This is a genomic window from Streptomyces sp. DH24 (assembly GCF_029813775.1).
Lineage (GTDB): Bacteria > Actinomycetota > Actinomycetes > Streptomycetales > Streptomycetaceae > Streptomyces.
Genome location: NZ_JARVKW010000015.1, coordinates 57672 through 160884 on the forward strand (window position 1 = coordinate 57672; position 103213 = coordinate 160884).

The 103213-nt window shown below is 73.2% G+C and carries 87 protein-coding genes and 3 pseudogenes (1 of these 90 running past the window's edge); 42 read left to right on the forward strand and 48 right to left on the reverse strand.

Features of this window, described 5'->3' with window-relative positions; genetic code table 11:
* The 3 genes in view from QC282_RS14605 to QC282_RS14615 are tightly spaced (at most 8 nt apart) and all read left to right on the forward strand, a layout consistent with a single transcriptional unit that may run on beyond the window.
* On the forward strand, positions 1 to 689 hold the 3' portion of the coding sequence (locus QC282_RS14605) for an ABC transporter ATP-binding protein (protein ID WP_279549774.1). The gene continues 100 nt to the left of window position 1, outside the view; only the last 689 of its 789 coding nucleotides appear in the window; its start codon lies off the left edge, out of view; its stop codon occupies positions 687 to 689.
* A complete protein-coding gene (locus QC282_RS14610) occupies positions 676 to 1575 on the forward strand; it encodes an ABC transporter permease (protein ID WP_279549775.1) in 900 nt (299 codons plus the stop codon). Before QC282_RS14605 ends, QC282_RS14610 begins: the two co-directional genes overlap by 14 nt.
* Positions 1576 to 1583: 8 nt before the next feature.
* The gene (locus QC282_RS14615) at positions 1584 to 2321 is read left to right on the forward strand and encodes a sirohydrochlorin chelatase (RefSeq protein ID WP_279549776.1); all 738 of its coding nucleotides are present in this window, start codon (positions 1584 to 1586) and stop codon (positions 2319 to 2321) included.
* Positions 2322 to 2325: 4 nt separating this feature from the next.
* Here QC282_RS14615 and QC282_RS14620 read toward each other — a convergent pair whose 3' ends face one another.
* On the reverse strand, positions 2326 to 2694 hold the full coding sequence (locus tag QC282_RS14620; RefSeq protein ID WP_279549777.1) for a DUF4440 domain-containing protein: 369 nt from the start codon (positions 2692 to 2694) through the stop codon (positions 2326 to 2328).
* Positions 2687 to 3232 (reverse strand): DUF1697 domain-containing protein, encoded by a 546-nt coding sequence (locus QC282_RS14625; protein ID WP_279549778.1) that lies wholly within the window; start codon positions 3230 to 3232, stop codon positions 2687 to 2689. The genes QC282_RS14620 and QC282_RS14625 overlap by 8 nt, the downstream gene beginning before the upstream one ends.
* Before the next feature lie 372 nt (positions 3233 to 3604).
* Between QC282_RS14625 and QC282_RS14630 the strand changes: the two genes are divergently transcribed.
* Positions 3605 to 5863, forward strand: coding sequence for an MMPL family transporter (locus tag QC282_RS14630; protein ID WP_279549779.1), 2259 nt, complete (start codon positions 3605 to 3607; stop codon positions 5861 to 5863).
* A 67-nt stretch (positions 5864 to 5930) separates the two neighbouring features.
* Here QC282_RS14630 and mgt read toward each other — a convergent pair.
* The 5 genes and pseudogenes from mgt to QC282_RS14655 all read right to left on the reverse strand — a co-directional run bounded on the left by mgt (position 5931) and on the right by QC282_RS14655 (position 11431).
* Positions 5931 to 7164 (reverse strand): annotated as a pseudogene (gene mgt, locus QC282_RS14635) (macrolide-inactivating glycosyltransferase).
* Between the two features lie 10 nt (positions 7165 to 7174).
* Positions 7175 to 7954 (reverse strand): 23S rRNA (adenine(2058)-N(6))-methyltransferase Erm(O), encoded by a 780-nt coding sequence (gene erm(O), locus QC282_RS14640; RefSeq protein WP_279549780.1) that lies wholly within the window; start codon positions 7952 to 7954, stop codon positions 7175 to 7177.
* A 428-nt stretch (positions 7955 to 8382) separates the two neighbouring features.
* The gene (locus QC282_RS14645; RefSeq protein WP_279549781.1) at positions 8383 to 9663 is read right to left on the reverse strand and encodes an ABC transporter substrate-binding protein; all 1281 of its coding nucleotides are present in this window, start codon (positions 9661 to 9663) and stop codon (positions 8383 to 8385) included.
* The gene (locus QC282_RS14650; RefSeq protein ID WP_279549782.1) at positions 9663 to 10496 is read right to left on the reverse strand and encodes a carbohydrate ABC transporter permease; all 834 of its coding nucleotides are present in this window, start codon (positions 10494 to 10496) and stop codon (positions 9663 to 9665) included. The genes QC282_RS14645 and QC282_RS14650 overlap by 1 nt, the downstream gene beginning before the upstream one ends.
* Positions 10493 to 11431, reverse strand: coding sequence for a sugar ABC transporter permease (locus tag QC282_RS14655; protein WP_279549783.1), 939 nt, complete (start codon positions 11429 to 11431; stop codon positions 10493 to 10495). The genes QC282_RS14650 and QC282_RS14655 overlap by 4 nt, the downstream gene beginning before the upstream one ends.
* Before the next feature lie 172 nt (positions 11432 to 11603).
* On the opposite strand from QC282_RS14655, the gene QC282_RS14660 reads away from it, so the two are divergent.
* Positions 11604 to 12467 (forward strand): aminoglycoside phosphotransferase family protein, encoded by an 864-nt coding sequence (locus QC282_RS14660; protein WP_279549858.1) that lies wholly within the window; start codon positions 11604 to 11606, stop codon positions 12465 to 12467.
* A gap of 22 nt (positions 12468 to 12489) precedes the next feature.
* On the opposite strand, the gene QC282_RS14665 is transcribed toward QC282_RS14660, so the two are convergent.
* The 4 genes from QC282_RS14665 to QC282_RS14680 form a co-directional block, all read right to left on the reverse strand.
* A complete protein-coding gene (locus QC282_RS14665; RefSeq protein WP_279549859.1) occupies positions 12490 to 13212 on the reverse strand; it encodes a 3'-5' exonuclease in 723 nt (240 codons plus the stop codon).
* Positions 13213 to 13327: 115 nt separating this feature from the next.
* Positions 13328 to 14566: an SAV2148 family HEPN domain-containing protein gene (locus tag QC282_RS14670; RefSeq protein WP_279549784.1), complete on the reverse strand. Its 1239-nt coding sequence runs from the start codon at positions 14564 to 14566 to the stop codon at positions 13328 to 13330.
* A gap of 103 nt (positions 14567 to 14669) precedes the next feature.
* Positions 14670 to 15989 carry a copper amine oxidase gene (locus tag QC282_RS14675; RefSeq protein WP_279549785.1) on the reverse strand — a complete coding sequence of 440 codons (1320 nt, stop codon included), beginning with the start codon at positions 15987 to 15989 and terminating at the stop codon, positions 14670 to 14672.
* 56 nt (positions 15990 to 16045) lie between these two features.
* A complete protein-coding gene (locus tag QC282_RS14680) occupies positions 16046 to 16867 on the reverse strand; it encodes a Tat pathway signal sequence domain protein (protein WP_279549786.1) in 822 nt (273 codons plus the stop codon).
* 193 nt (positions 16868 to 17060) lie between these two features.
* Between QC282_RS14680 and glgX the strand changes: the two genes are divergently transcribed.
* The 3 genes from glgX to QC282_RS14695 all read left to right on the forward strand — a co-directional run bounded on the left by glgX (position 17061) and on the right by QC282_RS14695 (position 23135).
* On the forward strand, positions 17061 to 19178 hold the full coding sequence (gene glgX / locus QC282_RS14685) for a glycogen debranching protein GlgX (RefSeq protein ID WP_279549787.1): 2118 nt from the start codon (positions 17061 to 17063) through the stop codon (positions 19176 to 19178).
* A gap of 94 nt (positions 19179 to 19272) precedes the next feature.
* Entirely contained in the window at positions 19273 to 21639 is a 2367-nt protein-coding gene (gene treY, locus QC282_RS14690; protein WP_279549788.1) for a malto-oligosyltrehalose synthase, read from the forward strand.
* A gap of 245 nt (positions 21640 to 21884) precedes the next feature.
* Positions 21885 to 23135 carry a M14 family zinc carboxypeptidase gene (locus tag QC282_RS14695; RefSeq protein WP_279549789.1) on the forward strand — a complete coding sequence of 417 codons (1251 nt, stop codon included), beginning with the start codon at positions 21885 to 21887 and terminating at the stop codon, positions 23133 to 23135.
* 85 nt (positions 23136 to 23220) lie between these two features.
* Here the strand turns inward: QC282_RS14695 and QC282_RS14700 are convergent, their stop codons facing one another.
* The 3 genes from QC282_RS14700 to QC282_RS14710 form a co-directional block, all read right to left on the reverse strand.
* Complete coding sequence (locus QC282_RS14700) at positions 23221 to 23634, reverse strand: SSI family serine proteinase inhibitor (RefSeq protein WP_279549790.1); 414 nt, start codon at positions 23632 to 23634, stop codon at positions 23221 to 23223.
* The gene (locus QC282_RS14705; RefSeq protein WP_279549860.1) at positions 23631 to 24977 is read right to left on the reverse strand and encodes a M14 family zinc carboxypeptidase; all 1347 of its coding nucleotides are present in this window, start codon (positions 24975 to 24977) and stop codon (positions 23631 to 23633) included. Before QC282_RS14705 ends, QC282_RS14700 begins: the two co-directional genes overlap by 4 nt.
* 154 nt (positions 24978 to 25131) lie before the next feature.
* Positions 25132 to 25683 carry a DUF1707 and FHA domain-containing protein gene (locus QC282_RS14710; protein ID WP_279549791.1) on the reverse strand — a complete coding sequence of 184 codons (552 nt, stop codon included), beginning with the start codon at positions 25681 to 25683 and terminating at the stop codon, positions 25132 to 25134.
* 196 nt (positions 25684 to 25879) lie between these two features.
* On the opposite strand from QC282_RS14710, the gene treZ reads away from it, so the two are divergent.
* The gene (treZ, locus tag QC282_RS14715; protein ID WP_279549792.1) at positions 25880 to 27625 is read left to right on the forward strand and encodes a malto-oligosyltrehalose trehalohydrolase; all 1746 of its coding nucleotides are present in this window, start codon (positions 25880 to 25882) and stop codon (positions 27623 to 27625) included.
* A 228-nt stretch (positions 27626 to 27853) separates the two neighbouring features.
* On the opposite strand, the gene QC282_RS14720 is transcribed toward treZ, so the two are convergent.
* The 7 genes from QC282_RS14720 to QC282_RS14750 all read right to left on the reverse strand — a co-directional run bounded on the left by QC282_RS14720 (position 27854) and on the right by QC282_RS14750 (position 37123).
* Complete coding sequence (locus QC282_RS14720) at positions 27854 to 28837, reverse strand: aminoglycoside phosphotransferase family protein (RefSeq protein WP_279549793.1); 984 nt, start codon at positions 28835 to 28837, stop codon at positions 27854 to 27856.
* A 98-nt stretch (positions 28838 to 28935) separates the two neighbouring features.
* Positions 28936 to 30063, reverse strand: a complete 1128-nt coding sequence (locus QC282_RS14725; protein ID WP_279549794.1) for an aminopeptidase P family protein — start codon at positions 30061 to 30063, stop codon at positions 28936 to 28938.
* Positions 30064 to 30196: 133 nt separating this feature from the next.
* Entirely contained in the window at positions 30197 to 30811 is a 615-nt protein-coding gene (locus tag QC282_RS14730; RefSeq protein WP_279549795.1) for a PDZ domain-containing protein, read from the reverse strand.
* A gap of 168 nt (positions 30812 to 30979) precedes the next feature.
* Positions 30980 to 33136 carry a germacradienol/geosmin synthase Cyc2 gene (cyc2, locus tag QC282_RS14735; protein ID WP_279549796.1) on the reverse strand — a complete coding sequence of 719 codons (2157 nt, stop codon included), beginning with the start codon at positions 33134 to 33136 and terminating at the stop codon, positions 30980 to 30982.
* A 121-nt stretch (positions 33137 to 33257) separates the two neighbouring features.
* A complete protein-coding gene (locus QC282_RS14740; RefSeq protein ID WP_279549797.1) occupies positions 33258 to 34436 on the reverse strand; it encodes a damage-control phosphatase ARMT1 family protein in 1179 nt (392 codons plus the stop codon).
* Positions 34437 to 34458: 22 nt separating this feature from the next.
* Positions 34459 to 35106 (reverse strand): ScbR family autoregulator-binding transcription factor, encoded by a 648-nt coding sequence (locus QC282_RS14745; protein ID WP_279549798.1) that lies wholly within the window; start codon positions 35104 to 35106, stop codon positions 34459 to 34461.
* A gap of 217 nt (positions 35107 to 35323) precedes the next feature.
* The gene (locus QC282_RS14750) at positions 35324 to 37123 is read right to left on the reverse strand and encodes a S8 family serine peptidase (protein ID WP_279549799.1); all 1800 of its coding nucleotides are present in this window, start codon (positions 37121 to 37123) and stop codon (positions 35324 to 35326) included.
* Between the two features lie 784 nt (positions 37124 to 37907).
* Here QC282_RS14750 and QC282_RS14755 point away from each other — a divergent pair.
* Genes QC282_RS14755 through QC282_RS14770 form a run of 4 tightly spaced genes read left to right on the forward strand, consistent with a single transcriptional unit; the run spans position 37908 to position 42401 of the window.
* Positions 37908 to 38924: a substrate-binding domain-containing protein gene (locus tag QC282_RS14755; protein WP_279549800.1), complete on the forward strand. Its 1017-nt coding sequence runs from the start codon at positions 37908 to 37910 to the stop codon at positions 38922 to 38924.
* Between the two features lie 12 nt (positions 38925 to 38936).
* A complete protein-coding gene (locus QC282_RS14760; RefSeq protein ID WP_279549801.1) occupies positions 38937 to 41594 on the forward strand; it encodes a nitrate- and nitrite sensing domain-containing protein in 2658 nt (885 codons plus the stop codon).
* A 14-nt stretch (positions 41595 to 41608) separates the two neighbouring features.
* On the forward strand, positions 41609 to 42040 hold the full coding sequence (locus QC282_RS14765) for a roadblock/LC7 domain-containing protein (protein WP_279549802.1): 432 nt from the start codon (positions 41609 to 41611) through the stop codon (positions 42038 to 42040).
* Between the two features lies 1 nt (position 42041).
* The gene (locus tag QC282_RS14770) at positions 42042 to 42401 is read left to right on the forward strand and encodes a DUF742 domain-containing protein (protein WP_279549803.1); all 360 of its coding nucleotides are present in this window, start codon (positions 42042 to 42044) and stop codon (positions 42399 to 42401) included.
* Between the two features lie 51 nt (positions 42402 to 42452).
* Here QC282_RS14770 and QC282_RS14775 read toward each other — a convergent pair whose 3' ends face one another.
* The 6 genes from QC282_RS14775 to QC282_RS14800 form a co-directional block, all read right to left on the reverse strand.
* Entirely contained in the window at positions 42453 to 43412 is a 960-nt protein-coding gene (locus tag QC282_RS14775) for an ABC transporter substrate-binding protein (RefSeq protein WP_279549804.1), read from the reverse strand.
* A 104-nt stretch (positions 43413 to 43516) separates the two neighbouring features.
* Complete coding sequence (locus tag QC282_RS14780) at positions 43517 to 44182, reverse strand: ABC transporter permease (protein WP_279549805.1); 666 nt, start codon at positions 44180 to 44182, stop codon at positions 43517 to 43519.
* Entirely contained in the window at positions 44179 to 44886 is a 708-nt protein-coding gene (locus tag QC282_RS14785) for an ABC transporter permease (protein WP_279549806.1), read from the reverse strand. Before QC282_RS14785 ends, QC282_RS14780 begins: the two co-directional genes overlap by 4 nt.
* Positions 44883 to 46013 carry an ABC transporter ATP-binding protein gene (locus tag QC282_RS14790; protein WP_279549807.1) on the reverse strand — a complete coding sequence of 377 codons (1131 nt, stop codon included), beginning with the start codon at positions 46011 to 46013 and terminating at the stop codon, positions 44883 to 44885. The genes QC282_RS14785 and QC282_RS14790 overlap by 4 nt, the downstream gene beginning before the upstream one ends.
* A 384-nt stretch (positions 46014 to 46397) precedes the next feature.
* Positions 46398 to 47510, reverse strand: coding sequence for a HAMP domain-containing sensor histidine kinase (locus QC282_RS14795; RefSeq protein ID WP_279549808.1), 1113 nt, complete (start codon positions 47508 to 47510; stop codon positions 46398 to 46400).
* 2 nt (positions 47511 to 47512) lie between these two features.
* Complete coding sequence (locus QC282_RS14800; RefSeq protein WP_279549809.1) at positions 47513 to 48232, reverse strand: response regulator transcription factor; 720 nt, start codon at positions 48230 to 48232, stop codon at positions 47513 to 47515.
* A gap of 301 nt (positions 48233 to 48533) precedes the next feature.
* Between QC282_RS14800 and QC282_RS14805 the strand changes: the two genes are divergently transcribed.
* Positions 48534 to 49031: a hypothetical protein gene (locus QC282_RS14805; protein ID WP_279549810.1), complete on the forward strand. Its 498-nt coding sequence runs from the start codon at positions 48534 to 48536 to the stop codon at positions 49029 to 49031.
* Positions 49032 to 49216: 185 nt separating this feature from the next.
* Here the strand turns inward: QC282_RS14805 and QC282_RS14810 are convergent, their stop codons facing one another.
* Together QC282_RS14810 and QC282_RS14815 are read right to left on the reverse strand one after the other, a co-directional pair.
* Positions 49217 to 49801 carry a DM13 domain-containing protein gene (locus QC282_RS14810; protein WP_279549811.1) on the reverse strand — a complete coding sequence of 195 codons (585 nt, stop codon included), beginning with the start codon at positions 49799 to 49801 and terminating at the stop codon, positions 49217 to 49219.
* Positions 49798 to 50028 (reverse strand): hypothetical protein, encoded by a 231-nt coding sequence (locus tag QC282_RS14815; protein ID WP_279549812.1) that lies wholly within the window; start codon positions 50026 to 50028, stop codon positions 49798 to 49800. Before QC282_RS14815 ends, QC282_RS14810 begins: the two co-directional genes overlap by 4 nt.
* A 187-nt stretch (positions 50029 to 50215) precedes the next feature.
* Here QC282_RS14815 and QC282_RS14820 point away from each other — a divergent pair, with 187 nt between their 5' ends.
* From QC282_RS14820 to QC282_RS14830, 3 genes are all read left to right on the forward strand, one after another.
* Positions 50216 to 50362, forward strand: coding sequence for a hypothetical protein (locus QC282_RS14820; RefSeq protein WP_279549813.1), 147 nt, complete (start codon positions 50216 to 50218; stop codon positions 50360 to 50362).
* Between the two features lie 82 nt (positions 50363 to 50444).
* Positions 50445 to 50849, forward strand: a complete 405-nt coding sequence (locus QC282_RS14825; protein WP_279549814.1) for a hypothetical protein — start codon at positions 50445 to 50447, stop codon at positions 50847 to 50849.
* A 163-nt stretch (positions 50850 to 51012) separates the two neighbouring features.
* Entirely contained in the window at positions 51013 to 52311 is a 1299-nt protein-coding gene (locus QC282_RS14830; protein ID WP_279549815.1) for an ArsB/NhaD family transporter, read from the forward strand.
* 36 nt (positions 52312 to 52347) lie between these two features.
* On the opposite strand, the gene QC282_RS14835 is transcribed toward QC282_RS14830, so the two are convergent.
* Both QC282_RS14835 and QC282_RS14840 read right to left on the reverse strand, forming a co-directional pair.
* Complete coding sequence (locus QC282_RS14835; protein WP_279549816.1) at positions 52348 to 52824, reverse strand: CBS domain-containing protein; 477 nt, start codon at positions 52822 to 52824, stop codon at positions 52348 to 52350.
* Positions 52825 to 53043: 219 nt separating this feature from the next.
* Entirely contained in the window at positions 53044 to 53274 is a 231-nt protein-coding gene (locus tag QC282_RS14840) for a hypothetical protein (protein ID WP_279549817.1), read from the reverse strand.
* Positions 53275 to 53376: 102 nt separating this feature from the next.
* Between QC282_RS14840 and QC282_RS14845 the strand changes: the two genes are divergently transcribed.
* Positions 53377 to 54135, forward strand: a complete 759-nt coding sequence (locus QC282_RS14845) for a DUF2071 domain-containing protein (protein ID WP_279549818.1) — start codon at positions 53377 to 53379, stop codon at positions 54133 to 54135.
* A gap of 96 nt (positions 54136 to 54231) precedes the next feature.
* Here QC282_RS14845 and mscL read toward each other — a convergent pair whose 3' ends face one another.
* Positions 54232 to 54708 carry a large conductance mechanosensitive channel protein MscL gene (gene mscL / locus QC282_RS14850; RefSeq protein WP_279549819.1) on the reverse strand — a complete coding sequence of 159 codons (477 nt, stop codon included), beginning with the start codon at positions 54706 to 54708 and terminating at the stop codon, positions 54232 to 54234.
* A 293-nt stretch (positions 54709 to 55001) separates the two neighbouring features.
* Here mscL and QC282_RS14855 point away from each other — a divergent pair, with 293 nt between their 5' ends.
* Together QC282_RS14855 and QC282_RS14860 are read left to right on the forward strand one after the other, a co-directional pair.
* Positions 55002 to 56987, forward strand: coding sequence for an AAA family ATPase (locus QC282_RS14855; protein ID WP_279549820.1), 1986 nt, complete (start codon positions 55002 to 55004; stop codon positions 56985 to 56987).
* Positions 56988 to 57612: 625 nt separating this feature from the next.
* The gene (locus QC282_RS14860) at positions 57613 to 58617 is read left to right on the forward strand and encodes a lysylphosphatidylglycerol synthase transmembrane domain-containing protein (protein ID WP_279549861.1); all 1005 of its coding nucleotides are present in this window, start codon (positions 57613 to 57615) and stop codon (positions 58615 to 58617) included.
* Between the two features lie 7 nt (positions 58618 to 58624).
* Here QC282_RS14860 and msrB read toward each other — a convergent pair whose 3' ends face one another.
* The 4 genes from msrB to QC282_RS14880 form a co-directional block, all read right to left on the reverse strand.
* Positions 58625 to 59032, reverse strand: a complete 408-nt coding sequence (gene msrB, locus QC282_RS14865; RefSeq protein ID WP_279549821.1) for a peptide-methionine (R)-S-oxide reductase MsrB — start codon at positions 59030 to 59032, stop codon at positions 58625 to 58627.
* A 13-nt stretch (positions 59033 to 59045) separates the two neighbouring features.
* The gene (murC, locus tag QC282_RS14870) at positions 59046 to 60434 is read right to left on the reverse strand and encodes a UDP-N-acetylmuramate--L-alanine ligase (RefSeq protein ID WP_279549822.1); all 1389 of its coding nucleotides are present in this window, start codon (positions 60432 to 60434) and stop codon (positions 59046 to 59048) included.
* Between the two features lie 108 nt (positions 60435 to 60542).
* Complete coding sequence (locus QC282_RS14875; RefSeq protein ID WP_279549862.1) at positions 60543 to 60998, reverse strand: indole-3-glycerol phosphate synthase; 456 nt, start codon at positions 60996 to 60998, stop codon at positions 60543 to 60545.
* Between the two features lie 270 nt (positions 60999 to 61268).
* Positions 61269 to 62087 carry a pyrimidine reductase family protein gene (locus QC282_RS14880; RefSeq protein WP_279549823.1) on the reverse strand — a complete coding sequence of 273 codons (819 nt, stop codon included), beginning with the start codon at positions 62085 to 62087 and terminating at the stop codon, positions 61269 to 61271.
* A 36-nt stretch (positions 62088 to 62123) separates the two neighbouring features.
* On the opposite strand from QC282_RS14880, the gene zapE reads away from it, so the two are divergent.
* From zapE to QC282_RS14935, 11 genes and pseudogenes are all read left to right on the forward strand, one after another.
* The gene (zapE, locus tag QC282_RS14885; protein WP_279549825.1) at positions 62124 to 63233 is read left to right on the forward strand and encodes a cell division protein ZapE; all 1110 of its coding nucleotides are present in this window, start codon (positions 62124 to 62126) and stop codon (positions 63231 to 63233) included.
* 392 nt (positions 63234 to 63625) lie between these two features.
* On the forward strand, positions 63626 to 64207 hold the full coding sequence (locus QC282_RS14890) for a carbonic anhydrase (RefSeq protein WP_279549826.1): 582 nt from the start codon (positions 63626 to 63628) through the stop codon (positions 64205 to 64207).
* An 8-nt stretch (positions 64208 to 64215) separates the two neighbouring features.
* A complete protein-coding gene (locus tag QC282_RS14895) occupies positions 64216 to 65691 on the forward strand; it encodes a SulP family inorganic anion transporter (RefSeq protein WP_279549827.1) in 1476 nt (491 codons plus the stop codon).
* A 126-nt stretch (positions 65692 to 65817) separates the two neighbouring features.
* Entirely contained in the window at positions 65818 to 66618 is an 801-nt protein-coding gene (locus tag QC282_RS14900) for a slipin family protein (RefSeq protein ID WP_279549828.1), read from the forward strand.
* Between the two features lie 89 nt (positions 66619 to 66707).
* Positions 66708 to 68090, forward strand: a complete 1383-nt coding sequence (locus tag QC282_RS14905; RefSeq protein WP_279549829.1) for a PhoX family protein — start codon at positions 66708 to 66710, stop codon at positions 68088 to 68090.
* Between the two features lie 77 nt (positions 68091 to 68167).
* Positions 68168 to 69685, forward strand: a pseudogene (locus tag QC282_RS14910) (FAD-dependent oxidoreductase).
* Positions 69686 to 69769: 84 nt separating this feature from the next.
* Entirely contained in the window at positions 69770 to 70627 is an 858-nt protein-coding gene (locus tag QC282_RS14915; RefSeq protein WP_279549830.1) for a polysaccharide deacetylase family protein, read from the forward strand.
* A gap of 389 nt (positions 70628 to 71016) precedes the next feature.
* Entirely contained in the window at positions 71017 to 71199 is a 183-nt protein-coding gene (locus QC282_RS14920) for a hypothetical protein (protein ID WP_279549831.1), read from the forward strand.
* A 33-nt stretch (positions 71200 to 71232) separates the two neighbouring features.
* Positions 71233 to 71949, forward strand: a complete 717-nt coding sequence (locus QC282_RS14925) for an aminoacyl-tRNA hydrolase (RefSeq protein ID WP_279549832.1) — start codon at positions 71233 to 71235, stop codon at positions 71947 to 71949.
* 190 nt (positions 71950 to 72139) lie between these two features.
* Positions 72140 to 73474 (forward strand): DUF692 domain-containing protein, encoded by a 1335-nt coding sequence (locus QC282_RS14930; protein WP_279549833.1) that lies wholly within the window; start codon positions 72140 to 72142, stop codon positions 73472 to 73474.
* Between the two features lie 304 nt (positions 73475 to 73778).
* Positions 73779 to 75422: an alpha/beta hydrolase gene (locus QC282_RS14935; RefSeq protein ID WP_279549834.1), complete on the forward strand. Its 1644-nt coding sequence runs from the start codon at positions 73779 to 73781 to the stop codon at positions 75420 to 75422.
* A 12-nt stretch (positions 75423 to 75434) separates the two neighbouring features.
* Here the strand turns inward: QC282_RS14935 and hemQ are convergent, their stop codons facing one another.
* Positions 75435 to 76166, reverse strand: coding sequence for a hydrogen peroxide-dependent heme synthase (hemQ, locus tag QC282_RS14940; protein ID WP_279549835.1), 732 nt, complete (start codon positions 76164 to 76166; stop codon positions 75435 to 75437).
* Positions 76167 to 76171: 5 nt separating this feature from the next.
* Positions 76172 to 77626 carry a protoporphyrinogen oxidase gene (gene hemG / locus QC282_RS14945; RefSeq protein ID WP_279549836.1) on the reverse strand — a complete coding sequence of 485 codons (1455 nt, stop codon included), beginning with the start codon at positions 77624 to 77626 and terminating at the stop codon, positions 76172 to 76174.
* 185 nt (positions 77627 to 77811) lie between these two features.
* On the opposite strand from hemG, the gene QC282_RS14950 reads away from it, so the two are divergent.
* Entirely contained in the window at positions 77812 to 78822 is a 1011-nt protein-coding gene (locus QC282_RS14950) for a DUF4349 domain-containing protein (protein ID WP_279549837.1), read from the forward strand.
* 46 nt (positions 78823 to 78868) lie between these two features.
* Positions 78869 to 80269: an FAD-dependent oxidoreductase gene (locus tag QC282_RS14955; protein ID WP_279549838.1), complete on the forward strand. Its 1401-nt coding sequence runs from the start codon at positions 78869 to 78871 to the stop codon at positions 80267 to 80269.
* A gap of 18 nt (positions 80270 to 80287) precedes the next feature.
* Here QC282_RS14955 and QC282_RS14960 read toward each other — a convergent pair whose 3' ends face one another.
* On the reverse strand, positions 80288 to 80608 hold the full coding sequence (locus QC282_RS14960) for a hypothetical protein (protein ID WP_279549839.1): 321 nt from the start codon (positions 80606 to 80608) through the stop codon (positions 80288 to 80290).
* Between the two features lie 133 nt (positions 80609 to 80741).
* Here QC282_RS14960 and QC282_RS14965 point away from each other — a divergent pair, with 133 nt between their 5' ends.
* Positions 80742 to 81560: a rhomboid family intramembrane serine protease gene (locus QC282_RS14965; protein ID WP_279549840.1), complete on the forward strand. Its 819-nt coding sequence runs from the start codon at positions 80742 to 80744 to the stop codon at positions 81558 to 81560.
* Between the two features lie 11 nt (positions 81561 to 81571).
* Here the strand turns inward: QC282_RS14965 and QC282_RS14970 are convergent, their stop codons facing one another.
* Together QC282_RS14970 and hemE are read right to left on the reverse strand one after the other, a co-directional pair.
* Positions 81572 to 83593 carry a SpoIIE family protein phosphatase gene (locus tag QC282_RS14970; protein ID WP_279549841.1) on the reverse strand — a complete coding sequence of 674 codons (2022 nt, stop codon included), beginning with the start codon at positions 83591 to 83593 and terminating at the stop codon, positions 81572 to 81574.
* A 108-nt stretch (positions 83594 to 83701) separates the two neighbouring features.
* Positions 83702 to 84769 carry a uroporphyrinogen decarboxylase gene (hemE, locus tag QC282_RS14975; RefSeq protein ID WP_279549842.1) on the reverse strand — a complete coding sequence of 356 codons (1068 nt, stop codon included), beginning with the start codon at positions 84767 to 84769 and terminating at the stop codon, positions 83702 to 83704.
* Positions 84770 to 84922: 153 nt separating this feature from the next.
* Between hemE and QC282_RS14980 the strand changes: the two genes are divergently transcribed.
* The 6 genes from QC282_RS14980 to QC282_RS15005 all read left to right on the forward strand — a co-directional run bounded on the left by QC282_RS14980 (position 84923) and on the right by QC282_RS15005 (position 93102).
* Entirely contained in the window at positions 84923 to 85633 is a 711-nt protein-coding gene (locus QC282_RS14980; protein ID WP_279549843.1) for a DUF3000 domain-containing protein, read from the forward strand.
* A gap of 336 nt (positions 85634 to 85969) precedes the next feature.
* Positions 85970 to 86632 carry a response regulator transcription factor gene (locus QC282_RS14985; RefSeq protein WP_279549844.1) on the forward strand — a complete coding sequence of 221 codons (663 nt, stop codon included), beginning with the start codon at positions 85970 to 85972 and terminating at the stop codon, positions 86630 to 86632.
* 144 nt (positions 86633 to 86776) lie between these two features.
* Positions 86777 to 88063, forward strand: coding sequence for a ribonuclease D (locus QC282_RS14990; protein WP_279549845.1), 1287 nt, complete (start codon positions 86777 to 86779; stop codon positions 88061 to 88063).
* A gap of 380 nt (positions 88064 to 88443) precedes the next feature.
* Positions 88444 to 89664, forward strand: coding sequence for an acetyl-CoA C-acyltransferase (locus QC282_RS14995; RefSeq protein WP_279549846.1), 1221 nt, complete (start codon positions 88444 to 88446; stop codon positions 89662 to 89664).
* Entirely contained in the window at positions 89661 to 91790 is a 2130-nt protein-coding gene (locus QC282_RS15000; protein WP_279549847.1) for a 3-hydroxyacyl-CoA dehydrogenase NAD-binding domain-containing protein, read from the forward strand. The genes QC282_RS14995 and QC282_RS15000 overlap by 4 nt, the downstream gene beginning before the upstream one ends.
* Before the next feature lie 190 nt (positions 91791 to 91980).
* Positions 91981 to 93102 carry a hypothetical protein gene (locus tag QC282_RS15005; RefSeq protein WP_279549848.1) on the forward strand — a complete coding sequence of 374 codons (1122 nt, stop codon included), beginning with the start codon at positions 91981 to 91983 and terminating at the stop codon, positions 93100 to 93102.
* A gap of 51 nt (positions 93103 to 93153) precedes the next feature.
* Here the strand turns inward: QC282_RS15005 and QC282_RS15010 are convergent, their stop codons facing one another.
* The 6 genes from QC282_RS15010 to QC282_RS15035 form a co-directional block, all read right to left on the reverse strand.
* A complete protein-coding gene (locus QC282_RS15010; RefSeq protein ID WP_279549849.1) occupies positions 93154 to 94182 on the reverse strand; it encodes a hypothetical protein in 1029 nt (342 codons plus the stop codon).
* Positions 94179 to 95093: an N-acetylneuraminate synthase family protein gene (locus tag QC282_RS15015; protein ID WP_279549850.1), complete on the reverse strand. Its 915-nt coding sequence runs from the start codon at positions 95091 to 95093 to the stop codon at positions 94179 to 94181. The genes QC282_RS15010 and QC282_RS15015 overlap by 4 nt, the downstream gene beginning before the upstream one ends.
* Positions 95094 to 95098: 5 nt before the next feature.
* The gene (locus QC282_RS15020; protein WP_279549851.1) at positions 95099 to 96298 is read right to left on the reverse strand and encodes an acylneuraminate cytidylyltransferase; all 1200 of its coding nucleotides are present in this window, start codon (positions 96296 to 96298) and stop codon (positions 95099 to 95101) included.
* Positions 96299 to 96399: 101 nt separating this feature from the next.
* Positions 96400 to 97683, reverse strand: coding sequence for a DUF6716 putative glycosyltransferase (locus tag QC282_RS15025; RefSeq protein ID WP_279549852.1), 1284 nt, complete (start codon positions 97681 to 97683; stop codon positions 96400 to 96402).
* A gap of 51 nt (positions 97684 to 97734) precedes the next feature.
* Positions 97735 to 99507: a polysialyltransferase family glycosyltransferase gene (locus QC282_RS15030; RefSeq protein WP_279549853.1), complete on the reverse strand. Its 1773-nt coding sequence runs from the start codon at positions 99505 to 99507 to the stop codon at positions 97735 to 97737.
* The gene (locus tag QC282_RS15035) at positions 99507 to 100592 is read right to left on the reverse strand and encodes a glycosyltransferase family 2 protein (RefSeq protein WP_279549854.1); all 1086 of its coding nucleotides are present in this window, start codon (positions 100590 to 100592) and stop codon (positions 99507 to 99509) included. Before QC282_RS15035 ends, QC282_RS15030 begins: the two co-directional genes overlap by 1 nt.
* 536 nt (positions 100593 to 101128) lie before the next feature.
* Between QC282_RS15035 and QC282_RS15040 the strand changes: the two genes are divergently transcribed.
* Positions 101129 to 102208: an LCP family protein gene (locus tag QC282_RS15040; RefSeq protein WP_279549855.1), complete on the forward strand. Its 1080-nt coding sequence runs from the start codon at positions 101129 to 101131 to the stop codon at positions 102206 to 102208.
* Between the two features lie 40 nt (positions 102209 to 102248).
* Complete coding sequence (locus QC282_RS15045) at positions 102249 to 102620, forward strand: NTP pyrophosphohydrolase (protein WP_279549856.1); 372 nt, start codon at positions 102249 to 102251, stop codon at positions 102618 to 102620.
* Positions 102621 to 102669: 49 nt separating this feature from the next.
* Here the strand turns inward: QC282_RS15045 and QC282_RS15050 are convergent.
* A pseudogene (locus tag QC282_RS15050) lies at positions 102670 to 103213 on the reverse strand (glycosyltransferase); the annotation flags it as partial.

The following is a 103213-nucleotide window of genomic DNA, read 5'->3' on the forward strand; positions in this document are numbered from 1 at the left end:
CCCAGCTCGTGCTGGACGACATCACCCTCGATGTCGCGCCCGGCGAGTTCGTCACCCTCCTGGGTGCCTCGGGCTGCGGCAAGTCCACGCTGCTGAACCTGGTGGCGGGCCTGGACCGGCCGAGCGCCGGCTCGATCACGACGGACGGCCGGCCGGCGCTGATGTTCCAGGAGCACGCCCTGTTCCCGTGGCTGACCGCGGGCAAGAACATCGAACTCGCCCTGAGGCTCAGGGGTGTTCCGAAGAACGAGCGGCGCGGCCGTGCCGAGGAGCTGCTCGAACTCGTCCGGCTCCAGGGCGCGTACGGCAAGCGGGTGCACGAGCTGTCCGGCGGTATGCGCCAGCGCGTCGCGATGGCCCGCGCCCTCGCCCAGGAGAGCAAGCTCCTGCTGATGGACGAGCCGTTCGCGGCGCTCGACGCGATCACCCGGGACGTGCTGCACGACGAGCTGACCCGGATCTGGCGCGAGACGCAGTTGTCCGTCCTGTTCGTGACGCACAACGTGCGCGAGGCCGTCCGTCTCGCGCAGCGGGTGGTGCTGCTGTCGTCCCGTCCGGGACGGATCGCGCGCGAGTGGACGGTCGGCATCCCGCAGCCGCGCCGCATCGAGGACACCGCCGTCGCGGAGCTGTCCGTCGAGATCACCGAAGAACTGCGGGGGGAGATCCGCCGTCATGGCCAGCACTGACACGACGACCGCCACCAGGGACGGCGGGAGCGATCTCGCCGGTCTGGAGGCGGGCCTCGACGCACTGGAGACGGTGCAGCAGGGCCGCACGCCCTTCCGGCAGACGTTCATGGAGAAGATCCTGCCGCCGGTCAGCGCCGTACTGCTGGTGCTGGTGGTGTGGCAGGGCCTGGTCTCCTTCGGCGTGGTCGACGACCCGTCGAAGCTGCCGGCCCCGGCCGACGTGTGGAACGTGCTCCGGGACGCCTGGCTGCAGGGCGAACTGCTCGGCTACATCTGGACGAGCGTCTCGCGCGGTCTGCTCGGCTTCCTGTTCGCGCTGGCCATCGGCACGCCGCTGGGTCTGATCGTGGCACGGGTGAAGTTCGTCCGCGCGGCCATCGGCCCGATCCTGTCCGGTCTGCAGTCGCTGCCGTCGGTGGCGTGGGTGCCGCCGGCCGTGATCTGGCTGGGCCTGAACAACTCGATGATGTACGCGGTGATCCTGCTGGGCGCGGTCCCGTCGATCGCCAACGGCCTGGTGTCGGGCGTCGACCAGGTGCCGCCCCTGTTCCTGCGGGCGGGCCGCACCCTGGGCGCCACCGGTCTGAAGGGCACCTGGCACATCACCCTGCCGGCCGCCCTGCCGGGCTATGTGGCGGGCCTGAAGCAGGGCTGGGCGTTCTCCTGGCGGTCCCTGATGGCCGCCGAGATCATCGCGTCGTTCCCCGACCTCGGGGTGGGGCTCGGCCAGTTGCTGGAGAACGGCCGCAACGCCTCCGACATGGCCATGGTGTTCGAGGCGATCCTGCTCATCCTGGTCGTCGGCATCGCCATCGACCTGCTGATCTTCAGCCCGCTGGAGCGCTGGGTGCTGCGCAGCCGCGGTCTGCTGGTGAAGGGCTGAGGCACGTCATGCGCGAACCGGTCCTGCTCGTCATCGCCCACGGCAGCCGCGACCCGCGGCACGCCGCGAGCGTGCACGCCCTGGTGCGGCGCGTCCGGTCGCTGCGTCCCGGGCTGCGGGTGGAGACCGGTTTCCTCGACTTCAACGTGCCGTCCGTGCGGGGCGTCCTGGAGTCCCTGGACGCGCAGGGCGTCCGGGACGTCGTCGCGCTGCCCCTGCTGCTGACGCGGGCCTTCCACGCGAAGGCCGACATCCCGGCCGTCCTCGCGGACGCGCCGCCGCGGCTGCGGATCCACCAGGCCGACGTGCTCGGCCCGTCCCCGCTGCTGCTGTCGGCCCTGGAGCGGCGTCTGTACGCGGCGGGTCTGACGCCCGCCGACAAGTCCTCGACCGGGGTCGTGCTGGCCTCGGCGGGGTCCACCGACCCGGAGGCGATCGCAGTGATCGCTGACATCGCGCGGGAGTGGCGGCACACCGGTTGGCGTGCCGTGCGACCTGCGTTCGCCTCCGCATCCCTTCCGCGCACCGAGGACGCGGTCCGGGAACTGCGCGCCCTCGGCTGCGCACGCGTCGCCGTCGCCCCGTACGTGCTGGCTCCCGGGCGGCTCCCGGACCGCATCGCGCGGGGCGCGGACGGGGCGGACGTGCTGGCGGACGTCCTCGGTCCGGCGCCTGAGGTGGCGCGGGTGCTGCTGGAGCGGTACGACGGGGCGCGGGTGCCGCTGGCGGCGGCCGCGAGCGCCTGAGGGGTCAGTCCCCCGCGCCGAAGAGCGTCCCCTGGTGGAAGTACAGCCGCCAGCCCTCCCGCGTGCGGCGCCACAGGGAACTGCGGTGCGCGCGGCGGCCGCCGGCGTCCGTGTCGAAGGTCAGGTGGACCAGGTCGGGGGCCAGCCGGACGCCGGTCATGCCGGAGACCGCGGTCGGCGGTTCGCCGGGGTCGGTCTCGTCGAGCATGGCCATGATCGACGCGCGGTCCCAGACCCGGCCGGACGCGCCGAACTCGCGGAAGTCCGGGTGCAGCAGGGCGTCCACGCGCTGCCGGGAGCTCCGGACCCCCGGGTCGAGGAGGGCCAGCTCGCCGTCGATGGCGGCGGCGACGGCTTCGTCGTGCTCAGTCACTCGTCAGCTCCACGAGTTTCAGGACGGTGTTCCAGTTCCGGGTCGTCGCGATCAGGCCCTTGTTGACGCGGGGCTTGGACAGCCGCTCGGCGAGCTTGGAGCGGCCGAGCCCGTCGGGGACGTACAGGTACAGCGCGCGGTCGCCGAGGCGGAACTCCTCGGGAAGATACGCGGCCCGGTCGATCTCCGCGAAGCGGGCCGCGTCGACCGGCTCCGAGAAGTACGTGACGTGCAGTTGCCGGCCCTCCAGTTCGGCCGCCGGGAACGGGCAGGCCTCGGCGACCGCCTTCAGATAGGCGTGGTCGCGCACGAGGACGTCGACGCGGAACCCGAAGTGGCGCTCGATCGCCTCCGTGATCCCGGCGGCCAGGGAGTCCTCGTCGCCGTGGCCGGCCGTGAACACGGCCTGTCCGCTCTGCAGATAGGTGCGCACGCCGGCGTGGCCGAGGCCTTCCAGGACGGCGCGCAGTTCGGCCATCGGGACCTTCCTGCCGCCCACGTTGATTCCGCGCAGCAGTGCCGCGTACGTCGTCGTCATGCCCACACCATAGGACGGCCGTCGTGCCCCGTGGGGGTGGGCACGACGGCCGGGTCCGGATGCCGGACTGCGCGAAACTCTCGCCGAACCCCCGACGCGGTTCAACTCCTGCACGCACCTGTGACTGATCCAACACTGGCGGCAAAAGGCGTGGTGGCGGCGGGTGCACCCTGATCTCCCTCCCCGACGGCGGCCGGTAGATGTAAGGGGCCGCCGTCCTCCCCAGTGCGGAGTTGCCGGGGTCCGGGGGGAGGAGCCGGGCACGCCCCGCTTCACCGGGCAGCACGACGAGACGGCCTTGTCCGGCCCATACCGTCGAAGCGACAGGCGGCGGCAGGGGGTCGTCGCCGCTCACAAGGGGGCAGGCCCGTCATGGGGAACGGAGATACGCGGGTGCGGGGGCTCGCCGCGCGGGCCGGCGGCTGGAGCGCCCGGCACCGGTGGGCGGCCGTCGGGATATGGGTGCTGTTCGTCGTCCTGGCGATGGGGCTCGGCTCGGCGGCGGGCCGTGTCGACGTCAAGGACAGTGACCAGTTGTCCGGGGAGACGCACGCGGCCGCCACGATCGTCGAGGACGCGGGCATCGACGAGCCGGCCGGGGAGACCGTGCTCATCCAGGCGAAGGACCGCTCCCTGAAGGCGACGGACGCCGAGTTCCGGGCCGCCGTGTCCGCGGTCGTCCGGGCGGTGGAGGCGACCGGCGAGGTCACGGACGTCACCACCCCGTACGACACGGGCACGATCTCCGAGGACGGCCGCAGCGCGCTGGTGCAGTTCGACATGCGCGGCGAGTCGGACACCGCCGGGGAGCGCGTGGAGCCGGTGCTGAAGGCCGTGGAGAAGGTCCGGGAGGACCACGAGGCGCTGCGGATCGAGGAGATCGGCGGCGCCAGCATGATGAAGACGTTCGACGACGCGTTCGGGGACGACTTCCGGAAGGCCGAGTACTCCGCGGTGCCGGTGGCCCTCGGCATCCTGCTCATCGCCTTCGGCGCGCTGGTGGCGGCGCTGCTCCCGGTGGCGCTGGCGATCACCGCGATCATGGCGACGATGGGTCTGATGGGGGTCGTCAGCCATGTGATGCCGATGAGCGAGACCGCCAACTCCGTGATGCTGCTGGTGGGTCTGGCCGTGGGCGTCGACTACTGCCTGTTCTACCTGCGCCGTGAGCGCGAGGAGCGGGCGGCGGGCCGGGACGCGCAGACGGCCCTGCAGATCGCCGCCGCGACCAGCGGCCGTGCCATCGTCGTCTCGGGTGTCACGGTGTGCGTGGCGATGGCGGGCATGCTGTTCACCGGTCTCGCCGAGTTCGAGGCGATGGGCCTGGCGTCGCTGATGGTCGTGGCGGTGGCCATGGTCGGTTCCGTGACGGTGCTGCCCGCGCTGCTGTCCCTGCTCGGCGAGCGGGTCGAGAAGGGCCGCATCCCGTTCCTGCGGCGCCGCAACAAGGCGCACGGCACCGGCGGCGAGAGCCGGTTCTGGACGGCGGTGCTGCGCCGGGTGCTCGCCCGCCCGGTGATCTCGGTCGTCGTCGCGACCGGCGCGCTGCTGGCGATCGCGGCTCCCGCGGTCGGCATGAAGACCCAGAACCTCACGCTGGACCAGGAGTTCGGGGACTCGCTGCCCATCGTGCAGACGTACAACCGGGTCAACGACGCCTTCCCGGGCGGCTCGGAGCCGGCCGAGGTGGTCGTCAGGGCGGCCGACATCAACGCGCCCGAGGTGAAGGGCGCGCTGGCCGACTTCAAGGAGCTGGCGATCAGTTCGGGTGCCTCGCGCGGCCCGGTCGAGATCAAGCTGCACGACGAGCAGAACGTCGCCTTCGTCTACGTCCCGCTGGTCGGCGGCTCCGACCAGGACGAGGCGGGCGCGAGCCTGGAGAGGCTGCGCGACGAGGTGCGGCCGGCCACGCTCGGCAAGGTGGACGGTGTCGAGGCGCCGATCACCGGCCAGGTCGCCGGTTCCCACGACTTCAACGAGCAACTGGTCGGCTCCGTCGTCCCGGTCTTCGTGTTCGTCGTGGTGTTCGCCTTCCTGCTGATGCTGCTGTCGTTCCGCTCGCTGACCGTCGCCATCACGTCGATCGTGCTGAACCTGCTGTCGGTGGGCGCCGCGTACGGCATCCTCGTCGCCGTCTTCCAGCACGGCTGGGGCGCGTCCCTGGTGGGCGCGGAGGGCGTCGGCGCGATCATCACCTGGCTGCCGCTGTTCCTCTTCGTGATCCTGTTCGGCCTGTCGATGGACTACCACGTGTTCGTGGTGTCCCGGATCCGCGAGGCACGGCTGCGGGGCCGTACGACGAGGGACGCGATCCAGCACGGTGTGGTCACCACGGCCGGGGTCGTCACCAGCGCCGCGGTCATCATGGTCGCCGTGTTCGCGATCTTCGGGACGCTGTCCATGCAGTCGATGAAGCAGATGGGCGTGGGCCTCGCCGCGGCGGTGCTCATCGACGCGACGATCATCCGGGGTGTGCTGCTCCCGGCGGTGATGGCCCTGCTGGGCGAGCGCAACTGGTACTTCCCGACGTGGCTGAACCGTCTGCCGGACCTGACGCACGACGAGACGCCGGCGCCGGTGGCTCCCGCGGCGCGGGACGACGAGGGCGAGCACGAGCCGGTGAGGGTCTGACCGTCCGGTCACGCGGCAGGGCCCGCCGGCTCCGACCTGGAGCCGGCGGGCCCTGCCGTGGTGCCGGTCAGGCGGCGGGCAGTTCGGCCTCGATGAGGTCGGCCGCCCGCCGGGTGCCGCCCTCCTGGGCCATCTCCGCCTGGATGTCCTTCAGCCGGCGGGCCACCTCCGGGTCGTCCAGCAGGGCGAGGGCGGTCGAGCGCAGCGTCTCGGCCGTGGCCTCCTCCGTCGGGACGTGCCGGGCGACGCCGAGCGCCTGGAGCATGTCGGCGTTGCCGAACTGGTCCACCGCCTGCGGTACGGCGATCATCGGCGTGGCCGTCGCCAGGCCCTCCTGGCTGCCGCCCGCGCCGGCGTGGGTGACGAACAGGTCGGCCTGCCGCAGGATCGCCAACTGCGGCACCCAGGAGTGGACTTCCGCGTTGGGCGGGATGTCCCCGAGCTCCGCCGGGTCGACGTGCCGGCCGACCTGGAGGACCAGGTGCCAGCCGGGCAGCTCACCGAATGCCTTCAGGCACTCCCGGTAGAAGGCGGGCTGCTTGGTGAAGGCCGAGCCGAGCGACACGAGGACGACCTTCTCGGCGCCTGCGGGCCGCTGCCAGTCGCCCTCGCCGCCGCGGTCGCCCTGGCAGGCGCCGACGAAGCTGTACACGCTCTCGTCCACCCGGTCGGCGTTCGGCTGGAGCGCCCTGGGGATGAGGACGAGGGAACGGGCGGGCCGGCCGACGAACGGATCGGGATGTTCGCTGATCCCGTTCTGCGCCAGCCAGGCCTCGAAGCGGGCGTAGTACGCCTTCCCCCGCTCGGTCTTCCTCGGCTCCTCCCACATCGGTCCGGCGACCTCCTCCTCATAGCCCTCCCAGGCGACGAGGTTCGGCGAGAGGGACACGGCGGGCACGCCCCAGCGGTGGGCGAGGACGCGGGCCGGGTAGGAGGTGATGTCGTGCAGCACGAGGTCCGGCTCGTCGCCCTCGTAGGCCTCGACGAGCTGCGGGAGGGCCTGGATGGCGTCGTTCAGGAACGGCTCCACGTTGTCGAGCAGGGTGGTCCCCCACGCGGACGGGTCGTCGTCGGGCGACGGGAGCGTGGAGTGCCAGGGCTTCACCTCGGCGCCGGTGGCGGCGACCTTGTCGGCGAACACGGGCGGGACGGCGTACGTGACCCGGTGCCCGCGCGCCACCAGCTCGCGGATCACCTCAAGACTCGGGTTCACGTGGCCGTGGGCGGCGATGGAGAACATGGCGATGTGCGCGGGACTGGTCATACCGACGACCCTAAGCGAGACGAGACGTCTCGTGCAATTGATTTGTTTCACGCCGTCAGCGCCTCGTGCAGCCGCAGCCACTGCTCCGGCGCCACCTCCCCGACGAGTACGCCCGGGTCCAGGCGCGCGGCGCGGAACGCGGCGTCGACCCGGCGCCGGGCGTGGGCCCGGCGCAGCGAGGCGTGCAGCGAGCCGCCGGTCCCGGAGAAGCCCAGCTCCACCAGATGCCGCCAGCTGTCGTACGCGGCGGCGTCGAGCAGCGGGGTGCGGCGGCGTTCGATGCGGACGATGCCGGCGTCCACGCGCGGTACGGGCCGGAAGCCGTGCCGGCCGACCCGGCCCAGCAGCCGCCACTCGTAGCGCGGCCAGGTGCGGACGGTCAGCAGGGTCCAGCGGCCGTAGTCGCCGGTGCGTTTACGGGCGTACTCCAGCTGGGTGAGGAGCGTGGCGTCGGTGAGGGCGGGGGCGCGCAGGCACCAGTCGACGATGGCGGCGGTGCGGGAGACGGGCACGTTCCCGGCGACGGAGAACGGGGTGCGCGGGGGCCGCGCGGCGAGGAAGTCCCCGGCGACCACGCGGACGTGGGGTGTTCCGGAGAAGCGGGCGCGCAGCGCGGGCAGCAGTGCCGGGTCGATCTCGTAGGCGCGCAGTTCCCGGCAGCGCGCGGCGAGCGCGGCCGTCAACGCGCCCTTGCCGGCGCCGACTTCGAGCAGCAGGGGCAGCGGGCGGCCGTGCGGGGCGGTGAGCCGGGCGAGGCGGGTGGCGGTGGCGCGGTCGGCGATGAAGTTCTGCGAGAGCGCGCGGGAACCGCGGGTGGGGCGGGCCATGGCCTGCGGTCCTTGTCTTCCGTGGAAGGGCGAAAGGGCAGCCGAAGGCCCTGACCGGAGGACATGGAGGCATGAAGGCATGACTGCATGAGGTCATGAGGTCATGCCGCCGCAGACGGGAGGCGTGCGCGGGCGCCGGCCCGCCGTTCGGTCACCGCGTCCGCGGCGTGATCCGGACGACAGGCGTCAGGGGTGTCGGAACACCCCCTGGGTCAGCGGGCGCGCTGTCCCGGGCCGGTCAGGGCACCGGGGCGGCGACGCATCCGGATGGAGTGCGTGCAGCCCCGGCCGTGACCGGTGACGAAGATCGCGTTGAGTCCCACGCAGGGCACGCTAGGGGGCGGGCCGGGAGGCGGCAACCGGTTTTCCGCCCCCTGCGCGGTCCGGTCGGCGGCCGGTCGCCCGCGCTCCGCGCGCCCGCGCGGGGTTCAGCGCTGGTAGCGGGCGAGGACCAGGTTGCCGTCCTTCTCCAGGCGCTCGCGCAGGGCGCCGAGGCCGATCGCGCCGCTGTAGTACTCCTGGAGCGCGGGCGTGGCCACCTTGTCCTTCCACTCGGGGTAGCCCCGCACGGACTGTGCCGGGGCCGGGCTGAGGTGTTCGGCGAGGGCGGTGCCGGTGGCCCAGCCGTGCTCGGGCGTGCGCAGCGCCGGGTCCTTCAGCGCCCGGGTGCCCGTGGGCAGCATCCAGTCGCCGAGGGCCAGGCGGACCATGTTGCGGGGTTGCAGCAGGAAGTCGACGAACCGTGCGGCCTGCCGCTTGTGCGGACTGTCCTCGGCGATGGACAGGGTCTGCGGGCTGACGCCCTGGGTGAGTCCGTCCGCCCCGGCGGGAGCGGGCAGGACCTGCCAGTCGAAGCCCTTCGGCGCCTGCTGCACGATCTGCTGGCGGTACGAGAAGCCCAGCGGGACCATGGCGTATCTGCCGCCGAAGAAGCCGGGCAGCGTGTCCGAACCGCCGCTGCCGAGCGTCGTCGCCGATGCGCTGCGGTCGGTGTTCACCTGGGCGTGGATGGTGCGCGGAACCACCTGGTCGCCCGGCCCGAAGCGGACGGTGGCCCTGCCGTCGGCGCCCCGGTGGAACAGCTTGCCGCCCGCGGACAGCGACAGGTTGAGCGTGGCGGACACGGGCTCCTTGAGCGGCCAGGCCACGCCGTACTTCCCGTCGCCGCTCAGCCGCTCGGTGATCCGCCGGAACTCCGGCCAGGTCCACGGGCGTTCGACGGTCGGGATGCGGACGCCGGACTTCTTCAGCCAGGTCGCGTTGGCGATGAGCACGCGCGGCTCCTGGAGGAACGGCACGCCGTAGATGCCGTCCCCGAAGGTCGTCGTCTCCCAACTGCGCTGCGGGATGTCCGACTTGAGCCGGTCGGGCAGCAGCTCGGTCAGGTCGGCGAGGTGACCACCGTAGGCGAAGTCCGCGAGGTCGTCGGAGGCGTCGTGGATGATGTCGGGCGCCTCGCCGCCCTCGAAGGAGGTCAGGAGCTGGTCGTGGACGCTGTCCCAGCTGCCCTGGACGTATTCGACGCGCACGTCCGGGTGGGCCGCGTTCCACTCCTCGACCAGTTCCTTGTTGGCCTGAACCGACTCCTGCTGCCAGGCCAGGGACTGGAAGCGCAGGGTGACACGGCCGTCGTCCTGCGCCCCGCCCGAGGAACAGCCCGCGAGGAGCAGCAGGGCGGCGACGGCCGCCGCGATCGGCTTGGTACGCATCAGCTCTTCACCGCCCCGGCGAGCATGCCGCCCGTGATCCGCCGCTGGATGAGCGCGAAGACCACCAGGGACGGCAGCGTCGCGAGGAAGGCCGCCGCGGCCAGCGGCCCCAGGTCGGCCACGCCTTCCGCGCCGATGAAGTGGGTCAGCACGACCGGCAGCGTCTGCTTCTCCGGGGTCTTCAGCAGCACCAGCGCGAAGAAGAACTCGTTCCACGCGGTGATGAACGCGAACAGCGCCGTCGCCACGATCCCCGGCGCGAGCAGCGGCGCCGTCACCGACACCAGGGTCCGCAGCCGCCCGGCGCCGTCGACCGCCGCGGCCTCCTCCAGCTCGCGCGGCACGGCCCGGACGTAGCCGGCGAGCATCCACAGCGCGAACGGCAGCGCCCACACCACGTAGACCATCACCAGCCCCGGCACCGAGTTGATCAGCCGCAGGCCCTTCAGCACCAGGAACAGCGGGATGATCAGCAGGACGAACGGGAACGCCTGGCTGACCACCACCCATCCGGTCGCCGCCTTCGCGAGCCGGGTGCGCTGCCGTGCCATGACGTACGCCATCGGCGTCGCGACCAGCACCGCGATCACGGCCGCCGCCAGCGCGGCGACCAGGGAGTTGAACGCGGCCTGCAGCAGGGGCTGTTCGTCGAAGGCCTGCCGGAAGTTGGCGAGGGTGGGGTCCTTCGGGATCCAGGTGGGGTGCAGGCTGCCCAGTTCCCGCGGCGGCTTGAACGCCGTCGAGACCAGCCACAGGAACGGGAACGCCAGGAACACCAGATAGGCGAGCAGGGCCGCGTACTGGCCGGTGCGGGCCGCAGGTCCGGTCCTCATGCGTCGTCACCTCCCCTGAGCCGACCGACCAGGAAGACGGCCAGGAGCACCGAGATCACCGCGACCATGACACAGCCCATGGCAGCCGCGTACCCGAACTGGCCGTAGCGGAAGGCCTCTTCGTAGGCGAAGAGCATGGGCAGCCGGGTGCGTCCGCCGGGGCCGCCGCTGGTCAGGACGTACACCAGGGCGAAGGAGTTGAAGTTCCAGATGAGGTTGAGGGCCGTGATGGCCAGGGCGATCGGTCTGATCGCGGGCCAGGTGACCGTGCGGAAGCGGCGCCAGGCCCCGGCGCCGTCGACCGCGGCGGCCTCGTGGAGTTCGCGTGGGGTGTGCTGCAGGCCGGCGAGCAGGGCGACCGTCGTCTGCGGCATGCCCGCCCAGACGCCGACGACGATGACGGCGGGCAGGGCGGTCGCCAGCCCGCTGAGCCAGTGGCGGCCGTCGCCGAGGCCGACGTCGCGCAGGGTCTCGTTGAGGATTCCGGCGTCCGGGTTGTAGACGAGCCGCCACATGATGCCGACGACCACCTCGGGCATCGCCCAGGGGATGATCGCCAGGGCGCGGGCCAGCCAGCGCAGCCGCAGGTTCTGGTTGAGCAGCAGGGCGAGGCCCAGCGCGAGCAGGAACTGCGGGACGGTCACGCCGACGGCCCACACCAGCCCGATCCGGAACGACTCCCAGAACAGCGTGTCGTGCAGCAGGTCCCGGAAGTTGAGGCCGCCGATCCACTGGGTGGGCGCGGTACGGCCCGACTGGGCGTCGGTGAACGCCAGCAGGATCCCGTACAGCAGCGGCCCGACGCTGAGGACGAGGATCGGGAGCAGGGCGGGCAGCACCAGGAACCAGGCGCCGTGGTCGCCGGTGCGCCGCTGTCCGGCGGCGGTGCCGGGCACGTCGGGCGCCGGTCTCCTCTCCTCGGTCACCAATGTCACGGAATCAGCCCCTTTGCGCGGCTCGGACGGCCTGGCCATGGTCGTGAAGGCGGTCTGCCTCGTCAAGCCACCGCGCACACCGTCCGACCTGTGCGAATGGGAAACTGGCGGAGGATGGCCGGATCTCGACGTGATGGGCGCGTACGGACGGTGGACTGGAGCGGAGGCGACGATGGACGAGGCGCGGGCACGGGACGTACTGGCCGCGGCGGGGGTGCTGCCCGGTACGGCGGCCGACGCGCGGCTGCTCGCCCTGGGCGAGAACGCGGTGTTCGCCGCCGGTGACCTGGTCGTCAAGGTGGGCCGCGATCCCGAACTGCTGGACCGGGCCCGGCGCGAGCTGGCCGTCGCCGGGTGGCTCGCGGAGGCCGGGGTGCCGGCGGTGCGGGCCGCGCGGTCCGAGGCGCTGCTCGTGGACGGGCACCCGGTGACCGTGTGGCACCGGCTGCCGGACCCCGTACGGCCCGCGCAGCCGCGGGATCTGGCCGAACTGTTGCGGGCGGTCCATGCGTTGCCCTCCCCCTCCTTCGCGTTGCCGCCCCGTGAGCTGCTGGGCGGTGTCGAGCGGTGGCTGCGGCTCGCGGGTGCCGCGATCGATCCCGCGGACGCGGCCTACCTGCGGGAACGGCGCGACGGATTCGCCTCGGCCGCCGCCGCGCTGACGCCGTGTCTGCCGCGCGGGCCGATTCACGGGGATGCGCTGCCGCGGAATGTGCACGTGGGTCCGGACGGGCCGGTTCTGGTCGATCTGGAGACGTTCTCCAGCGATCTGCGGGAGCACGATCTGGTCGTGATGGCGCTGTCCCGGGACCGGTACGGGTTGCCCGCCGAGGCCTACGCGTCGTTCGTGGAGACCTACGGGTGGGACGTGCGGGAGTGGGACGGGTGCGCCGTGCTGCGCGGGGCCCGGGAGACGGCGAGCTGCGCGTGGGTGGCGCAGCACGCGGCCGGGAATCCCCGGGCGCGCGCGGAGTTCGAACGGAGGGTGGCGTCGCTGCGGGAGGGGGATCCGACCGTGCGGTGGTACCCCTTCTGAGCGGCACGACCGCCCGCTCGTGTCAGGCCCGGCTCTCCGTCAGCTCGCGGAACGGCCACATGCCGTCGACCGTCGCCGACTGGTCCCCCTTGCGGCGCAGGAAGGCCTGGAAGTCCGCCGCCCACTCGGCGTACCACTCTATTTGGCGGCGGTGCAGGTCCGCCGGGCCGAGGGAGGCGACCTTGGGGTGGCGGCCGGCTATCGCGCAGGCCAGGCGGGCCGCCGCCAGGGCGTCCGAGGAGGCGTCGTGGGCGGTGCCGAGGGCGACGCCGTACTCGGCGCAGACCGCTTCCAGGTTCCGCTTGCCGCGGCGGTAGCGGTCGGCCCAGCGGTCGATGGTGTACGGGTCGATGACGGGCGCCGGGTCCTGGCCGCCGAGCCGGTCGCGCAGCGACGGCAGGCCGTGGCGGCGCAGTTCGGCGGAGAGCAGGGTGAGGTCGAAGGCCGCGTTGTAGGCGACGACCGGGACGCCCGTCTTCCAGTACGTCACCAGGACGTCGGCGATGGCGTCGGCCACCTGGTCGGCCGGTCTGCCCTCGCTCGCCGCGCGTTCGTTGCTTATGCCGTGCACCGCGACCGCGTCCGGCGGGATTTCCACGCCCGGGTCGGCCAGCCATTCCCGGCGGCCCATCGGCTCCCTGTCCCTGACCTCGATCACGGCCCCCGTGACGATGCGCGCCTCGCGCGGATCCGTGCCCGTCGTCTCCAGGTCGAAGCCGATCAGCAGCTCCCGGTGCCAGCCCATGCGGCGGCCCCCCTTCTTGGTGGTGCGTCCCCCAGTGATCTCCACCTTCGCACGCGGCACTGACAATCAGAGGACCGCATTCCGCCTGGCCGCCCTGTCCGGCCGCCGCGACAGGTCACGACACCGGTCGCGAATCCGCCCACATCACCTCGAACTCCTCGCGGTACGTAGGGAAAAGCCCGCCTTCGTCAATCTCGCCCGACTTGACCACCTTGCCCGCGTTGCGCAGGACGAACACGGGCGCCTCCATGCCGCGGGTGCGCCGCAGATAGGACTGCACGACCGCGATGCCGTCCGCGCCGTCGCCGTCCACGAGGTAGGCGGTGAAGCGGGGCGTCTCGTCGAAGACCTGGATCTGGAAGGCGCCCGGATCGCGCAGCCGGGCCCGCACCCGGCGCATGTGCAGGATGTTCATCTCCACGGCCCGGCCCAGCTCGCCCCGCTTGATGCCCAGCTCGCGCTCCCGCCGCTTCACCGCGCTGGAAGCCGGGTTGAGGAACAGCAGCCGCACCCGGCAGCCGGACTCGGCGAGGCGCACCAGGCGGCGCCCGGAGAAGTTCTGCACGAGCAGGTTGAGGCCGATGCCGATGGCGTCCAGGCGCCGGGCGCCGCCGAAGATGTCCTCGGCGGGGAACTGCCGCAGCAGCCGCACCCGGTCCGAGTGCACCGCGACCACGTCGGCGTACCGGTCGCCGACCAGGTCCTCGACCGCGTCGACGGGCAGCCGGCGCGCGGACGGCACGTCGCCGCCGGCGCCGAGGATCTCCAGGAGCCGCGCCGAGGCCCGCTCGGCCTGGTTCAGGACCGCCTCGGACAGGGCGCGGTTGCGGGAGACGACGTTCCGGGTGACCTCCAGCTCGTCCAGGGCGAGTTCGACGTCCCGGCGGTCGTCTATGTACGGCTCGAAGCACGGCCAGTGCTGCACCATCAGCTCGCGCAGCTGCGGCAGGGTGAGGAAGCTGAGCACGTTGTCGTCGGCCGGGTCGAGCAGATAGCCCTTGCGGCGGCTGACCTCGCGGACGGCGACCGCGCGCTGCACCCACTCCTGCCCGGCGGGCCCGGCCGCGGCGACCACCCAGTCGTCGCCGTGCACGGGTTCGTAGATGGGACGCAGAACAGCGGCCACGACGGCGCGCAGCCGCTGTTCGACGAGGTTCAGCCAGATGTAGGCGCGGCCGGCCCGCTGGGCGCGAGTGCGCACCTCGCGCCAGGAGTCGGCGTCCCAGTCCAGCTCCGGGCCGATCGCGCCCGCGTCCATCGGCCGGGCCAGGGACACGGCGCCGGGCGGGACATCTGTGGAGTGCCCCTCGTGACCCTCGTCACCAGGGGGCAGCTCCAGCCCTCCCGAGCCCACCCGCGCACCGCCTTCCGTTCCCCCGAGCACTCCCCGTCTCAACGATCAAGGAAGGGTACTCCGGTAGCGGCGCGCGGTGCAGCCCGATGGACAGGCTGGTTTCTCAACTGGGGTCGTCCGCACGACCGTTCTGGTCCGCGAGCTCGCGCGGAGTGAGCGGATTCATAGCGGTCACGTCACGTGGGGCGATGGTGAATCCCTGCCAGTGGACCGGCATCGGCTGCTGGTCCTCGTCGCGAGCGACGTGGTGGAATCCGACGTTCACCCAGACCACGGGGTGGGTGAGGGTCTGTCCGTTGACCCACTTGTCGACCGACCGGCCATGTCCGGCACCGCAGTCGAGCGGGTTGTTGCTGGCGTACTGCTCGCACTTGTTGTACTGGGTGACGTAGACGTCGTGCTTGGTGTAGCCGCGGCCCGGGTACTTGTGGCTGGCGCCGGGGACGAGTTCGTAGGAGCGCGGGTGGCCGTCCTTGTTCTTGCCGGCCGTGCTGACCACGCGCCACCAGCGCATGTTGCGGGCGTCGCCCGCGAGTTCCTTGGTGATCTTCGTGCGGGTCGTCCTGTTGGTGGGCGCCGCCTGGCCGCGCGCGGGCGGGCTGACCTTCGAGTCGTACTGCTCGACGCGGCTCTTGGAGGAGCCGTCCAGGCCGAAGTTGAGCCGCCAGAAGACGTTGTGGCTGTGGCTGGTGGCGTACGCCTTGGCGCCCTTGCCGATGGGCCAGCCGCGGCCGTCGCCTGCGTCGTAGTCCGCCGGCGAGAGGCTGCCGGTGGCGCCGACGTTCGTGGTGACGGTGCCGTCGTCCTGGAAGCGCCACTCGGTGATGTACTCGTACCAGCCGACCTGGTTGGCGGTGTAGACGAGCAGGTCCTTGCCCTGCGCCTGGTAGACCTTGTTCGCGGCGTCGCCCTGCATGCGGTAGGCGTGGCCGCGGGAGCGGGTCGTGGTGCACAGGCCCTTGACGTTCGCCTGCGCCGGGTCCCAGGCGTCGGGGACCTTGACGGTGCGGATGGTGCCGCCGGGGCACTCGCCCGGCGCCAGGTTCATCAGGCCCTTGCCGAAGTCGAAGCCGGTGAGGTCGTCGTACTCGACGCTGCCGTCGTCGTAGGGCACGTGGATCTGGGCGAGCTTGGCGCTGGTGAGGACCTTGATCGGTCGGGGCTCGCCGGGCGGCTGGTAGGAGACGTGCTCCAGGACGAGTCCGGCCTTGGCCTGGTAGGCCCAGCACATCCGCCAGGTGGTGCCGGACGCGAGCTTCTGTTCGATGCGGTGGGCGGCGCCGCATTCGGCGGCCGGCGCGGGTGCGGCCTTCGGCCCGGCGGCGGCCGGCCCGGCGCCCGCGGTCGCCCCGGCGACGAGCGCGCCCGCCGTGAGTGCCACGGCGGCCCGCGTGCGGACCCGGCTGATGGTGGTCACGCGCATGACGAAATGACTCCCCTTGCAGGAGGTACGAGTGGGAAAGGCGGAGGGTGGCCGGCTCAGCGCCGGTTCAGGGCAGCGACCTCGCCGGTGCTCAGGTCGATCACCAGGTGCCGGGAGTCGATCCAGGGCCCGTTCACGGCCTTCGGGAACAGCCGGGCGCAGCGGTGCTCGCCGCACCGGTCGAGTGCGGCGGGCTGGGCGCCGGGCGTGGCCCGGTACACCATGGCGAACAGGCGCAGCTGGTCCGGCGAGGTGAGTTTCCTGCCGGTGGCGTCCTGGTAGTCCGCGCGCAGGCCCGCGCCCAGCGGGTCGGCGATCAGCAGCCGGGCGGCCTCGGTCTGCTCGGCGCCGCTCAGCGGCGGCTGCACGCCCCGCTGGGTGCCGGTGCGCTCCACCTTCCCGGTCGCCAGGTTCACGGTTTTGGTGACGAGGGTGTCGTCACGGTAGTCGTAGAGCGTCACGTCGGCGCGGCGCGGCGCGTCCGGGTCGTCCAGTTCGTCGGCCTCCGGCTCGGCCAGTTCGACGCCGAGTCGCTGCGGGCCGCGGTCACCGTCGACGCTCTCGCCGGAACGGAACAGCTGCCGGTTCACGGCGATGCGGAAGACGCGTTCCGTCTCGTCGTCGGTGAGCGGGTCGCGGCCCTCTCCCGTGGCCCCCTCGGCCGGCGCCTCCGCCACGACGCCCGGCGTCACCCGGCCCGGCCCCCGGCCGTCCTGGCCCTGGGCCGCCTGTTGCACGGGGCGGCCACCCCCTTCCGGCGTGTCGTCGGCGCCCGCGGTCCCCGGCAGGGTGACCGCGATCATCGCGGCGGTCCCCGCCACCGCGACGGCCGCACCGGCCACCACCTTTCCCAGATGGCGGTGCACTGTCTTGCGCACGTTTACCCCCTACTCCCCCATTGGCCCCGGGAGTATGTGTCTGCCCCTACTGGTACGGCATACCTCGTGTGCACGGGGTATGCGCTGGTCGCCCGGTAAGAGGGTCGTAAGTCCTAGGTGGTTCCGTCACTTTCGGGGAGACTCGGGACCAAGGCGCCACCGGGGGCGCCGCACACCTGAGAGAGTCGTGTCCATGCAGGTCTGGCCTGGAGAGGCGTATCCACTCGGTGCCACGTACGACGGCGCCGGCACCAACTTCGCGGTCTTCACGGAGGCCGCGGACCGAGTAGAGCTGTGTCTGCTGCACGACGACGGCTCGGAGACGGCGATCGAGCTGCGGGAGAGCGACGCGTTCGTCCGGCACGCGTACGTGCCGGGCGTGATGCCGGGGCAGCGGTACGGATACCGCGTGCACGGCCCGTACGCGCCCGAACGGGGGTTGCGCTGCAACTCGGCGAAGCTGCTGCTCGACCCGTACGCGCGTGCGATCAGCGGCACGATCGGCTGGGGTGAGGAGGTGTACGGCTACCACTTCGACGCACCGGACAGACGCAACGACCTGGACTCGGCGCCGCACACGATGACGTCGGTCGTGGTCAACCCGTACTTCGACTGGGGCGACGACCGGCGCCCCCGCACCGAGTACCACCACACGGTGATCTACGAGGCCCACGTGAAGGGCCTGACCATGCGCCACCCGGGGCTGCCGGAGGAGCTGCGCGGCACCTACGCGGGGCTGGCGCACCCGGCCGTCATCGACCATCTGACGGAGCTCGGGGTCACGGCCCTGGAGCTGATGCCCGTACACCAGTTCGTGAACGACCACCGGCTGGTCGACATGGGCCTGAACAACTACTGGGGCTACAACACGATCGGCTTCTTCGCCCCGCACAACGCGTACGCCTCCTGGGGCGACCGCGGCCAGCAGGTGCTGGAGTTCAAGTCGGCGGTGAAGGCGCTGCACGAGGCCGGGATCGAGGTGATCCTCGACGTGGTCTACAACCACACGGCCGAGGGCAACCACCTGGGGCCCACGCTGTCCTTCAAGGGCCTGGACAACCCGCAGTACTACCGGCTCACGGACGATCCCCGCTACTACATGGACACGACGGGCACCGGGAACTCCCTGCTCATGCGGTCCCCGCACGTCCTCCAGATGATCATGGACTCGCTGCGGTACTGGGTCACCGAGATGCACGTCGACGGGTTCCGCTTCGACCTCGCGGCGACCCTGGCCCGGCAGTTCCACGAGGTGGACCGGCTGTCGTCGTTCTTCGACCTGGTGCAGCAGGACCCGGTGGTGTCGCAGGTGAAGCTGATCGCCGAGCCGTGGGACGTCGGCGAGGGCGGCTACCAGGTGGGCAACTTCCCGCCGCTGTGGACGGAGTGGAACGGCAAGTACCGCGACACCGTGCGGGACCTGTGGCGGGGCGAGCCGCGCACGCTCGCCGAGTTCGCCTCGCGGCTGACCGGCTCGTCGGACCTCTACCAGGACGACGGGCGCCGCCCGCTGGCCTCCATCAACTTCGTGACCTGTCACGACGGCTTCACGCTGCACGACCTGGTGGCGTACAACGACAAGCACAACGAGGCCAACGGCGAGGACAACCGGGACGGCGAGAGCCACAACCGGTCGTGGAACTGCGGCGTCGAGGGCGACACGGACGACCCGGACGTGCTGGCGCTGCGCGCGCGGCAGATGCGGAACTTCATCGCGACGCTGATGCTGTCCCAGGGCGTGCCCATGATCAGCCACGGCGACGAGTTCGCGCGCACCCAGCGCGGCAACAACAACGCCTACTGCCAGGACAACGAGCTGGCCTGGGTGGCGTGGCCGGGGCCCGAGGGTCCGGCCAGGGAGCTGTTCGACTTCACGCGCGCGATGGTGTGGCTGCGCAAGGACCATCCCGTGTTCCGCAGGCGGCGCTTCTTCCACGGGCGGTCCGTGGAGGGCACCCACGACGAGCTGTCCGACATCGCCTGGTTCACCCCGGAGGGTCAGGAGATGACCCAGCGGGACTGGAACTCGGCACGGGCCTCGGCGCTGACGGTGTTCCTCAACGGCAACGCGATCTCGGAGCCGGGCACGCGCGGGGAGCGCATCACCGACGACTCGTTCCTGCTGATGTTCAACGCCTCGCCGAAGCCGCTGGACTTCGTGGTGCCCGTCGACCACGGCCGGCAGTGGCAGGTGGTCGTCGACACGGCCCGCCCGGACGGGGTGCCGCCGGGCAAGGGCCCGAAGGTGCAGGCCGGGGACCGGCTGACTCTGGTGGACCGCAGCATGACGGTGCTCCAGCGACCGGTGTGAGCGGTGCCCCGGATCGTCCGTTCGGGCGACCCGGGGCACATCGCCGACCGCCGGGGATGACACGAAGGGCGGCCGGGCGGGTACGTACGTCTCCATGACACCTGAGCGACGCGACCCCGTGGTTCCCACGGCCACCTACCGGCTCCAGCTGCAGCCCGGCTTCCCGTTCGCTGCCGCCGCGGCGGCCGTGCCGTACCTGGCCTCGCTCGGCGTCTCGCATCTGCATCTGTCCCCCGTCCTGGAGGCCGTGCCGGGGTCCCTGCACGGCTACGACGTGGTGGACCACGCGCGCGTGCGTGCGGAGCTGGGCGGCGAGGAGGGCCTGCGGGCGCTGGCGCGGACGGCGCGGGAGCACGGCCTCGGGCTGGTGCTGGACATCGTGCCGAACCACATGGCGATGGCGCCGCGCCACAACCGCGCCCTGTGGGAGGTGCTGCGGGACGGGCCGGCCTCGCCGTACGCGCGGTGGTTCGACATCGACTGGGAGGCGCAGGACGGGCAGGTGCTGCTGCCGGTGCTCGGCGGGCCGCTCGGCGACGAGATCGGCCGGCTCAAGGCGGACGGCGACGTGCTGCGCTACTACGACCACGTCCTCCCGCTGCGCGAGGGCACGGCCGACCTGCCGCTGCCGCAGTTGCTGGACGCGCAGTGGTACCGCCCGGTGTGGTGGCGGCTGGCCCGCACCGAGCTCAACTACCGCCGCTTCTTCAGCATCTCGGAGCTGATCGGGGTGCGGGTGGAGGACCCGGAGGTCTTCGAGGCCACCCACGCCACCGTCCTGCGGCTGCTGCGCGAGGGCGTGATCGACGGCCTGCGCGTCGACCACCCGGACGGGCTGTCCGACCCCGGCGGGTACCTGCGGCGGCTGCACGAGGCGACCGGCGGGTGCTGGACGGTCGTGGAGAAGATCCTCGCCGACCACGAGCACCTGCCGGCGTCCTGGCCGGTCGCGGGCACCACCGGCTACGACGCCCTGCGCCGCGTCGACGGCCTGTTCGCGGACCCGGCCGGATGCGGGGAGCTCCTGGACCGGTACCGGCGCTTCGCGGCCCCGCAGACGGACCGGGGCGGCGACTGGGCGGCGACGGCGCGCCGGGCCGCGTACCAGGTGATCAGGCACGAGCTGGCCACCGAGCTGGACCGGCTGACCCGGGCGGCGGTCCGGGTGTGCGCCGCCGCGCCGGAGCCCGCGCTGCGCGACCGGGCGCCCTGGGCGTTGCGCCTCGCGCTCCAGGAACTGCTGGTCCGCCTGGAGGTGTACCGGCCCTACACGCCCGGCGACGCGGCGTCCGTCGTCACCGAGGAGGCCGCCGCCGAGGCCCGGCTCGCGTTCGTCGTCCCCGAGGAGGCGGGCGCGGTCGACGTCGTACGGGACCTGCTGCTCGCGCGGTACGGCGACGGGCCGGAGCACGTGGAGTTCCGGACCCGGTTCGCGCAGACCGCGTCGGCGCTGCGCGCCAAGTCCGTGGAGGACACGGCGTTCTACCGGTACGTGCCGCTGCTGTCGGCGACCGAGGTGGGCGGCGAACCGGGCCGCCCCGCCCTGCCGCCCGAGGAGTTCCACGCCTACTGCACGCGCGTGCAGCGCGACTGGCCGGTGTCGGGGACCGTCGTGTCGACGCACGACACCAAGCGCAGCGCCGACGTGCGGGCGGCGCTGGCCGTGCTCACCGAGTGCCCGCGGCGCTGGGCCGACCTGCTGGCGGAGGTGACCCGCGCCGAGGACGGCGTGCCCGACGCGCAGCTGGCGTGGGCGGCCTGGCAGACGGTGTTCGGGCTCGGCCCGGCGGCGCCGGAGCGAGTGCGGGACGCGTTGCTGAAGCACGTGCGGGAGGCCGGTCTCCACACGAGCTGGACGGAGCAGGAGCCGCCGTACGAGGAGGCGGTGGAGCGGTTCGTGGCGGCGGGGCCGTGCGGCGTGCCGGGCGAACGTGTGCTGGCCTTCCGCGGCGCGCTGGAGCCGCACATCCGGGCGAACGTCCTCGGCGCGGCCCTGGTCCATCTGACGATGCCGGGCGTGCCCGACGTCTACCAGGGCACCGAGGCCGAGTACCTGGCCCTGGTCGACCCCGACAACCGGCGTCCGGTGAGCTTCCCGCCCGAGGACGGCGGCGAGAAGGCCGATCTGACGCGCGCGGCGCTGCGGCTGCGGGCCCGGCGCCCCGGGGCGTTCGGCGACGCGGCGACGTACGCACCGCTGGCGGCCGAGGGCCCGGCGGCGGCCCACTGCCTGGCCTTCGCCCGCTCGGGCCGGGTCGTCACCGCGGTGACCCGCCTGTCGCTGCGCCTCGCCGAGGCGGGCGGCTGGCAGGACACGGAACTTCCTCTGCCACCGGGCCGGTGGACCGACGTCCTCGACGGTTCCCGGGAGTTCACGGGCCGCGTGCCCGTGGCGGACCTGTTCGCACGACTGCCGGTGGCCCTGCTGGAGCGGGCCGGGAACGACGCCGGGGAGGAGTGAGCGGGCCGGGGGCCACGTCGCAGGAGGACGCGGGGCGCGGGCGGGGCGCCCGAGGCACGAGCGGGGGGCGGGGCGGGCGCCGGTCCACCGTCGCGGGGCGGTCGGCGAAGGGGGCCCGGCGCCGGCCGGCCGGGCACCTCACCAGCGGTGAGTCCAGGCCCGGTGGAGACTGCGCGGGGTGTCCTTGACATGCCCCGGCAGGCGTGGGGTACTGCGAGTGGCGAGGCCGGGTGGACGTGACGGGGGTGAGTCTCCTGCCGGAGCTGCGCTACCCCACGGTGACCGAACTGGTCTCGTCCGCACGGGCGTTGACCGCCCGATGGCCGGGCGTGTGTGCCCTGCGGCAGGTGGGCGTGTCCCGGGCGGGCAGGGCCCTGCACCTGCTGTCGGTGGGCCGGGCGCGGCGGGCCGTGCTCGTCGTGGCGGGCGCCCACTCCAACGAGCCGGCCGGTGGGCCCACGCTGCTCGCCCTCGCCGAACGGGTGCTGCAGGAGCGGGCGTTGCGGGACGACACGTCCTGGCACTTCCTGCTGTGCGCGGACCCCGACGGGGCGAGCCTCCATGTGACACCGGCGCCGCGCAGCCTGTTCGACTACCACCTCGGGTTCTTCCGGCCCGCCGGGCCCGAGCAGCCCGAGTGGGCGCCGTCCGTGCTGCCGCCCGACCGGCTGCCGCCGGAGACCCGTGCCCTGACCGGCGTCATAGACGAGCTGCGCCCCTACCTCCAGGTGACCCTGCACGGCACCGAACTGGGCGGCAGCTGGGTGCAGTTGACGCGTGACGTGCCCGGTCTGGCCGAGCCGTTCGCCAAGTCCGCCGCGGAGCTGCACATCCCCGTCGAGACGGGCGCCTCGGACGCCGCCGGCTGGCCGGCCGCCGGGCCCGGTGTGCGGGTCCTGCCCGCCGCCGAGGCGGGCCGGGCCTACCCGAGCCTGTCGGACGACGCGCGGCACAGCACCTGGTACCACGCCCACCGGTACGGCGGTCTCACCGCGGTCGTCGAGGTGCCGATGTGGGCGAGCGACCTGGTGGACGATCCGGCGCCGCATCCGGCCCCGGCCTCCGCGATACGGCGGCTCGCGCACCGGCTCCAGCGCGACACGCTGGAGGTGCGGGACGTGTTCGAGGACGTGCTGCCCCGTCTGGAGGGCGTCGACGGGCCCCTGATGCGGGCCGTGCGGTGGGGTCTGGAGCTGGTGCCGGGGCTCGCGGCCGACCTGATCCACACGCCGCCCGTGGACGGCACGCGCGCGTACGTGGGCAGTGTCGACGCCTTCGCGCGCCGGGTGCCGCTGCGGACGGCGGCCATGCTGCTGCGGGTCCTGCGGGAGACCGACGACCGTGCGGCGCCTCGTCTCGAACGGCTCGTCGCGCACTGGAGCGACGCCTTCGCGGCGCGGTTCCGGGCCCGCTGGGTGCCGGTGGCGCACCAGGTCGAGCACCAGTCGCGGACGGTCGTCGCGACGGCCCTGCACGCGCGCGAGAGGGCGCTGTGAGCCGTCGGCGCGCGACCCGCACCGCCCTCCCGGCCGGTGAGGCCGGTGAACCGCCGCCTGCCGCCGGCGGCGGCCGACGCGCCGCTCAGTCGTCCAGGGCGAAGACGGGACCGGTGCGTGCCGTCATGACGCAGGCGTTCGAGAACGTCTCCGTGTAGTCCACCGGGCGCCCGTGCCACTCCCCGCGCGCGTGTGCCGTCACGGGCGCGTGGACCATCGGGCAGAAGGCGTCCCGCAGCGGCAGGGCGCGCAGGTCGCCGCCCGTCGCGTCGAGTTCCGCGCACGCCTCGGCCGCGCGGGCGTGGCCCTGGGGCGGGTCGCACAGCAGCAGAGTGCCGCGCGTTTCGTGGGAGCGGGCGTCGCCCCGGACGACGGTGAGGTAGAGCCAGTCGCCGGGGCTCTTGACGGTCGCACCGGCCGGGGCGGCGCAGGCGACGAGGAGAGCGGCCGCCGCGAGCAGGCCGCCCCGTACCGCTTTCGCTGTGGTGGTGTACGTCATTCCCGATGCATCGGCACGGCGGGCTGGGAACCCCACCCGGACTCACCCGAACGGGAGCACGCGGGTGTGTGCCGGGCGGCCAGCTCGAACGCGGCGAGCACCACGCGCGCCTGGTACTCCGCCTGGCGTGCGACCGGTATCCAGCGGGCGCCGTGTCCGTCGCGGTAGTCGGCGCACCACGCGTCGATGAGCCGGTCCAGTTCCGGCAGCACACCGGCCGGGTCGCGTCCGGCGGCGGTCACCAGCTGGTGCAGCAGTCCCGCGGTGCGCAGCGCCAGCCGGCGCCCGGCGATGCGCAGCGCCGCGAGGTGGGCGGCGCCGAGCGGCGGGAGGGTGTGGCCTCCCGGGGTGTCGGGGTCCCAGGTGTCGGCGAGGCCGGGGCAGACGAGCAGGTAGTCGTCGACGGGCGCGAGCAGCGGCGCGGCGTCCGGGACGGCGGCGACGTGCGGCCGGATGCGGGCGAGGAGTGCCGTCAGCAGCCGGGCGTCGTGGCGCAGGGTGCGGCTGATGGTGCGCAGGACCGCCTCCGGGTCGGCGGACGGCGCGGAGTCCGCCACGGCGTTCACCCCCCACATGGGTGCCTCCACGACGGCCGTGACGGTGCCGTGCCGGTGCGGGTGGTACCAGGTCGACTCGACGGCGGCCTCGGTGATGGCGGCGGCCAGGTCGCCGCGGCGCGGCGGCGGGATCAGGTAGACGGCGGGGCCCAGGTCGGGCCAGTACAGGGTATCGAAGGCGCCGAGTTCGCGCGGGATGCCGAGGCGGGCGGAGGCGCGGGCGACGCGCTGGGCGAGGCCGGGCAGGTCGTCGGTCACCTCCACGAAGCCGCCGCCGACGTCGACGCCGTGCAGGGAGCACTGCAGGAAGGGCCGCAGTTCGTCGTGGAGGTCGAGCAGCGCGCGGGTCTCGGGGAGGGCGACGGCGGCCGACCCGTCGGGCAGCCACTCGGGCTGTTCCAGGAAGCCGGGCCGGAAGAAGTTCCGGAAGTACCGGCCGAGGGTGTACGGGCCCGGCAGCCAGCGCTCGTTGCGGCGCAGTCCGTCGGGGTCGAGGCACAGCAGCAGGTTCCAGGTGGCGTCGGCGTCCGCGGTGAGCCGGGGGTCGGCCAGCGCCCGTTCGGCCAGCCGCAGGACGGTGGCGCCGCCCACGGGTTCGTTGGCATGCGGTCCGGCGACGACGAGGGCCTGGCGGCTGCCGTGGCCGACGGACAGCAGCCACAGCGGCGTGCCCGCGCGGGAGGTGCCGACGCGCCGCAGCCGGGCGTCGCGGGGCCGGCGGTCGACGAGCGCGGCGGCGCGGGCGGCGAGCTCGTCGACGGTGTGGTAGCGGAGGAGTGGTTGCAGGACACACCTCCACGAGGCGGTGCGGTCGGCTCACCCGATATGCACGGTGTACGCACAGTCAGTCACGGCTTGAGGAGGTACGTCAACACCGCGACGCGATACGGCATTTTTGCGGCGGTCGACGGTAACGCCCAGGCCAGAGCTAAGGTTCGGCTCAGTTGGCGGCGAGGCGGAAGGCCATCCGGCCGAAGGCGATCTGGTCGCCCTCGCGGACCACGGCGGCGCCCACGACCCGTCGGCCGTTCACCGTCGTGCCGTTCGTGGAACCGAGGTCCCGCAGGACCCACATGCCGCCCTGCCGGCTGAGTTCGGCGTGCACGCGGGACACCGTCTCGTGGTTGAGCCTGAGGCCGTTGGCGGGGTCGCGGCCTATGCGCAGCGGGTGGCCGGTGCCGGGGTGCGGCAGCAGCAGCTTGGGCAGCCGCTCGGCCCGCCAGGCCCGGCGCAGCCGTACGGTGAACCCGGACACCGCCTCGACCGCGCCGAAGACCATGCGCGAGGCGCGGCCCCCGCTCGGCAGGTCCGCCGTGAGCCGGGCGAGCTCGTCCGGGCGCCGGGCGGCGAGGGCCAGCTCCATGCGGTGGATGAACGTGTCGTGGGACAGCCGGCCCATGGCGACGCCGTCACGCAGTACCTTCAGCGCCTTGTCGCGCTCCACGTCGGAGACCCGCGCGGGGAACGTGTTGAACTCGAATGACGACGTCACGCAGGTGATTGTCGGTCAGCCGGGCCGGGGTGTCCAGAAAACGGGAAAACGGCCGCCACGCGTGCGTGCCGGGCGGCGCCGGGCCCGGACGGCGCGCGGCACCTGCGGCGAATGGGGTGTTTCAAAAGCGGATCGATCTCGTTTGACGCACCATGGACGGGCTACGTCACGGTGAGCAGACGAAGGGGAACCGTCCGTGCAGTTCGAGGTGTGGGCACCGCAGGCCGGCCGTGTGACGCTCCAGTGCGACGGCGTGACGCGCGCGTTGGAACGCGATCCGGAACGGACGGGATGGTGGCGCGGCGAGGCGGAGGCGCGCGACGGCTCCCGGTACGGCTTCGCGCTGGACGACGGGCCCGTGCTGCCCGATCCGCGCTCGCGCCGGCAGCCGGACGGGCCGGACGGGCTGAGCGCGGTCGTGGACCACGGGCGCCACGCGTGGCGTGCCGAGTGGGCGGGCCGCCCGCTGCCCGGTGCGGTGCTGTACGAACTTCACGTGGGCACGTACACGCCCGAGGGCACCCTGGACGCCGCCGCCGAGCGGCTCGGCCACCTCGCGGAACTGGGCGTCACACACGTCGAGTTGATGCCGCTGTGCCCCTTCCCCGGTCGGCACGGCTGGGGCTACGAGGGAGTGTCCCTGTGGGCGGTGCACGAGCCGTACGGCGGGCCCGACGCGCTGAAGCGTTTCGTCGACCGGGCGCACGGCCTGGGCCTCGGTGTCGTCCTCGACGTCGTGCACAACCACCTGGGCCCGTCCGGGAACTATCTGCCGCAGTTCGGGCCGTACTTCACGGACACCCACCACACGCCGTGGGGCGTCGCCGTCAACCTGGACGCGCCCGGCTCCGACGAGGTGCGCGACTATCTCGTCGGCAGCGCGCTGGCGTGGCTGCGGGACTACCGGATCGACGGGCTGCGGCTGGACGCCGTGCACGCGCTCGCCGACACGCGTGCGTGCCACTTCCTGGAGGAACTGTCGACGGCCGTGGACGCGCTGGCCGCCGAGGTGGACCGGCCGCTGTTCCTGATCGCCGAGTCCGACCTGAACGACCCGCGGATCGTCACCCCGCGCGCGGCGAACGGCCTCGGCGTGCACGCGCAGTGGAACGACGACTTCCATCACGCCCTGCACACCGCGCTGACGGGCGAGTCCCAGGGCTACTACGCCGACTTCGCGCGTGCACCCCTCGCCGCCGTGGCCAAGACGCTGACGGGCGGCTACTTCCACGACGGCACCTACTCCAGCTTCCGGGAGCGGCGCCACGGCCGTCCCCTGGACCGTACGCGCGTGGCGGCGCACCGGCTGCTCGGCTACAGCCAGACCCACGACCAGATCGGCAACCGCGCCCAGGGCGACCGGCTGTCCGCGCTGCTCTCCCCCGGTCTGCTGGCCTGCGCGGCGGCGCTGGTGCTGACCGCGCCGTTCACGCCGATGCTGTTCATGGGCGAGGAGTGGGCGGCGGGCACGCCCTGGCAGTTCTTCACCGACCACACCGACCCCGAGCTCGCCGAGGCCGTACGGCGGGGCAGGCGGCGGGAGTTCGCGGCGCACGGCTGGGCCGAGGAGGACGTGCCCGACCCGCAGGACCCCGCGACCCGCGACCGGTCCTGCCTCGACTGGTCCGAGCCCGGGCGGGAGCCGCACGCGCGCGTGCTGGCCTGGTACCGCCGGCTCCTCGCGCTGCGCCGCGAACAGCCCGACCTCACCGACCCGGACCTCGCCGACACGAAGGTGGCCTTCGACGAGGAGGAGCGCTGGCTGGCCTTCCGGCGCGGGGACGTCCGCGTCGCCGTGAACCTGTCCGCCGAGCCGGCGGCGATCCCGCTGGGCGGCGGCGAGACGCACGTACTGGCCGCGTGGGACCCGGTCGAGGCACCGGGCCCGGACGGGGTGCTGCACGTGCCCGGGGAGTCCTGCGTGGTGCTGACGCAGGTGTGAGGGGCGCGGACGGCGGGCGGCGCGGCCGTGCGTGAGCGCTGTGCCGACGCGCAGGTGTGGAGGGTCCTGGCCATGGGCGGCGCAGCCGTGCCTGAGCGCCATGCCCACACAGGTGGGAGGCGCACGGGCGACAGTCGGCGCAGCCGTGTGTGGGCGCTGTGCCGACACAGGTATGAGGCGCACGGGCGACGGGCGCCGCAGCCGTGTGCGGGCATGCGGCGCAAGCGTTTACGCGTCCTGCGTGCCCGGTTCCGGTTCGTCCTCCGGTCGTGGCTCCGTCACGCGTTCCAGCAGGATCGCCTCCCAGGCGCGGCGCAGGCGGCCGCGCAGGAGTGGCAGGGGCGCCGGGCCGTGGCCCGCGAGGGCGTCGGCGAGGTGGAGGATCGCGTCGCAGCGGGCGAGCCACAGGCCGCGCAGGCAGGGGCGGGGCCCGTACCCGGCGAGGGTGGCGGCGCGTACCGCGGCGGGTGAGCCGACCGCGCGGGCGAGGCCGGCGATGTCCTCGGCGGGGTCGCCGACCACGGCGTCGGCCCAGCCGAGCACGCCGCGCACCCGGCCGTCCGCGGCGACCACGAGGTGCTCGCCCGTCAGGGCGTGGTGGACGAGGACCGCGGTGCCGGGCTGCGCCGCGAGCCGGCTCGCGGCCGGACCGGTCAGCTGGTGGAGGCGCGCGGGGTCGAACTCGTCGGCCCGCCCGAGGCGTTCGGCGGCGCGTCCGGCCGACCGGCGCAGCGCCTCCAGGGAGCGCGGGGCGCGGCGCGGCACGCCGAGCGTCTCGGCGGCGCGTACGGGCACCTCGCGCAGTCCCGTGAGCAGCGCGGCCAGGTCGGCCTCGCCGACGGCGGACACGTCGTGCTCGTCGGCCGAGCCGCCGGGCACCCGGGTGTCCAGGGTGTACGGCAGCCCGGGCGCCCACTCGCCGCGGGCCACGCTGGCCGGCACGGTGACCGGGACGTGCGGGCGGACGAGGTCGCGCAGGTGCAGTTCGCGGCTCCGGCGCACGGCGGCGTCCCGGTCGGCGGCGAGCCGCAGCACGTGGCGGTCGCCGACCCACCAGGTGGCGGGGTCGGCGCCCTCCTCCGCGGGCCGGACGTCGGGGCCCGCGGTGCCGTCCGGGCCGGCCGGGCCTCCCGTCCCGTTCCGGGCCTCCTTCAGCAGCGTACGGACCAGTCGGCGGACGGTGTCCGCGGTGGGTGTCGGTGCCTGGGTCATGGTCGCGCCGTCGTCGCTCGGGGATGTCGCGCTCTTGGTCCACCGGGTCTGCCGGACCTCTCGCGCCCTTCGGTTTTCGCGTTCCGCGCCCGGCCCGGTCAGTCGACCACGACCATCTCGCGGGTCGTGTCGTTGAGGCGGCGCCCGCCGTCCTCGGTGACCGTGACGATGTCCTCGATGCGCACACCGAAGCGGCCGGGCAGGTAGATGCCGGGTTCCACGGAGAAGCACATGCCGGGTACGAGCGGCTGCTCCTCGCCCTCGACCATGTAGGGCGGCTCGTGCGTGGTGACGCCGATGCCGTGCCCGGTGCGGTGGATGAACCGCTCCCCGTACCCGGCGTCGGTGATGACCGCGCGGGCCGCCCGGTCGACGTCCTGGCAGGCGGCGCCGGGCCGCACCGCACGGAAGCCCGCCTCCTGGGCCGCGCGCACGATGTCGTGGACGCGGCGCTCCTCCTCGGTGGGTTCGCCGACGTGGACGGTGCGGGAGGTGTCGGAGCCGTAGCCGTCGCGCAGGCCGCCGAAGTCGAGGACGACCATGTCGCCGTGTTCGATGACGCGCCGGCCGGCCTCGTGGTGCGGGTTGGCGCCGTTGGGCCCCGAGGCGACGATCGTGAAGTCGACCCGGGAGTGCCCGTGGCGGCGCAGCAGTTCGGCGAGGTCGGCGGCGACGTCGGTCTCCCGGCGCCCGGCGAACGGCACGTTCCGGATGTCCTCGAACGCCGCGTCGGCGGCGGCGCCGGCGGCGGCCAGCAGTTCCAGCTCGGCGGCGTCCTTGACGGCGCGCAGCATGGGCAGCGCGTCGGTGAGGGCGGCGTAGCCCGTGCCGGGCAGGGCGCGCTGGAGAGCCAGCAGGTGCAGGGCCCAGGTGTTGTCGCTGACTCCGTAGCGTCCGGCGGGGTCGAGGAGCTCGGCGGTGGCGAGGTAGGGGTCCTTGCCGTCGGTCCAGTCGCGCAGGGTCAGGGCGGGGGCGCCGCCCGCCCGCTCGGCGTCGGGGGCTTCGAGCGCGGGGACGACGAGGACGGGGTCGCGGCCGGGGACGAGGACCAGCAGGGTGAGCCGCTCGGTCTCGGCGGTGGGCGCGTAGCCGGTGAGCCAGACCAGGTCGGGGCCCGGCGCCACCAGGAGACCGGCGAGTCCGGCGTCGGCCGCGGTGCGCGCGGCTCGGGCCATGCGTGCCTGGTAGTCGTCGGCGGTGAAGGGCGCGGTCGTGGTGCCGCTCATCCTGGCCTCCCTCGGGTGATGAAGGGACTACGGGCAGCATCCTGCCCGTCCGGAGGGGGCCACGCGAGCCGGTTGTTCGGCTTTGCCGCACGTTGTCCTCGGCGCCCGGGTCCGGCCGCGGGGGTACGGCCGGTCAGGTGACGACGCCGGGGACCACCGTCAGCTGCCGGTAGCCGCCGCTGTCATGGCGTACGACCAGCTCGACCGGGTCTCCGGGGCGGGCCCGGGACACGGCGCGGGCCAGGTCGGCGGCGGTGTCGACGCGGGTGGTGCCGAACGCCAGGAGGACATCGCCCCGGACCAGGCCCGCCGCGTGGCCGGGGCCGGGGACGTGGACGCCGACGATCCGGGCGCCGGGCCCGTCGTCGTCCACGGCCGCCAGGCCGAGCGTGCCTCCCGCGCGCGCGGGTGCGGGCGGCGGGGCGGCGGAGGAGCGGCCTGCGCCGGGGCGGGCGGTGGCCGCACCGCCGGGGGCCGGTGTCCGGTGCGGTTGCCGGGCCGCCTGCTGCTGGAGCTCGGCGAGCCGGCTCATGCCGGCGACCGTGGCGCCGACCGTGCCGAGTCCGACGCCCGCGAGGACCAGGACCAGGCAGGCGAGCAGGGCCGACAGCGGTTTCAGCAGCCGTCGCCCCCGGCGGCGCGCGGTGTGCGGGCACCGGGCGGCGGCAGGGGCACTGCCTCCGGCGGGCACGGTGCCGCCGGAGTCCTGGCCGGGCATGGGCTTGGGACGCAACGCTGTCTGTTCCATGGATCGCCTCCGGCCAGAGCCCTACCCTTCGCGCCGGCGCACGACGTGCCACGAACGAGTGAGACTGACCTGCGGTCGAGCCGGAAAGCAGCCCGCTTCCCGGCATGCGGGGGCCGGGGGCGCCCCGCCGATGCGAGGCGCCTCCGGCCCTGTCGGCCCCGCTGTCCCTCAGCGGAGCACCGGCACCGCCGGTGGCCGGTCGGGGACGAAGCCGTGGGCGCGGCGGGCCAGGTGGTCGGCCCGGTAACGGTCGACCTCGCGGTGCCAGTTGAGGATGCCGGCCAGCCAGTTCTCCAGGCTCACCACGTAGTCGCGGATGACCGCGCGGGCCTCCTCCGACAGTGCGAAGTCCTCGTACAGGACGGGGAGTTCGTGGGCGACGACGTGCTGGAACTGCTGCATGCGCTGCGTCATCAGGTCGTGCACGACGCCGAGGGCGGCCGGGTAGTCGCAGCCGAAGAAGTTCTGCACGACGAGGATCGCGTTGTGCATCTCGCCCTCGTACTCGATCTCCTTCTGGTACGAGAAGACGTCGTTGAGCAGGCAGGCGTAGTCGATGGCCGCGTTCTCCAGGGAGCGGACCGGCCCGCTGCGGTAGACCTCGGGCGGGACGGCCGGGCCGTGGCCCATGCGGCACAGGCTCAGGGTGAGGTCGGAGCCGAAGGTGGCGCGGCGCATCTCCAGGTAGTCCACCGGGTCGGGGATGCGGTTCTGGATCTGGTTGGACAGCTCCCACAGCCAGCTCTGGAGCATGTCGCAGATGGCGGCCTTGAGTGTGCGGCGCTGCTCCGCGGTCATCTCGGCGGTGGTACGCAGCCACAGGTCGGCCAGGGACCGCTCCATGCCGTTGGCCGGGGCGAGCGGTGGTTCACCCTCGACGGGCATGCAGGCCGTGAGGCGTTCGGTGCTGAGCTTGGCGCCTGCCAGGTCGCGGCGGTGGCCGAAGACGAGCGGGTAGTAGTCGTCGGCGTAGGTGCCCCAGGCGAGCCACTGGGTGCCGAGGTCGAGCGCCTCGGGGCTGCCGTCCGGGTTGAGTCCGGCCGCGCACAGCGCCAGGTCGTTGACCGTGAGCTTGTCCTCGTCCCAGACGCCCTCGCTGAGGATGCCCATGCGGTGCGCCCACGGGAACAGCCGGGCGCGGGAACCCTCCAGGCCGGGGTTGAGGCGCAGTGCGAACGGCATGAGGAGGTCGGGGATCCGCGAGGGGCCGACCTTCCGGTACGGCACGTGCGTGTGGGCGCGCAGGCGTTCCGCGCCGGCCGAGGCGAGCAGCGCGCGGACGTCGGCGGCGGACGTGCCGAGTCCGGTGGGGGCCTGCCACGGGCTGGTGGTGCGGGCCTCCTTGTTCATGTAGCGGCTGGAGCGCAGGTGCCACTCGTGGCCGCCGGACTGCCAGTCCTGCAGGCCCTTCGCGTACGCCGCGACGGCCGCCGTCTCCTCGGGCGTGAGGCCCTTCTCGGCGGCGAGCGCGGGCACTTCGGTGAGGGCGGTGTGCTCGAACTGGTGCAGGCGCGAGGTGAGGATGTCGTTGACGGTGTCGGCGGCCTCCTGGGTCGTGCAGCCGAAGAAGGTCTCCAGGACGAGCACGCCGTTGCTGTTCTCGCCTTCGTCCTCCACTTCGCGCTGGTAGGAGAACAGGTCGTTGCGCAGGTGGACGGCGTCGGAGAACGTCTCCATCAGCACCCTGAGCGGCCTGGACCCGGCGACGGCGGCGGGCACTTCGGCGGTGGCGTACTCCACGAGCCCCGCCGACCAGGGGGCGCCGCCCACCTTGCGGCGCATCTCGATGTACTCGACGGGGTTGGCGATCCGTCCCTCGTTGATGTTGGACAGCTCCCACAGTGACTCGTTGAGGAGGTGCTCGGTGGCGACGGCGAAGCGGCGGCGCCAGTCGGCGGACATCGCCGGGACGGTGCGCGCCCACAGGTCGGCGAGGCCCGCCTCGACCGGGTTCCGCGGCTCGGGCACGTCGGTCGCGAGGTCGAGCGGCATGAAGAGGGGCAGCCGGTCGAGGTGGGCCTTGCCCGCGGCGCGGTCCTGGGTGCGCTTGAACATGTCCAGGAAGTGGTCGTCGAAGAAGAAGACCCACACGTACCAGTCGGTGATCAGGGACAGGGCGGGTCCGTCGCAGTCGGGGTGGGTGTAGGCGCACAGCAGTCCGTAGTCGTGCGCGTCGAGGTCGGACTGCTCCCAGATGCCTGAGCCCTCCAGCATGCCCATCTCGCGTGCCCAGGCCGTCGAGTGGGCACGGGCCTCGTCGACGTGCGGGTTCAGCCGCGCGGGATACGGCATGTAGAAGTGCGGGAGTTGAAACGGCTGCGTCATGGCCGGGCCCTACCCGTGGCCCACCGGCGGCATCCGGACGCCGGGACATGATCACACCATCGCGTGAACCGGGGGCGAACCGGGCACTCACCGCCCTCGCCCCGCGCTCAGCGGCGCGCGCTCAACTCCGTACCTGGATCAGGGCGTGTGTGCCGCTGACGCGCCAGCGCTGTTCCTCGGCGGCCGTCAGCGCGGCCTCGGTGGTGGCGTCGAGGCCGGTGACGACGTCGGACTTGAGGGTGCGCAGCGCGGCGACCGGGCCGGGGAAGTGGGCGGTGACGTCCGCGAACGGTGTGGTCGGTGCCCAGCGCCGGTCGCCCACCAGGCGGCGGTAGTTGAGGTCGCCCTTGACGATCGTCACGGTGGCCGCGGCGAACTCCGCGCGCAGGTCGTCGGGGAGTTCCGCGAACGGCAGCGGCCCGGCGGCGAAGGGGTGCGCCCGCACCGTGAGCCGTCCGTCGGCCATGGCGGCCCACAGGACCCCGCCGTACCGCGCGGCCGTCCCCGTCGCGCCGGTGAGGCGGCGCAGGGCGTCGACGACGTCGGCGGTCGTGGCGTCGGAGACGTAGTACGGGTACGGCTTGACGTGCAGGACGGCGCGGCCGATCCGCCCGCGCTCCAGGAGGTGGGCGACGAGCAGCAGGTCGGGGACGAGTTCCCGGCCCGCGTTGTCGGCGATCAGGCACAGCGTGCCGGTGCCGGAGGGCGGCAGCAGCGACCAGAGGGCCGCGCTGTCGTCGGCGACCAGCGGCGGGGTGGCGCCCGCCGCGCCGGTGCCGCCGGCGGAGAGCCGGAAGCCGAGGTCGGCGCGGTTGCCCCACAGCGAGCCGTGCAGCAGGGCCCGGTCCTGTTCGTCGGCGGGCAGGTCGGCGAGGCCGTCGAGGGCGGCGAGTTCCTCGTCCGTGCCGGGTGCGTCGAGTTCGGCGAGCTTGAACGGGCGGAAGGGGTCGATGCCCTGCCAGGGGCCCGGTGCGAAGTAGCCGACCGCGTCGAGGAGCCGGCGGTAGAAGTAGCTCTCTGACCACAGCCACGGCACGTCGAACCAGGACCGTCCGGCGTGGTCGCCCAGGCCCCAGGACGCCCACCGGCCGGCGTCGTGCGCGTCGGCGGGCAGTTCCTCGATCCGGCCCCCGGCGCAGCTCGCGAGCAGCGCGTCGAGGGCGCGGTGCTGTCCCGGCCCGTACGGGAAGGCGTCGCGGACCTGCCGGACGATGGCGGGGTGCCGTTCGGCGAGCACGCCGTGCGGGAACGAGCCGGGTTCGTTGCCGAGGATCACGGGCGCGGACGGGCTGTGGGGCATGCGGGTCACCGTACCCCGCGGGTCAGGCCGTGGTGATCTCCCGCTCCAGGCGCGCGGCGAGGCCGACGTAGCGGGCCCGGCGGGGCACCGGCACCAGGCCGCGGATCATGATGCGCCACAGCTCGGCCGTTCTGCGGGGCTGCCGGGCGAGCGGGTCGAGGCTGTGGCCCACGACGGCGGCGCCGACGAAGGCGCTGACCAGGGAGTGGGCGACGGCCTGCGCGTCGACGTCCGGGTGCACGTCGGACTCCCGGACGGCGCCCCGGAGTTTGCTCGTGGCGATGTCCCGCCACTCCGCGAACGGGTGGGCGAGCGGCGGGCGGACGCGGACCCCGCCGGTCGCGAGCCGCAGCCCGGCCCGCAGGATCGGGCCCTCGACGGACAGCCGGGTGATGCCGAACGTGATGCGCATCAGGGCTTCGAGGGAGGAGTAGCCACGGCTGTCCAGGTCGTTCGCCAGGCGGCGCAGCGTCCGGGACTGGATCTCCATGATGGCGTGCGCCAGGTCCTCCTTGGCCGCGAAGTGGAAGTACAGCGCGCCCTTGGTGACGCGGGCGTGCTCCACGATGTCGCTGAGGCTGGTGGACTCGTAGCCGTGACGGTCGAACAGGTCGGCCGCGGCCGTGATGATGGTCGCGCGGGTCTGTTCGGCGCGTAACTGCCTCGCCATCGGCTGACACTCCCGGGATGGATATGGACGGGTTGTACCGTGTGACCAACTACCCCCCGTGCACATCGACTCACCATACGACAGTGGCTGTCACGTCATTATGCCGGGTCACCGGGGTCCCTCCGGCCACAACAGGGCGGGCCGGTCGGCGCCCCATCCGCGCCGCCCGGCCCGCCGGTCCCGCGCACGCGCCCCCGGCCGGGGCGCGTGCGGTGGGTCAGAAGGTCAGCTTCCAGCTGTTGATCGTGCCGGTGTCCTGCGCGTACAGGTCCTGCACGCGCAGCTTCCAGGTGCCGTTCGCGGTCTCGGCGGAGGCGTTCACCGTGTAGGTGGTGGTGACGTTGTCCGCGGAGTCGGAGGTGCTGGAGGACTTCAGGCGGTACGTCGAGCCGTCGGGCGCGACCAGGTCGACGACGAGGTCACCGCGGTAGGTGTGGGTGATGTCCACGCCGACCTGGAGGGCCGAGGGGGCGTTGCCGCTGCGGCCGGTGACGGTGATCGGCGACTCGACGGCCGACCCGGCGTCCGGGATGGCGACGGGGCCGCTGCTGGTGTAGGTGGAGCCGGTGCCGGTGCCGCCCTTGACGGCCTGGACCGTCTTGGTGGCGTCGGCGAGGCCGGCGCCGCAGCCGCCGGTGCAGGTGCCGGGCAGGGCACGGGCGTTGGTCTTGATCGCCGACTCGATCTGCGCCGGGGTGAGGGCGGAGTTCGCCGACTTCATCAGGGCGGCCAGGCCGGCGATGTGCGGGGCGGCCATGCTGGTGCCCTGGTAGTAGGCGTAGTTCTCGGTCGACGGGGTCCGGGTGCCGGAGTTCAGCGTGGACAGGATGCCGCCGGAGGTGGTGGTGCGGGTCTCGCCGCCGGGCGCGGCGATGTCGACGACCGTGCCGTAGTTGGAGTAGTACGAGCGGCTGCCGGAGCGGTTGGTCGCGGCGACCGAGATGACGTTGTTGCAGCTCGCCGGGGAGTAGTTCGCGGCGTTGGCGTTGCTGTTGCCCGCCGCGACGACGACCGTGGTGCCGCGGTTGACGGCGGCGTTGATGGCGTTCTGGGTGGCGCTGGTGCACGCTCCGCTGCCGCCCAGGCTCATGTTGATGACCTTGGCGACGTTGGTGTTGGCGGGCACGCCGGAGACGGTGCCGCCGGACGCCCAGGTGATGGCGTCGATGATGTCGGAGTCGTAGCCGCCGCACTTGCCGAGGACGCGCAGCGGGGAGACCTTCGCGCCGTGGGCGATGCCGGCGACGCCCTTGCTGTTGTTGGTGACGGCGGCGATGGTGCCCGCGACGTGCGTGCCGTGCCAGGAGGAGTCGCTGGAGCCGGTGCCCGTGCCGCACTCGTCGGTGGCGTACCAGTCGCCCGGGTCCGCCGGGTTGCTGTCGCGGCCGTTGCCGTCGACGGCGACCGCGGTGTCGGAGATGAAGTCGTAGCCGGCGACGACGTTGGCGGCGAGGTCGCTGTGGGCGACGTAGCCGGTGTCGATGACGGCGACGGTGACGCCGCTGCCGGTGGACAGGTCCCAGGCGCCCGGCACGCGCATGCCGGCGGTGGCCTCGAAGAGGTCCCACTGGTTGGTGTACTCGGTGTCGTTCGGGGTGGCGAACGGCTTGTTGAGGCGGTCCGGCACGACGTAGGCGACCTGCGGGTCGGCCTCGTACTCGGCGATGACGTCGGCGACGTCCGACCGGGTGACGTTCTCGCCGAGGTCGACGAGGGCGGCTCCGGTGCCGAGGCGGCGGCTGAAGTCGAGGTTCTCGCCGGCCTTCTCGCCCTTGGCAGCGGCGTCGGCGTCGGCGGCCTTGTCCGACCTGGCCTCGGCGGCGCCCGACGTGTAGCCGACGATGAGGCGCTCGGCGGGGGCGCCGGGGGCGGCCTCGGTGCGGGCCGCGGGGACGGGGGTCTCCCGGGTGGCGTCTTCCTGGGCGACGGCCGCCTGGGCGGTGGCGGCGGTGAGCAGGGCCGCGGAGAGCGCGGCGACGGATATCAGGGCCCGTCTCGGGGAGTTGGGGGTACGCAAGGGCTTGCCTTTCGTGCCGTGGCTCCGGGCAGCGCGGAGCCAGGGTCGATCGCTTCGTCGGGGAAGCGGCGGGGGGTTCATCGAGGGGCAACGCGATGGCCGGCCGTGCGTGAAGGGCGGACCCGTTCGGGGTTACCTGTGGGTCAGCTGTGCTCGAACGATAGGCAAAGCGCCGGTTATGCGGATACAGGGGAAACCCTTGACACACCCTCGATCCGGCCGGAAACACCCCCTGTGCGGTGGCCGGTTGGCACGGGTTGGTCCGCTTCGCCCGGGACGTCACTGCGTGAACGCGCCGCGCCGTTCTCCCGCATGGCACAGGGGCCGTTCCCGTGCCGGACGAGGAACCGCAGCGGATGACCCGGATCACCGTGCGGCGTACCGCACTTGCCGTCCTGACGGCCCCGCCGCTGCTGCCGCTGTGGACGGCGGGCCGGGCACACGGGCACGGGGCGCCGACGGACCCGGCCGGCCGCGTGGTGGCCTGCTCGCCCGAGGGCGACGGCCGCGCCGGGCGGGCGGGCGGCGTGCCGGTCGGTCGTCGCCGCGCACGGCGGCGCCGAGGGCCGCGGAGCCTGGCGTTTTCCGGGGATTCACCGGCGGATCATCACGATGCGGCAGCAGCAAGTGTTGGGGGCCTCCGCTCACTTGACGACCGGTGTCCGCACACGATTGGCTCCGGGCCAGTGGACGGGTGATCGGTGCGCGCCACGCGGCTCCGGTCGCGCGCTCCGTACGCTCCGCCATGCTCTTTGCTCGGCCGCACAGCGAGGTGCCGCACGCCATGACCAGTCCCCCTCCGCCTCGTTCCCGCCCCGGTTCCCGGCGGCTCACCCGCGTCGCGGCCCTGACCGCCGCCGCCTGTCTGCTGGTGGCGGGCTGTTCGGGCGGCGGCGCGGCCGGGGAACGGGCGGACTCCGCGGACAAGGCGGGCGCCGGACGGCTCCGGATCGCGATGATCACCCACGGCGGCAAGGGCGACGCGTTCTGGGACCGGGTGCGCAAGGGCGCCGAGACGGCCGCCGCCAAGGACCGCGTCGAGCTGACGTACGCCGCCGACCCCGACGCGGCGGGGCAGGCCGAGCTGGTGCGGGACGCGATCCGCGACAAGGTCGACGGCATCGCGGTCACGCTCGCCAAACCGCGGGCCATGCGGGGGCCGATCGGCGAGGCCAGGGCGGCCGGCATACCGGTCGTGGGTTTCAACTCCGGTATCTCCGACTGGCGTTCGGCGGGACTGCTGGAGTACTTCGGTCAGGACGAGAGCCTGGCCGGCCGGGCCGTCGGCGACAAACTCGACAGCCTCAAGGCGCGGCACGCGCTGTGCGTCATCCACGAGCGCAGCAATGTCGCCCTGGAGGCGCGCTGCGCGGGCGTGAAGAAGGCGTTCGACGGCGAGACCGAGATGCTCTACGTCGACGGCACCGACATGGCCGCCGTGTCCGGCGCCGTCACCGCGGCCCTGCGGGGCGACCCCGGCATCGACGAAGTCGTCATGATGGGCGCCCAGTTCGCGCTCGCCGCGGTGGAGTCGGTGAAGGAGGCCGGCAGCAGCGCCCGGGTGGCGACCTTCGACCTCAACCACGAGCTGGTGGCGGCCGTACGCAGCGGCGACGTGCAGTTCGCCGTGGACCAGCAGCCGTATCTGCAGGGCTATCTCGCCGTGGACTCGCTGTGGCTGTACCGCACCAACGGCAACGTCAGCGGCGGCGGCGTGGCTCCCGTGCTCACCGGCCCCGCCTTCGTCACCCGCACGAACGTCGCCGCGGTCGCCGGGTTCGCCGCCGACGGGACACGCTGACAAGGGACCGCCATGTCTTCACGCAGAGCAGCCCGGCGCCGCCTCGGCTCCATACGTGTCTCCCTGGTCCTGCTGGCCGTGGTGCCCGGCGTCACCCTCGCCGCCATGTGGGGCGTGACGACGATCCAGATGTTCTCGGAGGGGCTGCGGCTGCGGGAGCAGACGCAGCTGAGCCGGTCGACCGGCGCGATGGGCACCGAGGCGACACTCGCGCTGCAACGGGAGCGGCTGCTGTCGGCCGCGTGGCTGTCCGGGCACGGCTCGCGGGGCGCGCTGGAGGCGCAGCGGCGGCAGACGGACGACGCGGTCGAGCAGCTCGTCCGGCAGAGCGACCTGATCGAGCGGGCGCCCGCCCGGATCGAGGACCGGCTGTACTCGGTCGTCGCGTCGGTCGGCAGCCTGGAGTACTACCGGGGCCAGGTGGACGACCCCACCGACATCACCGCCGGTCAGGCCCTGGAGCAGTACACGTCGATCATCGACGACCAGATTCACGCCTTCGAGGAGCTCTCCCAGGTCGACGACGGCGACCTCGCCTCGCAGGCCGGTCCGCTCGTCGCACTGGAGCACGCGGGGGAACTGGCCTCCCAGGAGGACGCGCTGCTCACGCTGGCGTGGCGGTCCGGGTATCTGGACGGGGCGGCCCGCGCCGAGTTCGCGCGGCTCGTCATCACCCGGCGCTGGATCGTCCAGGACCAGATCATGCCCTCCCTGCGCGGCACGGCCAAGGCGGAGACCGAGCGGATCCTGCACAGCCCGCAGTGGCGGACCCTGGAGGACCTGGAGAACCAGGTGCTGACCGCCCGCGCGGACGACACGGGGAAGGTCGCGCTGCCCGACGTCCGCAAGCGGTGGAGCGCCACCATGGGCAAGCTGTCCGAGGGATACACGCCCCTCATTCAGCGGCAGACCCGTGATCTGGTGGAGCGCAGCGCCGACCGGGCCGACGAACTGCTCCTGACCGCCGCGTCGCTGAGCGCCGGGGGGCTCGTCGCGCTGCTGCTGTGCGTCGGCATGTCCTGGCGGATCACCCGCTCCCTGTCCCGCCGGCTGCGCGGCCTGCGGGTGGCCACACTGCGCCTGGCGGAGGAACGGCTGCCCGAGGTGGTGGCCCGGCTGGACCGGGGCGAGACGGTCGACGTGGAGTCGGCGGCGCCGCCGCTGGACTACGGGCACGACGAACTCGGCCAGGTGGCACAGGCGTTCAACACGGCGCAGCGCACGGCCGTGCACACCGCCGTCGAACTCGCCGACACCCGGCGCGGTTTCCAGAAGGTGATCCTGGGCATCGCCCGGCAGAGCCAGAACCTGGTCAACCTCCAGCTCAGCAAGCTCGACGCGCTGGAACGCGAGCACTCCGACCCCGAGGTCCTCAAAGGGCTGTACGAACTCGACTCCACGGCGAGCCAGTTGCGCCGCTACGAGGAGAACCTCGTCATCATCAGCGGCGAGCAGCCGCGCCGCAGCTGGCGGGAACCGGTGGCGCTGCTGGACATCCTGCGCAGCGCGGTCAGTGAGGTCGCCGAGTACCGGCGGGTGGAGGTGCGCACCGAGGAGAGCGAGGAGGGAGTGTGCCTCGCGCCGCCCGCGGTGGCCGACGTGATCCATCTGCTGGCCGAGCTGATCGACAACGCGACGGTGTACTCGCCTGCGCCCAGCCCGGTCGAGGTGCGGGCGGTGCTGGTCGCCAAAGGGCTGGCCGTCGAGATCGAGGACCGCGGGCTCGGCATGCCGGAGGACGACTACGCCTCGCTGAACGCGCAGTTGGCGGTGCCACCGGAGTTCGACGTGGTGGCCCTCGCCGACGACCTGCGCCTCGGCATGTTCGTGGTCGCCCGCCTGGCCCACCGCCACGGCATCGGCGTCACGCTCCGCCCGTCGCCGTACGGCGGTACGACGGCGGTCGTGCTGATCCCGCACGAGGTGGTGGTACGCGAGGAGCCGACGCCGGACCCGAAGGACACCCGGAGCGACGGGAACGCCGGGGGCGCTGCGGACGCCGGGGTCACCGTGGGTGGCGCGAACGCCGGGGACGCTTTGGGCGGCGCGAACGCCAGAGACACTGTGGGCGGCGCGCACGCCGGGGGCTTGGAGAGCTCCGGGAACGCCCGAGACACCGAGGCCCCCGGAAACGCCCGGAAAACCGAGAGCTCCACGAGTGCCCGGGACACCGACAGCTCCACGAGTGCCCGCGACACCGAGCGGCCGGGGAGCGCCCGCGACACCGAGGAGTCGGGAAGCGCCCGCGACACCGAGGAGTCGGGGAGCGTCAGGAACGGCGGGAGCGCCGGTGGTGGGCGGCACGGCGGGGCCGGCGAGAGGGATGCGCCCGCCCCGGGTGCCGGACGCGCCACGCCCGCGGCGGCCACCCGGGCCGTCGCCGCCTCCCGGTCGGCGGTCGGCACCCTCCCGGAGACCGCCGCCCCCGCCCTCACCCCGTTGCCGCGGCGTGTGCCGCAGACGAGTCTCGCCGCCGAGCTGCGCGAGGAGCCCGCCGGTCGTGAAGAGGCCGCCCCGCACGACGAGTTCACCGAGTTCACCGCGGAGCGGGCCGCCTCCTCGCTGGCCGGGTTCCAGCGCGGCACGCTCAAGGCACGCCGGGAGGACGCCGCGCCCCCCGCGCCGGGCGAGCCCTCCGCCCACCCCCCGACTCCCCCCGCCGACCGCTGACGAAGGACACCGCCATGACACTCCCCTCCCCCGCCACGCACACCCAGCTGGACCAGCTGCTGACCGGACTCGTGGACCGGGTCGCCGACGCCAGCCAGGCGGTGGTGCTGTCCGACGACGGGCTCGTGCTCAGCAGGTCGACGGGGTTCCTGCGGGACGACGCCGAGCGTCTGGCGGCGACCGCGTCCGGTCTGATGAGCCTCAGCAAGGGCGTCAGCATGGACTTCCGCGGCGGCCCGGTGCGTCAGGCGCTCATCGAGATGGCCAACAGCTATCTGATCCTCACCTCGGCCGGCCCGGGCGCCCTGCTGGTCGTGCTGACCGGGCCGGGCGCGGACGTCGGCGTGGTCGCGTACCAGATGAACCTGCTGGTGAAGAAGATCGGCGAGCACCTCAGCGCGGCACCGCGGGCCGCCGCGGGTCCCGCGGCCGACGCCGGCGTGTGAGGTGGACGGAGCGGAATCGGCGGGCCGGCTCGTCCGGCCGTTCACCCTGACCGGGGGCCGGACGCGGCCCAGCCGAGCCGACTTCACCCTCATCACGACGGTGACCGCGGTGGACCCGCCGCCGGAGCGGGCCCCCCGGCCGCAGGCCGAGCACCTGCGGATTCTGCGGCTGTGCGGCGAGCCCGTCGCCGTGGCGGAGCTCGCCGCCCGGCTCGATCTGCCGGTGAGCGTGGTCGTGATCCTGCTGTGCGATCTGCTGGAGGCGGGCCGGATCATCGCCCGCCCGCCGCATCCCGTCTCCGGGACGTCCGTCGACCTGGACCTGCTGCGCAGGGTCAAGGACGGGCTCGGCCGGATCTGACCGCGCCGCGCACGGCCGGGACCGGAGCCGGTCCACGGCCGCGCACCCGGCTCAGTCCAGGCCCACCGACTCCAGCCAGGACTTGGCCACGTCCAGCGGGTCCTTCTTCTCCAGCTGCACCTGGGCGTCCAGGTCGCGGAGCGTCCGGGTGTCGAGCTTCGCGGAGACCGCGTCGAGCGCGTCGACGCCCTCCTTCGGCAGCCCGTCCTTGTAGACGAGGGGCTGCACGTTCTGGAAGCCGAAGAGGTTCTTCGGGTCCTTCAGGACGACGAACTTCTCCTTGCTGATGGTGGGGTCGGTGGTGAAGATGTCCGCGACCTGCACGGCGTTCTTCTTCAGCGCCGCCTGCGTCAGCGGGCCGCCCGCGTCGAGCGACTTGAACGACTTGAACTCCAGTCCGTAGACCGACTTCAGGCCCACGAGGCCCTGGTGCCGGGTCTGGAACTCGGGCGAGCCGCCGAAGACCAGGCCGGGGGCCGCGTCCTTGAGGTCGGCGATGCTGGACTCGGCGGTCAGGCCGTACTTCTTTGCGGTGGCGGCGTTGACGGTGACGGAGTCCTTGTTCTGCGCGGACGACGGCTCCAGCAGGGTCAGCCCGGCGTCCAGCTTCTTCTCCAGGGCGGCCGTCGTCTCCTCGACGGTCCTCGGGGTGGCCTTCGGGTCGAGGTAGGCCAGCAGGGAGCCGTTGTATTCGGGCAGGACGGTGATGGAGCCGTTCTTCATGAGGCCGTAGGTGGTCTCGCGGCTGCCGATGTTGGGCTTGTAGGTGACCTTGACGCCCCTGGCCTTCAGGGCCTCGCCGTAGATGTCGGCGAGCAGGATGCTCTCGGCGAAGTTGTTCGAGCCGACGACGACGGTGTCGCCGCCGCCCTCGTCGCCCTCCGCGAGCGGGTTGGAAGGGTCGTCGGAGGAGGAGCAGCCCGCGAGCACGGCTGCCGTGGCGGCGATCGCGACGGTGAACGCGACCGCGTGTCTCGTCCGGGTCCGGCTGCTCTTCGCGGTGGAAGTCATTGACTGATCCAATCCAGCCACTTCTCGGTCAGTCAAGAGCGGCCTGGTCACCAATTGGCGTCGATGTGCGGCCCGTTGCGCACAGCGACGATCCGGTGTCGGCGTCAGCGCCTGCGCACGCCCGGCGACACGGCGATCCGGCCCACCGCCCAGAACACCGCCAGGGTGGCCAGGGCGAGCCCGGCGACCAGGGTGGCGCCGCCGACGACCTTCTCGTAGTCGCGCTGGTAGAGCCCGTCGATGATGTAGCGGCCGAGGCCGCCGAGGCTGACGTAGGCCGCGATGGTGGCCGTGGAGACGATCTGGATGGCCCCCGAGCGCAGGCCGCTGAGGATCAGCGGGAGCGCGGCCGGGAGTTCGATCTGGAAGAGCACCCCGGACTCGCTCATGCCCATGCCCCGCGCGGCGTCCACCGGCGACGGGTCGACGGAGCGCATCGCCTCGTAGGTGGTGACCAGGATCGGCGGGACGGCGAGGACGACCAGCGGGGTCATCACGTTCACCATGCCGAAGCCCACCAGCAGGGTCATCAGCACCAGCAGGCCGAAGGTGGGCAGGGCCCGTCCGGCGACGGCGATCAGGGCGAGGACGTTCCCGCCGCGCCCGTAGTGACCGGTGACCATGCCGACCGGCAGCGCGATCGCGGCGGCGATGGCGAGTGCCTGCAGGGTGTACCGGACGTGCTCGGCCACGCGCGTGGGAATGCCGTCGTAGCCCTGCCAGTGGGCGCTGTCGCCGAAGAAGGCGTTGATGAAGTTCAGCAGGTTCACCGGGCTGCGTCCTTACGTGCTGCGGCGGCCGGTCCGGGCACGCCGGCCTTCGGTGTCCTGCGCGTGCGGCGCGGCATCCACGGCGTCAGCAGGAGGCGCACGAGGACCAGCAGGCCGTCGGCGAGGATCGCCAGGAGGGCCATGCTGAGCACGGCGTTCACGGCGAGTTCGGGCCGGTCGTAGATGTTCGCGTCGTTGATCAGGTTGCCGAGCGCGCCCTGGTTGCCGATGAGGGCGCCGATGCTGACGAGGCTGATGCTCGACACGGTCGCCACGCGCAGTCCCGCGACGATGGCGGGCGTGGCGATCGGCAACTGGACCTGGAGGTAGCGGCGTACGGGCCCGAAGCCCATGGCGGTGGCGGCGGCGAGGGTCTCCCGCGGGACGGAGCGGACGCCGTCGACGATGGCCGGGACCAGGACGACGAGGCTGTAGACGGTGAGCGGGATCATCACCGTGAGTTCGGTCTGGCCGGTGTAGTCGATGAGGAGGACGAAGAAGGCCAGCGAGGGAATGGCGTACAGCACGGTCGTCACCCACAGCACCGGCGGGTACAGCCAGCGGAAGCGGACGCACAACTGGGCCAGCGGCAGCGAGATCAGCAGCCCGGCCAGCACCGGCAGCAGGGCCTCCCGCAGATGCAGCCCGACCAGACCGAGCCAGCTGTGCTGGAGGTCGCTCGGGATGTCGAAGAAGCCATTCATTCGGCGACCTTCGCGGCCGTGCCCTGGGCGCGCCGCTCGGCGTGGGCCCACCGGATCGCCTCGCCGATGGTGTGCTGGGACACCACTCCGCTCACCCGGCCGTCCGCGTCCACGGCGACGGCCCAGCCGGTCGGCGACAGCACGGCCCCGTCGAGGGCGGCGCGCAGGGAGTCGGTGCCGGGCGTGAAGGGCCGCCCGTAGGGCAGGAGGCGGGCGGGATCGATGGCGCCCGCGGTGAGTTCGCCGGGTTCGCCCCAGCCGAGCGGTCTGCCGTCCGCGTCGGTCACGAGGAGGTAGGGGGCCTTGGGTGCGGCGATCTGCTCCGCGGTGGCGTCCACGGCGACGACGGGTCGGGTCGTCAACTCGAGGCCGGCGGACGGGAAGAAGGACAGCCCGCGGATGCCGCGGTCGGCGCCGAGGAAGTCCTCGACGAAGGCGTCGGCGGGGTCGGACAGCAGGTCGGCGGGTGGTGCGAACTGGGCGAGCCGGCCGCCGGTGCGCAGGACGGCGACCATCGTGCCGAGTTTGATCGCCTCGTCGATGTCGTGCGTGACGAAGACGATGGTCTTGCCCAACTCGTGCTGGATGCGCAGCAGTTCGTCCTGGAGGCCCTTGCGGACGACGGGGTCGACGGCGGAGAACGGCTCGTCCATGAGCAGCACGGGCGGATCGGCGGCGAGGGCGCGCGCCACGCCGACGCGCTGCTGCTGGCCGCCGGACAGCTGGTAGGGGTAGCGCTGCGCCAGTGAGGCGTCCAGGCCGACGCGCTCCATGAGTTCGGCGGCGCGTTCCCTGGCGCGGCGTTTGCCCCAGCCGAGCATGCGGGGCACGGTGGCGATGTTGTCGACGATCGTGCGGTGCTGGAAGAGGCCGGCGTTCTGGATGACGTATCCCATGGACCGGCGCAGGGTGTTGACGGGCTGCTGCCTGCTGTCCACGCCGTCGATGAGGATGCTGCCCTCCGTGGGCTCGACCATCCTGTTGATCATGCGGAGGGTCGTCGTCTTTCCGCAGCCGGAGGGGCCGACGAGGACGGTGATCGCGCGGTCGGGTATCTCCAGCGAGAGCCGGTCGACCGCCACCGTGCCGTCCGGGTACCGCTTGGTGACTGATTCCATCCGTATCAAGACGCCGAATGCCCTTCGGGTTGGCACGAGCTGCCCGCTGCGGCCACGGTCACCGGGGCCGTCGCCGGTCGAGTCTAAGGGGCGGATGTTTCACGCCCCGGCCAGGAACCGTTTCCGCTGCGGGCGGACCGAAACCGGACGGGGGTTCGAGCGGGGCGGGTGCCACGGGCGGGCGGCCTGCGGCGGTCCCGGGCCGACGGTCACCGGAGAGCACCGGGGAGCACCGGGGAGCACCCGCCGGGCGGCGTCCGGCACGGCACGGCGGACTCGTCCGGGCCGCGGGCGGGGCCGGCGTGCGGAGGCACGCGGGGGTGCGGGAGTTGGGGCGGATGAGTCTCGTACGCGTGTGGGCGGTGTGCCCTGCCGGGGTCCGGGCCTGCCCCGTCACCCCTCGGCCGGGGGCAGGGTCACCTCGAAGCGGCAGCCGCCGGTGACGTTGCGGACCGTGGCGTGGCCGCGGTGGGCCTCGACGATGCCGCGGACGATGGCGAGCCCGAGTCCGGCGCCCGCGGGCGGGGTCCGGGCGTGCGTGCCGCGCCAGCCGGTGTCGAAGACGCGCGGCAGGTCCTCCTCGGGGATGCCGCCGCAGCCGTCCGTCACGGACAGCACCACACCCCCGGGCGACCGCTCGGCGGCCACCGCGACCGTCCCGTCGGCGGGCGTCCGGCGAATCGCGTTGACCAGCAGGTTGCCCAGCACCCGGCTCATCTCCCGGCCGTCCACCTCGACCGGCACCGCCTCGACGGGCTCGCCGACGAGCCGTACGCCGTTCTCGCGGGCGAGCGGGTCCGCGCCCGCGAGCGCGTCGCCGACCAGGTCGTACAGGGACATCCGGGAGAGGGAGAGCTTCAGGGCGCCCGCGTGGATGCGGGACAGTTCGAAGAGGTCGCCGACCATGTCGTTGAGGCGTTCCACCTCGGTGCGGATCTGCCGGAGGTAGCGGTCCGGGTCGGCGGCGACGCCGTCCTCCAGGGCCTCGGCCATCGCGCGCAGACCGGCGAGCGGGGTGCGCAGGTCGTGGGAGATCCAGGCGACGAGTTCACGCCGGGAGGACTCCAGGGCGCGCTCCCGGTCCCGGGACTCGGCGAGTTTCGCGCTGGTCGCCTCCAACTCGCGGCTGAGCGCGGACAGTTCGGCGGTGGAGGGGCCAGTGGGCGCGGCGAAGTCGCCGCCGTCGCCGAAGGACCGCGCGGCCATCGCCAGGGCCCGGCTGCGGGCGACGACCCAGCGGCCCAGCAGCAGCGCGGTCGCCAGGGACACCACGGCGGCCGTCGCGACGACGGTCGTCACGACGGTCAGGTCGTGCGCGGACAGGAACATCGCCCGGGCGACCGCGAGGGTCCCGGCGAGCATCGCGGTGACGGCGACGCCCGCGACGACGGCGAGGTGCGCGGTGAGGGACCGGCGCCGGATCAGCAGCAGGACGCACGCGCCGAGCAGACCGGCCGCCGCGGCGCCCGCGAAGGCGAACAGGGCGATGAGCAGGATGTCGCGCACGGTCACTCCCCCGCGACGGGCACGGTGTCGTCGAAGCGGTACCCCACGCCCCACACGGTCTGGATGAGGCGGGGCCGCGCCGGATCGTCCTCGACCTTGCCGCGCAGCCGGCGGACGTGGACGGTGACGGTCGACTGGTCGCCGAAGTCCCAGCCCCACACCTCGCGCATCAGCTCCTCCCGGCCGAAGGTACGCCCGGGGTGCCGGAGCAGGAACACGAGGAGGTCGAACTCGCGGACGGTCAGCGCGAGTTCGGTGCCGTGCTTGGCGGCTCGGCGGGCCGCCGGGTCGACGGTGAGACCGGCGGCGCGCAGCGGCCCGGAGGACTGCGCGGGCCGGGTGCGGCGCAGCACGGACCCGACCCGCAGGACGAGTTCGCGAGGGCTGAAGGGCTTGGTGACGTAGTCGTCGGCGCCGACCTCCAGACCGAGGACGCGGTCGTCCTCGTCGCCGCGCGCGGTCAGCATGATCACCGGCACCGGCCCGTCGTCGCGCATCCGGCGGCACACCTCCAGGCCGTCCATGCCGGGCAGCATCAGGTCGAGGACGACGAGGTCCGGCCGGTGGGCGGCGGCGCGGGCGAGCGCGTCGGGTCCGTCGCCGGCCCGGTCCACGACGTATCCGGCCCGGTCGAGGTACCCCGAGACGACCTCGGCCACGGTCGGATCGTCGTCCACGACGAGGACCCGGGCCCCGGTCGGCTGCTGCGGCTGCTGCTCCATGCGGCCAGCCTCGCACCGCGCGCGCGAAAGCGCCGCTCCCGTCCACCGGCGTCCGTGTTCCGTAAGAAGTTCCGCAAACAGTTCCGTAAGAAGTTCCGCAAGGAACCGGCGTCCGGTCCGGGGTTTTCTCACCCACGTCGTGTGCGGGTGACGCGAACCGGCGGGCGGAACACCCCGCCGACGGGGCGAAGTCGGCAGGACGGTGCATCCGGCGGTCCGGAACGGAACGCACCACGCGTCCCCGTCGTCCGACAGGATGGGAAGCTGCACCACGAGGTACGCACGAGGGGAAGTGGGGGCCATGACCGGTCAGGAGTCGGGAAGCGACAGAACGCCGCAGGACGGGTACGGCACGGCGCCCGTCCCGGACGAGGTCTGGCAGAAGTTCCTCACGGACAGCGAGAGCGCGATCCGCAGGTCCGCGCCGAGGGAGCCGTCGGCGTGGGAGCGCACGGTTCTCGCGCGTCGGGAGCGACCGGAGGCCGAGGGGGCGACCGGTGCGGAGGGGACGGCGGGCGCGGTCGGCGAGCTGTGGCAGCCCGAGGACCGGTGGGGCGGCCCGGCCTGGCGGGACATGGACAGCCGGGCCCGGCGGCGCCGTGTGGGCCGCGCCGTCGGCACGGTCGCCGCGCTGGCGCTGCTGTTCGGTGCCCTGTCCCTGCTGCCCGCCAGCTCCCGGAACCCGTACCAGGACCCGGGTGGCACCGTCTCGCAGCAGTCGGAGGAGGCCCCGGAGGAACTTCCGGCCGTGACGGCGACCACCCTTCCGTCGGCGGCGTTCGCCCCCGACGGGACCTGACGCCCCGCCGGCCCGCGAACAGGCGGCCCTGCCGGGCGCGCGGCGCCGGTCCGCCGGGCCCGCGCCCGGCCGCCGACGACCGGACGAGCGAACAGGCGGGCGAACGGGCGGACGGGCAGGCGGACAAGCGGGCGGACGGACAGGCGGGCGGACCCTTGCCCGCCCGCCTGCCCCGGACCGCCGGATCAGACCCGGCTCAGCTCCGCCGCCCCGAAGGACACGTCGAAGCGGTCGCACCAGATGCTGACGCTGGTGAACCCCGCCGGGTCGACGTCGGCGGGCAGGACGTAGTTCTGGCTGCCCTTGTTGCCCTTCAGCCTGCCCAGGCTGACGTACTCGCCGTCGTCGAAGACGTGCCAGCCCGCGCGGCCCTCCTTCACGGGCGCGTCGGTGAGCCAGACGTGCAGGTCGGGTCCGTTGCTCGTGTCGAGCTTCTCCAGCCGGACGACGTGGGAGCCGTCGGGGAGCCGTACGAGCCGCACGGTGCCGGACGTGGCGTGCTCGTGGCTGATCAGTTCGCCGCCGGCGAGCGTCCGCGGGCCCGCCGAGGTGGCGGACGGCGCCCCCGAGGGTTCCGCCGCGCCCTCCGAGGCCTCGGCCGCCGGGTCCTTCGACTGCCCGGGCGTCACCGACGACGAGACGGCCCCGGGCAGCGCCTCGTCCACCGTCTCGTCCTGCCAGATCTTCCACGGCTGGAACCAGTACAGCCCCGCACCCGTCACGACCAGCGCCACCGCCACCGCACCGACGACCCACTGCTTCCTGCTCACGCGCCCCACCCCGCCTCGTCTCCCAGGTCTTCCGACGGCCCATTGAACGCAATGACGGGGCCGCTCGGGGCCCCTGAGCCGATGACGGTTTCCTTACGGCGCCGAAATCCCGCGGCCCGGGGGCCGTTGCCGACGGGGTGCCGCGCCGTCACAGCTTCGCCCCCGGCGAGACAGGCCGCCAGGGCGAACACCGCGATCGTGGTGACGACGAAGGCCACGTCGGCCATCGAGGGCTCCCGGATGAGGTCTTGGTCACGTTCGGACCTCTCGACAGAACGCCCCATCCCACCCGGACCCGGCGTCGTTGACGGGCTCGTGGCACGGGCCTGCGGAACAGGTGGGAGGTGGCCGTGACACCGGCGCTGCTGACCCGGGTCCGGTCGGTCCCGGCGCTTCTCGTCGCCCATCCCGCCCGTGCCGTCGTCGTGGCGTTCGCCCTCGTGCAAACGCCCCGGCGAGGACTTCACGTACGCCACCGCCGACACCGTCGTCGAGCAGGGCGACGTCATCGTCGTCACCGGCAAGACGCGCGCGGTGGAGGCCTGCGCCGACCTGAGCTGACGCCGGGCCGTCCCGCCGGAGCACATGGCAGGATTTTCCCACGGGCGCCCGTGGGGGGAGCCGGACGGCGGAAGGAGCGGGGATGGTGCGGTGGCGGCTGCTGCGGGGTGCCGTGGCGCGGCCCGTTCCCGAGCCGGTGGCGACGCCGTTCGTGTGGGCCGCCGCGTTCGTCGGTTCCCTGCTGCTGGTGACGGTGCTGGGCGTCGCGGGCGGGCTGGCCAGTTCGTCGGTGGCGCTCGTCGCGCTGAGCATGCTCGCGGTCGTGCTGGGGCTGCCCGCCCGGTTCCAGGCGGCACCGGGCATCGCGATCGTCTGCTGGATGTTCCTCAACAACTTCGCGGTGGCCCCGCGTGGCCGGCTCAGCTGGGACGGGCATCCCGACGCCGCCCGGTTCGCCGTGCTGCTCGTCGCCGCCGCGCTCGGCACGGTCCTCGCGCGGCTCCTGCACGCGCGCGGCGCACACCACCGCACGACGCCGGGCCGCTGACCGGGGCCGCTGGCCGAAGGCGTGCTGTCACCGTCGTGTCAGGAACGGGTAAGGTTCCCGGCGGTGTGCCGGGAAGGCTGGTCGGCGAGCAAGGGACAGGTCTCTTCTCCGACCGGCAGTCGCGCACGGGGTGCCGACCGGAGCAACCCCGCAGCGGAGGATCGTGAACGACTGGCACAGCTGGGCCGCCCTCGTCGTCTTCGTCGGTGCGTACGCCCTGATCATCAGCGAGAAGATCCACCGCGTGGCCGTCGCCCTCGGTGGCGCCGCTCTGATGCTGGCGCTCGGTGCCACCGACGACAAGTCGGCCTTCTACTCGGAACACAGCGGCGTCGACTGGAACGTCATCTTCCTGCTGCTCGGCATGATGATGATCGTCGGCGTGCTGAAGCGGACCGGCATGTTCGAGTACCTGGCCATCTGGTCGGTGAAGCGGGCCCGCGCCAAGCCGTTCCGGGTGATGGCCATGCTGGTCGTGATCACGGCGGTGGCCTCGGCGCTGCTGGACAACGTGACCACGGTGCTGCTGATCGCCCCGGTGACGCTGCTGGTGTGCGAGCGCCTGGCGCTGCCGGCCGCGCCGTTCCTCATCGCGGAGGTCATGGCGTCGAACGTCGGCGGCACCGCGACCCTGGTCGGCGACCCGCCCAACATCATCATCGCCAGCCGGGCCGGACTGACCTTCAACGATTTCCTGGTCCACCTGGCCCCCCTGGTGGGCGTCCTGCTGATCGTCCTCGTCGCGCTGTGCCGGGTGATGTTCCGCAAGTCCTTCGTCTACGACGAGGACCGCGCCGCCGAGATCATGGCGCTGGAGGAGCGGGAGGCCATCAAGGACCCCCGCATGCTGGTCCAGGGCCTGGTGGTCCTGGCCCTGGTGGTGGCCGGGTTCGTGCTGCACCCGGTGCTGCACTACGAGCCCAGCGTCGTCGCCCTGCTCGGCGCGGGGCTGCTGATCACCGTCTCGAAGGCGCAGACCGGTGAGGTCCTCGGAGAGGTGGAGTGGCCGACGCTGGCGTTCTTCGCCGGCCTGTTCATCATGATCGGCGGCCTCATCGAGACCGGCGTGATCGGCGAGGTCTCCAAGGCCCTGGCCGACCTGATCGGCGACAACGAGTTCGGCGGCTCGATGCTCCTGCTGAGCGCGTCCGCCGTGCTGTCCGGCATCGTCGACAACATCCCGTACGTCGCCACCATGGCACCCATCACCAGCGACCTCGTCGAGGGCATGGGCGGCGGCACCGACCACGTGATGTGGTGGGCCCTGGCGCTCGGCGCCGACCTGGGCGGCAACGCCACGGCGATCGGCGCCAGCGCCAACGTCGTGGTGCTGGGCATCGCCGAGCGCAACCGGCAGCCGATCTCCTTCTGGCAGTTCACCAAGTACGGCCTGATCGTCACGGCCGTCACGGTGCTGCTGGCGCTGGGCTACGTCTGGCTGCGGTACTTCGCGCTGGCCTGAGCGCCGGCCCGGCCGGACGCGCGGGGCGGCCCGCGGTCAGTCGCGCCGTACCTCCCCGGCGGCACTGAGCAGTGCGTGCAGCAGGTGGGAGGCGGTGATCACGCCGAGCAGGTGCGTGCCGTCCTTCGCCCGCTCCGCCACGGCCACCAGCGGGCTGCGCACCCGTGCCATCAGCGCCGCCACCTCCAGCGCGGTGTCGTCGGGCTCGGCGATCGGCGGCTTCGTCGGCTGACCGGACAGGCACTCCCCCACGCGGCGGCCGGCCAGGGCCTGGCAGAGCCGGTCGGCGTGCGGCTCGTCGACGACCGCCGCGAGGGTGGGGTCCTCGATGACGTAGGCCGGGACCAGCACCTTGACCATCTGGGAGGCCGGCAGGATCGCCTTCGGCTCGCCGCGCTCGTCCAGCACCAGCAGCCCGGGCAGTTTGTGTTCGGCCATCAGCCGGGCCGCCTCCAGGGCGTCGCTGTCGACGCTCACCGTCTCGTATTCGACCGCCAGATCCCGAGCGCGCACGACGGACTCCTCGTCAGCTCCACGGCAGCCGGAGGCCGGCTGCGGACGTCAGGTGACCAGCCTCGTACGCCGACGGGGCGCGGGCCGTGCCACTGACGGGAACATACGCCCCGGGGTGGGGGTCGGCGGCCGGTGCGCGCCACCGCGCGTCCCCGTCCCCGGACGCGGGCGAACCCGCGGGAGTGGCCGGACCCGGCCCGCGGCGGTCGAGGCTCCGGTTCAGCGGGTGCCCGTCGAACCGTCGTTCCAGTCGTACGGGCCGCCGCCGCGCCAGTCGATCAGCTCGGGGTCGTCCACGGCCGTGTCGACGGCGGGCAGCCCGGCGCCGTGCAGGATCTCCAGCACGTCGAACAGGCCGTACGCGGTGCCCGCCTCCTCGTCGCGGACCGTCACCCGCCGCCCGCCGTCCGGCGTGGGCGGGAACACGACAACAGGGGGGCGTCGCTCCATGCCACCACCATGCCCGTCCGGCGCCCGGAACGCAGCCCCGCGTGGGCCTTCCGGGTTCCCGCGCCCCCTCCGGAACGGCGCGCTCCGTGCTAGAACACGGCCATGGAGGCCGAGCCGATCACCCTGTCCGCGCCGCGGCCCGTACGGCACCCCGCCCTCGTGCAGGGCTGGCACGAGCTGACGTTCCTGCACTGGCCGGCGGACCCGGCGGCGGTGGCTGCCCTGCTGCCGGCCGGCACCCGCCCCGACACCCTGGACGGGGTGACGTACGTCGGGCTGGTCCCCTTCGTGGTGCGCCGCACCCGCCTGGCGAGCGGGCCGGTCGTGCCGTATCTGGGCACCTTCTGCGAGACGAACGTACGGCTGTACTCGGTGGACGACGAGGGCAGGCGCGGGGCGTTCTTCCTGTCCATGGACGCCGCCCGGCTGCTTCCCGTGCTGGCCGGACGGCTCGGGGTGCGGCTGCCGTACCACTGGGCGGCGATGCGGCTGCGCCGGCGGGGCGACGTCATCACGTACGCGTGCCGGCGGCGCGGGAGCGGGGGGCCTGCCAGCCGGGCCGAGGTCCGGACCGGGCCGCGCGTCGCGGAACCCACACCGCTGGAACGGTTCCTGACCGGCCGGTGGGGACTGCACGTGGCCTGGCACGGCCGCACCCTGTACCTGCCCAACGACCACGAGCCGTGGCCCCTGCACCGGGCGGAGCTGCTCCGCCTCGACGACGGTCTGATCCCGGCGGCCGGACTGCCGCCCGTGCCGGGACCGCCGGTCAGCGTGCTGTACTCGCCCGGGGTCACGGCCCGGTTCGGGACACCGCTCCGGGTGTCGCGGGGGCCGGACCGGCCGGGCGGGCGCCGGTAGGGCGCCAGGTCCCGGCCACGGGCCGCGGGGGCGCCGCCGGACGCCCGGCGCCGGGCCTCGGGGACGTCCCCCGGCACCCGGCGCGGGGCCGGGCCGTCATTCGCGGGCGCCGCCCTGGCCGCGTTGGGCGACGAGGGTGTCGCGGATCTCCTTGAGGACCTGCAGCTCGGTCACCTCCAGGACCTCCTGCGCGCCCTCCTTCTCCTTCCGGCGGGCCTCCGCGCGAGCCAGGTACTTCGACATCGGCAGGACCATCAGGAAGTACACCACCGCAGCGGTGATCACGAAGCTGAGCGTGGCGCCGAGGACCGAACCCCAAAGGATCATGACGCCACTGGAGACCGTGCCGTCGGCCGCCTTCTCACAGGGGCCCTTCAGACACGAGCTGTAGCTGTCGAGGTTCTGCGTCCCGATGGCGCCGACGAGCGGGTTGATGACGCCCTTGACCACCGAGTTGACGATGTTGGTGAAGGCGGCACCGATGACCACCGCCACCGCCAGGTCGACCACGTTCCCACGCATCAGGAAGGCCTTGAAGCCATCCAGAACGCCCGGCTCCTTCTTGTCACTCACTGGGAGCCTCTCTCCTTATGTTCAGGTAGCACAACAATCAGCTGCGCAACCTACGCCACCGCAGTGACGGTCCGTCCAACTCGGTACCTCGATCGAGCTACTTGACATCGAACCTCCATAATTGCCGCCAACCAGATATCGAATGGGCGTCCCCGCGTTCCTCGGCGTGAGTGGTCTCGTGCGCGACGGCGCCACCCGGCCCCCGGACGCCCCGTTGGGGTTCCCGTGGCGCCGCAGCAGTGACGGTTCTGCATACTCAGCCGAAGTCCGAAGACGTACGGAGACCAACGACAGTGTGGACACGCATCGGCGGCCCCGAGGTCCTGTCGGCGTCCAGCGGGGAAGCTCCCGGCCGCCTCGTCGGCCGGGACCCGGAGACGGAAACCCTGCGCGAACTGCTCCGGAAACACCGTCTGGTGACGGTGACCGGTCCGGCCGGAGTGGGCAAGAGCCGGCTGGCCGACGCCGCCGTGGCCACGACGCGGGACGCGCCCTGGCAGCACGTCGTGCGGGTGCACTGGCAGGGCCGGGGACGGGCGGCGCCCGGCGCGCTGGCCGCCGCGGTCGTCCGGTCGGTGTCCGGGGTACGGCCGCGGCGGGACTCGGCCGGCGTCGACACGGTGGTCCGTGGCCTGCCCGGGGTGCGGAACCTGCTGTTCGTGGACGACGTCGATCCGGTGCACGGGGAGTGCGTCGGGCTGGTGCAGCGCCTGCTGATGACGGTGCCCGACCTGCGGGTCCTGGTGACGGCCCGCCGGCCTCTCGGGCTCGGTGACGAACGGGTGCTGCGGGTGCCGCCGCTGAGCGTGCGGCCGGGTGCGGGCGAGAGCGGAGCGGAGCGGGGCGAGCACGGGCCCGCCGTGGAGTTGTTCCTCGCGCGGGCGCTGGTCGACGGGTTCCGCGCCGAGGGCGCCGAGCTGGACGCGGTGACCGAGATCTGCGAAGCCCTGGAGGGCGTGCCACTGGCGATCGAGCTCGCCGCCGCGCAGCTGGACCGGCACCGGCCGGCCGAGCTGGCCCGGCTGCTGCGCCGCCACCAGTGCTGGCTGGCCTCCCTGCACGCGCCGCTGCGCCGCCACCGGTCGCTGCGGGACGCGGTCGGCGCGAGTTACGTGCTGTGCGACCGCACGCTGCGGGTCGTGTGGGGACGGGCGAGCTCGTTCGCCGGGTCCTTCACCGAGGGGACCGCCGTGTTCCTGTGCGCCGGCGGGGGCGTGGCACCGCACGACGTGCCCGGGGCGCTGGCGCGGCTCGCGGCGATCGGGGTGCTGGAACGGATCGGCGACCCCGGAGGCGTACGGCAGCCCCGCTACCGGATGCGCCGGGCGGCCCGCGACTTCGGTGCCGAACGGCTGCGGGACGCCGGGGAGTCGCCGGTGGCCCTGGAGCGGCTGATGGTCCATTGCCGGCGTGTGGCGTCCGTCGCCGAGAGCCTGTGGAGCACCGGCTGCCAGTCGCAGGCCGTGCGTCTCGTCCTGGACGAACTGGACGACGTCACCGCGATGGTGGAGTACGCGCTGCAGCACCCCGAGCACGCGGAGGCGGCGCTCGACGTGGTCGTCGGCCTGTGGTTCTGGTGGGCCGTGTACGACCGGGGTGAGCAGGGCCGCGGCTATCTGCTGCGGTTGCTGCCGCTGTGCGACTCCGACGATCCGCTCGTCGTCCGGGGGCTGTGGCTGGCGGCGTGGCTGGCCGTGGCCGGGGACCCGCGGGGCGCGCGCACGCTGCTGGGGCGGGCGTGGCAGGCGGCGGTGCTGGCGGGCGACGACGCGACGGTCGGGCGTGTCGCGCATGTGCAGGGCGTGCTGGCGCTGCACCTCGGTGACGTGCGGTCTGCCGCGGAGCACTTCCAGGAGGCGGCGGAAACGATCCCGCCGCATGCCCCGGGCGGTCCTACGCCCGCGCTCAGCCTGGCCGCCCGCGCGGTCGCCCAGGCGGCGTTCGCGCCCGGCGCGGCCCGGCGCACTGCCCGGCGTGCGCTGCGGCATCCGGGGATCCGGCAGGACCTGTGGGCCTGTCTCGTCGCGCGTTACGCGTGTGCGTTCGTCGATCACCGGGCGGGGCATGGCGGCCGTGCCTGGCGCCGCGCCCGGCGTGCGCTGGCGACGCTGGACCCCGCGCTGCCGGCTCCGTACGGCGCCGCGGCCCTGCGTGAGCTGGTCGCGGACATCGAGTGCGGCGCCGAGGCCCGGTTCCCTCTGTTCCATCTCCGCCCGGTCCCTCTGCCCCGGGTGCAGGCATCGGCTCCGCCGGCTACGGCGGGGGCGGTGCGTGGGTGAGGTGGGGGCCGGCGGTCGGTGCGGTGCGTCGGTGAGGTGGGGGCCGGCGGTCGGTGCGGTGCGTTGGTGAGGTGCGGGCCGTGGTCGGTGCGGTGCGTTGGTGAGGTGCGGGCCGTGGTGAGTGCGGTGCCTTGGTGAGTGCGGTGCCATGGTGAGCTGCGGGCCGTGGTGAGTGCGGTGCCTTGGTGAGCTGCGGGCCGGTGGGTGGGGGTGCCTGCGGCGGCCTGTGCGGGGTCGGTGGATGGCTTGCGTCGCGCCTTGTGCCGGTGGGTGGGTCGGGGCCGCGCCGGGGGGTGTCCGTCCTCGGAACGGCGCGGAATCGGTCGGCCACAGAAGTCCCACGCGTTGACGCGCCAACCGCTGCGGGCGGACACCCCCCGACACGTCCCCTTCCCGCCGTACGCGACTGCCGCCCGGTGGCCCATCCCGCGCGGGCGACTGCGGGTGGCGGGCAGCGGGTGGCAGCCCCGACGCGCCGTCGCCCATTCCTCCGCGCCCCGTCGGCTTCTGGTCACCGGCCCGTCACGCCCAGGGGGGACGTTTCGTACCGTCCCCCCTCCCCCGCCTCCCCATGCGTGCGTCCGCCCCCGAAGTACCGGACGTGACGTGGAAGGACTGCGTCGCCGTGTCCCTGTTGCCGCTCGACGGAATCGCCCGGCCCCTCCCCGCCGCCGGTCGCCTCGTGGTCGCCTCCCGCCGCTCGCTCCGTCACGTTCCCGTGCTGCTGCCGCTGGCGCTCGTCGCGGGATGGGCCGCCGTCGACTGGCGTACCGTCCGGGACGGTGCCGCGCAGGTCGCGGCGGCCGATCCCTGGTGGCTGCTGTGCGCGGCGCTGTTCACCTGCCTCGGCTGGGTCGCCGCCGCCTGCGTCCGGCAGGGTGCCCTGCCGGAGAGGCTGCCGGCGGGGGCGCTGCTCGCGTCGCAGTTCGCCGCCGGGGCCGCCAACCATGTGCTGCCGGCGAGTATCGGCGCCCACGCCGTGACCCTGCGGTTTCTCGTGCGCCAGGGGATTCCGCTGGCCCGGGCCACCTCGTCACTCGCCCTGTACTCCCTGGTCAGGCCGGTCGCGAAGGTGTTCGTGCTGGTTGCCTTCCTGGTGGCGTTCCCCGGTGTGCTGCGGGCCGGGGAGTTCGCGTTTCTTCCCGAGCGGGGGACGCTTGTCCTTGTCGGCGCCGGCGTGGGGGCCGGGGCCGGGGTTGCTTGCCTGGTGCTCGTTGCCGTGCCGGGGCTGCGACGGTCCGTGGGCGGGTTCCTGGGGACCGCCCTCGCCGACGCGCGGCGGCTGCACACCATGCCCAGCCGTGTTCTCGCACTGTGGGGCGGGGCGGCGGTCACGCCGGTTCAGCAGGGCACCGTGATCGCCTGCGTCGGCTTCTCGCTGGGGCTGCCGCTGTCCTGGGCGCAGGTCGTGCTCGCGCTGCTGGTCGCCAGTACGGCGGTCGGGGCCGTGCCGGCGCCGGGCGGCATCGGCCCCGTGGACGCGGCGCTGGTGTTCACCATGGTCGCGTTCGGCGCCCCGTTGGCCGCGGCCACGGCGACCGTCGTCGGGTACCGCGTGCTGACCGTGTGGGTGCCTCTGCTGCCCGGCGCGCTGGTGTTCTCCCTGCTCGTCCGGAGGAAGCTGCTCTAGGCGTTGCTCAGGAGTCGGCCGGTGTCAGCCGCAGGGAGATGGAGTTGATGCAGTAGCGCTGGTCCGTCGGCGTCGGGTAGCCCTCGCCCTTGAAGACGTGCCCCAGGTGGGAGCCGCAGCGGGCGCAGCGGACCTCGGTGCGGACCATGCCGTGGGAGCGGTCCTCCAGGAGTTCGACCGCGTCGGTGTCCTTCGGGTCGAAGAAGGACGGCCAGCCGCAGTGGGACTCGAACTTCGTGTCGGACGTGAACAGTTCGGCGCCGCAGGCGCGGCACGAGTAGACGCCCGTGGTCTTGGTGTCCGTGTACTCACCGGTGAACGCGGGCTCGGTGCCGGCCTGGCGCAGCACGGCGTACTCGGCCGGGCTCAGCTCCGCGCGCCACTGCTCGTCCGGTTTCTCGACGTCGTACGGCATGCGTCTCAGCCCCTCAGTTCGTCAGACGGTCCAGGATGTGCGGGCCGAGGTCCGTGACGTCGCCCGCGCCCATGGTGATAACGAGATCGCCGGGCTTGGTCATTCCTGCGATCACGGACGGGACCTCCGCCTTGTCGTGCACGGGGGTCACGTCGGCGCCCGCCGCCCGGGCCGCCTCGATGATCAGGTCGCTGGTGATGCCGGGGATCGGGTCCTCGCGGGCCGGGTAGATGTCGAGGACGACGGAGGCGTCCGCGAGGGCCAGGGCCTGGCCCATCTCCTTGCCGAGTTCCTGGGTGCGGGAGAACAGGTGCGGCTGGAAGACGACCAGGATCCGCGAGTCGCCGGCCGCCGCGCGCATCGCCTCCAGGTCCGCGGTCATCTCGGTCGGGTGGTGCGCGTAGGAATCGATCACCTGGACGCCCGCGGCCTCGCCCTTGAGCTGGAGGCGGCGCTTGACGCCGGTGTACGCGGCGAGCGCCGGGGCCAGTTCGGCGGCCGGGATGCCGAGCGCGGCGCCCGCGGCGAGGGCGGCGACCGCGTTGTGCGCGTAGTGGCGGCCGGGGACGGAGACGGTGAAGGTGAGGCGGGTGCCGTCCAGGTCGACGGTCACCTCGCTGCTGAGGCCCTGCGGGACGACGGACAGGACGCGGACGTCGGCGTCCGGCGACTCGCCGTACGTCACCGTCTTCACGGTGCCCGCGAGACGGCGGGTCAGCTCGCGCGCGCCCTCGTGGTCGGCGGTGATCACCAGCGTGCCGCCGGGCACGATCTTCCCGGCGAACGTCTCGAAGGACTCGTAGATCTCCTCCATCGACGCGTAGTTGGCGTGGTGGTCGAGCTCGACGTTGAGGACGATCGCGACCTCGGGGGCGTACTTGTGGAAGCTGCGGTCGGACTCGTCGGCCTCGGCGACGAAGATGTCGCCCGCGCCGTGCAGCGCGTTGGAGCCGGGCGCGTCCAGGTCGCCGCCGATGGCGTACGACGGGTTCAGGCCGAGCTCGGACAGCGACACGGCCAGCATCGACGTGGTGGTCGTCTTGCCGTGGGTGCCGGCGACGGCGATCGGGCGCAGGCCGTCCATCAGGCGGGCCAGCGCGTCCGAGCGGTGGACGACGGGGATGCCCAGCTCGGCGGCGCGCGCCAGTTCGGGGTTGTCCGCGCGGATCGCGGAGGAGACGACGACGCAGGTGGCGTCGGACGCCAGGTGCTCCGCGGCGTGCCCGATGTGCACGGTGGCGCCCAGCGCGCGCAGCGCCTCGGCGGTCGCGGAGTCCTTGGCGTCACTGCCGGCCACCTCGGCGCCGCGCTGCGCGAGGATCTTCGCGATGCCCGACATTCCGGCGCCGCCGATGCCGATGAAGTGCGGTCGGTCCATGGCGGTAGGAAGGCCGGGTGCCATGCGCGTTTCTCCCCAGTGGTGCGACGGGTGGTACGGGTGGTGGTCCGTCCGCCGCGGCGGACGGCGCGCCCACGCCGGGAGGACCCGTGCGGTGGGCGCCGCCCAAGCCTATGCCTTGCTGTGCGAGAACAGTTTCAGCACCGGTACGCCCACCTTGTGGCGGGCCCGGGACGCCCAGTCGCGGTGGAAGAACTCCTCCACGTAGTGCGGGTCGGTCAGCACGATCACCTCGTCGGCGTCGACCTCCTCGACCATGGTCTTCAGCGCGTCGAGGGGATGGTCGTCGACCAGTTGTCCCTCGGCGTCGCTGCCGGACGCGCGCAGGGCGGCGAGGGAGACCTCCAGGGCCCGCCGGCCCGTGCTCAGCGCCGCCTCGCCCTCGGGCGTCTCGCCCTCCCGGACGGCCTCGTCGAGTTCGCCGAGCGCGACGTCGTCGATGGCCCTCAGCAGCCGGTCGGCCTGTTCGCCGCGCGGCTGGAGCAGCACGTGGAAGGAGACGGGCTCGTCCCCGTGCAGCGTGGTGACGAACTCCACATCGGCGGACGTCAGGGCCTTCTCGATCATCAAAACGCTTGTGAACACCAGGCGCCCCTTCTCCTTCGAGGGCCCCATGCCCTCAATCCTCCGTAGGCCGAGACAGGCCCTGCGGAAACCATCCTGCCCCGTGATCGCACGGGTCTTGCCGGACTCAGTGTGCCCGCCGGACGCTAAGCGGAACGGTAGATTCCGCAGTTTTGCGGACGGGTGGTACCGGTCGAACCCGCATCCGACCACGACATGTACCCGCAGGCTCGGGCACCAGTCCCTCACAGGCCCCCTACAGGAGAGTCACGCTCAGGGCCGCCGGTAGCGGCTGAAGAGGAATCCGTCCTCCTCCAGCAGAGAATCCAGCGCAAAACGCTCCGGAACCGGTACCGATGGCCCGCCAGCGATCCGCTGCGCGCCCCCCGCGGTGAGCATCGGGGCGATGGTCAGGCACAGCTCGTCGAGCACACCGGAGGCCACCAGCTGGCCCAGCAGCCGCGGGCCGCCCTCGGTCAGCAGCCGGGTGTGGCCCAGCTCGGCGAGGGCCTGCACGACGCGCACCGGGTCCACCCCGACGCCGTCGCCGCAGATCACGACCTTGGCGCCGGCCTTCTCGGCGGCGGCGATCCGGTCGGGGGCCGCCGCGGCGCCGGTCAGGATCAGCGTGGGGACCAGGGGCGAGGTGAACAGCGGCAGCGTGAAGTCCAGCTCCAGACCGGCGGTGACCACCGCGATCGCGGGCGCGGGACCCTGCCCGGCCGCCTCCCTCATGGCCGCGAACTCGGCACGCGCGCGTGCCGGGCGGTAGCCCTCCTGGCGTACCGTTTCGGCGCCGACGACCACGACGTCCGCCAGCGCCCGCAGCGTGCCGAAGATCCGCATGTCGGTCGCGCTGGAGATGGGCTGCGAGCGGCCGTCGTGCTGGGCGGCGCCGTCGAGCGTGGAGACCATGTTGGCGCGCAGCCAGGGCTCCCGGCGGCCCGGTCCCCGCTCGGGATAGGCGTAGGCGGCGGCCAGCTCGGCGAGGCTCCACTCGCGCTCGCCCGCGGCGCCGGGAGCACGGTCTCCGGCCGCCTCACCCGGGGTGGGGGCCGCTGTCTGGTCGGTCACAGGGAACAGACGTCGCATTCGTGCAGTCTGGCACGGCGACTACGATGAGCAATCGTGTCCTCCTCCACCGCCGCCTCCGGGCCCAGTCCAATGGCCGACGCGTCCCCGCTGTCGCTGTGCGCCCGCGAGCCGCGCGTCCCCGCGGACCGGCTCGTGGCCGAGATGGTGCCGCCGCCGCGCTTCGACGGCGTGCGGTTCGGCACGTACCTCCCGGACCCGAACCAGCCCAGCCAGTCCGAGGCCGTCCGGGTGCTGGAGGACTTCGCGGCCGGGCTCGGCGGGGCGCACGCCTCCGGCGCCGGCCGCCGGGGCTTCTTCGGCTTCGGCAGGTCCAGGGCGCCCAAGACCCCGGCGGGCCCGCGCGGTGTCTACCTGGACGGCGGCTACGGCGTCGGCAAGACCCACCTGCTGGCCTCCCTGTGGCACGCCACGCCGGCCGAGCCCGCGCTGAAGGCGTTCGGCACCTTCGTGGAGCTGACGAACCTGGTCGGCGCCCTGGGCTTCCAGCAGACGGTGCAGACATTGTCGGGTCACCGCCTGCTGTGCATCGACGAGTTCGAGCTCGACGACCCGGGCGACACCGTGCTCGTCTCCACACTGCTCGGCAAGCTCGTGGACGCGGGCGTCGCGCTCGCCGCCACCTCCAACACGCTGCCGGGCAAGCTCGGCGAGGGCCGGTTCGCGGCGGCCGACTTCCTGCGTGAGATCCAGGGCCTGTCCGCCCACTTCCGCGCGCTGCGCATCGACGGCGAGGACTACCGCCACCGGGGCCTGCCCGAGGCGCCGGCACCGTACTCGGCCGACCGGGTGACGAAGGCGGCGCACGCCACCGAGGGTGCCTCGCTCGACGACTTCCCGAGCCTGCTGGACCATCTGGCGCGCGTCCACCCGAGCCGGTACGGCGCGCTGACCGACGGCGTGCGGGCGGTGTGCCTGACGGACGTGCGCCCGGTGCCGGACCAGTCGACCGCGCTGCGGCTCGTCGTCCTCGCGGACCGGCTCTACGACCGTGAGGTGCCGGTGCTGGCCTCGGGGCTGCCCTTCGACCGGCTGTTCAGCGAGGAGATGCTGAAGGGCGGCTACCGGAAGAAGTACTTCCGCGCGATCTCGCGGCTCACCGCCCTGGCCCGCGACGCCAAGTCACTGGTCGAACCGCGCGACTGAGCCGGGCTCCGCACGCGCCGGCACCTCTCGCCCGGACAAGCTGACACCCCTTTACCTGATCACCCGCTCCAAGATCAAGAGCGGGTTCGCGCCAACCCAACCGCGCTTTTCACGCTCTCTTTCGCTTGAAACGCGGAGTTAACACAGCAAAGGGCTTTGCAGGGCTAACGTGATTCTTGACCATCCATTGACCGTTCGTTGGCACGCACTAGAGGTGATACCCGCTCAATGGGGGCGCGTTCGAGTGTTCGCGGCTTTTCCCTGGTGTTCGCATTCGCGTATACAGCGCGTCACGTAAAGGCCAAGGCTTAGCCGAGTCGGAGCGGGCCCCTCACCTCAGTCGTGCCAGTCCGACGCGCCCCTGACGGCGCGCCAGGAGGAATCACCCACAGATGCAACCCCTCATCGACAACGCCCGTACGTTCGGACAGCGCCCTGAGGAGTTCGCCAAACTCGCCGAGGGTCAGTCCCCCGACGTCCTGTTCATCACGTGTTCCGACTCAAGGGTCGTACCGGCCCTGATCACGGGCGCCCGGCCCGGCGAGCTCTTCGAGCTGCGCACCGCGGGCAACATCGTCCCGCCGTACGCCTCCGGGCGCCCCACCGGCGAGGCGGCCACCATCGAGTACGCGGTCGAGGTCCTCGGCGTACAGGACATCGTGGTGTGCGGTCACTCGCACTGCGGTGCCGTCGGCGCGCTGGTGCGCGGCGACGACCTGGACGCCGTCCCGGCCGTGCGCGACTGGCTGGCGCACGCCGCCGACGCGCCGGACGGAGTCGACACGGCCGACCCGACGGTCGCCGACGCCGTGCAGAGCCACGTCCTCGCGCAGCTGCTGCGGCTGCGCTCCTACCCCTGCATCGAGCGGCGCCTGACGGACGGCCGGCTGAGGCTGCACGGCTGGTACTACGAGGTGCACACCGGTGCCGTGCGCGAACACCGCGCCGACACCGGCAAGTTCGAGGCGCTGTGAGGGACGTGATGAACAAGTTCCCTCATCTGCGGGAGGACTTCGCCGCCTCGCTCGTCGTGTTCCTGGTCGCCGTGCCGCTGTGCGTGGGCGTCGCCGTCGCCTCCGGTGTCCCGGCCGAACTGGGCCTGGTCACCGGCATCGTGGGCGGCATCGTCACCGGTCTGCTGCCGGGCAGCAGCCTGCAGGTGTCCGGTCCCGCGGCCGGCATGACCGTACTGGTCTTCGAGGCCGTGACCGAGTTCGGACTGCCGGTGCTCGGCGTGATCGTCCTGGCGGCCGGGCTGCTCCAGCTCGGCATGGGTGCGCTGGGGATGGGCCGCTGGTTCCGGGCGATATCCCTGTCGGTCGTCGAGGGCATGCTGGCCGGAATCGGTCTCGTCATCATCGCGGGCCAGCTGTATGCGGCGGCCGGGCTGAAGGCGCCCGCCTCCGGCGTCGACAAGATCCTCGGGCTGCCGGGAGCCGCCGTCGACGCCCTCGGCAGCACCCGGGCGCTCACCTCGCTCGCCGTCGGTGCGGGCACCGTCGCGGTGATGGTGCTCTGGAAGCGGCTGCCGGAGAAGGTGCGGACGGTGCCGGGCGCCCTCGCCGCCGTCGTCCTCGCCACGCTGGCCACGCTCGCGTTCGGGCTGCCGGTCGCGACCGTGGAGGTGCAGGGCCTGCTCGACGCCGTCCAGGTGCCGGACGCCTCGGCCTTCGGCGAGCTGGCCGGGGTGGGCGTGCTCGGCACGGTCCTGGCGTTCACCCTGATCGCCTCGGCGGAGAGCCTGTTCAGCGCCGCCGCCGTGGACCGGCTGCACGACGGTCCGCGCACCCAGTACGACAAGGAGCTGATGGCCCAGGGCGCCGGCAACACGGTGTGCGGGCTGCTGGGCGCGCTGCCCATGACCGCGGTCATCGTGCGCAGCTCCGCGAACGTCCACGCGGGCGCGAAGACCAAGGCGTCCCGCGTTCTGCACGGCGTGTGGCTGCTGCTGTTCGCGGCGCTGCTGCCGGCCGCGCTGGCGCTGATCCCGCTGCCCGCGCTCGCCGGCATCCTGGTCCACGCGGGCTGGAAGCTGATCCCGTTCCGCGGCCTGGTGACGCTGTGGCGGGGGCACCGCGGTGAGGCTCTGATCCTCGTGGCCACCGCGGTGTCGATCGTCGTGGTGAACATGTTCGAGGGCGTCCTGATCGGTCTGGCCCTGTCCGTGGTCAAGACCGCCTGGGAGGCCTCGCACCTGAAGACGGAGGTCATAGACAAGGGCGCCGGCCCGATCCAGGTGTACCTGTCGGGCAACGCGACCTTCCTGCGGCTGCCGAAGATACTCGACGGCCTGGAGGCGCTCCCGCAGGACCGGCCGATCGAGCTGGACCTGTCCGGGCTGCACCACCTCGACCACGCCTGCCGTACGGCGCTGGAGAGCTGGGCCGAGCGGCACAGCGCGGCCGGCACCGACCCGGTGCGGCTGACGGCGGGTGAGGGCCGGGTGAGGGCCGGGTAGGACGGTGCCTGTCCGGTCCGGGGCACGAGCATGGCCCCGGACCGGACATCGGGCATATCGTGGCAGAAGGCGCACCCGGCAGGCCCGGGCGCGCTGCCCAGCGGACCTCTCGACAAGGAGGCCGTCATGCTCCAGGAACTGCTGGCGGCGCTCGCCGCGACCGGTGCCGCCGGTGTGGCGTACGTCGCGGCGGCGGCGCGGATCGTCAAGCAGTACGAGCGCGGGGTGGTCTTCCGGCTCGGGCGGCTGCACGGCCGTGTGCGCGGGCCCGGGTTCACCCTGATCGTGCCCGGCGTGGACCGGCTGCGGAAGGTCAACCTGCAGATCGTGACGATGCCCGTGCCGGCCCAGGAGGGCATCACCCGCGACAACGTCACGGTGCGCGTGGACGCGGTCGTGTACTTCAAGGTCGTGGACGCGGCGGCCGCGGTCGTCAACGTCGAGGACTACCGCTTCGCGGTCTCGCAGATGGCGCAGACGTCGCTGCGGTCCATCATCGGCAAGAGCGACCTGGACGATCTGCTGTCCAACCGCGAGAAGCTCAACCAAGGGCTGGAGCTGATGATCGACAGCCCGGCGGTGGGCTGGGGCGTGCAGATCGACCGCGTCGAGATCAAGGACGTGTCGCTGCCGGACACGATGAAGCGCTCGATGGCGCGGCAGGCCGAGGCCGACCGGGAGCGGCGGGCCCGGATCATCAACGCCGACGCCGAGTTGCAGGCGTCGAGGAAGCTCGCCGAGGCGGCCCAGCAGATGGCCGACACCCCTTCCGCGCTCCAACTCCGGTTGCTGCAGACCGTGGTGGCGGTGGCGGCGGAGAAGAACTCCACGCTGGTGCTGCCGTTCCCGGTGGAACTGCTGCGATTCCTGGAACGGGCGCAGCAGACGCCGCCGGAGCAGACCGTCGTGAACCGGGTCGAGCAGTGACACGTGATCGTCACGTGGTTCCGGCCGGGAGTCGCAGGTGATAGACACAGCGGGTCACAGTTCCTGTCCGCCAGCAGGAAGGTTCCGCCATGTCCGAAAACGGCCGTTCCGCGACCCGACGTCAGGTGCTCACACGCACCGGTGCCCTGGGAGCGGGCATCGCGTTCACCGGAGCCCTGTCCGAACTCTTCGCGGGCACCGCCGCCGCGCAGAACCTCGGCCACACCGGGTACGGTCCGCTCGTCCCCGACCCCAAGGGCCTGCTCGATCTGCCGGAAGGTTTCCGCTACCGGGTGCTGTCCCGCGAGGGAGAACCGCTGCGTTCCGGTGAGGGCCCCGTCCCTTCCAACCACGACGGCATGTCCGCCTTCGCCGGCAGACACGGCCGCGTGCACCTGGTCCGCAACCACGAGAACCGCGCCACCGCGAAACTCCCCGTCCCGACCGTCGAGGGCCTCACCTACGACCCTGCGGGCAAGGGCGGCTGTACGGCGCTGACCCTGGACTCCCGCGGCCGCGTCCTGTCCGAACGGGTCGCCATCGCCGGTACGGCCGTCAACTGCGCGGGCGGACCCACCCCGTGGGGCACCTGGCTGACCTGCGAGGAGACCGAGGACAAGGCGGGCACCGCCGGCTACGCCAAGGACCACGGCTTCATCTTCGAGGTCGACCCGGTCGACCCGCACCGCACCGGGGCCGTCCCGCTCACCGCGATGGGCCGCTTCCAGCACGAGGCGATCGCCGTCGACCCCAAGCGCGGGGTGGTCTACGAGACCGAGGACGCCTTCCAGCGGCCGTTCGGCCTGTTCTACCGCTTCCTGCCCGAGAAGCCGCTCGGCGGGCTCGGCTCGCTGCGCGCGGGCGGCCGGCTCCAGGCCATGCGGGTGCCGGGCGTGCCCGACCTGTCGTCGGTCCAGGAGACGGGCGCCTGCTTCGACGGCGTCGAGTGGGTGGACGTACCGGACCCGATGGCCGCCGAAACGCCCATCCGGCTCCAGGACTTCGGCCCGAAGGGCATCACCCACGCGCAGAAGCTGGAGGGCTGCTACTGGGGCGGGCGGTGCGTGTACTTCGTGTCGTCGTTCGCGCGCAGCGCGGAGGGCTCGGCCGGGGACCACTACGGCCAGATCTGGCGGTACGACCCGGACCACCGCCGCCTCACGCTCGTGATCGTCTTCGGCCCGGACACGGACGTGCAGCTGCCCGGCGAGTCGCCGGACAACATCTGCCTCGCCCCGAGCGGCGGCCTCATGGTCTGCGAGGACGGCAACGGCGCCCAGCACGTCTACGGCGTGACCCGGAAGGGCGAGGTCTACGCGATGGCCCGCGGCCGGCAGAACATCGGCACCCCCGAGGAACCGGAGTGGGGCGAGTTCGCCGGCGTCACCTTCTCCCCCGACGGGGAGACGATGTACGTCAACTGCTACGCGCCCGGGACGACGTTCGCCGTGACGGGACCCTGGCGCAGGTAGGCGCCCGCGCCCGGGGAGCCGCGCGGTTCCCCGGGCCGCCCGGAACTGAAATCGCCGGGACGGGGTACCCGGCGGCCATGACTGAGAATGACCAGGTCAGCGGCTCGTACTGGCTGGAGACGGCATCCGGCGGACCACGTCCCGCGCTCACCGAGGACCTCGACGTCGACGTGGCCGTGGTCGGCGCCGGGGTGGCCGGGCTGAGCACGGCGTGGGAGCTGGCGCGGGCCGGCCGGAGCGTGGCGGTGCTGGAGGCGCGGCGGGTCGCGGCCGGCGTCACGGGCCACACCACCGCCAAGGTGACCGCCCTGCACAGCCTCGTCTACGACAAGCTGCGGCGCACCCGCGGCGCGGAGGGCGCGCGGCTGTACGCCCGCTCGCAGTCCGAGGCGGTCGAGCGCATCGCGGAGATCGCCGACGAGCTGGGGATCGACTGCGACTGGGAACGCCGGGACGCCTTCACGTACGTCCGCGAGCCGAGCCGCGTCGACGAGGTCCGGGCCGAGGCGGACGCCGCCCGGGAGGCCGGGCTGCCGGCGTCGTTCGTGACGGAGACCGGGCTGCCGTTCCCGGTCGCGGGAGCGGTGCGGGTCACCGGGCAGGCCCAGTTCCACCCGCTGAAGTACCTGTACGCCCTCACCGACGACCTGGTGGCGCGCGGCGGGCGCGTGTACGAGAACACCACCGTGCTGTCGATGGACGAGGGCGAGCCCTGCCGGCTGTCGACGGACACCGGCGCGACGGTCACCGCGCGGGACGTCGTGGTCGCCACGCACGACCCGGTCTTCGACCGGGCCATGCTGTTCACGCGGCTCTCCCCGCGCCGCGAGCTGGTGGTCGCGGGTGCCGTCGCGGCGGACCGGGACCCGGACGGCATGTTCATCACACCCGACGAGGGCACCCGCTCGGTGCGCACGGCCCCGTACGGCGAGGGCCGGCGGCTGCTCGTGGTGACCGGGGAGCACTTCACGCCGGGCACCGGCGACACGCGTGAGCGCTTCGACCGGCTGTCCGCCTGGGCGACCGAGCACTTCCCCGGCGTGGAACTCACCCACGCCTGGGCCACGCAGGACAACGACTCCACCGACACCGTGCCGCTGGTCGGGCCGCTGCACCCGCGCGCCCGGCACGCGTACGTGGCCACCGGCTTCGGCGGCTGGGGCATGAGCGGCGGCGTGATGGCGGGCCGCCTGCTGTAGGCGCTGATCATCGGGGAACCGTGCGCCTGGAGCGAGCTGTACGACCCGCGCCGGCTGCGGTCGACGGTGCGCGAGGCCCCGGCGTTCCTGAAGCACCAGGCGCAGGTCGCCGGCCACTTCGTCGGCGACCGGCTGCGGCCCTCGCCGCCGGTGGAGTCCCTGCCGCCGGGCGAAGGTGCGCTGGTCCGTGTGGACGGCGACCGGCTCGCGGTGTACCGGGACGACGACGGAGTCCTGCACGCAGTCTCCTCCCGCTGTACGCACATGGGCTGCCTGGTCGCGTTCAACGCCGCCGAGCGGGCCTGGGAGTGCCCGTGCCACGGCTCCCGCTTCGACACGGACGGCAAGGTGATCCAGGGCCCGGCGACACGGCCGCTCAAGCGCCGGGAGATCTGACCGGGGCGCCCGGCCGGGTGAGCCCCGGCCCCGCCACCGCGCACAACGGTCCACCGATGCGATCACCGCCCATACCTTCGTACGGTGATCACATCAGTACGTCACGTCACCGCCGTCTGCGCACTCGCCGCCGTCCTCACCGCGTGCGGCACCACCGACACGTCCCGCCCCGCCGGCCCGGCGCCGAGCGGACCGTCCTCCGCGACACCGGCCGCGCCTTCCGGTCACCCGACGCTCGCCCCGGGTCCGGCGGGCTTGACCCCCGTCTTCGAGAACGGCCCGCGCACCCGCGGGCGGACGGTCGCCCTCACCTTCGACGCCGACATGACCGCCGACCAGGGGCCCCGGGCGGCGGCGGGCGAACGCTTCGACAATCCGCGGCTGATCGCGACGCTGCGCGCGCTGCGGGTGCCGGCGACCGTGTTCATGACCGGGCGATGGGCCGAGCAGTACCCGGCCCAGGCCCGCTCCCTCGGCCGGGACCGCCTCTTCGAGATCGCGAACCACTCCTACAGCCACTACGCGTTCACCGGCGACTGCTACGGCCTGCCGACCGTCGCGGCGCAGCGGATGCGGGCGGACGTGGAGCGGGCGTACGCGGCGTTCCGCAGGGCCGGGGTGCCGGACCCGATGCCGTACTTCCGATTCCCGGGCGGCTGTTACGACCGCCGCGCGCTGCGGGCGCTGTCGGCGGCGGGCGTCACCGCCGTGCAGTGGGACGTGGTGGGCGGGGACGCCTTCGCGACGGACGCGGACGCGGTGGCCCGGCAGGTGCTGGACGGCGTACGGCCCGGTTCGGTGGTCGTGCTGCACTGCACGCGCAGTGCCGCCCCGGCGACCGAGCAGGCCGTGCGCACGATCGTGCCGGAGCTGCGCCGCAAGGGCTACCGGTTCGTGAAGGTGTCGGAACTGATCGGCGCCGCCACGACCGAACGGGGTTGACCGGGCTCGCCACGCCCCGACGGGCTGATCGGCGGCGTCGGTGGGCGGGGCTACTGGGGGCGGGGCCGGGAGGAGCTACTCGGGGGGCGTCGCCGGGCGGGCTGGTCGCCGTCGCCGGGTGCGGTGTCCGTGGACAACGCCGGGCGGGGGTACTCGGGGCGTCGCCGGGTGCGGGTGTTCGGGGCCGACGCCGGGCGGGCTGATCGCCGTCACCGGGTGCGGTGTCCGGGGTCGTCGCCGGGCGGGGCTACTGGGGGCGTCGCCAGGTGCGGGTGTTCGGGGCCGACGCCGGGCGGGCTGATCGCCGTCACCGGGTGCGGTGTCCGGGGCCGGTGTCCGGGCCGGTGACGGGCGCGGGTGTTCGGGGCGGACCGGCTTACGCTGGAGGCATGAGTGACGGCGACGACTACTGCCTGATCGACGCGGCCCGGCCGCCCAGGGCCGACGGGCCGCCGTACGCGGAGTGCGTGCTGTGCCGGGAGCCGACGGAGTACCCGGAGTCGTACAAGGGCATCACCCTGTGCCCCGTCTGCGAGTGGCAGGAGGCCCAGCGCACGGCCTGCTCCGGATGAGGCGCGCGGTTCCCGGGTTGGCAGACTTGGGGCGTGAGCGAAGAACCGACGTCCGTGAGTGACAGCCCCTTCCGTGCCGAGCCCGGCGACCGCGACCGGGCGCCCCAGTACGTGCTGCCGCTGGTGGTCCGCATCGAGCGGGCGGCTCCCCCGGCGCGCACCGACGCCCTGGAGACCGCGGCGCGCGCGGTGCTGGTGATGCTGAGCGACGAGCGGTCGTCCGGCGACGGCGCGTGGGCGCAGGCGGTGCGGGACTGGCAGGACGCCCGGATCCGCAAGGTGGTGCGCCGGGCGCGCGGCGCCGAGTGGCGGCGGGCCGAGGCGCTGCCCGGCATCACCGTGACGGGCAAGTCCGCGGAGGTACGGGTCTTCCCGCCGGTGCCGTTGGACGGCTGGCCCAAGGACCTGGCCCGGCTCCAGGTGTCCGGTACCGAGCTGGACGACCCGGAGCCGCCGGTGCCGGCCGACCCGGCCGCGCCGGTGCTGTGGATGAGCCCCGGCCTCGGCATGTCGGCCGGCAAGGCCATGGCGCAGGCGGGACACGGCGCCCAGCTCGCCTGGTGGGAACTGCCGGAGGAGGAGCGGGCGGTCTGGCGTGACGCCGGGTTCCCGCTCGCCGTGCGCACCCCCGCCCCGGGCGACTGGCAGCGCCTCACGACGAGCGGCCTCCCGGTGGTCCGGGACGCCGGCTACACGGAGATCGCCCCCGGCTCCTGCACGGTCGTGGCGGACCACCCGGCGCTGCGCTGACGCTCCGGCCCCTCCCGGCGAACCTCAAATGTTGCTCTGAACGTCTTCCCCAGGGGGTTCGGTCCCGGTCGGCGGGGCCATACCCCGGTCACGTCCGAGGGCGGCCCGGCGCGTCCGGGCGGGCCGGTGGGGCGGACGGGCGGCCGGAGCGCCGCGTGGACGGCCGGGGGGCCGTGCGGAGGAGGGGACCATGGAGCGACTGGGCACGGGAATCGGGTGGCGGCCGGAGATCGCGGACGCCGTGGAGCGCATGCCGGGCATCGACTGGGTCGAGGTCGTGTCCGAGAACGTCTGTCCCGGGCACCTCCCCGAGTCGCTGCTGCGGCTGCGCGAGCGCGGGGTCACCGTCGTGCCGCACGGCGTCTCGCTCGGCCTCGGCGGCGCGGACCGGCCCGACGCGGGGCGGCTGACGGCGCTGGCCGAGCGCGCCGAGGCGCTGGGTTCGCCGCTGGTCACCGAACACATCGCGTTCGTCCGGGCGGGCGGGCCGCTGACCGCCTCCCCGTGCCTGGAGGCCGGGCACCTGCTGCCCGTGCCGCGCACCCGGGACGCCCTCGACGTGCTGTGCGAGAACATCCGCGTCGCACAGGACGCGCTGCCGGTGCCGCTGGCCGTCGAGAACATCGCCGCGCTGTTCTCCTGGCCGGACGAGGAGCTGACCGAGGGGCAGTTCCTGTACGAGCTCGCCGACCGCACCGGGGTGCGGCTCCTCGTCGACGTGGCGAACCTGCACACCAACCACGTCAACCGCGGCGAGGACCCGGCGCGGGCGCTCGCCGAACTGCCGCTGGAGGCCATCGCGTACGTCCATGTCGCGGGCGGCTTCGAACGGGACGGCGTCTGGCACGACAGCCACGCCCACCCCGTCCCGCGGCCGGTCCTGGACATCCTGGCCGGCCTCGCCGCCCGGGTCACCCCGCCCGGCGTGCTCCTGGAGCGGGACGAGAACTTCCCCGAACCGGCCGATCTGGAAAGGGAGTTGGCGGACATTCGGGAGGCGGTGGAGAGGGGGGCCGCGGGGCGGGCGGCGACGCCGGTGAGGGAGGCCGAGCCGCGCACGGCCGGGCAGGAGCGCCCTGAGGCTCGGGAGCGCCTGGGCCTGGCGCAGGCGGCGCTGCTGTCCGCGCTGGTCGCCGGGACGCCCGTGCCCGAGGGGTTCGACCGGGTGCGGCTGGGGGTGCAGGCGCGGGCACTCGCCGCCAAGCGGGCCGGCGTCGTCGCGAAGGTCGCGCCGGAGCTGCCGGAGATTCTCGGCGACGCGTACCGGCCCGCCTTTCTCGCGTACGCCCAGGGGCACCCGATGACCGGCGGCTACCGGCGGGACGCGCTGGACTTCGCGGAGCACGTGCTGCTCGCCGGGCGGCCCGGACACGCCGGTGCGCGCCGGGAGTTGCGCGCGTGGTGGCTGGAGCGCTCGGGCCCGGCGCCGCGCTCCGGGCGACCGGCGGCCCGGCTGGTACGGGCGACCGGACGACCCGCGGCCCGGCTGGCCCGCGCGACGCGACGCGCACTGCTGCGCCGGTGACCCGACGGCCGGCACGGGCCGTGCACCGTCCACCCCGGCACTCCGACGACACCCACAGCACCGGGGCACCGACGACACCAGCAGCAGCGACCGTACGCGTCTCCCCCGCGTCGCCGTGCGGGGCGTCCGTGCCGTCGGTGGGCCCGATCCGCGGGCCGGACGCCGGGCGGTGCCACTGAGCCACCGGGGGCACGCCGGGGGCGCACAGGGGTGCTGGCGCCGACACCGGCGGCCGGTGCTTGCCTTCCTCGACGGCCGAACGAACCATCCCTTCTGTCGCCGCCGTGCACCGAAGGGATACGCGATGAGAGCTGCCGCCCTGTACTCGGCCGCCGGGTCCTTGCTCCTCACCGCCGTCGCCGCCGTCCCGGCCGGCGGCGCGACGGGCGGCCCGGTCGGTGCGGACGAACTGCGCGGCACCGCGGTGGCGGCCGCGCGCGCCGCGGCGCGGGGCGTCGACTTCGGCGCGTGCCCCGACGCGCAGGACATGCCGGGCCGCATGCGGTGCGGCACGGTGACCGTGCCGCTCGACTACACGCACCCCGACGGCAAGCAGATCCGGCTCACCGTCAGCCGGGTGCGCGCCACACGGAAGGACCCGCACGACAGCAAGCGCCAAGTGCCCCGGCAGGGCGCCCTGGTCTACAACCCCGGCGGACCGGGCGCGTCCGGCATGTACTTCCCCCTGGTCGGCTTCCTGCCCGAGTGGAAGCGCATCGCCGCCGCGTACGACCTGGTCGGCTACGCCCCGCGCGGTGTGGGCCGCTCGGCGCCGCTGTCCTGCGAGGACCCCAGGACCTACTTCAAGGGACCGGCGCCCGCCCCGACGCCCCCCTCGGAGTCGTACAAGCGCAAGCGCGTCGCAGAGGCCAGGGCGTACGCGAAGGGCTGCGCGCGGCGGGCGGGCGGCGCGCTGCGGCACTACCACTCCCTGAACAACGCCCGGGACCTGGAGGTGCTGCGGGCCGCGCTGGGCGAGCGGCGGCTGACGTTCATGGGGGCGTCGTACGGCACGTACTTCGGGGCGCTGTACGCGACGATGTTCCCCGGGCACGTGCGGCGGATGGTGTTCGACGCGGCGGTGAACCCGGACCCCGAGCAGGTCTGGTACCGCAACAACCTCGCGCAGTCGGCGGCGTTCGAGGACCGCTGGGCGGACTTCCGGGAGTGGGTCGCCCGGCACGACGACGTGTACGGGCTCGGCGGCACCGCGCGCGAGGTGCAGGCCGCTTACGAGCGGGCGAGCGCGCGGCTCGCGGCCGAGCCGGCCGGCGGGAAGGTCGGGCCGGGGCAGTTGCAGGGGGCGTTCCTGCAGGCCGGGTACTACGACGACTACTGGCCGCACCGCGCCCACGCGCTGTCCGCCTACCTGAAGGGCGACCCCGAGCCGCTGATCGAGCAGGCGGCACCGCCCGCCGAGGGCGCCGAGGGCTCGCAGGCGGCGACCGAGGCGGAGAACAGCTCCGCCGTCTACACGGCCGTGGAGTGCAACGACGCGCCCTGGCCGACCGACTGGCGGGTGTGGGACCGGGACAACACCCGGCTGGCGCGCACCGCGCCCTTCGAGACCTGGGACAACGTGTGGACGAACCTGCCATGCGCCTTCTGGCCGGCGCCCCGGCAGCAGCCCCTGGATGTGCGGACCGGGCCGGGCGAGCTGCCGCCGACGCTGATCCTGGCCGCCGAGCGGGACGCCGCCGCACCCTATCAGGGCGCCCTGGAGATGCACCGCAGGCTGTCGGGTTCGGTGCTGGTGACCGAGCGGGACGCGGGTACGCACGGCATCGCGGGCGGCCCGAACCGCTGCGTCAACGGGCACCTGGAGGCCTACCTGCTGGAGGGCCGCCTTCCGGTGCGGCGCGCGGCGTGCGCACCGCACCCGGAGCCGAAGCCCGCGTCCCCGGACGACCGCGCGAAGCGTGCCGGGGCGCTCAGGGCGACGCCCTGAGCGGAGGGCGGGTCAGGCGAGACCGGCGACCAGTTCGGCGATGTCCTTGCGGCGGCCCGTGAAGAACGGGACCTCCTCGCGGACGTGCAGGCGGGCCTCCGAGGCGCGCAGGTGACGCATGAGGTCGACGATGCGGTACAGCTCGTCGGCCTCGAAGGCGAGGAGCCACTCGTAGTCGCCGAGGGAGAACGAGGCGACCGTGTTGGCGCGCACGTCGGGGTAGCCGCGGGCCATCTTGCCGTGGTCGGCGAGCATGCGGCGGCGGTCCTCCTCGGGCAGGAGGTACCAGTCGTAGGAGCGCACGAAGGGGTAGACGCTCACGTAGTTGCGGGGCGTCTCGTCGGCGAGGAACGCCGGGATGTGCGAGCGGTTGAACTCGGCGGGGCGGTGCAGCGCCATGTTCGACCACACCGGGGTGAGCGCGCGGCCCAGCCTGGTGCGGCGGAACAGGTTGTACGCCTCCTGGAGCTGGTCGCTGGTCTCGGCGTGCCACCAGATCATGAGGTCGGCGTCGGCGCGCAGGCCCGACACGTCGTACGTGCCGCGGATCGTGACGTCCTTGGCGGCGAGCTGGTCGAACAGCTCCTGGACCTCGTCGGCGTACCCGGCGCGGTCCTCGGGCAGCACGTCCTTCAGCTTGAAGACGGACCAGAGGGTGTAGCGGATGACCTCGTTGAGGTCCTTGGCCAGCTTGCCCTTGTTCGGGATCCGGTCGGGGGCGGGGGTGGTGGCGTCGTCACTCATGTCCCTTATTCTCCCGCTCCTCCGTGGAGGCTTTGCACCGGGTGGGCGGTGAGCTCCCGCACGGCGCGCAGGTCACCGTGGATCTGGTCGACGGCGGCGTACGCGCTCGCCACGCACGCGGGGATGCCGACGCCGTCGTAGACCGCGCCGCACACGGCGAGGCCGGGCAACTGCGCGACCCGCGCGCGGATCCGCGCCACGCGCGCGTGGTGGCCGACGGGGTACTGGGGCAGGCCGTCCGTCCAGCGGGTGACGCGGGTGGCGACCGGGGCGGCGGTGAGGCCGGTGGCCTCGCGCAGGTCGTGCCGGGAGACGTCGACCAGGCCGGCGTCGTCGCGGCCGAGGATCTCCGTCTCGCCGTACCGGCCGACGGAGGTGCGCAGCACGAGCAGTCCGGGGTCCTCGTCGGCGATCCAGCCCCACTTCCGTGAGGCGAACGTGGACGCCTTGATGGTGCGCCCGTCGACGGGCGGGACCAGGAAGCCGCTGCCCTCGGGCAGGTCGGCCTCCGCACGGCGGTAGGCGAGGGTGATCAGGGCCATGGAGGCGTATTCGACGGCGGTCAGCTCGGCCGCGGCGGCCGGTGCCTCGGCGCGCAGCAGCGCTGCGGCGGCGGGCGCGGGCACGGCCACGATCACGGCGTCGGCGCGCAGCTCCCGGTCCCCGGCGACGACCCGCCACCCGGCGTCCGGGGCGCGCCGCAGCTCGGTCACGCGCGTGCCGGTCAGGATCTCGCCGCCGCGCGCCCGCACCGACTCGGCGACCGCGAGCGGGAGGCTGCCGACGCCGCCGGTGATGCCCATGAACACCGGTCCGGTCCGCCGGCCGGCCGCCGCCTTCGCCTGGATCTCCCGGACGCCCTCGGTGAGCGAGGTGTGGGTGCGCGCGGCCTCGTACAGCTGGGGGACGGCCGAGCGCATCGAGATGCGGTAGGCGTCGCCCGCGTACACCCCGCCGAGCAGCGGCTCGACGAGACAGTCGACGACCTCGCGGCCGAGCCGGGCCGCCACGTACTCCCCGACGGCCACGTCGTCGCCGACCTCCGTGCGCGGCAGGTCGGCGTCGCGTCCGATGCGGGCGAGCCCTTCGTCGGACAGGACGCCGGCCAGGGCGGCGGCGCTGCCGGGCACGCCCATGACGTGGCCCTTGGGCATGGGGCGCAGGGCGCCGCGGGTCCAGATCGAGGCGGTCGCCGTGGCCGGCGGGCGGAGCCGGTCGGCGAGGCCCACCTCGCGCGCGAGGTCCACCGCCTCGGGGCGGCGCGCCAGCATCGACTCGGCGCCCAGGTCGACGCGGACGCCCGCGATCTCGCCGGGCAGCAGCTTGCCGCCGACGCGCTCCGAGGCCTCCAGCACGGTGACCCGCGCCCCGCGATCCAGCAGCCGGTGGGCGGCGGCGAGACCGGCGATGCCGGCCCCGACGACGACGACCTCACCGGTGCCCGTACGTGATCCGCTCATGGCTCCACCTTCTCAACCGCCACCGACAGTCACGCGGGCCGTCCGCCCCCGGCCCCACGCCGCCTCGGGGCCGCCGCGCACCGCCGAGTCCCGACCGTGACCCGTTCGGAACCGTTCCGCGCCAACGTCGGGGCCGGTCCGGGCGTCGTAGGAGCGTCAGTCGTCACGACCTTGGGGGATCGCCCATGCACGCACCACGTTCCACCCGACCCGCCCGGGCCCTGGCCGGGCTGCTGCTGGCCGCCGGCCTCGCGCTCATGGGATGCGGCGGCGCCGACTCCAGCGGCTCCGACAAGACCGCCCGCGCGGAGGCCGGCTCCCAGGCCGACGCGCGCGAGGGCGCGCCCGGCGGCGGCGCGGCCGACGGTGCCGGGGCGAGCGCGGCGCCCAAGGCCCCGGCGAACCCGAACCGCATCATCCGGACGGCCTCGGTCTCCGTGCGGGTCAAGGACGTTCCCAAGGCGCTGGAGAAGGCCCGGGCCACCGCCGAGAACGCGGGCGGCTACGTCGGCAGCGAGACCACCACCGCCGACGAGGGGGGCCGCGAGCGCACCCGGGTCGTGCTGCGGGTTCCCGTCGACAAGTACGAGGAGGTCCTCGCCGACCTGGAGGGCGCCGGCACGCTCCTGGAGCGGACCGCGAAGGCGCAGGACGTCACCGACCAGGTCGTGGACGTGGAGAGCCGGATCGCGTCGCAGCGCGCGAGCGTGGCGCGGATCCGGGAGCTGATGGACCGGGCGACCAGGCTCAGCGACGTGGTGACGCTGGAGGGCGAACTGAGCGCCCGGCAGGCCGACCTGGAGTCGCTGCTCGCGCAGCAGGCGACGCTGAAGGACCGTACGAGCCTCGCCACCGTCACGCTGTCGCTGTCGGAGAAGGCGGTGCGGGAGCCGGCCGAGGACGACGACCCCGGCTTCGTGGACGCGCTCGCGGGCGGCTGGGACGCGTTCGTGACGATGCTGCGCTGGCTCATGGTGGCGCTCGGCGCGGTGCTGCCGTTCGCCGTGGCGGCGGCGCTGCTGGTCCTGTTGTGGCTGAGGCTGGTCCGGCCGAGGCTGCCGCGCCGCCCCGTGCCCGCGCCCGCGCCGAGCGCGCCGAGCACCCTGCCGGCGTTCCGCGCGGCGCCGGAGCGCACGGGTGCGGAGTCCGCGCGCGCGGAGCGCACGGGCGGCGACGGGACACGGGAGGAGGACTGAGCGGCCCCGCGCGGGCTGAAATGTCCTGCTCCCGTAGCGTGTTCGCATGGGAATGAGCCGTGCGAGGGGTACGCGAGAGCGTCTGGTCGTGATCGGCGCCGACGCCGCGGGGATGTCCGCGGCGTCGCAGGCGCGCCGCCTGAGGGGTCCCGACGAGCTGGAGATCGTGGCGTTCGAGCGCGGCCACTTCACCTCCTTCTCGGCGTGCGGCATCCCCTACTGGGTGGGCGGTCAGGTGGCCGAGCGGGACCAGTTGATCGCCCGTACGCCCGAGGAGCACCGCGACCGGGACATCGACCTGCGGATGCGGACCGAGGTCACGGAGATCGACGTCGCGGGCGGGCGGGTACGCGCGCGTGACGTCGATTCCGGCGCCGAGTCCTGGACGTCGTACGACAAGCTGGTGATCGCGACCGGTGCCCGGCCGATCCGTCCGGACATGCCCGGCGTGGACGCGCCGGGTGTGCACGGGGTGCAGACGCTCGACGACGGGCAGGCGCTGCTGGACACGCTGACACGCGCGCGTGGCCGTCGCGCGGTCGTGGTCGGCGCGGGCTACATCGGCGTGGAGATGGCGGAGGCGCTCATCAACCGCGGCTACGAGGTGACGGTCGTCAACCGGGGCGCGGAACCCATGTCGACGCTGGACCCTGACATGGGCCGGCTGGTGCACGAGGCGATGGAGGGCCTCGGTATCACGATGGTGAACGACGCCGAGGTCACCGAAGTCCTCACCGGTGACGACGGCCGGGCGCGCGCGGTGGCGACGGCGGACGCCGAGTACCCGGCGGACGTGGTCGTGCTGGGCATCGGCGTGCGTCCGCAGACCTCGCTCGCCGCGGCGGCCGGGCTGCCCCTGGGCGAGCACGGCGGGCTGCTGACGGACCGGGCGATGCGGGTGCGCGGGCACGAGAACATCTGGTCGGGCGGCGACTGCGTGGAGGTCCTGGACCTGGTGTCCGGGCAGGAGCGGCACATCGCGCTCGGCACCCACGCCAACAAGCACGGGCAGGTCGTCGGCACCAACGTGGGCGGCGGTTACGCCACCTTCCCGGGCGTGGTGGGCACGGCCGTGAGCAAGGTGTGCGACCTGGAGATCGCGCGCACGGGCCTGCGGGAGAAGGACGCGCGCCGGGTGGGGCTGCGCTTCGAGGCGGTCACCGTCGAGTCGACCAGCCGCGCCGGCTACTACCCGAACGCCTCGCCGATGACGGTGAAGATGCTCGCCGAGCACCGCACGGGCCGGCTTCTCGGCGTGCAGATCGTCGGCCGGGAGGGCGCCGCCAAGCGCGTCGACGTCGCGGCGGTCGCCCTCACGGCCCGGATGACGGTGGAACAGGTGACGGCCCTGGACCTGGGATACGCCCCGCCGTTCTCGCCGGTGTGGGACCCGGTGCTGGTGGCGGCCCGCAAGGCGGCGAAGAAGGTCCAGGACAACGCCCGTTAGAGCGCCGCCCGGCGCCCGCTACCCCGACTGCGCCGTTGCGTTGATGCGCTCGATCGCCTGCCGGGCCTGCTCCGCCGGTGGCCTCGGCGGCAGGGACGACACCGACGCCGGGGCGGCGGGCTGCTCGCCGGCCGGGCGGGCGTGGGCCGCGGTCCGCGCCGACCGCAGGCGGTGGCTCACCGCCTCGTCCAGGGTCACCGGACGCTGCGTCTGGGACGCCAGCCGCCCGGCCTCCTGGCCGAGCCGGGCGACGTCCTCCCAGGGGAGGCGCACCACGAGCGTGAGCTCCGCCTCGCCGTCGGGCAGGGCGTGCACCGGAGGGGTCACTGGGTCGTTCATCGCCTGTTCCTCACGTCGTGCCCGCGACCGCCTTCCCCGTGCCGCGGGCGGTTGAGGAGACATACGGACACCCGGACGGCCGTGTTCAGCGCCCGCGCCGATTCGCCGGCGGCGAGACGGGCACCAGTGGTGTGTGGTCATCCCGGTCCATGACGTGAATCCGGCGCGGCGCACCCCGTGGGTGACGTACGCGCTGCTCGTGGCGAACATCCTGGTGTTCGTGTTCACGCCCGGCGTCGCCGGGTCCCTGACGGGCGAGAGCGGTCTGGCGCAGCTGTGCCACCTCCAGGAGTTCCTGGACCGGTACGCGGTGGTGCCGCGCGAGCTGATCCACCACCGGATGCCGCGCGTGGTGCCGACGGGCGACGTCGGCGTGGGCCCGCAGGGTCCGGGCTGCGTGGTGGGTCCGCCGGGTTACGACAAGTCGCCGGAGCTGAGCGTGCTCACGGCGATGTTCCTGCACGGCGGCTGGCTGCACCTGCTGGGCAACATGCTCTTCCTGTGGATCTTCGGCAACAACATCGAGGACCGCATGGGCCACCTCCGCTTCGCGCTGTTCTACGCGGTCTGCGGCTACGCGGCGTCGTACGGCTTCGCGCTTCTCAACGCCGGTTCCGCCGAGCCGCTGATCGGCGCGTCCGGGGCGATCGCCGGGGTGCTGGGCGCCTATCTGGTGCTGTATCCGAGGGCCAGGGTGTGGGTGCTGGTGCCGTTCCTGATCTTCCTGCCGCTGCGGCTGCCGGCGTGGATCGTGCTGGGCCTGTGGTTCGCGCTGCAGGCGGTGTACTCGTCCGGCGGGGGCGTGTCCGACGCGGGCAGCGTGGCGTACGCGGCGCACGTCGCCGGCTTCCTCGTCGGCATGCTGATCGCGTGGCCGCTGCGGCCCGGCACCCCGCCGCCGCCGGAGCCGCGGGGCATGCTCTTCGGGCGGCGCGCCCGGCCTGGATGGTAGGCCGGTGTCCGCTAGGCGGGCGGCGCGGGCAGCCGTACGGCGACCATCGCCACGTCGTCGTCGCCGTCGACGGTCAGCAGCTCGGCGAGCAACTCGTCGCAGAAGGCCTCCAGCGGGCGCCGGACGGCGGCCGACGCGTGCCGGCGCAGCCGCTCCAGCCCGACGGTGATGTCCTCGGCGCGGCGCTCCACCAGCCCGTCGGTGTACAGCAGCAGGGTCGCGCCGGGGAGCAGCGGCTCCGTGACGCTGGCGTACTCGGGTTGGGGGTCCAGGCCGAGCAGCGGGGAGCGGGCCTCGGTCAGGAAGCGTGCGGCGCCGTCCGCCTCGACCAGCAGGGGCGGGGGGTGCCCGGCGACGGAGTAGGTGAGCTGGAAACGGCCGGGGGCCGGGCGTTCGACCCGGGCCAGGACGCAGGTGGCGGTGCATTCCAGGTAGAGGGTCTGCACGGCGATGTCCAGCCGGCGCAGGACCGTGCCGGTGGGTTCCCGGCGGTCGAGGGTGAGGCCGCGGAGCATGTTGCGCAGCTGGCCCATGGTGACGGCGGCGGGCAGGTCGTGGCCGGAGACGTCGCCGATGGTGAGGACGGTGGCGCCGTCGCGCAGCGGGAAGGAGTCGTACCAGTCGCCGCCGACCTCGGCGGCCGAGGTGCTGGGCCGGTAGCGGACGGCGATGGTCAGGTCGGGTACGTCCGGCGGATCGGTGAGCAGGCTCTGTTGCAGGGCGAGCGCCACCTGCCGGGTGCGCTGGTACTCCAGGGCGTTGCTGAGCGGTGTGTGGGTCCGTTCCAGCAGCGTTTGCAGCAGGCCGATGTCGGCGGCGCCGAGGGGGGTGCGGTCACCGCAGACGGAGGCGGTGACGAGGGCGGCGGTGGTGCCGTCGACGACCACGGGGAGCAGGACGACGCTGTTGGCCCCGCAGGCCAGCCAGGGCTCGGCGTCGGGCGGGGCGAGGTCGGGGGGCGGTGAGCCGGGCGGGAAGACGGCGTGGACCGGGCGGCGCCCGTCGGCGGCGCGGGCGAGCGGGCTCCCGGGTCGCAGGTGCTCCTCGTGGTCCGGGGGCAGGCCGGGCAGGCCCTCGCGGGTGGCGGCGGCGACGCGTTCGGCGGTGAGGGCGGTGCCCGGCAGCCGGTGCAGGGCCTGCGGGAGGAGGTAGATGGTGCAGTTGTCGGCGAGGTCGGGCACGATCACCCCGGCGAGGGCGGCCAGCATCTCGTCCGGGCGCACGAGGTCGGCGGTGGCGGCGGCCGCGCGGGCCAGCAGTTCCTCCCGGCGGCTCTCCTGCCACTCCTGCTCGACGTCCGTGCAGGTGCCGACCCACTCGATCACCCGGTCGCCGTCGCGGACCGGGGCGGCCTCCACGGCGAAGTGGCGGTAGCCGCCCGTGGCCTGCCGCAGCCGGTAGGCGTGGGTGAAGCGCGGTGTCACCTCGGTCAGCGCCCGGTGCCACGCCTCGGCGACGCGGGCGCGGTCGTCGGGGTGCACGGCGTCGATCCACCCGTCGCCGCGGAACTCCTCCCAGCTCTGCCCGGTCACCCGCTCCCAGCCGGGACTCGGCTCGGTCACCCCGCCCATCGGGCCCGTCACCCACACCACCTGGGACCCGGCGTTCACCAGGCTGCGGTAGCGCAGCAGGGCGCGCTGGCGTTCCTCGGACAGGACGCGGATGCGTTCCGCGCCGGTCACCTGGTCGGTGACCTCGACGATCACGCCGAGCACTCCCTGCCGGCCGTCGCTCATCGTGGCGTGGGAGATGCTGAACGAGAAGTAGCGCCTTCCCCGGTCCGCCCGGTCCGCGAAGGCCAGGTCGAGGGGCACGGAGGTGAGCACCTCGGCCGTGCCCGTGGCGTAGACCCGGTCGAGGATGTCGAAGTAGCCGCACTGCGCGAGGTCGGGGAAGGCCTCGCGGACGGTCAGGCCCAGCGGGCGGTCGCCGAAGGTCTTCCGGTAGACCTCGTTGGTGTACGCGAGCCGGTGCTCGGGGCCTTCGGTGGCCATGACACCGATCGGGGCGGGGTCGAACATTGTGAGCCGCATGGGGCCTCCACCTGCCCGTACCCGGGAGTGGGACTGGCGCTCAGCGTGTGCCCCTGCCCAGTACCCCGTGTCCGCGTTCCGACTCGTCCCCGGCGGGTGACCGGCCGGTCAGCGCTCGGTCCGGGTGTGGACGTAGTCCACGAGCCGGGTCAGCGCGTCCGGGTCGGTGGACGGCAGGACGCCGTGGCCGAGGTTGAAGACGTGGCCCTCCAGGCCCGCCGCCGCGTCCAGGATCTCGCGGGTCCTGGCCTGGACGGCCTCGGTGGTGGAGAACAGCAGCGTCGGGTCGAGGTTGCCCTGCAGCGCCTTGCCGGGGCCGACGCGGCGGGCCGCCTCGTCCAGCGGGACGCGCCAGTCGACGCCGACGACGTCCGCGCCGGCCCCGCCCATGAGGTCGAGGAGCTCGCCGGTGCCGACGCCGAAGTGGATGCGCGGCACGCCGTAGCCCTCGACCGCGCGGAACACCTTCGCGGAGGCGGGCATGACCGAGCGGCGGTAGTCGGCGGGGGCGAGGGCACCGACCCAGGAGTCGAACAGCTGGACCGCGCTCGCGCCGGCCTCGATCTGCACCTTCAGGAAGGCCGCCGTGATGTCGGCGAGGCGGTCGAGCAGGTCGGCCCACAGCTCGGGGTCGCCGTACATCATGCCCTTGGCGTTCTCGTAGGTGCGGGACGGGCCGCCCTCCACGAGGTAGCTCGCGAGCGTGAACGGGGCGCCCGCGAAGCCGATGAGGGGCGTGCCCCCCAGCTCCCGGGTGAGCATGCCGATCGCCTCGGTGACGTAGGAGACGTCCTCCGGGGTGAGGTCGCGCAGCCGGTCGAGGTCGGCGCGGGTGCGGATCGGCCGCTCGACGACGGGGCCGACGCCGGGCTTGATGTCGAGGTCGATGCCGATCGCCTTGAGCGGGACGACGATGTCGCTGAAGAAGATCGCCGCGTCCACGTTGTGCCGGCGCACCGGCTGGAGGGTGATCTCGGTGACCAACTCGGGCCGCATGCAGGACTCGAGCATCGGAATGCCCTCGCGGACCTTGCGGTACTCGGGCAGCGAGCGCCCGGCCTGCCGCATGAACCAGACGGGAGTGTGCGGCACGGGCTCGCGCCTGCACGCCTTGAGGAAGGCTGACTCGTACGTCGCTGTCGGCTGCTTGCCCGTGGGGCTTCCGTTGGCACTCACGCGGAAAGTCTCGCACGCTCCCGGAACGGGTGCGGCCACGGGCGCCCGGGCGGCCGTCTCGCCCCGGGGTTCGGCCGCTCTGTACATCACGTACATCACGTCACCGGGTGTCTTGCCCTGCGCGAGGCCCCCGTTCCCCTTAATCTTCCCCGCATGGCTGCGGCTCAGGGACGACTGTCGGACGGCACTGGCGAAATGGACGAACCCAAGGACCCGAAGGACACCAAGGACTCGAAAGTCGCGGAGCAGGCCGGGGAGGGCGACCGGCAGGCGGACGCCGCCCCGCCGCCCTTCAGAGCGGCCGTGGAGGCGCTGCGGGCGGCGCGGCTGCGGCCGCAGGTGGAGGTGGAGCCGACGCGCCCGCCGCAGCGGCTGGCGCCGTACGCGTACGCGCTGGAGGCCGCGGTGGTCGACGGCGACCAGGACCTGGCGGACGGCCGTCTGGTGCTGCTGTACGACCCGGCCGGGCACGACGCCTGGCGGGGCACGTTCCGGCTGGTGACGCTGGTGCGCGCGGAGCTGGAGCCGGAGATGGCGGCGGATCCGCTGCTGCCGGAGGTGTGCTGGTCGGGGCTGACCGGGGCGCTGCAGGCGCGCGGGCTGACGTACGGCGAGCCGAGCGGCACGGTGACGCGGGCGAGTTCGCACTACTTCGGCGGGCTGTCGGCGCGGCCGTCCGCCTCGCAGATCGAGATCCGGGCGTCCTGGACGCCCCGCGAGGGGCTGGGCGGGGTGCCGGACACCGGTGCGCACCTGGCGTCCTGGTGCGATCTGCTGGCCCAGGTCGCGGGGCTGCCGCCGGCCGGTCCGGGCGACGCGTCGGTGGTGACGCTGCCGCAGCGGAGAGGTCCGCAGTCGCTCTGAGGTTCCCCGGGTGCGCCACGGGCGTACGGGGCGGTCCGGTACCGCCTCGTACGCCCTTTCGTTTTCGGTCGCCGCCGCTCCCCTCCGGACCCGGCACACGACCCATCACTTTGTCGATACGGCCACTTTCGGGCGCGTTGCGACGCGTACCGAAACCGTTCGGTCTTCGAATGATCGATCAAGCGTCCGAATTGCACGGATTGTTACTCACCAGATCGTGATCATTCTCTAAAGGCCCAGAGGTTTGGTGCCGAAGACGACTGTGACCTTGAAAGCACGGTTCGTCCCGGCTTCACCCCCCACGAGCCGGCCCCGTCCCGCACCCCAGGAGGCCTGGTGTCCGTTCTCCTCGAGCAGCCCGCAAGCCTGGTCGCCTACCGCCCGAACAAGCCGACCGCCATGGTGGTCGTGGCCGACCCCCGCGTCCGATCCACCGTCACCCGCCACCTCTGGGCGCTCGGTGTCCGCGACGTCATCGAGGCCTCGTCCATCGCGGAGGCTCGTCCCCGCATCGGCAACCCCCGCGACATCTGCGTCGCCGACGTCCACCTGCCGGACGGTTCCGGCCTCACCCTGCTGTCCGAGACCCGTGCCGCGGGCTGGCCCAACGGCCTCGCCCTCTCCGCGGCCGACGACATCGGCGCCGTGCGCAACGCCCTCGCGGGCGGCGTGAAGGGCTACGTCGTCACCGGCACCCGCACCAACATCGGGCTCCCCACCCGACCCGGCGCCGCTCCCATCGGCGCCGCCGCCGCACGCCTGCAGCGCCGCCCCCCGGGTGCCCCGAGCCACCCGGGCGGCTACCGCGAACTGTCCGGCCGCGAGGTCGAGGTGCTGCGACTGGTCGCGGAGGGCCAGTCGAACAAGGCGATCGGCGTCTCCATGGGCCTGTCCGCCCTGACCGTCAAGAGCCACCTGGCCCGCATCGCCCGCAAGCTCGGCACGGGCGACCGCGCCGGCATGGTCGCCGTGGCCCTGCGCACCGGCATCATCCACTGACCGCCCGCCGCCTCCCCTACCGCACAGAACCTGCGCGACCGTGAACCCGACCCGTCCCTGAGCTGTCCTGTTTACGACCCCGTGGCGCCCGCAGAGGGAACGTTCCCCCGGCGGGCGCCTTCCGCGCACGGATACTCTTGACAGGTGACCGACGCCCACGAAACCGCAGCAGACAGTTCACTGCGAACCACCGGAGGCGCTCCTCCGGACGACGACGGATCTTCTGCTACGGAGGCGCCGATCCCCTTGCTCGAACCCCGCGAGGGCATTCCGCCCGTGATCGCCGACGACGCCGCCCTCGCCGAGGCGGTCGCCGCCTTCGCCGCCGGGTCCGGCCCCGTCGCCGTCGACGCCGAGCGCGCCTCCGGCTACCGCTACGGCCAGCGCGCCTACCTCGTGCAGCTGCGCCGCGAAGGCGCCGGCACCGCGCTGATCGACCCCGTCGCCTGCCCCGACCTGTCCGGCCTCGGCGAGGCCCTGTCCGGCGTGGAGTGGGTGCTGCACGCCGCCACGCAGGACCTGCCGTGCCTGCGCGAAATAGGGATGGTGCCCACCCGGCTGTTCGACACCGAGCTCGCCGGCCGGCTCGCCGGGTTCCCCCGCGTCGGCCTCGGCGCCATGGTGGAGAACGTCCTCGGGTACGTCCTGGAGAAGGGCCACTCCGCCGTCGACTGGTCGACCCGGCCGCTGCCCGAGCCCTGGCTGCGGTACGCCGCGCTCGACGTCGAGCTGCTGGTCGACCTGCGCGACGCGCTGGAGAAGGAGCTGGACCGGCAGGGCAAGCTGGACTGGGCCCGGCAGGAGTTCCACGCGATCGCCTCGGCGCCGCCGCCCGAGCCGCGCAAGGACCCCTGGCGGCGCACCTCCGGCATGCACAAGGTGCGGCGCCGGCGGCAGCTCGCCGTGGTGCGGGAGCTGTGGCAGACCCGGGACCGCATCGCGCAGCGCCGGGACGTGTCGCCGGGCATGGTGCTCGGCGACACGGCGATCGTGGAGGCCGCGCTGTCCCTGCCGGCGAACGTGCAGGCGCTCGCGGCGCTGAACGGCTTCGGCAACCGCATGGGGCGGCGCCAGCTGGAGCAGTGGCAGGCCGCGGTGGACCGCGCCAGGGCGCTGCCCGACGCACAGTTGCCGCAGCCGGGGCAGCCGGTGACCGGCCCTCCGCCGCCGCGGGCGTGGGCCGACAAGGACCCGCAGGCCGCAGCGCGGCTGTCGGCGGCGCGGGCGGCCGTGTCGGAGCTGGCCGAGCGGTTGAACATGCCGCAGGAGAACCTGATCACGCCGGACACGGTGCGGCGGGTCTGCTGGGAGCCGCCGCAGGTCCTCGACGCGGAGTCGGTCGCGGCGGCGCTCGCCGGGTACGGGGCGCGGGCCTGGCAGGTGGAGCAGGTGACGCCGGCGCTGGTGGTGGCGCTGGCCCAGTCGGCGTAGGCGCGGGGCTCGCCGACCGCGGGCACCGTCGGCCTTGTCGTCGCGCTCCGCGGGAAGCCGTCGCGGAACAGGTGGTGCAGGAACAGGCAGGCCGGCGGCGCCGACGGCGCGACCGGCACCGCACCTGCCGGGATCGCGTCCCGATGGGCTCCACGGGTGACGCGGAAGCGGAACGGCGACGTCGAGATCACGCCAAGATCCGCGAAGGGCACGCGGAGCACGGAATCGGTCCGCGTGCCCCCACGGCTCCGTCGGCGGTGTGACCTTCGCCGCTCCCGGCGGGGGGACTGGGCAGCCACGTTACCCACAAGTAGCATGTGCCTGAGCGCGCGCTCAGCGCATCGCAGCAGTGCCACCCCGCACCCTGGAGGAGAGCCATCGTGCCTCGTACCGTCAGGGACGTCGTCTTCGTCGACGGCGTCCGCACCCCGTTCGGCAAGGCGGGCCCGAAGGGCATCTACCACGAGACCCGTGCCGACGACCTCGTCGTGAAGGCGATCCGGGAGCTGCTGCGCCGCAACCCCGGCCTGGACCCGAAGAAGGTCGACGAGGTCGCCATCGCCGCGACCACCCAGATCGGTGACCAGGGCCTGACCATCGGCCGCACCGCCGGCATCCTCGCGGGCCTGCCCACCTCGGTCCCCGGCTACTCCATCGACCGCATGTGCGCGGGCGCGCTGACCGCCGTCACCACGGTGGCCGGCTCCGTCGCGTTCGGCGCGTACGACGTCGCCATCGCGGGCGGCGTCGAGCACATGGGCCGCCACCCGATGGGCGAGGGCGTCGACCCGAACCCGCGGTTCGTCTCCGAGAAGCTGGTCGACGAGTCGGCCCTGTTCATGGGCATGACCGCGGAGAACCTGCACGACCGGTACCCGCAGATCACCAAGCTGCGCGCCGACGAGTACGCGGTGCGCTCCCAGGAGAAGGCCGCCAAGGCCTACGCCAACGGCAAGATCCAGGCCGACCTGGTGCCGGTCTCCGTGCGCCGCACCAACGCCGAGGCCGGTGAGACGGGCTGGGGCCTGGTCACCGCCGACGAGCCGATGCGCCCGGGCACCACCCTGGAGAACCTCCAGGGCCTGAAGACGCCGTTCCGTGTGCACGGCCGGGTCACCGCGGGCAACGCGGCCGGTCTGAACGACGGCGCCACCGCCTCGCTCATCGCGTCCGAGGACTTCGCGCGCGAGAACGACCTGCCGGTCAAGATGCGCCTGGTGTCCTACTCCTTCGCGGGCGTCGAGCCGGAGGTCATGGGCTACGGCCCGATCCCGGCCACCGAGAAGGCCCTCGCGCAGGCGGGCCTGTCGATCTCCGACATCGGCCTGTTCGAGATCAACGAGGCCTTCGCCGTCCAGGTGCTGGCCTTCCTGGACCACTACGGCATCGCCGACGACGACGAGCGCGTCAACCAGTACGGCGGCGCCATCGCCTTCGGCCACCCGCTGGCCTCCTCCGGCGTCCGCCTGATGACGCAGCTGGCCCGCCAGTTCGAGGAGCAGCCGCACGTCCGCTACGGCCTGACCACCATGTGCGTCGGCTTCGGCATGGGCGCGACGGTCATCTGGGAGAACCCGCACTTCGACGGAGGCAACAAGTGAGCACCACCGCTGAACTCCTGAAGGGCGCGGCCGAGCTGTTCCCCGACGAGGTCGTCACCACGGCGCACGTGCGCCACTTCGACCTCCCCCTGGGTGCGGGCCGCTTCGCCCTGATCACCCTGGACAACGGCCACGACCACACCAAGCCGACCACCTTCGGCCCGCAGTCGCTGGCGAACCTGAACACGGCGATCGACCAGGTCGAGAAGGAGGCCGCGGCCGGCGAGATCGTCGGCGTCGGCATCACCGGCAAGCCGTTCATCTTCGCGGTCGGCGCCGACCTCAAGGGCGTCGAGCTGCTGAAGGAGCACAAGGACGCGCTCGCCATCGGCAAGGGCGGCCACGACGTCTTCAAGCGCCTCGCGGGCCTCGCGGTGCCGACGTTCGCGTACTACAACGGCGCGGCCATGGGCGGCGGTGTCGAGGTCGGTCTGCACTGCACCTACCGCACGGTGTCCACGGCCATCGCGGCGTTCTCCCTGCCCGAGGTGTTCCTCGGCCTGGTCCCCGGCTGGGGCGGCTGCACGCTGCTGCCGAACCTGATCGGCGCCGACAAGGCCGTGCAGGTGATCATCGAGAACAGCCTCAACCAGAACAAGCAGCTCAAGGGCAGGCAGGTCCACGAGCTCGGGATCGCCGACGCGATCTTCGAGGGCGCCGACTTCCTGGAGCAGTCGCTGATCTGGACGGCGTCCGTCCTCAAGGGCGAGATCGTGGTCGAGCGCCCGGTGATCGACCGCGGCGAGGCCTGGGACCAGGCCGTCGCCAAGGGCCGCTTCGTCGCCGACTCCAAGGTGCACGGCGCCGCCCCGGCCGCCTACCGCGCCCTGGACATCATCGCCGCCGCCAAGAACGGCGACCTCCAGCAGGGCTACGACGCCGAGGACCAGGCCCTCGCCGACCTCATCATGGGCGGTGAACTGCGCGCCGGCATCTACGCCTTCAACCTGGTGCAGAAGCGCGGCAAGCGCCCGGCCGGCGCCCCGGACAAGAGCCTGGCCCGCCCGGTCACCAAGGTCGGCGTGGTCGGCGCCGGTCTGATGGCCTCGCAGCTGGCACTGCTGTTCCTGCGCCGCCTGGAGGTCCCGGTCGTCCTGACCGACATCGACCAGGAGCGCATCGACAAGGGTGTGGGCTACGTCCACGCCGAGATCGACAAGCTGCTCGGCAAGGGCCGCGTCAACCAGGACAAGGCCAACCGCCTCAAGGCGCTGGTGACGGGCGTGCTGGACAAGGCCGAGGGCTTCGCGGACGCGGACTTCGTCATCGAGGCCGTGTTCGAGGAGATGGGCGTCAAGCAGCAGGTGTTCGCGGAGGTCGAGGCGGTCGCCCCGGCGTACGCGATCCTCGCCACGAACACCTCGTCGCTGTCGGTGTCGGAGATGGCGTCGAAGCTGAAGAACCCCGAGCGGGTCGTCGGCTTCCACTTCTTCAACCCGGTCGCGGTGCTGCCGCTGCTGGAGATCGTCCGCGGTGAGCAGACCGACGACGCGTCCCTGGCCACGGCCTTCGCCGTCGCCAAGAAGCTGAAGAAGACGGCGGTCCTGACGAAGGACGCCCCGGCGTTCGTCGTCAACCGCATCCTCACCCGCTTCATGGGCGAGATCCAGAACGTGATCGACGAGGGCACCCCGGTCGAGACCGCGGAGAAGGCCATCGAGCCGCTCGGTCTGCCGATGTCCCCGCTGGTGCTGCTGGAGCTCGTCGGCCCGGCGATCGGCCTGCACGTCTCGGAGACGCTCAACAAGGCGTTCCCGGACCGCTTCAAGGTCTCCCCGAACCTCAAGGCGGTCGTCGAGGCGGGCAAGCGCGGCTTCTACGTCTACGACAGCGGCCGTCCCGAGCTGGACCCGGAGGTCGCCGCGCTGCTGAAGCAGGGCGACACCGTCCTGACCGAGGAGCAGGTCCGCGCCCGCGTCCTGGACGCGGTGGCGCAGGAGATCGGCCTCATGCTGGAGGAGGGCGTCGTCGCCGAGGCGCAGGACATCGACCTGTGCCTGATCACGGGCGCCGGCTGGCCCTTCCACCTGGGCGGCATCACGCCGTACCTGGACCGTGAGGGCGTGTCGGAGCGCGTGAACGGCAAGCGGTTCCTGGAACAGGGCGTGGCGTCGGTCCCGGCGTGACGTCCCGGCGCGTGTGAGGAGGGGCCCCCGCTGCGGCGGGGGCCCTTCGTTTTTCCTCACGCGGCTTCTTGATGTCGGTCACACCTGAGAGGCCGGGTGAAGAAGGGAGACAGGTTTAGCCATACAATGTGTCAATCCTGGTCGCCTTAGGGGGAGGCCGTTCCGGGAAGACGGAAGGATGGACGGCCGCATGCGGCGAAGAACGAAGGGGCCGCGGCGCGCACCCGAGAGCGCCGTCCACGAACCGGCCGGAGGGCCGCACCGGGCCGAGAACCCGGTCGGCGGCAAGTGGCTGTCCCGCGGCACGGACGGACGGCTCGCCGCCTTCGCCCTGGCTCCGGGCGTGCTGCTGCGCTGGACCGAGGCACGCCCCGGCGGGCCCGACTGGGACGGCCCGGAGTCCTTCCCCGTCCCGCCCGGACTGAGCCACCTCTCCATTTCCCAGGGCGCCAACGGCTATCTGCACTTCCTGGCCCACCGCACCCGGCAGAACGCCGAGGGCCGGACCACGACCGACCTGATGTACTCCATGCAGTACCAGTCGGGCCGTCCGCTCAACGAGTGGCGCGCGATCGGCAACCCGTACAAGGCCGAGGACGAGCGCCACGCGCGCCTGGGCCGTCCCACCGGTGCCGTCGACGGCGCGGGCACCCTGCACGTGTTCGTCCGCAACGCCGGGCGCGGCCTGCACGTGCGGCACGAGGACAAGGACGGCAAGTGGCGTCCGTGGCAGGACCTGCGCGGCAGCGCTCTGCACGAGGGCGTGACCGTCGGTGTCACCTCCAAGGGCCGCATCGGCGTGCTCGGCCCGTCCGAGAAGCCCCTGCACCACTGGCAGCAGGCGGTCCAGGGCGGCGCGTTCGAACGTCTTGAGGACAAGCACGTGACGATGGTCCCGGGCACCGGCGTGGCCCTGGAGACCGCGGAGGACCAGCTCACCTTCTACGTCGCCGACGCGTACTCGCCGAACCTGCTGGCGATCCGCCCGAACGGTTCGATCGTGCCGATCGGCGGCGCCCCGGGCGGCGGTGCCCTCTGCGCGCTGCGCACGGTCATCGACGGGCAGGACTGCACCGTCCTCGTGCACCGCGGGGTCGGCGGCACGCCCGTGTTCGGCGCGTTCGTCACCAACGCCGAGGAGTGGGGCGTGCAGTGGGCGGACGTCGGCCGACCGTGCCTCGGGGACCCCGCGACGGTGCTGGACGCGCACGGCCGGATCGTGGTCGCCATGCTCGGCACGGACGGGATCCCGCGCGTCACCCGCCAGTCGTCGGAGTCCGGGCTCACGCTCGGGCAGTGGCGCGGGATCTGACGGGACGCCGGGCCGGTCGGGGCCCGTGGCCCACCGCCCGGCGGAACGGCGTCAGCGCCCCACCGGGCTGGGGCGCATGCTCGGCAGTCCGTGCCGGCGCTGCGCCGACTCGGCCATGCCGCGCAGGAAGCCCACCGCGTGGGACGTCGTGTCGGGCGTGAACCAGGCCTCGGCAACCTCGCACAGCTCCACCCGGACGCCCCGGCCGCGCAGGACGATGGGCAGCGTGTGCGCGACGGTGGACGGGAACGTCAGGACCGTGTGCCCGACGGGCCCCTGGGCCGCGAGGAGTTCCAGCGGCAGATCGGGGCGCAGGACGCGCACGCCCGTGGCGTCGGCGATCCGCCGGAGCTTGTCCCTGCTCTCCCGGCGGTGGGCGAGGTACCGGTCCACGCCCCGGGCGCGGACGATGGAGCTCACCGCCCGCAGGTAGTGCTCCTCCCCCACGATGCCGGTCTCGACCAGCGAGGTGCCCAGCAGGTCGGCGCCGCCGCGCACGGTGGGGCGGGGGAACCGGGAACGGGTCCAGGCGTACTCGTTGGAGGCGATCCGGATGCCCGGGGGCGGAGCGACCTCCATGCAGGTGAACAGCGTGCGTTCCAGCTCCGGTTCGGTGAGCCAGGTCATCGCCCGGCCGCCCCGTCCGGTGCCGCCCGCCTGCTGGTGCCAGCGGGTCAGCCCCCGGCCCTCGGTGACGATGCGCACGAACTCCGTGGTGGCCGTTCCGTCGTCGACGATGACCAGTTCCCGGGCGGTGGCGGAGGGCAGCAGCATCTGCACCATGCCGGAGAACAGGTCGCCGACGACGAGCCGGCCGGCCGCCGCGACCAGTTTGCGGACGGCGGCGATCTGCCGCATCCGGCTCATCGTCCCGGACCGCACCTCGAACCGGGTGATCTCCAGGCCGCCCGCGGCGGCCAGTTCCCCGACGCGGGCCAGCTGGACCCTGGACCAGGCGTCCGTCGGCAGCAGGACCGCCACCCGGAGTGCGGGGCCCTCGCCCTGATGGCAGGCGTGCGCCCATTCGGCCACGTTCAGCAGCTGGGCGGGGCTCTCCACCAGGGCGAGGGTCGTCGTCACGCGGCCGGGACCGCCGATTCGGCGACGACGCCGGCGACGCGGCGCAGCTTCTTCATCGGGCCGAGCTCGGACTCGTAGACCTTCTTCACGCCGTCGCCGAGGGAGGCCTCGATGGTGCGGATGTCGCGCACCAGGCGCGTGAGGCCCTGCGGCTCGACGGAGGCGGCCTGGTCGGAGCCCCACATGGCGCGGTCCAGGGTGATGTGACGCTCCACCATGCAGGCGCCCAGGGCGACCGCGGCGACCGTGGTCTGCAGGCCGATCTCGTGGCCGGAGTAGCCGATCGGGACGTTCGGGAACTCCTTCCGCAGGGTGTTGATGGCGCGGAGGTTGAGCTCCTCGGCCTTCGCCGGGTACGTCGAGGTGGCGTGCAGCAGGACGATGTTCTCGCTGCCCAGCACCTCGACCGCGTGCCGGATCTGGGCCGGGGTCGACATGCCGGTGGACAGGATGACCGTCTTGCCGGTGGCACGCAGGGCGCGCAGCAGCTCGTCGTCGGTGAGGGACGCGGAGGCGACCTTGTGGGTGGGGACGTCGAACTTCTCCAGGAAGGCCACGGCCTCGGTGTCCCACGGGGAGGCGAACCAGTCGATGTTCTTGGACTTGCAGTACTCGTCGATGCGGCGGTACTCGTCCTCGCCGAACTCCACGCGGTGGCGGTAGTCGATGTACGTCATCCGGCCCCAGGGGGTGTCGCGCTCGATGTCCCACTGGTCGCGCGGGGTGCAGATCTCCGGCGTGCGCTTCTGGAACTTGACCGCGTCGCAGCCGGCGTCCGCGGCGGCGTCGATGAGCTTGAAGGCGTTCTCGATGTCGCCGTTGTGGTTGATGCCGATCTCGCCGATGACGTAGGCGGGCGCGCCGTGACCGACCACGCGGGTACCGATCTGGCGGACAGGATGGTGCTGCATGCTGATCAGAGAGCCTTTCCAAGAAGGTGTGCTGCTATTTCGCGGACAACGCCGTGGCCCCCGCGTGACGTGGTCACGGCGCGCGCTCGTTCACGGACGATGTCGTGGGCGTCGGCCACGGCCACGGGCCAGCCGACGAGTTCGAAGCAGGGCAGGTCGTTGACGTCGTTGCCGGCGTAGAGGATGCGGCCGGGGTCGATGCCCTCGGCCTCGTACCACTTGCGCAGTTCGACGTCCTTGCTCTCCACCCCCTGGATCACGGGGATGCGGAGCTTGCGTGCCCTGGCGGAGACCACCGGGTTGGTCTCGCTGGAGAGGACGAGGACGGGGACGCCCGCCTTGCGGAGGCGGGCGATGCCCATGCCGTCGCCCCGGTGGACGACCACGGTCTCGCGCCCGTCGGCGTCGATCCACACGCGGTCGTCGGTCTGGGTGCCGTCGAAGTCGAGGACGACCGCGTCGACGTCGGCGCGGGTCGGGAACCGGGGTTCGTCGACGAGGCCGGCCAGTGCCCGGGCCCGTGCGAGGTCGGCGGGGTCGTCGATCTCCAGGGTGCGGGCCGGGTCGACGGGCACGGCCGCCACGTTCCCGAAGAAGCGGTGGTTCTTGTCGCGGAAGCCCTGGGCGCGCATGGCGTAGGCGGCGCCGGTCTCCAGGAACTCCTCGGGCCGGTCCTGGCGGCGCAGCCGTTCGGCGCTGTCGTGGTTGACGCCCTCGGCGGCCACGACGACCGACTGCCCCTCCTCGCGGATGCCGCGCCACACGAAGCCGTGGAACGGCGAGGCGGTGAACGCCGAGTCGGCGCCGCCGTCCAGCACGGCCGACACCACGCCGTCGATGTCCTGTGCGGTGAGGAAAGGGCTGGTGGCCTGCACGAACAGCAGCACGTCGGTGAGTTCGCCGTGCCGCTCCTCGATGACGTCGAGGGCGTGCAGCAGCGCGGACTCGCTGGACGCCGTGTCCGAGGCGAGGCCGGCGGGCCGCACGACGACCTCGGCGCCGTGCCGGCGGGCCTCCTCGGCGATGTCGTCGGCGTCGGTGCTCACCACGACGCGGGTCACCCGGCCCGCCCCCCGGCAGGCGCGCACGGCACGGCCGACGAGCGACACGCCCGCGACCGGCGCGACGTTCTTGCCGGGGATGCCCTTGGAGCCGCCGCGGGCCGGGATGACGGCCACGACGACTGGGTTGGAATGTGCTGACATATCAGACCTCGGGGTGCGGCGGGTGACAGATGTGCCGCGCACGGGCCCCGTGCGCGGGGTGATGGGGGGAGGAGAGGAGAGGGAAGCGGCGGGCCGGGGTCTCAGAGACCGCCCCAGCGCTGGATCTTCGGCGCGACCGTCTGGACCCCGAACCGGTACGCACGGCGCAGCGCCTTGCGTGAGGTCCGGGCCAGCAGGCCGGGCCGCCTGCCGACGGAGTGCGCCGAGTGGGGCAGCGCGGTTCCGTCGGGGGCCAGGCCGCGCCTGGCCAGGAGCCGGGGCAGATAACCTGCGGCGTTCTGCATGGTGTAGTACGGCCGGATCGGCGGCAGCGCGGTCCGGCTCAGGGCGGTGACGCGCTGCCGCAGCTGGGCGTACGGGTCCTGGGCCAGGATGCCCTGTTCCTCCAGCCAGCCCGGGTGGGCGTAGGGCTGGGCGCCCTCGTCGATCTCGTTCCAGGAGGCGACGCAGCCGGAGCCGGTGAAGTAGTGGTTGCCGTGCGGTTCACGGACGCCGAGGTCGCTGAGGATCACCGTGGGGATGCCGCGGTGCATGGACTCCAGGGCGGCGGTGGAGCTGACGGTGACCAGGAGGTCGGTGCGGTCGAGGACCTCGGCCATGTTGCCGTAGAGGAACCGCAGGTTGGGCGGCAGCGGTTCGCCGAGCTGCTCGGCCAGGGTCTCGTAGTGGTAGGGCTCGATGTGGGTGGTCTGCTCGCCGGGCTTGGAGCGCAGCTTGACGAGCACCTCGCGGCCGGGGCGCAGTCTGGCGTGCTGGATGGCGCGGCGCAGGATGTAGATCCGACCGTCGCGGTCCTCGGGCACCGACGGCTGCACGGCGAAGGTCACGGTGAACGGGTGCGCGGCGCCGGTGCGCAGCGGGTCGTACTGCTGCTCGGCGAGGAACGGCAGCGCCGTCTGCACGACACAGCTGTCGTCGATGCCGAGTCCGCGGTAGATCTCCCGGAACCGGCGGGCGTCGAAGGGGCTGTTGGCGAGCACCACGTCGGCACCGGCGCGCAGCAGCAGACCGTCCGTCAGGTTCTCGTAGACCACGCCGACGTAGCCGGTGACGAGGACCGGGCGGCGCGGGGCGCCCTCGAAGGTGCGGGCGAGGCCGTGCAGGATCGCCTGGGTGGTGCCGCCGACGGAGCCCACGATCAGCACGTCGGCCTGGGCCAGTGCGGGGCTGGTGACGAACTCGGGGACCGAGGACTGCGTCACCGTGTCGGGCCGGATGCCGACCTCGGCCATCTGGCGTTCGGTGGGGGTGGCACGCCCGTTGAGCATGTGTGCGTGCACCCGGGGTGCGGGGTGGAGCCGTTGCGCCAACTCGCCACCCCACTTCCACCGGGTGTCGGAGTCGGCGAGCACGTGTATGCGCATCGCCTGTGATCCTTCGTCGCCTGCTCGTCGCTGTTCGGGAACTCTCGCGGGTCAGCCCACGGCCATGGACCTGGCCGCCTTGCGCGCGCCGCGCGCCTTGACCAGCCGGGCCGCGGCGGCGGACTCCGGGTTGATGCGCAGCGCCTCCTGCGCCGCGAAGACCCGCAGGGCCTTGCCCTCGCGCCCCATCAGGGCGGCCACCTCGGCGATCTTGATCCAGGTCATCGCGCGGTCGTCCCCGGACATCGCGGCGAGCGACAGCATCCGCTTCGCCTGCTCCAGGTCGCCGTCGCCGATGTGGACGCGGGCCATGCCGATCAGGACGTCCATCGGCTTGCGGTCCTTGAGGATCTGCTCGCCGATGCGCCGGGCGGCGTCCAGGTCGCCCGCCTGCAGGTGTTCCCGGAAGGAGTCGACGGTGATCTCCTCCAGCGCGGGCCTGCCCTTGGTACCGGCCTTGCCCCGCTTGCCCTTGCGTTCCTTCTCGGCCTGCTCCAGGGCGCGCATCTCGGCGTCCGAGGGCGCGCCGGGCAGCGACAGCTTGTAGAGCAGGTCGGGCTTGAAGTGCATGCGCAGCGCGGGCCGCGCCTCCATCTGCGGCAGGGCGCGGGTGACGTAGGCGACGGCGCGGTCCCGCAGGTGCGGGTTGCGCTCGGGCTGCATGCAGTAGCCGACGGCGGCCACGTACTCGGCGAGTTCTCCGCGCACCCAGTCGGGGTTGGCCAGCAGGTCGGGCGCGGAGAAGCCGGCGCCCTCCAGGTCGGGGAGGGCGACCTCGCAGATGGTCACCGGGATGCGGTTGCTGTTGGGGTACGGCCGCAGCTTGCGCAGCACCTCGCGGGCGCCCACGGCGGCGGCCGGGATGCCGTAGACCGCGCGGGCGGTGAACAGGCCGGTGGAGAAGCAGCCGATGACCGCCCGGGGGCGCACGTGGCCGAAGACGGCCTCGGCGAGCAGCGGGGTCTCCAGCACCACCAGCTGGACGTTGAGTTCCTGGGCGCGCACCACGAGGGAGTCGCTGAAGCTCTGCGGGGCGCTCGGGTGGGGCTTGAAGAGGACGGAGGTGAAGCCGAGGCCGACGGCGGCCTCGAACATCCGCAGGTGCAGCCGCTCCTCTTCCTCCTCGGTGAGCAGCCCGATGCTGGACAGGTACTGGCCGAGCAGCATGGCCACGCCGTTGCGGCCGGCCGGGAAACCGGCCGGGAGCGCCGCGCGCAGCGCCGGTACGCAGGACTGCCCGAACTCGGCGAACACCCGCTGCACGGCGTCGGTTCGGACGGGCTCGCTGGGCACGCCGTACTCGGTGAGCAGCAGGGGGCGCAGGCCGGGGATGAGTTCCAGGTAGAGGGTGCGGCGGATGCGCGAGTGGACGTCGCGGGCCAGTTCGTTGCGGGTGGGGCCGTAGGTCATGAGGCCGTCGGCGTACACCGTGATCCACGCGTTGCGGAAGATCTTGCAGAACGTCAGCGCCGGCTTGACCTGGATGGACTCCACGACGAGTTCCATCGGGCCGTCGGGGATGTTCCAGCGCAGGCCGAGCAGTTCGCGCCACATGGACACGTCCTGGGTGCGCGGGTCCCACAGGCTCGGGTGGTACGGGAAGATCACCTCGTTCCACGAGATGACCGCGTCGAAGCGGGGGCGCAGCGACTCGAAGCCCTGCATCGCGTCGAGCGGGGTGGTGACCTCCGGGATCTCGGTGTTGGTGCACACGACGAGGATGCGCCGGGCGCTGCCCGCCGGGCCGAACTGTCCGGCGTCGATGGCGGCGGACAGGGTCAGGGCACCGTAGAGCGTGGAGGCGACGAAGATCTGGGTCGACATCAGGCGGTGACCCCGATGGCCTGCGGATTCTGCCGCTGGTTCGGCCGGCCGGGGCGGGGCGCCCAGGTGGCGCGGCGTCCGTTGTTGGGCAGGTACCGCACGTCGGCGTCGTCCGGGCGGGGCTCGGGCACGGCCAGGTCGCGCACGGAGTTGATGAGCCTCGCGCGCTTCTCGCCCATCTCGTCCAGCGTCCGGTCCAGCAACTGCTGCGGCAGCCGTTCGAGGGCGCCCGCGATCCGGCTCTTGAGCAGGGCGCGCACGTCGTCCTCGTAGGTGTCGGCGCGGTCCAGGTGGATGGCCATCATGGCGCAGTAGGTGCGGATCACCTTGGGCATGATGTGCGGGCCCCAGGGGTGGGCGGCGACCTCCCGGGCGACCCGGTCGAAGCACGGGATGAAGTCGAGCTGGCGCTCGTCGGGGATGCGGGTCAGGGAGGTGCTGACGTCGCGGCGGTAGAAGATGCCCGCCAGGTCGACGGCCGCGTAGGAGTCGGTGTGCAGGTGCAGCCGCCAGGTCCACATCCGGTCCTCGGCGGTGCGCAGCTTCTCGTCGAAGAACAGCAGGTCCCGGCTCGCGAGCACCTCGCGGTCGAAGATGCCGGCCCAGACCAGCGGATAGTCCACCATGGTCGAGGCGTTGACCGGCATGATCGACTGGATCGGCTGGAGCGGGGTGTTCCGCACGGCCTGCGGGGAGCGCACGACCTCGCGCTTCTTGCCGACGACGCGGATGTGGTCGGTGCGCACGAAGTGGCAGCCGAGCTGCTCGATGGCGTCCACCAGCCGGCTCAGGTAGCCGGGCGCGAACCAGTCGTCGCCGTCGAGGAACGCGACGTACTTGCCGGACGCGAGCCGCAGGCCGGCGTTGCGGGTGGCCGAGATGCCGGAGTTCTGCGGGGTGCGGTAGAGCATGGCGCCGGGGACCTTGCGGATCTCCCGCTGCAGGATCTCGGCGGTGCCGTCCGTGGAGCAGTCGTCGATGACGATGAACTCGAAGTCACCGCGGGCGTTGAAGGCCAGGGACTTGAGAGTGGTGGCACAGTAGTCGCGCACGTTGTACATGGGCACGATGACGGAAAGCTTCACTGGCTGGGCCTCGACTCCAACGGTTCTGAGCCAGCCGGATCGCTTCCGGTCGGCGGACCTCCAACATGAGCAGCGGGGTCGTACACGACAGCACTGTCCTTGCTGAACTCCACCCGGCCCCCCCAGGCACTTCTGGCGCAACAGCTTGCACGTGATACTGCTGCTGCGGATATTCACACCACTTTCAATTATTTGTCCAGGCGGAAGCTGATCAAGTGATGGAGATGTCCACTTTTGGCGCGAATTTTGATCACCCTTGATCACAGAGGGTGACCGTCGCACTGCAAGCGGACTCGCCCATTCACACCTGATTCCGGGAACCTCCACATGCGGTCACGCACGGGGTTCGTGTGCCGCGTCCCGGAACGTCCGTCTATAGTGCTCGGGCACCAGTCCGATTCGCCGCGGGTCCGGCCATGCCCCCGCGACGTCTCCGCGTCGGTTCCCCCCATGCGGCGCTTCCGTTCGCAGCACCACCACGCTGTTGACCACCGCCCGGTCGCACCCGGCCGCCAGGATCAGAGGAATCGAGCGAGATGAGCACTGACACCGACGCTCCCCCGTCGCACCGCAGGGGGCGCGCACGCAACGCGCGCGCTCGCAAACCCCGTCGGCTGGGCCGGAAGATCGGCCTCGGGCTGCTCGTCCTGGTGCTGCTGGGCGGCGGCGTCGGCTACTGGCTCTACAGCGACCTCGACAACAACATCAACGGCGTCGACATCGACAAGGCGATCGGGGACGACCGCCCGGAGAAGCTGCCGACGTCCGGCAAGAACGTGCTGGTGCTGGGCTCCGACTCGCGGGCCGGCGCCAACGCCGCGCTGAAGACCGGCAATGTCGCCGGGGCCCGGTCGGACACCGCGCTCGTGATGCACATACCCGAGGGCCGCACCGAGGCCGTCGCCGTCAGCATCCCGCGCGACACGCTGGTGACCCGGCCCGCGTGCACCAGGGCGGACGGCACCGAGGTTGCGTCGGCGAAGCGTGTGATGTTCAACTCCGTCTACTCCGAGGCCGGTCCGGCCTGTGTGGTCAAGACCGTGGAGCAGATGTCCGGGGTCCGCATGGACCACTACGTGGAGATCGACTTCGCCGGCTTCAAGGACCTCGTGGACGCGATCGGCGGGGTCACCGTCACCGTCGACCAGGACATCCACGACAAGTCCAGCGGCCTGGACCTGCCGAAGGGCACGCACCGGCTCGACGGCACGCAGTCGCTGCAGTTCGTGCGCACCCGGCACGGCGTCGGCGACGGCAGCGACCTCGGACGCATCGGTCTCCAGCAGAAGTTCATGATCGCCCTGCTCAGCGAGATCAAGCAGCAGGACCTGCTGGGCAGCCCCACCAAGACCTACAGGATCGCCGACGAGCTCACCGCGGCGCTCACCACCGACTCCGAACTCGCCTCGCTCACCGCGCTCGCGGACTTCGGCCGCAGCCTGAACGGCATCGACCCGGCCACCATGGAGACGGTCATGCTGCCGGTGGCGTACGACAAGACCGACCCGAACCGGGTGGTGCCCGCCGAGCCGCAGGCGACGGACCTCTGGAAGGCGCTGCGCAGCGACTCGCAGATCCCCGAGTCGGCGAAGAAGTCCCCGGCGACCGGCGGCTGACGCGGCCCCGCGGGCCAGGGCCGCGTGCGACCCTGGCCGCATGGCCGACAACCCTGCCCTGCTCCTGATCGTCGACGCGGCGAACGTCGTCGGCTCGGTGCCCGACGGCTGGTGGCGCGACCGGCGCAAAGCCGCCGAACGGCTGCGCGACCGGCTGGCGGCGGACGGACTGCCGGGGCACGACGGTCCCGTGGAGATCGTCCTCGTCGTGGAGGGCGCGGCCCGCGGCGTGGAGTCCGTGCCCGGGGTACGGGTCGAGGACGCGCCCGGCAGCGGCGACGACCACATGGTCGCCCTGGTCGCCGCGGCCGGCGAGCGCCCCGTCCTGGTCGTCACCGCCGACCGGGAACTGCGGCGCCGGGTGGGCGAGTCGGGCGCCGAGGTCACGGGCCCGCGGAGCGTACGGCCGTAGCGCGGTGGACCTGGCGCCGCCCGTCGTCCCCCGGGGCGCCGCCCTCTCGCTAGCCGGACCTCACCCGCACGTACACCACCGCCCCGTCCACCGTGGCCGTCTCCTCGTAACCCGTCGTCAGCAGCCGCCGCAGGCCCGGCACCCGGTCCGGTCCGTACGGCTTGCCGCGGGAGTCGTCGACGACCAGGGCGGGCGGGTCGGCGGCCAGTTCGGCGCGGAAGACGGGCCAGGCTCCCTCGACGGCGTACTTCTCGCCGACCCGGGGCCCGTCCCGGCCGCCGCTGTAGTTGGTGAGGAACCCGGCCGTGAGATAGCGGCTGGCCGGGGCGCGGCCGGCGAACCAGTACGTCTCCGGGTGCATGCCCCACAGCAGCACCCGGTCCCCCGGGGCGGTGTGCTGCGCGACCGTCTGCGCGAGCCGCCTGGCGTGGTCGAGTTCGGGGCGGGGCGCGAACAGGCCCCAGGCCAGGAACAGGGCGCAGCAGCAGGCCGAGGTGAGGACCGCGCCGGGCAGCCGGTCGCGCGGCAGGACCTGGAGGGCGGCCGGCGCCCGCCGGGCGGGCGGCGGGGGGCGGTGCGGGGCGGTGGGGGCG

Coding starts and splice junctions, on each gene's coding strand:
- QC282_RS14785 (WP_279549806.1), bottom strand. CDS start 44,886: ATGAATGGCTTCTTCGACATCCCGAGCGACCTCCAGCACAGCTGGCTC.
- QC282_RS14905 (WP_279549829.1), top strand. CDS start 66,708: ATGTCCGAAAACGGCCGTTCCGCGACCCGACGTCAGGTGCTCACACGC.
- hemG (WP_279549836.1), bottom strand. CDS start 77,626: ATGAGCGGATCACGTACGGGCACCGGTGAGGTCGTCGTCGTCGGGGCC.
- QC282_RS14740 (WP_279549797.1), bottom strand. CDS start 34,436: ATGCCCCACAGCCCGTCCGCGCCCGTGATCCTCGGCAACGAACCCGGC.
- treY (WP_279549788.1), top strand. CDS start 19,273: ATGACACCTGAGCGACGCGACCCCGTGGTTCCCACGGCCACCTACCGG.
- QC282_RS14755 (WP_279549800.1), top strand. CDS start 37,908: ATGACCAGTCCCCCTCCGCCTCGTTCCCGCCCCGGTTCCCGGCGGCTC.
- QC282_RS15030 (WP_279549853.1), bottom strand. CDS start 99,507: ATGTCGACCCAGATCTTCGTCGCCTCCACGCTCTACGGTGCCCTGACC.
- QC282_RS14610 (WP_279549775.1), top strand. CDS start 676: ATGGCCAGCACTGACACGACGACCGCCACCAGGGACGGCGGGAGCGAT.
- QC282_RS14960 (WP_279549839.1), bottom strand. CDS start 80,608: ATGAACGACCCAGTGACCCCTCCGGTGCACGCCCTGCCCGACGGCGAG.
- QC282_RS15020 (WP_279549851.1), bottom strand. CDS start 96,298: ATGTCAGCACATTCCAACCCAGTCGTCGTGGCCGTCATCCCGGCCCGC.
- murC (WP_279549822.1), bottom strand. CDS start 60,434: ATGGCACCCGGCCTTCCTACCGCCATGGACCGACCGCACTTCATCGGC.
- QC282_RS14970 (WP_279549841.1), bottom strand. CDS start 83,593: ATGCGGCTCACAATGTTCGACCCCGCCCCGATCGGTGTCATGGCCACC.
- QC282_RS15015 (WP_279549850.1), bottom strand. CDS start 95,093: ATGCAGCACCATCCTGTCCGCCAGATCGGTACCCGCGTGGTCGGTCAC.
- QC282_RS14800 (WP_279549809.1), bottom strand. CDS start 48,232: ATGGAGCAGCAGCCGCAGCAGCCGACCGGGGCCCGGGTCCTCGTCGTG.
- QC282_RS15005 (WP_279549848.1), top strand. CDS start 91,981: ATGCGGCGAAGAACGAAGGGGCCGCGGCGCGCACCCGAGAGCGCCGTC.
- QC282_RS15045 (WP_279549856.1), top strand. CDS start 102,249: ATGGCCGACAACCCTGCCCTGCTCCTGATCGTCGACGCGGCGAACGTC.
- QC282_RS14675 (WP_279549785.1), bottom strand. CDS start 15,989: ATGCGCGTGACCACCATCAGCCGGGTCCGCACGCGGGCCGCCGTGGCA.
- QC282_RS14875 (WP_279549862.1), bottom strand. CDS start 60,998: ATGATCGAGAAGGCCCTGACGTCCGCCGATGTGGAGTTCGTCACCACG.
- QC282_RS14720 (WP_279549793.1), bottom strand. CDS start 28,837: ATGACCCAGGCACCGACACCCACCGCGGACACCGTCCGCCGACTGGTC.
- QC282_RS14900 (WP_279549828.1), top strand. CDS start 65,818: ATGCTCCAGGAACTGCTGGCGGCGCTCGCCGCGACCGGTGCCGCCGGT.
- QC282_RS14805 (WP_279549810.1), top strand. CDS start 48,534: ATGACCGGTCAGGAGTCGGGAAGCGACAGAACGCCGCAGGACGGGTAC.
- QC282_RS14700 (WP_279549790.1), bottom strand. CDS start 23,634: ATGACGTACACCACCACAGCGAAAGCGGTACGGGGCGGCCTGCTCGCG.
- QC282_RS14950 (WP_279549837.1), top strand. CDS start 77,812: ATGCACGCACCACGTTCCACCCGACCCGCCCGGGCCCTGGCCGGGCTG.
- QC282_RS14930 (WP_279549833.1), top strand. CDS start 72,140: ATGGAGCGACTGGGCACGGGAATCGGGTGGCGGCCGGAGATCGCGGAC.
- msrB (WP_279549821.1), bottom strand. CDS start 59,032: ATGCCGTACGACGTCGAGAAACCGGACGAGCAGTGGCGCGCGGAGCTG.
- QC282_RS14880 (WP_279549823.1), bottom strand. CDS start 62,087: ATGCGACGTCTGTTCCCTGTGACCGACCAGACAGCGGCCCCCACCCCG.
- hemQ (WP_279549835.1), bottom strand. CDS start 76,166: ATGAGTGACGACGCCACCACCCCCGCCCCCGACCGGATCCCGAACAAG.
- QC282_RS14730 (WP_279549795.1), bottom strand. CDS start 30,811: ATGGAACAGACAGCGTTGCGTCCCAAGCCCATGCCCGGCCAGGACTCC.
- QC282_RS14665 (WP_279549859.1), bottom strand. CDS start 13,212: ATGGGCTGGCACCGGGAGCTGCTGATCGGCTTCGACCTGGAGACGACG.
- QC282_RS14890 (WP_279549826.1), top strand. CDS start 63,626: ATGCAACCCCTCATCGACAACGCCCGTACGTTCGGACAGCGCCCTGAG.
- QC282_RS14955 (WP_279549838.1), top strand. CDS start 78,869: ATGGGAATGAGCCGTGCGAGGGGTACGCGAGAGCGTCTGGTCGTGATC.
- QC282_RS14660 (WP_279549858.1), top strand. CDS start 11,604: ATGGACGAGGCGCGGGCACGGGACGTACTGGCCGCGGCGGGGGTGCTG.
- QC282_RS14815 (WP_279549812.1), bottom strand. CDS start 50,028: ATGGCCGACGTGGCCTTCGTCGTCACCACGATCGCGGTGTTCGCCCTG.
- QC282_RS14650 (WP_279549782.1), bottom strand. CDS start 10,496: ATGAGGACCGGACCTGCGGCCCGCACCGGCCAGTACGCGGCCCTGCTC.
- QC282_RS14645 (WP_279549781.1), bottom strand. CDS start 9,663: ATGCGTACCAAGCCGATCGCGGCGGCCGTCGCCGCCCTGCTGCTCCTC.
- QC282_RS14760 (WP_279549801.1), top strand. CDS start 38,937: ATGTCTTCACGCAGAGCAGCCCGGCGCCGCCTCGGCTCCATACGTGTC.
- QC282_RS14765 (WP_279549802.1), top strand. CDS start 41,609: ATGACACTCCCCTCCCCCGCCACGCACACCCAGCTGGACCAGCTGCTG.
- QC282_RS14625 (WP_279549778.1), bottom strand. CDS start 3,232: ATGACGACGACGTACGCGGCACTGCTGCGCGGAATCAACGTGGGCGGC.
- QC282_RS14840 (WP_279549817.1), bottom strand. CDS start 53,274: ATGGAGCGACGCCCCCCTGTTGTCGTGTTCCCGCCCACGCCGGACGGC.
- QC282_RS15040 (WP_279549855.1), top strand. CDS start 101,129: ATGAGCACTGACACCGACGCTCCCCCGTCGCACCGCAGGGGGCGCGCA.
- cyc2 (WP_279549796.1), bottom strand. CDS start 33,136: ATGACGCAGCCGTTTCAACTCCCGCACTTCTACATGCCGTATCCCGCG.
- QC282_RS14725 (WP_279549794.1), bottom strand. CDS start 30,063: ATGAGCGGCACCACGACCGCGCCCTTCACCGCCGACGACTACCAGGCA.
- QC282_RS14920 (WP_279549831.1), top strand. CDS start 71,017: ATGAGTGACGGCGACGACTACTGCCTGATCGACGCGGCCCGGCCGCCC.
- QC282_RS14845 (WP_279549818.1), top strand. CDS start 53,377: ATGGAGGCCGAGCCGATCACCCTGTCCGCGCCGCGGCCCGTACGGCAC.
- QC282_RS14630 (WP_279549779.1), top strand. CDS start 3,605: ATGGGGAACGGAGATACGCGGGTGCGGGGGCTCGCCGCGCGGGCCGGC.
- QC282_RS14825 (WP_279549814.1), top strand. CDS start 50,445: ATGGTGCGGTGGCGGCTGCTGCGGGGTGCCGTGGCGCGGCCCGTTCCC.
- QC282_RS14980 (WP_279549843.1), top strand. CDS start 84,923: ATGGCTGCGGCTCAGGGACGACTGTCGGACGGCACTGGCGAAATGGAC.
- QC282_RS15025 (WP_279549852.1), bottom strand. CDS start 97,683: ATGCGCATACACGTGCTCGCCGACTCCGACACCCGGTGGAAGTGGGGT.
- QC282_RS14775 (WP_279549804.1), bottom strand. CDS start 43,412: ATGACTTCCACCGCGAAGAGCAGCCGGACCCGGACGAGACACGCGGTC.
- QC282_RS14745 (WP_279549798.1), bottom strand. CDS start 35,106: ATGGCGAGGCAGTTACGCGCCGAACAGACCCGCGCGACCATCATCACG.
- QC282_RS14935 (WP_279549834.1), top strand. CDS start 73,779: ATGAGAGCTGCCGCCCTGTACTCGGCCGCCGGGTCCTTGCTCCTCACC.
- QC282_RS14615 (WP_279549776.1), top strand. CDS start 1,584: ATGCGCGAACCGGTCCTGCTCGTCATCGCCCACGGCAGCCGCGACCCG.
- QC282_RS14895 (WP_279549827.1), top strand. CDS start 64,216: ATGAACAAGTTCCCTCATCTGCGGGAGGACTTCGCCGCCTCGCTCGTC.
- glgX (WP_279549787.1), top strand. CDS start 17,061: ATGCAGGTCTGGCCTGGAGAGGCGTATCCACTCGGTGCCACGTACGAC.